The organism is Devosia sp. GW821-FHT12F11, from assembly GCF_058806655.1.
In genome coordinates, this window is the sequence record NZ_JBXAPX010000011.1 from 57,672 (window position 1) to 161,710 (window position 104,039).

Consider the following 104,039-nt stretch of genomic DNA (forward strand, 5'->3'; position numbering starts at 1 on the left):
GGTCGTTCTGGCCGGGCATGCCGGAGATGATCACCTGCGGATCGCTGAGCGTGCCGGTGGCTTTGTCGTAGCTCAGGCGGACGATCTTGGCGAAGAGGTTGGCGTAGGGGCTGAACGGGTCCTTGACCCACTCATGCTTGGGCAGCTCTTTGTCCACATAGGTATAGGCGGCATAGACGTAATCGTTGCCGGTATCCTTCAGGAGGCCGGGGTCGAGCGCCATGCCGAGCAGCCCGTCCTGGCCGCCGGGGGCCGACACTTCCTCGATATCGATCGCCACCTGCTTGGTGCCGTCGGCCGGGTTGACGCGGGTGATCCTGCCACCGACGCGCTCGGTGACCCACAGCCAGTCATCCGGCCCCCAGGTGATCTCCCAAGGACCCTCGAGGTCATTGGCGAGTTCCTTCATCTCGAACTGCTTGGTGCCTGTCACGGCGGTGTCCGGCGCACCCTGTGCCAGGGCGGGGGCCGCGGCGCCGGCGATTAGTGTGGCGAGGGCGAACGTTGCGAACAGTCTCATGGCGTTGCTCCAGGGATGGACCGGCCGTCCAACCCGCGGCGGGGCGGGTTGGTTCCGGGTTTGGCAGTCTTAGCGAAAGCACCGTGTGGCGGGCGTTACCCGCCAAGGGCCTTATGGCTGGTCGTGCTTCCAGCCGAGGATGCGCTCGGCCTTTGACGAGTTGAAGAAGGCTTTGCGACCGCTGAGGTCGCCCTTGATCGGGATGCCGGGGAAGTACTTGGCGGCGGCCTCGAGGCTGGGGATGTCGAGGGTAGTGTCGGGGGCGACGATGTAGAACGCCTCGTGCCCCCTGAACTTGCCTTCGAGGCTCAACAGGCAGGCCCGCGCCGCGGCGTCGAAGCGCGTATAGGCGAAGAGGTGCTTCTTGGGCGAGGCCGAGTTGGGCGTGAAGTTGCGGGCCGCCAGCTCGCGCTCCGGCACCACCCAGTGGAAGCGCATCGAGGCGATGGAAATATCCTCCCAGCGGCGCGCGAAGGCGTCGGCCTGGGCTTCGCAGATCCATTTCGAGAGGCTGTAGGGCTCCTCGGAATAGTTGGCGTGCTCCTCGTCGATCGGCAGGTAGTCGTAATGCGGATCGCGGCTGTAGGAGTGGCCGATGGCGTTGACGCTCGAGGCCTGGCAGATGCGCATGATGCCGTTCTCGACGGCCGCCTGCAGAGCGTTGTAGCTGCCCACCACGTTGTTGTTGTGGACGACATGATCGGGGTGCCGGCCCGGCGAGGGGATGGCGGCCATGTGGATCACCGCGTCGCAGCCGGCAAAGGCCGCGACGAGCTTGTCATATTCATCCATGTCGGCCTGGATGAAATGCAGGTCCCGGGTTTCCTCGGTCTCGGGCGCCGCGACGCGGTCGATGCAGACCAGGTCGTGGCCTTGCTTGCGCGCCTCGGTGATGATGGCGCGGCCGACGCCGCCGGACGAACCGGTAAGTGCGATCTTCATTGTGGTATCTCAGCTCGAATAGACGGCTTCGTGGAGGCCGCGGATATAGCCGATGGCGTAGAGCCGGCCGAAGGCGGAATAGCCGGCGTTCTCGTTGCTGTCGCCTTCCACCGTCGGGACGTGGTCGGGGCGCAGCACGCCGTCGAAATCGATGTCCTTGTAGGCGCGCATGGTGGCGAGCATGTCGGTCTTGCCGGCGTCGTGCCAGGTTTCGTGGAAGTTGGTCGGCACGCCCTCGACATCGCGGAAATGGACGAAGCTGATCTTCTTCTTGCCGAAGCCCCGGATCACCTTGGGCAGGTCGTCGGTCATCAGGGTGAAGTTGCCCTGGCAGAGCGTGATGGTGTTGTAGTCCGACGGCAGCATGTCGACGAGACGCTGGAAGTTCGGCACCGTGCGCATGATGCGGGAGACGCCCTTGATCGGGGTGATCGGCGGATCATCGGGGTGCATGGAGAGCTTGACGCCGGCCTTCTCGGCCACCGGCAGCACGCGGCGCAGGAAGTACTCCAGCGTTTCCCAGAGCTTTTCTTCCGAGATCGGCGGGTTCGAGGTGATGCTGTCAGGCACGTCGTTGACGTTGAAGGCCGTCACCACCGAACCGCCGCGGCTGGGCAGCGCCATGTTGGTGCGCACCCAGTTGAAGTCGGTCATCCACTCGTAGCACCAGACCGGAATGCCGAGCTTGCCCATGTTGGTGATGAGCTCGCAGACCACGTCGATCTCGGCGTCGCGGCCCTCGAGGCCACGCTTGGCGAGGTTCAGCGGCGGACGGGCTTCGATGACGCGGATCTCGTAGCCGCCCTTTTCGTATTCGTCCTTCATGCGCTTGAGCGCCGAGAGCGACGACACGCGCTCATTGGCCTCGAGGCTGTCGAAGGGCAGGCCGGCGACAGCCAGATCGACCCCGCACTGCTTGGCGAGCTTCCAGACGGGGGAGTATTTCGGAGGGATGACCTCGGCGATCTCTAGCATGTCGATACGATCTCAAAAGTTGGTGCGGCAAATATCGGGCCGCGGTGGACGTAACTGTGCCGGCCGCTGCGAACGGCCGGCGCCATGACCTTGCAGCCCCCGCCCTGGCGGGGACGGGCTGTTGAAGGCACCCCTAGTGCGTTGGTGCCTCGGTGTGGAACTCGGCCTGCGACTCCTTGGAGCGGATCGAGTGCTGGCCCCATTTCTGATCGAGGTTGGGCCAGGGAATCGAGTCGACCAAGAGCCTCGTATAGGCGTGCTGCGGGTTGCGGATCACCGTCTCGACGTCGCCTTTTTCCACCACGTCGCCGCGATAGAGCACGGTGATGGTGTCGGCGACATGATAGGCGGTGGTCAGGTCGTGAGTGATGTAGATGATCGTCACGCCATGGTCGCGGTGCAGGTTCCTGAGCGACTCGAGGATGTTGGCGCGCAGCGAGGCATCCACCATCGACACCGGCTCGTCGGCGATCAGCAGCTTGGGCTTCAGCAGCAGGGCGCGGGCGACATTGATGCGCTGACGCTGGCCGCCCGAGAGCTGATGCGGGAAGCGGCCGAGCACGTCCTCGGGGCGGAGGCCCACCGCGGTCAGCGCTTCGTCCATCTTGTTGCGCGCGTCCTTGCCGGATTTGGCCAGCTTGAACTGCTTGATCGGCACGGTCAGCAGATGGTCGACGGTGTAGAACGGGTTGAACACCGCGAACGGATCTTGGAACACCGCCTGCACTTCACGGCGATAGGCCATGCGCTCGGCGCCACGGAGCGTGGTGATGTTCTTGCCGCGGTAGAGGATCTCGCCGGTGGTGGGGGTGATGAAGCCCAGCACCAGCATGGCCAGCGTGGTCTTGCCCGAGCCGGACTCGCCGGCGATGGTCAGGATGGAGGGATCGTCTTCCGGCAAGATCAGATTGAACTCCTTGAGCGCAATCTTGGCGTGTGAGGAGAGCAGGCCCCGCTGGTAGACCTTGGTGACGTTCCGGATTTCCAGAAGATTGGACATGGGTTCAATTCCCCTGGTCGTAGAGATGGCAGGCTACGAGCTGGCCGCCCGGCAGCACGTTCACCTTCGGCTTTTCGGTGCGAGAGCGATCCGAGGCGAACGGGCAGCGTGGGTGGAAAGCGCAGCCCGAGGGCAGCCGGAGCAGCGAGGGCGCGAGGCCCGGGATGCCCTTGAACTGGCCCTTGTTGTCGAGTGTGGGCAGGCTGGAGATCAGCGCCTGCGAGTAGGGGTGCTTGGGGCTGGTGAACATCTCGCGCACGGTGGCGAGTTCGACCAGCCGGCCGGCATACATCACCGCCACATGATCCATGGTCTGAGCCATCAGGCCCATGTCATGGCCGATCAGGATGACGGCCGAGTTGATCTCGTCCTGCACCTTGTCGATGGTCTCCATCACCTGGCGCTGGGTGACCACGTCGAGCGCGCTGGTCGGCTCGTCGGCGATGATCACTTCGGGCCTGAGCAGGATGCCGATGGCGATACAGACGCGCTGCTTCATGCCGCCCGACAATTCGTGCGGGTACATCTGGAAGACGCTCGGATCGAGATCCACCGATTTCAGCGCCCAGACGCAGCGGTCGTTGATGGCGCTGGCGCTCTCGCCGCGCAGGTGCGACTTGATGGCGTCGACCATCTGCGAGCCGACCCGCATCACCGGGTTCAGCGAGTTCATGGCGCCCTGCGGGATATAGGCGATCTTGCTGAGCCGCGCCTTGCGCATCTCCTCTTCGCTCAGCGCCTGCAGGTCGGTGCCGCCGACCCAGACATTGCCGCCTTCGATGCGCCCCGGCGGCTTGATCATGCGCATCATGGCGAGCGCCAGGGTGGATTTGCCCGAGCCGGATTCGCCGACCATGCCCATCTTGGTGCCGGCTTCGAGCGTGAAGCCGACCTTGTCGAGCGCGCGGGCGCGACCGAGATCGGTGTAGTAGGTGACGACGAGATCCTGGACGTGCAGGACGGGTTTCGCCGTCGCCCGGCCGGCGTTGCGTCCGGACGCGGTCTGAGTGCTTGCAAGGTTCATCGTCATTACTCCGTCCGCCGCACGCGCGGATTGGCCAGTTCGTCGAGGCCCATATTGATGAGGGCGAGCGAGGCGAGGATCAGGATCATCCCGACCGACGGGGCGATTGGCCACCACCACCAGCCGTTGAAGAAGGCGCCCTGCAGCTGTGCCGCCCAGATGATGTTGCCGAGCAACGGCTCGCGCAGCGGACCGAGCCCGAGCACGGCGAGGTAGAACGAGGCGAACACCGCCGAGAACACCTGGCCGACGAAGGCCGCCGCGATGAAGGGCAACAGGTTGGGCAGGATCTCCTTGAAGATGATGGCGATGTCGCCGACGCCCGAAAGCTTGGCGACCGAGACGAACTGTCGCTCCTTCATGGTCAGCACCTGGGCGCGGATCACCAGGGTTGGCCCCATCCAGGCCAGCATCACCACGATCAGCGCCATGGTGAAGATGGTGACGTCGCGCTTGTCGAGCGAGCCGGCGACGACCACCTGGATCAGCAGCACCGGGATCGGCGTCAGGATCTGGCAGACGGTGCGGATGGTCGAGTCGATCCAGCCGCCGAAATAGGCCGAGGTGAAGCCGAGAACGACGCCGATCAAAGTGCCCAGCCCGCCGGCGATGACGCCGATGACAGCGGTCTGCCACATGCCGACGACCATCGCCGCCAACAGGTTACGGCCGAAGAAGTCGGTACCGAACGGGTATTTTAGGCTGGGCGGCTGCTTGGTCGCCACCGAAAGCGGATAGGCCTGTTTCGGGTTGATGGTGATCAGGCCGATGACGGTGAACAGCACCAGCGCAATCAGAATGACCACGCCGACGGCGAGACCCCGGTTGCGGTTGAGGTAACGCAGGAACAGCGTGAAGCCGCTCGGCTGCTCCATCGAGGTATCTGCGGTCGCCGGTGAGGTTGCGGTAACGGTCGTCAATTTTCCGGTTCCTACTGGTTACGGACGCGGGGGTCGAGCAGCGGATAGATGAACTCGAGCACTGCCATCAGCACGGCGATGGCGATGGTGATGAACAGCACGATCCCGTAGATGACAGGGAAGTCGTTGGACCGGATGGCGTTGTTGAGCACTTGCCCCAACCCCGGAAGGCCGAAGAGCTGCTCGACGACAAGCGCCGACGTGACGAGGGTGCCCAACGCCAGCGCGAGGCCGGTAACCTGCGGCAACAGGGTGTTGCGCAGGTAGTAGTCGCGGAAGATGCGCCCACCGGTCAGGCCCTTGTGCTCGGCGAAGTTGACATAGTCCTCGCCCTGGATGGTGACACCCATGCCGCGCATCGACAGCACCCAGCCGCCGACCGAGCCGAGGATCAGCGCCAGCGCCGGAAGCATCTGGTGGCGCAGCACGTCGAGGGCAAAGTCCCAGGACCAGTTGGGCACGATGCCGATCGAATAGGGGCCGCCGAGCGGCAGCAGCTTCAGACGGAAGCCGATGAAGAACAGCAGCAGCACGCCCATGATGACGGGCGGCACGCCGGTCAGCAGCACGAAGGGGGTGGCAATACCGCGCAGCCAGCGTGGCGACTTGGGCCAGGCCGAGATGGCGCCCAGGAGGTTGCCGATGATGAAGCTGAGAATGGTGGTGAACAGCAGCAGAAAGAAGGTCCAGGGCAGGGCCTGGCTGATGATGTCGGTGACCGTCGCCGGATAGCGGTTCAGCGAGTAACCGAAATCCATCCGGATCACGTTGCCCAGATAGGTCCAGTACTGCTCGAGCAGCGGCTTATCGAGGCCGAACTGCTGGTTCATGTTGGCAATGAGTTTTTCGATGTCGCCCGGTGCGAAACCGCCAGAGCGCGCCAGTTCGGCGAAGCGTTCGCGCAGCGCATTGCGGGGGCTGAGGCGGGGGACGAAGAATACAATCGTGGATGCGGCCCAGATGACCAGAACCAGGAAGGAAAGGCGCTTGGCAATCAGCTTGAAGTTCACTCGGGTCATCTCCGGCACGGTGGCTTGTGGAGGAGTGCGCGCGGACGCGCACTCCGATTTTGGAACTTCAGCCTTTACTGCGCGCCGGTCGGCTGCAGCGAGGTGATGACCAAGAGGCCAGTGTGGGCCCAGAACGCGCCGTTGGTGCCCATTGCGGGGTTCGCGGCGGTCGGCCAGTTCTTCCAGTAGTGCTGGTTGTAGGCGATGCGGTGCAGCCACTGGATGATCGGGATGTCGATCTGGTCACGCCAGTAGATGCCCAGAGCCTTGGCGGCGCCTTCCTGGAACTTCGGATCGTCCGACGAGAGCGGGGCGATCGAGTCGAGGATTTCGTCGTACTCGGGGTTCTTGTAGCGCGAGAACCGGTTGTTGCCGGCCGAGGTGCCGATGGCTTCGCTGTACTTGCCGTGGAAGAGGTTCAGAGCCTCGAACGGGTCATAGAGCGATGCGCCGTGGCCGAACATGTAGAGGCCGGCCTTGCCGTCCGCCATGTTCTGGTAGGAGTCCGGGCCGAAGTTTATCGCGGCGTCGAAGCCGCCCTGGCGGAGCATTTCAACCAGGATCGGCACGATGTCGGAGTGGATGCCTTCGAAGCCCTGGATGGTGGCGTCGATGGTCTTGCCGTCCTTCTCCCACAGGCCGTCGCCGTTGAGCGTGAAGCCGGCTTCGCCCATCAGCTTGGCGCTCTCTTCGGTGTCGAACTTGCGCGGCTGGTACTGCTCCTCGAGCGCCTTGACGGCGGGCGAGTCAGCGAAAGCCTGCAGGTTCGGGTAGAGCGGGAACGGATAGATCGTCGCGATCGGAGCGCCTTCATACAGGATGTCGTTGATGACATCGCGGTTGATGACGAGGCTCATCGCACGACGGACCTTGGGGTCGCTGTAGGGCTCGAGCTGGGTGTTCATCCACAGCGAGTTCGGCCACCAGTCGAGGTAACCGAACGGCGATTCCGAACCGGTATGCGTGGTGATTTCCGGGTTCTGGGCAAGGATGTTGCCGATAACCGAGGAACGCATGTCGAGGGCGGAGTCGAACTCGTTGTTCACGACGCGCTGGGCGACGGTGTCCATCGAGACGCCGGTGATGTTGGCGATGATGACGCGCTTGACCGCCGGCTCGGCGATACGGCCGGCCTTAACGGCCCACCAGTCGGGACGGTAGTCGAAAATCTTCTGGTTGCCGTTCCACGCCTTCAGGTCATAGGGACCGGAGTGCGGGATATCGATCGAGCCGGGTTCCATGTTCACGTCGGGCTTTGATGACAGGTAGTCGGCCGGGACGATCGGAATACCGGTATCGAACTTCTCGGTCAGCACTTCGAACTTGAAGCGCGGCGCCGGGGTCTTGAAGTTCACTTTCACGGTCAGGTCGTCGACGATATCGGTCGAGGCGACGAACTGGCTGAAATGCGCGTTGTAGGGCAGCTTGTTGTTGTTCAGCTGGCCATCGAAGGTGAACTTGACGTCCTTGGAGGTGACGGGGGTGCCGTCGGACCACTTGGCGTCCTTGTTCAGCTTGATCTCGAGCGCCATGAAGGTGTCGTCGGTGTATTCCATGCTGTCGGCCAGCCACGGAACATACTCGCCCTTGAAGATGGCGAAGTACATCAGCGGCTCCCACATGAAGGCATTGCCTTCCTGGTGGGTGTAGCCGGGCAGGGCCCACGGGTTGGTGACGCCGATCGGCGAGGACAGCGCAACGCCCCAGCCGAGAACGACGGTCTGGTTGCGCGGCACGTCCGGAAGCGGAGTCGCCGGGGCGATTTCCTTGGGTGCTGTGGCAGCGAGCGGGCTTTGCGCCAGCACTGCCAGCGGCGATGCCATGACGCCGAGCGCCAGCAGTGCCGCTGTGATTGTTCTACGTTTGACCATGTGACAGAGTCTCCCTTGACTGTCGACGAAAGCTGAAGGTCGCCTTGAGGCGACTAATGTTTGAATTGTGGGTCCCATCGACCCGGCTAAGCCCCACACCTCCCCAAGATAATCTTGTTATCCTGCGATCGCTCTTTGGGTTCTGGTCGGTTCGGCCGGCCGGTGAATCGCGCGCCCCGGAGGCGCCTTCGATCTACGTTGATGCTGCGGGCCTGAAGGTTCGCCGATCCCCTGCTGGAGGATCGGGGCGGTACCAGCTTTGCAGTGGTGGCGCCGACCCCAGATCGGGTTTTCGGCGCGTCGGAGTTCGTCGGCTGCCTGAGGTCAGGGAGCCGCTCCGCCACTCATCGCGTTACGCTGGCACTGCCCATCGGACAGTCAGATCTTGCCCTGCGGCATTGGCTTGGCGTCTCCCCCACCAAAGCCGGCAACTCCCTCCAGAGCACCGGCTATTTCTCCCAATATTCTCAAGCGTTAGACGCGCATGGGGGTTGAGTCAACAGCTGGAATGGTAGTCCGGACGGCCCATGGGGCAGGAAATTCGCTCGACAAGTCGAAGCGCTTTGAATGTGCGGGGTTTTTTGGATTTGCGCAGGCTGTGTATCAATCGGCAAAAATAATGTGCGATCGGTACCAACTGCGTGCATCGGCCGGAGAATCTCGTCGTGCGCGGGCAAATCCACCGCAGAACGGTTCAGACGAAGCTGACAATGAGCCGCTGTTCGGTCCGTCCAGTGACCTCGCAGGGCCACTCGGCGTTGTCGGAACGGATCTGCAACTCGAACCGATCGGGGACGTCGAGAGTCGAGCTCAGGGCGAGTTCCGCGCCGTTCTCCCATAGCGAGCGCACCGTGCAGTCGGTCACCGCATGGCGGTTCATGAAGACGATGCGGCCGGCCTTCAGCACGCGTCGGCGTTCGGTCTGCGGCACGATGCTCGAAGGCTGCCAGACAGCACTGCGATTGCGACCTGCCCGCTTGGCGGAATAAAGCGCCTCGTCGGCTTTCTGCAGCAGGGCGTCGATATCGTCGCCCACCGGATCGAGGCTGGCGACACCGAGGCTGGCGCTCACTGCGATGGGCGGGTGGCTGCCGGGGATCTTCAGGGTGCGGATGGCGAGGCGCAGCTTCTCGGCCGCCTCATAGGCGCGATGCTGGTCGGTATGCGGCAGGAGCACGGCAAATTCCTCGCCCCCAAGCCGGCCGAACAGATCGGTGCGACGCAACTGGCTGCTCACCAGGTCGGATACCGCGGCGAGCACCTGGTCGCCCGCAGCATGGCCATAGGTGTCGTTGATCGACTTGAAGTGGTCGAGGTCGAGGGTGATGCAGCTCAGCGCACTGCGATGCCGGCGGGCCAGCGCAACGAATTTACCGGCTTCGTCCTTGAAGGCGCGGCGACTGGCGACGCCGGTAAGCGCATCGGTCGAGGCGAGGCGCCGCAACTCGAGTTCGTTAATGGCAACATGCGCCAACTCGGCAAGGATGGCCTTCTCGCGCGGACCGAAACTGCGCACCGTGGAATCGATGGCGCAGATCGAGCCGATATGGAAGCCGTCGCTGGTGGTCAGCGGGGCGCCGGCATAGAAGCGCACATGCGGGTCGCCGGTGACATAGGGGTTGTCGCGGAAGCGCTCATCGAGCGTTGCATCGGGGACGACGATCGGAGTGGGATCGGCCAGGAGGTGCTTGCAGAAGGCGCTCTGCAGCGGCACTTCATCGGTCGAGAAGCCATCGACCGCCTTGTACCATTGCCGGTGCGCGTCCATCAGCGACACGATGCCGACTTCGACACCGAGCGTCAGCTTGATCAGCCGGGCGATGCGGTCGAAGGCCTCTTCGCGGCCGGTATCGAGCACGTCGTAGCGGTCGAGCGCTGCAAGCCGATGACCATCGGCGGCCGGCTCGAACGCGTCGTCGTTGAGAAGTGCCTGACCCATACGCAGCGGACCCCGTTGCCAGTGATATCGTTATCGAGGTGAGGGGTTAAGCGGTCGCTAAAGCGAGGTTGCGGCAGCGATCACATCTTAAACGATGAGGGCGCCGGCTATGCCGACGCCCCCGTTATGCAGCCGTTGCCCCGGCGGGATCAGCCCTTGATGCCGGCCGACAGCATGATCGCTTCGGTCACCTTGCGCTGGAAGATCAGGTAGACGATGGCCACCGGCAGGCCGGCGAGGATGGCGCTGCCGAGGTCGCGGGCATATTTCACGCCGAAGGCGTCGGTGACCTGGGTGATGCCCACGGTGACGTTCATCATCTTCTCGTCGGTGACGGCGAGGAAGGGCCAAAGGAACTGGTTCCAGGCGCCGATGAAGGTAATGATGGCGAGGGCCGTGGTGATGCCCCAGTTCATCGGCAGGTAGAGCTTGAAGAACATCTGGAATTCGTTGGCGTTGTCGATCTTGGCAGCCTCGCGCAGCTCCTTGGGCACGCTGTCGAAGAACTGCTTGTAGATGATCACCGTCACCGGCCCGTAGACCAGCTGCGGCAGGATCACGCCGAGCCAGGTGTTGAACAGCTTGAACTGGCTGATCAGGACGAAGTGGTTCACGATCAGCGCCGGGATCGGGATCATGAAGCTGGCGAGGATGATCCACCAGAGGATACGGCGGCCGGGAAATTTCAGCTGGCTGATGGCGTAGCCGGCGAGCGCCGACATCATCACCACCAGCACCGTCACCGAAATCGCGGTCACCAGCGAGTTGATGTACCAGGTGCCGATCTTGGTGTTGAACAGCACGTGCGTATAGGCGTCGAGCGTGAAGCGCCTCGGCCACAGGTCGATGCCCGGTTGCACGATATCGTTCTCGACCTTCAGCGTGGTGACGACCGCCCAGTAGAGCGGGAAGGCCCAGAAGATGGCGCCGAGCACGGTGATGACGGTGGCGATCAGCCCGACAATGTCGAGCGTCTTGATGATCCGACGCTTGCGCGGGCTCATGCCCACGACTTCGCCGGCGGCCGGGGTGGTGGCGACGGAGCTCATTTCTCACCTCGGGCGCGGAGCATCTGGAACTGCAGGACGGAGAACACCACGATGATGAGAAACAGCACGACGGCGACGGTGGCGCCGTAGCCGCCATTGTTCTTCTGGAAGGCGCTGCGGTAGATCAGCTGCACCAGCCCCATGGTGGCGTCCGAACGGCCGCCATTGCCGAACAGGTAGACCTGGTCGAAGATCTTGAACTGGGCGATCAACTGGATGGTCAGGACCAGCACGGTCACTGGCCAGATCAGCGGCCAGGTGATGCGGGTGAACTGGCGCCATTTCGACGTGCCGTCGAGCGCTGCGGCCTCGTAGATCTCGGGCGAGATGTTCCGCAAGCCGGCAATGAACAGCAGGATGTTGAAGCCGATGGTCCACCACACGGTGATGAAGGCGACCGTCGGCATGAACAGCGGCAGGGTGCGGAATACCGGCACGTTCTCGCCGGCGACCAAGGCGATCAGCGGCTGCAGGATGCCGAACTGGCTGTCGAACATCCAGCCCCAGACGCGGAACACCACCGAGACCGGCAGGATGTAGGGAATGAAGAAGCAGGCGAGGATCAGCGACTGCATCCAGCCCTTCAGCCGGTTGACGCCAACGGCGATGGCGAGCGCCGTGAGGGTGGCGGGCACCACGGTGAGCACGACGAAATAGACGGTGTTCCAGAAGGCCACGCCGAACAGCTTGTCCTTGAACAGCTTGGCGTAGTTGTCCAAGCCGATGAAAGTGCCCGGGCCGATCAGCGGCGCCTTGTGGAAGCTCAGCCAGATCATCTGCAGCGTCGGGTAGATGAACAGCACGGCGTAGACGACGACAAAGGGCAGAACGAAAATCAGCGCCGCCAGCACCTCGTTGCGGTTGAAGCGTTTCTTGCGTGCCGGCAGCGGCACGTCGGTGGCGGTATCTGCGGCTGACATTGGTTCTGGCCTCCCTTCCCCTCGATAGCAGTCCGGCCGGCACCCGGGTGGGGGTGCCGGCCGGTGTGGAGATTATTCCACCTGACCCTGCAGGTCGTCGCGCATCTGTTCCATGGCGGACTGCGGATCGATTTCGCCGTTGATGGCGGGCATCAGGTAATTGCCGGCCGCGTCGTAGACCGGGGAAGCAACACCGGCGAGCACCGAGGAGGGATCGAACACGGCCGTGTCGGCCAGGATCGAGTAGGTGGCGTTCGGCTGCTTGGTCTTGAACTCTTCGCTGTTGCGGACCGGCGAGTAGGCCGGGATGTGGCCGGCATCGGCCCAGGCGAGGGAGTTCTTGTTCATCCAGGCGATGACCTGCATGACGGCGGCGCGTTTCTCGGCCGACACTTCATTGCCGACGCGATTGGGAATGGCGAAGGCGTGCGAGTCGGCCCAGGTAGCCGGGTGGTCGAAGAAGGTCGGGAGCGCGACCGCACCCCAGTCGAACAGCTCGCCCTTGGCCTTGAGGTCGGTCATGGTCGGGACCTCCCACACACCATTGATGTGCATGGCCGCCTTGCCGCCGGTGAACAGGGCGATCGAAGCGGGATATTCGGTGGCGCCCGGTGCGAGACCATCCTTCACCCAGTCGGCAACCACTGATGTGGCCTTGACGGCCTTGTCGAGGTTGTCGCCCGACAGGAAGTTGCCGTCGGCGTCGAGGAACTGACCGTCCTGCTGGCCGAGCAGCGAGTAGAAGATGCGCCACTGGCTGTCGCCAGCGGCCGAGTGGATCGACACGCCGTACTCGGCGCCGCCATCCTTGAGTTTCTGCAACGCCGCCTTGAAGTTGTCGACGCCGTCGAGGCCCTTGGGCAGGCCGTCATCGCCGAGCAGGCCGGCGGCCTTCAGCATGTCCTTGTTGTAGTAGAGGATGATCGAGTGGATATCGAACGGGATGGCGTACTGCTTGCCGTCGACCTGGGCGGCCTTCCAGTTGGAGTCGGCATAGTCGGCGGCTGAGAGGCCAGCAGCCGAGATCTCGTCGGCGGTGATCTCGCTGAGCGCACCCGAGGAAACGCCGAGCGGCAGGCGCGACAGGTGATAGGTCATCACGTCCGGGCCTTCGCCGATGGCGGCCGAGGTCTGGACCTTGGTGTAGAACGGGGTGCCCCACTCGAGGGTGGTGGCCTGGATTTCGATCTTGCCGGCGTTCTCGGCGTTGAACTTCTCGATCAGCGCCTTCATGCGGACGCCGTCACCGCCGCCGAGGAAGTCCCACCAGGTCACGACTTCCTGCGCCTGCGCCACGGCCGGCAGCAGCAGCGCCGTCGACAGCAGCGCCATCTTCAAAAACGACTTCATCATCATATTTCCTCCCATCGGGTTAGCTCCATGCGTAGGCGTTGCGGATCGGTGCGGACCGTCCCGGTCCCGAGGCCCTACGCATTGAGCAGTGGGTGGCCGTTCGGGACATTATTACTGACCTATCAAGTGATATGGATCAGGAATTCGGATGCATAAGGGCGTATCTACCCTATTGATGGATACGAGTTCAGCCGGCGCTGTAGGCGACGTCGCTGGCGTCGAACAGGTGCGACGAGGCCCCATCGAAATCGAGCTTCACCTGGTCGCCGACATTGATGCGCGACTGGCCTTCGTCCTCAGCGATCACCACCGAGTTGTCGGCGAGCCGCACATAGGCGAGGGTCCGCTCGCCCAACCGCTCGACCACATCGGCCTTGCCGCTCACCGCGCCGTTCGGCGAGACCCGCACCGACTCCGGTCGGATGCCGAAGGTCACCTTGCCGTCACTGGGCAGGCGGGACGAAGCGATGCTGGTGAGGATTTCCGAGTTGTCAGGCAGCCTGATCAACGCCTTGCCGTCGCGATCGGAGAGCTGCTGCACCGGCAGGAAGTTCATCGAGGGCGAACCGACGAAAGCGGCGACGAAACGCGAGGCCGGCCGGGTGTAGATCTCCATCGGCGTGCCGATCTGCTCGATCTTGCGATTGTTCATCACCACAATGCGATCGGCCAGCGTCATGGCCTCGATCTGGTCGTGCGTCACGAAGATCATGGTGGTCCTCATGCGTTGATGCAGCTGCGCAAATTCGATGCGGGTGCGGGCACGGAGGCCCGCATCGAGGTTCGACAGCGGCTCGTCGAACAGGAACGCCTTGGGGTCGCGCACGATGGCGCGGCCGATGGCGACGCGCTGGCGCTGGCCGCCCGAGAGCTGCCCGGGTTTCCTGTCGATCAGGTGTTCGAGCTCGAGCGTCTTGGCTGCGGCGGCGACGCGTCTGGCGATCTCTTCCTTGGGGGTGCGAATGTTCTGCAGCCCGAACGACATGTTCTCGCGCACCGTCATGTGCGGGTAGAGCGCGTAGTTCTGGAACACCATGGCCACGCCGCGCTCGGAGGGCGGCAGCTCGTCGACGCGCTTGTCGCCGATATGGATTTCGCCGCCATCGATATCCTCGAGGCCAGCGATCATCCGCAGCAGTGTGGACTTGCCGCAACCCGAGGGGCCGAGGAAGACCATGAACTCGCCCGACCCGATGGTCATCGAAACGTTCTCGATGACGCGGACCTGACCGAAGTGCTTGCTGACGTTTACGAGCCTGATATCGGCCAAATCGCGTTCCTCCCGGGTCGTCCCCGGTCCGCATGTCCCTTGAGGATCTTGCGGACCGGTACTGATGCTATTGGGGCTGACAATATTGTCAATCCTGAATCAAAAGAAAGCAGAAAATTCAGCTTAAGTTTCCGGTAGTTAGCGCGAGTCGAGGTCCAGCGATGACGCGTTTCCTGCGTTTCCTACCCGAAAATCTGATTCAGTTCCGCTTAATCGACCTCCAGATTTGCCGTGCTGGTGACGAGGCCATCGAACAGCGCTGCGGCCACCGGATCCGTGCCCGGCGCGTCGTTGGTGAGGCGGAAGGTGGTGACCACCAGGCCGCCCTTGCCGACGCGGCGGCGGGCGATGGTGGCGGCCGGCTTGTTGATCCAGCCGATGACCACGCCGGCATCGATCAGCCCCTCATATTCCCAGGAGCGGAAGCCGGTCAGCACGTGGTGCGGCACGACACGATCGAACGAGAGATCGAGCAGGGGGCCGCCGGGCAGGGTGGCGAATGCCCCCGTCCGCTTGATCCAGGAGAAGTTGGCGATCCAGTCGCCACGCCACAGCGTGCCGTCGCGCAGCACCAGCCCGATATTGGGGAGCTGGGTTTCCGAGCCGAGATGACGCGAGCGTTCTTTCGACGCCGGCATGGTCGGCGGCTCGGCGCGCGGCGGATCGGTGCGGAGGTTCCGATGCGTCTCCACCGAGCCGTCGGCGAGCACCAGGTAGCGGGCGCCGTGGCGCATCGCTTCGATGTCGTCGGCGCTGAGCGCATGGGTGAGCACCAGGTCGGCCGAGGCCGCATCCGTGGTCACGGTGTAGCCCAGGCCCTTGGCGTAAGCCGCGAGTTCGGCATCCGCCGCGGCGATCCTGGCCGGACCTGCCGTGCGCCTGGCATAGACCGAGACTTGGATCTCGTTCTTGGCGAGGAGCTTGCCGCCGGCCTCGAGCTTCAGGCCGATGCTGGCAACGCGAGCCTCACCGCTGAGGGTGATGGCGGTGGTGCCGAGGTCGGCGACCGCGAGACCCTCCGTCGCCGGAACGTCAAGCTTACCGCTGGCGCCATCGACCGACCAGGTGAGCGTCGCGCCTGCCGGCACCGCCTTGCCGCCGGTGGCGACCTTGAGGCTCAGCGGCACGCTGTCACCCGAGGTGATCGCGTGGTGCCTGAGCTGCGGCACGATCACCGTGTCGTTGTTGATCTCGGCGAAGCGATCGTGGAAGGCGCGCGGGTTGCGGTTGATGTCGAGCAGGCCGTTGGCCTCCCAGTGCACATCGGTCATCTCGGTGATGACGTAGCCCTGGATCGGCGCGTGGGCGCGCATCGACTCGATCTCGTATTTGAGATTGGCGAACTGGTACCACTGCACGTTGGTGATGAAATCACCGAAGCTGCCGAATACCTGGTCGAGGTGGTAGGTCTGGAAGCGGTTCTGGATGCCGTGCGGGTAGGCCGCGCCATCGCCCCAGTTGCCGCCGGTTTCGGCCCACCAGGGCTCTGCGCCCGCCGGGGTCTTCACCTGGTCGGGATGCGGCAGGCCCCAGACGCCGAACTCGGACACCACCAGCGGCTCGTCGCCACGGCGCTCGCCGTCGCCAAACGGCGTCCAGGTCCAGTCGGCGGCGCCGGCAAACTCTTCGGTCAGCTTCTCCCACTCCGCGCGGCGCTCCGGCACCGAGCGGTAATAGTGGTAGTCGTTGATGTCGGTCTTGACGTGGAAGTTCGGGATACAGGCCGAGTTGTCGACGACGAGGCGGCGCGGATCCCTGGCCTTCAGCCAGTCATAGGTATCTTTCAGCCACTGGCGATGATCGGCGTTCTCGATCAGCCTGGTGCCCCAATCCTCGTTGATGATGGTCCAGGCGATGATCGAGGGGTGGTTGCCGTCGCGGGCAATGATACCGGCCATGGTGTCGCGCATGCGCCGCGCGGCGGCGGCAGTGAAGTACTGGACGTTGGGGATTTCGGTCCAGATCAGGACGCCCAGCCGGTCGGCGACTTCGTAGTAGCGCGGATCCGGCACCTTGATGTGGACACGCAGCAGATTGAGGCCGAGATGCTTGGCCTTGGTCAGCTGATCCTCGAGGAATTCGAGCGAGGGCGGGGTGCAGATGCCGTCCGGGTAATAGTCCTGGTCGAGGGCGCCGCGCAGGTAGAGCGGCTGGCCGTTGAGGAAGAACTTGCCGTCACGGGTCTCGATCTTCCTGAACCCAAAGCTATGCATGGTGGTATCGACCACCTCGCCGCCGGCGAGCAGCTCGAGCTTCAGCGAATGCAGGTTCGGCGTCTCGGTCGACCACAGGGCCGGGGCGTTGAGCTTGAGGGTGAGCGAGGTGCCGGTGGTCTCGGCGGAAACGCCGCCCACCGTGGCGCGCACCGTGGCGCCCGCTGCGGCGGCCGAGCGGGTCAGCGCCAGCGCAACTTCGCCGCTGTCCGGATTGGCGTCGATCGCCACATGCGAGACGTGTCGCTTGTCGCGCGAGATCAGCTTCACCGACTGCCAGATGCCGCCGAGCGGGCCGTACCAGCTCTGCTTGCCGTGCGGGATCTCGCCGAACGGATAATCTGGGTAGGCCTCGGCGTCGCCGCTGGGCAGGGTGACGTGCACTTCCAGCGCGCTCTCGGCCGGAGTGCCCGCGGGGACGACGAACTCGAAGGGCAGGTAGCCGCCTTCATGCGTGCCGAGCACGCGGCCATTGAGGCGGACTTCGGAGAAATAGTTCACCGCGCCGAAGCGGATGGCGATCTCGCGGCCCTGCCAGGCTGCCGGGATCGACAGTTGGCGAGCGTAGATGGCCTTACCGGTGGCGTGGCGGAGATCGGCGAATTCGGCCTGCCAGGGGCCGGGGACAGTCGCATTGCGCCAGTCGCCATGGCCATCGAGCCGGAAGCGCCACGCGCCGTCGAGCGAGATCTCCTCGCGTGCGTTTGCGCCAGCCTTGGTGGCCGTAGTCTCGCCGATCATGCAGTCCTCCCATCAAGCTAATATTTATTAGCAGTTTGGCTATGGCTACCGGTTTTACACCGGTCTGGCAAGCGTTCCGGTTGCTAATGAGTTTAGCAAGCGAGTTGCACACCGGGCGCCAAGCCTGATACTGCTGCGCTTTGAACGTGTTGGGGGAAGTGGGTGGCAAAGCGGCCGACCATGATCGAGATCGGTGAGCGTGCGGGGGTCTCGCAGGCCACGGTGTCGCTCGTGCTGAACCGGGTGCCGAACGCGCGGGTGGCCGAGGCGACGCGGATCCGGGTGCTCGAAGCGGCCGAGGCGCTGGGCTATCGCAAGGGGCCGCAGCACCATGTGCCCGAGAACAAGACACGGGTGATCGGCCTGCTCATCGACGAGGTCACCACCACGCCGTTCGCCACCCCGTTCATCGAGGGCGCCCGCGAGGAAGCGGCGCTGCAGGACGTGGTGGTCGCCACCTTCTCGACCCGCTCCGATCCCAAGCTGGAGAGCCTGGCGCTCGATATGCTCCTGAGCAACCAGATCATCGGCGTGCTCTATGCCAGCCTCGTCACCCGGCCGGTCGAGGTGCCGGAGCGGCTGCGCGACGTGCCGACGGTGCTGCTCAACTGCTATGACAAGAAGCGCTACTACCCCTCGGTGGTGCCGGCCGACGTCACCGGCGGTTATGCGGCGACCGAGGCGCTGCTGAAGGCCGGCCACCGCCGCATCGCGCATCTCGCCGGCGAAAGCTGGATCGAGGCGGCAGACGACCGCGAGCGCGGCTACCGCCAGGCGCTCGCCTCATGGGACGTGCCGGTCGACGAGGAGCTGATCATGCGCGGCGGCTGGACCATCCATGGCGGGCGCGACCTGACGGCGCGGCTGCTCGATATGCCCAACCCACCCACCGGCATCTTCGCCTTCAACGACCGCATGGCGGTGGGCGCCTATGGCGCATTGCAGGCGCGCGGGCTGCGGGTACCGGACGATATGTCCGTAGTCGGTTTCGATGACGAAGACACCAGCATTTACATGAATCCACCGCTCTCGACCGTGGTGCTGCCGCACGAGGAGATGGCGCGCTGGGCCGTCGGTACGCTGCTCGACGAACAGCTCCCCGCCGCCTCGCCGCGGCGGGTGAAAATCGAGTGCCCGCTGATCAGCCGCGGCTCTATCGGGCCGGTGCCGGTGCGGGCCGCAGCCGAGTAGCCCGACGCAACCGCTCCCAGGCGTACCAGCCCGCCGACAGCACGACGAGCACGCCGAACGCCACCAGCACGGCGATCAGCGTGGTGCGCACGGGCTTGCCCATGAAATAGCGGGTGGCGAAGAAGCCGATATTGGAGAGCACCAGGAAGCTCAGCACATGGCGGCCGGGCGTCAGCAGCACGTCGGGCAGGCTGACCCGCGCCGCAACAAAGCGGCAGAGCCAGAGGTAGGCGAGCAGGATCGCCGCCGGGCCGACGATCCACAGGATGGTGGGCGGGAAGCGGTTGGGGAACTGCCCGGTCTGCATGGTCACCCCATAGAGATAACCTGACATCGCCAGCGCCGGCACGAAGTGCCAGGCCCGCACCGGATGGCTGCCGTACCAGATGCCGAGGAGGAACCACGGCAGGTAGGGCAGCAGCGGGAAATTGGCGAAGCCGGTATGGCTGACCAGGGTCGGCAGCAGCGGGACGATGGCGCCGGTGCTGTAGAACGTGGTGGCGAGGCAGGCGAGCGTCGCGGCGGCCAGCAGCCACGGATTGCGGCCGATGGCGAGCAGCGCCGGGCGCGCCACCAGCGTCAGCAGCGACAGCATGAAGAAGGTGGCGAGGAACTCGCTCCAGCCGAACAGCCGCTGCATGGTGACCACGTCGAGGATCAGCTGTGGATCGAGCTTCTTGCGATCGACCAGCAAAGCGAAGGCGAAGGACGAGGCATATACCGCCAGCAACAGCAGCAGCGACGGCCGCAGCTGCCGCCAGAGGCTCCGCTTTCGCCCCTCCGGCTTGGGCAGACCGAGACCGATGCCGAAGGCGAACAGGAAGCCCGAGAAGCTGACGAGGTTGGCATACTCGGCGAAGATCGCCGCCTCGGGCCTGGCGCGGAAGGTGATGAGCTGGATGACATGCGCGCCGACCATGCCGACGACCAAGAGGGTTTTGAGCAGGTCGAGGTCCGCTGCGCGGTTGGAGGTTGGGCTGGGGCTTTTCACGTTCGCTCCTCCTCTCTCAGCTGGCGCGGGCTGATGCTGGGGTCCAGCTTTCGCTGGGATGACAGCCGGTGGGTGGCGAGCCAACAGTGTCAATCAAACAGTGAAACATCCTACTCCGGCAATGCATCGAGCTCGGGCCAACCATCTGGGGGCCATCGGAGGGGCGAGAACTGGAGTTTCGACACTCCGAGGTCGTCCCCGTCGTAATAGTGGTAGGCGAGCATCTCGCCCTTTGAGGTGACGATGGCTTCCTGCCCGCCGGGGCCGATGAAGCGGCCGGTCTTGCCGAGGAGCAGGGTGCCGCCGCCGGCGAGCATCGGTTTGCCGTCGCGATCGAGATAGGGGCCGGTCACCGTGTCGGCGCGGCCGACCCGGATGTTGTAGGTGCTGTCGAGCTGCTTGCAGCACTGGTCGAACGAGACGAACAGATAGAAGCGGCCGTCGTGCTCGAGAATGCTCGCCGCCTCGATTCCGGCGCCCTGGCGCGAGGCGAGGTCGTAGGTCGGGGTGTCCGCGGTGAGCAGCTTGCCGCCCTGCGGATCGAGCTCCCGCATTTTGATGCCGTCCCAGAACGAGCCATAGGCGAGAAAGGCGCGGCCGTCGCTGAGGTCGATGCGCCAGGGGTCGATGGCGTTCCAGTTGTCCTTGCCGGTGGACTTGAGCACCAGGCCCTGATCCTCCCAGCCCTCGCCCGGCTTATCGGGGTCGAGTGCGGCGTTGGTCATCAGCCCGATGGCGCTGGTGTTGATGCCGAACGAGGACACCGAATAGTAGAGGTTCCAGGTCTTGCCGTGCCGGCTGACCGAAGGCGCCCAGATGTTGAGCGACTGATAGCCGAGTTCCCTCCGCTGCCATTTCGGCATGCCCTTGCCGATCGATCCGGCATCGGTCCAGGCGATCCCGTCGGGCGAGGTCTTGGCGCGGATGGCGCCACGATAGAGCCCGCCTTCCTGTCCGGTCTGGAAGGCGACGAATTTGCCGTCGACCTCGATGACGGTGGGGTCATGGATCCTGACGTCGCCGGTCAGCGTCGGTTGCAGTTCGGCGGCCAGCACCGGCGCGGCGAGACCACACAGTAGCGCCGCCACGGCAAGGGATCGAAACATCGCACTCCTCCGACGCGATGAAAGGGGGTGAGGCATCCCAGAGATTGGCGGCGGGTGTCAACATCGGAGGGGCTCGCCTCCCCATCGCTTCGACCCTGCCACCCACACCGGTGTCGTTCCCGCGCAGACGGGAACCCAGTGGGATGCTGCACCGCAAGGGGAGGTTGAGAGATCCCGCTAGGTTCTCGCCTGCGGGAATGACGCCGGTGGTGTGGGCGACGCGTGGGGCGTGTCCGGTGCTCGATCACGCGATCGCGATCACGTGGGTAACGCGATCTTAATTTCGTTCAGGAGAATAGACACAAACCGTCGGCTGATTGTGCCGGCAGATCGACCCAGCGTTCTATCCGGGTCGCCCCTCTTGTGCAGAGGCGCTTTCATGTACCGCGTTAACAAGCCGATCGAATTCTCTGTTTCCCGTCGTAGTTTCGGTATCGGCGCCGCCGCGCTGATCGCTTCGTCGGCATTCACGCCGGCCTTTGCCAGCGTCGGTGGCTTCGTCGACCAGACCTGGCAGCGGGCCAAGGCGCGCGGCGTGTCCAGGCGGGTGTTCGACATCGCGATGGGCGATTTCAAGCCGATCGGCTCGGTGCTCGAGCTCAGCAAGAAGCAGCCCGAATTCGTCTCCACCGCCGCCGACTACGTTAACAAGCGGGTCAGCGACACGCGCATCGGCACCGGGCACGACATGCGTGGCGAATGGGCCAAGACGCTGAAGGCGGTGAGCGAGCGCTATGGCGTGCAGGGCGAAATCGTCCTCGCCATCTGGGGCATCGAGACCAATTTCGGCGGGTTCCTGGGCGGCACCAACACGGTGCATGCGCTGGCGACGCTCGCCTATGGTGGCTACCGCACCGATTTCTTCGGCAGCGAGCTGATCACTTCGCTCGAGATCCTCGAGGGCGGGCATGTACGCGCCAAGGACATGGTCGGCTCGTGGGCCGGCGCCATGGGCCTGCCGCAGTTCATGCCGTCGAGCTTCATGAAATATGCCGTCGACTTCAAGGGCGACGGCCACAAGGACATCTGGGGCTCGGTGCCGGACGCGCAAGCGTCGATCGCCAACTACCTGAAGTCGTTCGGTTGGCGGGCAGGGGAAACCTGGGGTTACGAGGTAAAGCTCCCACGGGACTTCAACTACCAGAACGTCTGGCAAGGCCTCACCGCGACCCTCGGCGACTGGCGTGGCGTCGGCGTTTCCCGCGCCAACGGCAAGCCGTTCCCGCGCGACAGTGACACCGCCCGGCTTTACATGCCGATGGGCGGCAATGGCCCGGTGTTCGCCGTTCTGCCGAATTTCGGGGTGATCAAGCGCTACAACAATTCCGACAGCTATGCGCTGGCCGTCGGCCACCTCGCGGACCGGATCATCGGCGGCAAGGGCTTTTCAGTCGGCTGGCCGAAGGACACGGCGCTCAACGCCGATGGGCGGAAGCAGGTGCAGGCCAGGCTGCTCAAGAAGGGCTATGAGATCGGCAAGCCCGACGGTGAAATCGGCCCGAAGACCCGTGCGGCAGTGATCGACTGGCAGACGCGCGCCGGGCTGCTGCCGGATGGCCATGTGTCGGGGAATCTTCTGAACGCGCTGAGTTAGGCGGTTCTCGTAAACTCGACGGCCGGCTGGGGCTGACCCCCGCCCCTGTCCCCTCCCCCTTGCGGGTGTATAGACCGGGGAGATGGTGGACGGGTGTTCGGAGACATGGTGGACGGATTTGGCATGAAGGGCGGGGAGGCCGGCATGCCATTTTCGGATCGTTCAGTTCAATCCGAGCGCGAAGAGTTTTGTCGTCTGGCGAGCGGGTCGGCGGCGAACATGCGGGAGTTGTGCCGACGGTTCGGGATTAGTCCGACCACCGGGTACAAGTGGGTAGCGGTGTATGGCGAAGCGGGCAGCGCCGGCCTGGCCGATCGCTCCCGACGGCCGCTGAGCAGCCCGACCCGCACGAGCGCGGAGCTGGAGGCCAAGGTGCTGCAGGTACGTGCCGAGCACCGGGTAGGGGCAGCCCGCGCCGGCCCCTCAATATTCCGCCCTCAAATCACCTCGAGATAATCCCGCCCTGGCAGCGCCTCGAATGGCGCGGTCGGCAGGGTCTGGTACCAGAAGGCCACCGAGGCGATGTCGTCCTGCAGCGGCAGGTAGCGGCGGGTGTTGCGGTTTTCGGTGCGCCAGCCGAGCGCCTGGATGGTGACCTTCAGGTCGCTCTCGAAGCGGATCGGGTCATTGAGGTGCCAGCGATACATGCCGAAGCGGGTCTGGCTGCGGTAGGTGCCGTCGGGCCTGAGCACCTGCGGCAGGCCGGCATAGGGGGTGGAGAACTCGCGATAGCGGCTGTCCATGGTGGCATCGACCACGCCGCCATCGAAATTGTAGGCGCCGCAGAAATAGTCCTCGGTGCCGGTGCCGCAGATGGTGGGGAACGCCTTGTCCCCATCCATGAAGAACTTGATCTCGCCCTCACCCCACCAGCCGGAATTGTTCACGCCCCAGGCCATGTAGGTGCCGACATAGTGGCCGCGGCCCGTTACGCCATCGAGGATGGTGTAGTCGGTGCCATAGGGCAGGGGGTTGGTGCGGCGGAACTTGGCGTGGAAATAGGCCGCGTCCTCCGGCACTTCGGTCAGGGTGTAGTTGATCTGGTAGTAGATGATGCCGAAATCGTCGGGGTCGGTGTTCTCGATCTCGATGCGCGCGGCCTTCCGGAACGGCATCTCCCAGTAGCAGTTGAAGGCGCGGCCGGGGTTGACGCAGACGGCGAGCGAGTTGATCTGGGCGAACTGACCCCAGCCCATGCAGAAGAAATCGCCGAGCGGCGCCTCGACCGAGGGGTTCTCCTGGTCGTCCCACCACATGCGGATGATGAGGCTCCGCCAGCGCAGGTTCGCCGTGGTCAGCCAGATCTGCTGGATGGCGCCCATGCCCTCGATAGCGGCGAGGACGCGGGTCTCGCCCCGTTCGATCCGGATCGAGGGCGACACCTTCCAGCCCTGGCCATTGCCGTCGGGGCCGAGCCCCTTGGCGTGCAGGGCGCCGGTGCCCTCGGTAGCCATGCCGCCCTTGCCCTTTTCGCCGGTGAAGTTCTCGGGCGAGATCGAGCGGGTCTTGGCCGGCGACAGCCGGTAGAGGTTATGCAGCCCGACGCCGAGGCCGTTGAAAGGCGTAGTCATTTTCATTGTCCCTGGAATGGATAGCGGAAATGCGGGATGCGCTCGGCAACCGGCGGCAGCGGCTCGAACGGCTTGTGCGGCTCGGCCTGATACCAGAACGCCACCGATGAGATGTCGTCGGAACGGCCATTGGCGTGGCCGTGCTCGATGGTGACCTTGATGCGCTCCTTGAAGATCAAGGGGTCCTCGATGTGCCAGCGATAGAGCGTCACCGGCTCGGTCCAGTTCGGGCCGCCGGCGGCAATGATGCCGTGGTAGGGCGCCGAGTACTCCTCGGTGGGGCACCAGGCGGTGTTGAAATAGTCCTCGGTGCCGGTGCCATGCAGGGTCGGCGGCCACTGGTCGTTGGCGCCGGGAGCGCTTTCGGGGCGCGGCTCGATCAGCGCGGCTTTCGGGCCGATGCGCGGATCGGGCCTGCGCACCGTGTCGGGCACCGAGAGGCCAGGGGCGCCGTCGATCCAGATCATGTCGTCGCCTTCGCCATACCAGTCCCAGGACCGTGACAGGCGCTGCGACTGCACCGAGAACAGCACGCCGACATAGTGCCCGTGGCCCTCGGCATCGAGGATCACGTAGTTGCGTTTGCCGTCGACATTCTCGCCGCCGAACAGATGCTGCTCGTTGGTCTTGCCGGCCTCGCTGGCCCCGTCGGGCCGATCCTGCCGATACTGGGCGTGGAAGCGCCCCATGCCGTCCTCGAGCCGGTCGTGCAGCTCGAGATCGACATAGTAGTAGAACAGCAGGTCGACCTCGGACTCGTTGGTGATGGTCAGCCGCATCGAGCTGCCGAACGGCATCGGGAAGTAGCAGTTGAAGGCCTTGCCGTCTTGCGGGCTCGCCTGCACCGGCAGCGAGGCGAAGTTCTTCGTTTTGGCATGGCCCATGCCGAAGAAATCGCCGATCGGGGTTTCGACGCTCGGTTCGGTCTCGCCGTCCCAATAGGCGCGGAGCACGATCTTTCTCAGATAGTGGTCGGCCGACGAGGCAAGGGTGGCCCAGATATGGGTGATGATGCCGGCGCCCTGGTGCTCGGCGATGTCAACGGTCTTACCCGGTTCGATATGCAGCCGGTCGTCGTTGCCGCCGGTGCGGTCATAGCTCGAAAAGCGCCGGCTGCGCGCCTCGCGCAGCTTGGCAAGTCCCCGTAGCGGCGACAGACCCGCATTGGTCATAGAAATCTCCTTGGGGGCTAGGGCCTATTTCAGGCCGCTGGTTTTGATCGAGTCCATGATCTGCTTCTGGAAGATCACGAACAGCACCAGCATCGGCACCGCGACGATGGTCGAGGCGGCCATGGTGTAATTCCAGCTGGCGGCGTACTGGCTCTTGAAGTTGGCGATGGCCACCTGCACGACCCACAGGTTCTGGTCGGAGGCGACGGTGAGCGGCCAGAGGAACGAGTTCCAGTTGGCAAGGAAGAACAGGATCGCCAGTGCCGCGATGATCGGCCGGCTCAAGGGCAGGATGACGCTGGTGTAGATGCGCCAGTAGCCGGCGCCGTCGATCACCGCCGCCTCCTCCAGCTCCTTGGGCAGCGACAGGTAGTATTGGCGGAGGAGGAAGATGCCGAAGGCGTTGAAGATCGCCGGGACGATCAGCCCGGCATAGGAGTTCAGCATGCCCAGCGAACGCACCAGGATGAACAGCGGCACGATGATCACCGGCAGCGACACGAGGAAGGTCGAGAACATGGCGAGGAATACCGCCTCGCGGCCGGGGAACTTCAGCCGCGCCAGGGCGTAGCCGGCCATGGTGTGGAAGAACAAAGCCACCACCGTCACCACAGCGGAGATGACGAAGGTGTTGATCAGGTAGCGCCAGAACGGCACCTCGGTCAGCACGTAGATGAAGTTGTCGAGCACTGGCTTCGATGGAATGAGGTTCGACTTGAACACCTCGGTCGGGCCCTTGAAGGCGATCGACAGCATGTAGAGCAGCGGGAAGATCGCCATCACGGCGAGCACCACCGTCACCAGCATCCAGACCAGCCGGACGACATTGGCCTGCGAACGGGAGAGGGTTGCGCTACTCATAATCGAACCGTCCGCCGCGGGTGAGGAAGAAGAAGAACACCGTGACCACCATCAGCAGCACCACCAGGAGCGTCGCCAGCGCCGCGGCGTAGCCGAAGGCGGAGTACTGGAAGGCCTGCTGGTAGATGTAACTGATCAGCAGCGCCGTCGAATTGGCCGGCCCGCCCTTGGTCATCACGTAGATCAGGTCGAAGGCCTGCGCGCCGGTGATGGCAGCGACGGCCGAAACCAGCAGTACGAAGAAGCTGGTGGGGCGCAGCAAGGGCAGGGTGATGAACCAGAAGCTTTGCGTCGAGCTCGCGCCATCGATGCGCGCCGCCTCGTAATACTCCTTGGGGATGTCCTGCAGGCCGCCCAAGAAGATCAGCATGTAAAAGCCCATCAGGAACCACACCGCGGCGAGCGTCACGGTGAACAGGGCCAGGTTCGGGTCGCCGAGGAAAGAGATGCCGCCGAGCCCGATCGAGGCGGCGAAGCGGGTGAGGACGCCGAGCTTGTCGACCACCATCAACTGCCAGACCAGGGCCACGACGACGAGGCTGACCATCTGCGGCGCGAAGAACATCGAGCGCATGACGGTGTTGAACTTGCTGGTGCGCTGCACCAGCAAAGCGAGGCCCAGCCCGCTGACATAGAGCAGGGGCACCAGCATGAGGGTGAACTGCCCGGTGACGCGCAGCGACGACCAGAACAGCGGGTCACCCCACATCTTGGTGTAGTTGGCGAGCCCGACGAACTTGAAGCCGCCGAAGCCGTCGACCTCGAACACCGAGATGCCGAGCGCCAGCAGCATCGGCAGGCCGATGAACAGCATCAGGCCGATGGCGTCGGGCGCGACGAACAGCACGCCGGCAATGGCCTCGCGCTGCCTCGAGGTGAGCCGGATGGCAGCGGGCCTGTCGCCCGCCGCCGTGGTTGTGATCTCAGTCACTGGTCTGTCCTTGGTCCTTCACCGGGCTTGCGGCTCCCCTCCCTTGAGGGGAGGGGCTGGGGGTGGGGGTGGTGAGGCGGGCTCGGTGCTGACTGCACCACCCCCTCCCTCGTTCCCTCCCCTCAAGGGGGAGGGATGCGACCACTGCAGGATCTGCGGCAGTACGGCGCCCTCTAGAGGATCGGCGCGCCTGAGTAGGACGCGAGGAAAGCGTCGAGCTGCTGGCTGGCGGCGGTGGCCGTGGCCTGCGGGTCGGCGCCGCCGAGCTGGGTCTGCTGGATGGCGTCGGAGATGATCTTGTAGACCTCCGGCGGCACCCGCGGCTCGGCCCGGGTTCCCGGATGGATCTGGGTCCCGAAGATCCCCATATTGCCCTTGTTGAAGGCATCGCCACCGGCAGCCAGCGCCGAGTTGCGTGGCGGCATGTCGGACTTGGCCACCGTGCACCAGTCGACCACCCGCTGCACCGAATCCGGCGCCATCGAGGCCAGCGCCCAGGCGATGAACTTCGCCGCGGCTTCCGGGTTCTTGCCCTTCGAGTTGGCGACGAAGGCCCAGCCGCCACCGACGGTGACGTACTTGCCGCCAGTGGGCACCGGCAGCTTGAAGATGCCGTAGGGAACGTCGGGGGCGTTGTTGTCCATCGCCGAGATGCCCCAGATGCCGACATTCTGCATGGCGCAGTAGCCGGAGCCGAGGTTGGCGACGATATCGCCGCCGCCACCGCCGAGCATCTGGCGCGGCGCGGCGCCGGAATTGACTGCATCCTGCCACAGCTTCAGTGCCGCGACGGTTGCCGGCGAGTCGAAGGCTGACTTGCCTTCGGCCGACTGGAACTCGCCGCCGCCCTGCCACATGAACGGGTACCAGGTGAAGTTCTGGTAGTAGCCCGGGTTGGTCTCGAACAGCACGCCATAGCGCTCGGCCGTGGTCAGCTTCTTGCCCACTTCGAGCAACTGGTCCCAGGTCTGGGGCACGTCGTTCTCGTTGAGCCCGGCGTCCTCGAAGGCCTTGACCGAGTAGTAGAAGGCCATCGGCTCGACTTCCATCGGCACGCCGTAGATCTTGCCGTCGACCATGCGGTTGGCGATGACGCTTTCGGGGAAATCGGCGCGGGCCGCTTCCTCGATTGCCGGGGTCAGGTCCTGCAGCACACCGCCATTGTAGTAGCGCAGGAAATCGCCGGGCGAGATGATGAAGATGTCCGGGCCCTGGCCCGAGGCGAACGAGGTCGCGAGCTTGGTGCCGCCGATATATTCGGAGCCCACCACATATTCGAGCGCGACCTGCTCGGATTGGGTGGCATTCCAATCGGCCACCATTTTCACGAACCAGTCGACCTGCGGCTTCACATCGCCGCCGGGGGCATAGAACTGCCAGAAACTGAGTGTGTTGTCCTGGGCGAACGCCTTGCCGGCGAACGGCAGGGCAAGGCCGGCAGCGCCCAGTGCGGCGCCGCCCTTGAGGATGGACCGGCGGGACCATCCCGACGGCATGTTGGACGTATTAGTCATCTCACTCCTCCCTGGAGCTTTGGTGTTGTCGTCCGGACGCGGCCACCTCCCCCGAAACGGCCGCGCTAGTTCTTGTTGGTCGCGAGATCGAACCGGAAAAGTCTCGCAGCTCTTCCTGATCTCGCTCCTGGTTGTTTCGGGTCGGCTAGGCCGACTCGAAGATGCGCAGCGCACAGGGGATGACCTCGGTGCGCGGCGGGCCGTCGAACTTGCCGTTGAGGCGGTCGAGCAGCATTTCAACGGCGCGCTTCGCCAGCGCGCCTGGGTTCTCGCCGGCTCGGGTGAGGTTGGGCCTCACATATTCGAGCTGCGGCAGGTCGCCGAAAATGGCGACGGCGATATCATCGGGGATGCGGATGCCCCGGTCGTGGAACTCAGCCAGGGCGCCGGTCGCCATCAGGTAGTTGCCGATGAACACGGCGGTCGGGCGCGCCTTGCCGGTGAGGCCGGCGATCCACTCGACCGCTTCGCGGCCGGAGGGTGGCAGGTAGGTGCCTTCGTGCCGCTGGGTCAGCCGGTCGAAGGCGACGCCATGATCGGCCAGCGCCTTCTCGAACCCGTCGGCTCGCGCCATGGCGCTTTCGAAATTGTTGGGGCCGGTAATCTGCACGACGCGCTTGTGGCCGCGCTCGGCGAAGTGCTTGCCGACCATGTAGCCGCCGCCGAAATCGTCGACCTTGATGCTGTCGACGGCGTGACTGGCGAGCTGGCCGATGAACACCACCGGCGTGTCGAGCTTCTGCAGCTCCTCGTTGATGCCGTGCAGGGCGAAATCACCGACCAAGAGGCCATCGACGCGCTTCTTGTTGAGCTGGCGCAGGTAATCGCGGCCATGGGTCTGCCAGTTCCCGCCCGGCACGTCGGTATTATAGATCAGCGCGTCGAGCCCGGCCTCCTCGAGCGCCGCCTGCGCCGCCTTGACCATCTCGGTGTAGAACGGGTTGCCGATATCGGGGATCAGCATAGCGATCAGGTTGGTACGCCCGGTCCTCAGACTCTTGGCCTGCGGGTTGGGCGAATAGCCGAGCTCGTCGATGGCCGCCTGCACCTTTTCGCGCAGCGGCTTGGACACCCGATTGGCGTGGTTGATCACATGCGAGACCGTGGTCCGCGATACGCCTGCCCGTTCGGCAACCTTTGAGATCGTGCTCATGGCGGCAACGGCTAGCACCAAACGAAAGAGGCATGCAAATGGATTTGTGAATGCATTTGCAAATCCATTCACAGCTGTTACGTTCGCTCTCGCCAGAAGACGGGGATAACCCTGCGACGGGAGAAATATCTGAACGATCACAATGGCTTAATCAGCGTGCTCTGAAGTCGGGCGCCGGTTTTCGGCGCTTTTCCGGGTGCGAGCGGCTTTTTCAACAGCGGACGCGGCAAAGACCCGCGATCCAGCGCCGGCGGAGCTTTGTCGAAACGCCGGACAGAGGAGGGACGAGATGAAGAAATTACTGGCGGCTCTGCTGCTCACGGCAGGGCTGGTGTCGCCGGCGCTGGCGCAGTCCGACGAGGCAGGCAAGTTGCGGCTGATGACCTTCGGCGGTGAAGCGCAGCTCAAATCGACGCAGGACGCAGTGACCCGCTTCAACGCCAAATACCCCAATGTCGAGGTGGAGATCGGCGTCGATCCGGTCAGCGGCGGCTGGGGCGATTTCGTCTCGCGCGTCTTGCAGCAATACAATGCCGGCGAGCAGTATGACGTCTACCACACGGCGGTGGAGACGCTGCAGAGCTTCGCGGCGCGCGACCTGTTCTTGCCCCTCGACGACTATATCGCGACCGGCGACTTCTCGGATTTCGACGCCAAGCTGTTCGAGCTGACCAAGTACAAGGGGAAGACCTATTTCATCCCCTCGACCTGGAACAACATCATGACGAACTACAACCGCGCGCTCTTTGCCGAGGCGGGTATTCCAGCGCCCAGCAAGACCTGGACGTGGGACGAGTTCGCCGCCATCGCCGAAAAGCTGACCAAGCGCGACGCCAACGGCAATGTCACCCAGTTCGGCTACGAAGTGCCGGCCTTCTTCTTCGGGCTGATGCCGTGGTTCCTCTCCAACGGCACCTCGCCGATCACCGCGGACTGGTCGGCCTCCAACATGAAGGACCCCAAGGTCGCCGAGACGCTGCAGTTCCTCTACGACCTGATCCACGTCAAGAAGGTCTCGCCGGTGCCGGGGCAGGAGGGCGTCGAGAACCAGTTCTTCGCCGGCCAGATCGCCATGATCTCGCGTGGCCACTGGATCGTGCAGAACGCCATCTCGAGTAAGCTCGACATGGATATCGCCACCCAGCCGGGCAAGGTGAGCAACGACACCGTCATCGGCTTCGGCGCCTACGGCATCTCGTCCAAGGCGCAGAATCCGGAGCTGGCCAAGGCGCTGGTCACCGAACTCCTCAGCTACGAGACGCAGGTGGCCGAAGGCGATCTCGGTGGCGCCGTGCCGGGCCGCAAGTCGGCGGCCGAGACCGAGAATTTCCTGAAGTTCCCGCCGTCGGCGCCGCTCTACTACGAGACGCTGCCGACCACCCATGCGGTGCCGTCGCCGGCCAATTTCCAGGAAGTCGACCAGATTTTCATGCGGTACTTCAACGCCATCATGACCGACGAAATGACCATTCCTGATGCCGTCGCCAAGGCGGACCAGGAACTGACCCGCTCGTTCGAGCGCATCAAGCGCGTCACCCAGTAGTCCTCCCCCGGACTGCCCGCGCCGGACCTTCGGGTGCGGCGCGGGCACTTTCTCCTGAAGCGCTCCAGTTTTCTCCGGCCCGAGATGGTTATGGCGAAGCGACGACTATCCGACCTCCGCAAGGCACAGATGCAGGCGGGCTACATCTTCGTGTTGCCCTCGATCCTGCTCTACGCCGCGTTCGTGCTGGCGCCGGTGGTCATCACCATCGTGCTCAGCTTCACTTACTACGACATCAGCTTCGGCGCCGACTGGGTAGGGTTCGAGAACTATGTGCGCTTCCTCACCGAGCCGCGCTCGCTCGAGATCTTCTGGAACACGCTGCGCTTCGCCTTCCTCGCGGTGAGCTTCAACGTGGCGGTCGGGCTGATCCTGGCGCTGGCGCTGAACCGGGCCATGCCGAAATTCCTGCTCTACTTCTTCCGCCTCGCCTTTTTTCTGCCGGTGATCATCTCGGCGGCGTTCGTCGCGGTGGTGTGGAGCTATTTCTACAGCGTCGATTTCGGCGTCATAAACTACTACCTGGCCCAGATCGGCCTGCCGCAGGTGCCGTGGCTGTCGTCGTCGAAGTTCGCGATGACCTCGATCGTCATCATGGATGTGTGGAAGAACACCGGCTTCTTCATGATCATCCTGATCGCAGCGCTGCAGGGTGTGCCCAGGCCGATCATGGATGCCGCCTCGATGGATGGCGCCTCGGCCTGGCGCCGCTTCAGCCGCATCACGCTGCCGTTCATCTCGCCGGTGCTGTTCTTCTGCATCGTCTTCGCCTCGATCGGCGCGCTGCAGGTGTTCGAGTCGATCATGATCCTGACCGGCGGCGGCCCGGGGGACTCCACCCGCTCGCTGTCGATCTACCTGGTCGACGAGGCCTTTGGCAGCTTCGAACTCGGTTACGCCGCCGCGGTCAGCGTCATCATGATGATCCTCGTCCTCATCATCACCATCATCCAGATCATCGGCTCGCGCCGGTGGGTGCGGGAGTAGGGCCCATGCAAACCAGATCCATGCAGACGCGCGAAGCCAAGAAGTGGGTCGATCGCGCCATCATCGCAGTGCTGCTGCTGATGGGCATCCTGATGCTGATGCCGTTCTTCTGGCTGTTCTCGATGTCGTTCCGGCCGGCGCCGGAAGCCTACAAGATGCCGCCGAGCTTCTTTCCGCCGAGCTTTGATCTGAGCAACTATCGCACGGTGCTCGAGTCCTCAGTGCCGTTCCTCAAGATCTACTGGAACAGCCTCTATGTGGCGGTGCTGGTGACCATCGGCCAGCTCGTCACCTGTACGCTTGCCGCCTTCGCCTATGCGCGGCTCAGGTTCCCCGGCCGCGACAGCCTGTTCTTCGTGATGCTGATCGGGCTGATGTTCCCGGCGCAGGTGACGATCCTGCCGATCTATCTGGGCTACGCCAAGCTGGGGCTGCTCAACAACCCGCTCGGGCTGGTGCTGATGGGGCTGACCTCGAGCTTCGGGGTGTTCATGCTGCGCCAGTTCCTGCGCTCGCAACCCAAGGAGCTCGAGGAAGCGGCGCTGATGGATGGGGCGGGCTACTTCAAGATCTTCTGGCGCATCTCGCTGCCGCAACTGATGCCGGCGCTCGGCGCGCTCGCCATCATCACCTTTACCGGCGCCTGGAACTCCTATTTCCAGCCGCGGGCGCTGATCGAGTCGCAGGGTTCGATGACCCTGCCGATCGCGATGGACCTGCTCCGCGGCTACATGAGCCAGGGCAACCTGTCCGTCGTCATGGCCGCGATGAGCATGGCCATCCTTCCCGTCGTCCTCCTCTTCCTCGTCGCCCAGAAGATGGTGATCGAGGGCGTCACGTTCTCAGGCATCCGGGCCTGACCAATGGATTTTGCAATGACCAGAACCGATCCGCGTTTCATCTACGAAGGCGACCGCACGGCCCACATCGCTTTCCCGCTCGGTGGCATCGGCGCGGGTGGCCTCGCGCTCTCGGGCAGTGGCCGGTTGGTCGACTGGTCGATCCGCAACCGGCCGGGGCTGCAGAGCTTCAACGGCTACAGCCACTTCGCCATCAAGGCGGAGGCGGGCGGCGAACTGCTCGATGCGCGGGTGTTGAACGGCCCCTATGAGGGGTTGCCCACCGGCTCACCCACCACGCGAAAATTCTTCGACGGCTTTGGCTGGGGCGCCAATCGCAACACGCTGGCCGGCGTGCCGCATTTCGAGGCGACGACGTTCACGGGCACGTTCCCGGTGGCCGAGGTGGCGTTCCACGATGCGAGCTTCCCCGGCCAGGTGAAGCTCACCGCCTGGAGCCCGTTCATCCCCACCAACGAGCGCGACTCCTCGCTGCCGGCGGCGATGTTCGAGATCGAGGTGACCAATGCCGGCACGGCGCCGGTCGACTACACCATTGGCGGTACGCTCGGGAATTACGGCTGCCAGAACGGCCGGCACAGCTACGCCGAAGCGGCTGGGGTAAAGTCGCTGCTGCTGACCGCCGCCGATGAGCTGCCGGACTGGCAGACGGGCGATGTCTCGATTGCCACCGATGCGGGGGATGTCGACCACCTCGACTACCATTTCCGCGGCCAGTGGTTCGACGATCTCAACCTGTTCTGGCGCGAATTCGCGCGGCCGGGCCGGCTGCCCGAGCGGCACTACGACAAGCCGCGGCTCAACCGCAACATGTTCGACCAGCCCGAACACGGCACGCTCGCGGCGCGCATCAGTGTGGCCCCGGGCGAGACGAAAACCGTGCGCTTCGCCATCGCCTGGCATTTTCCGGTCGGGCAGGTCTATTGGCGGCCGGGGCAGGTGAATGGCGAGACCGGCACCTGGCGCAACTACTATGCCAGCCAGTGGCAAGACTCCGGCGCGGTGCTCGCCGAAGCGTTTGCGCGCTGGGACGAGTTGCGCGCCCCGACCTTCGCCTTCCGCGACACGCTGTTCGGCACGAGCATGCCGGTCGACATCATCGACGCGGTGCAGGGCACGATGAGCATCCTCCGCACCGCCACGGTGATGCGGCTCGAGCATGGCGAGTTCTGGGCCTGGGAAGGCCAGTTCACCAATGAGGGCAGTTGCGAGGGCAGCTGCACCCATGTGTGGAACTACCAGCAGACGCTGCCCTACCTGTTCCCCGGGCTGGAGCGCACGCTGCGCGAGACCGACTATACCTATAACCAGCTGCCCAATGGCGGGCTGACCTTCCGGCAGATCATCCCGCTCGGCTCGGCCTTCTTCCCGCTCAACCCCTGCGCCGACGGCCAGTTCGGCTCGATCATCAAGACGTTTCGCGATTGGAAGATTTCCGGCGATACGGAGTGGCTGAAGCGTTACTGGCCGCGGGTGAAGGCGGCGCTCGAATATGCCTGGTCGGCCGATAACCCGGACCAGTGGGATCCAGAGCGCACCGGGATCCTGTGGGGCCGCCAGCACCACACGCTCGACATGGAGCTGTTCGGGCCCAACTCCTGGCTCTCGACCATGTATGTCGCGGCGCTCAAGGCCGGCGCCGAGATGGGGCGCGCGGCCGGCGATACGGCATTTGCCGATGAGCTGGAGCGGATGGGGCAGGCGGGCGCCGATTACCTCAACGCCGAGCTCTTCAACGGCAACTACTTCATCCAGAAGACCGACCTCGGCGACAAGGCGCTGATCGAAAAGTTCGATCACGCCAGCGGCAAGGTCGGGGTGATCGCCGACGGCTTCATGGAGACCTACTGGTCGGACGAGTACGGCCAGATGAAGTACCAGTTCAACGATGGCTGCGCGACCGACCAGATTCTCGGCCAATGGCATGCCGACCTCGCCGGGCTTGGCAGCTTCCTCGACCCCGACAAGGTGCAGACGGCGCTCGCCTCGGCCTATCGCCACAACTATCGGGCCGACCTCAAGGGTCATTTCAATCCCTGCCGCGTCTATGCCTATGAGGATGAAGGCGGCGTGCTGATCGCCACCTGGCCCGAAGGCGCCACCAAGCCGGCGGTGCCGGCGCCGTACTCCGAGGAAGTGTGGACCGGGCTCGAATATATGCTCGCTTCGCACCTGATCTTCCGCGGGCTGACCGACGAGGGCCTCGCGATCGTCCGCACGGCGCGCGCCCGGCACGATGGCTATCGCCGCAACCCGTGGAACGAGATCGAGTGCGGCAGCTATTACGCCCGCTCGATGTCGAGCTTCGCGCTGGTCAACGCCTGGTCGGGCCTCAGCTACGACCTCACCAAAGGCGCCATCGGCTTTGCGCCGAAGGACCAGGGTGATGGCAACTGGTTCTGGTCGGTGGGTGAGGGCTGGGGTGTCGTCAGCCGCAGCGGCAACCGCGTCCGCCTCGAGGTCCGCTATGGCAGCCTCGATCTCGCCGAGCTGAGCTTTGGCGGCGCCAGTGCCCGCATCGACCGCAAGCTCGGCGCCGGCGACGCCGCAGACCTGACGCTGGGAGGCTGAGCATGGCGCAACTTGAGCTCAAGCAGGTTCGGAAAAGTTTCCAGACCCTCGAAGTGATCCACGGCATCGACCTCACCGTGGAGGATGGCAGCTTCACGGTGTTCGTCGGCCCCTCCGGCTGCGGCAAATCCACCTTGCTGCGGATGATTTCGGGGCTCGAGGAGACCTCGGACGGCGAGATCTGGCTCGACGGCACCCGCTGCGATCACCTGCTGCCCTCGGCGCGCGGCATGGCCATGGTGTTCCAGTCCTATGCGCTCTATCCGCATATGAGCGTCGAGGAGAACCTCCGCTTCGGGCTCGAGAACCAGAAACTCGCGAAGCCCGAGATCGCCGCCCGCGTCGACAAGGCGGCCGATATCCTCCAGATCAAGCATCTGCTGAAGCGCCGGCCCAACCAGCTGTCGGGCGGACAGAGCCAGCGTGTCGCGATCGGCCGGGCCATCGTCAAGGAACCGAAAGTGTTCCTGTTCGACGAGCCGCTGTCGAACCTCGACGCGGAGCTCCGGGTGAAGATGCGGTCGGAAATCTCGGCGCTGCACCACCGGCTCGGCACCACCATGATCTACGTCACCCACGACCAGGTCGAAGCCATGACCATGGCCGACCGCATCGTGGTGCTGCGCGAAGGGGTGATCGAGCAGGCCGGCGCGCCGGTCGAGCTCTATGCCCGGCCGCGCAACCAGTTCGTCGCGGGCTTTCTCGGCGCGCCGCAGATGAACTTCTTTGCCGGCAAGGTGACCGAAGTGGGCGAACGGCTCGGCGTAGCGCTCAGCGCCGGGGGGCCAACGTTGACCCTCGCCCGCCGCGAGGGCGGGGTGAGGGTGGGCGACGCAGTGACGATCGGCATCCGCCCCGAGCACCTGGTCCTTACGGCGAACGGCCCCCTGGCGGTGCAGCTGGTTTCGACCGAGGTGCTCGGCGCCGAAACGGTGCTGCACGGCAAGACCGCCGGCGGCGAGACCGTCACCGCCACGATGCGCGGCATTCTCGCAACGAGCCGCGGCGACACGCTGCGCTTCGAGATCGCCGACGCCTTCACCCATGTGTTCGACGCCAACGGGCTGACCCTGCAGCCGAGCCGGGCGTGGACAGATGACTACATGAGGAAGATCGCCTGATGCCTGGTTCGACAAAAGGCCTCCTCACCCGGCTTCGTGGCAACGCTGCCGACGGGCTGGTTCGCACAGAGTACCCCCACCCCTGTCCCCTCCCGGGGGACGCGGTAGCGCCTCGAAGGGGGAGGGAGACCAACACGCCGGCGTCAGTGTTGGCGTCTCCTCCCCCCTTGCGGGGGAGGGACAGGGTGGGGGGTATTCTTCCCGCACTACACTTGGCCATGGCACTAGCGCTGCTCTTCGCAAGCACTCCAGCCCTCGCCACCGACTACAGCGTCACCTCCGAAAAAGTGAAAGCCCTCACCGGCCCTAACGCGCCGGCGCCGATGAAGGGGCCGGATATCTGCGGCACCGACCTCGGCACCATGGCCGAGATCGACGGCAAGATCGTCCTCGCCTTCGGCGATACCTTCGGCTGGAATGAGAATGCCTGCATCCGCTTCGGTCCGAACTGGCGCTCCAATGTCGTTGCCTTCACCTCCGACCTCGATGCTTCGGATGGCATCGTCATCGACGACTGGGTGACCGGCGAAGACGGCAAGGCGGTGGAGATCGCCAAGGGGGCGCACCAGGATGCGTTCAAGGGCGAGCAGACCAAGATCCCGACCGCCCTGGTGACGGTCGGTGACACGCTCTATCTGCACTACATGTCGGTGAACGGCTTCTCCTCGATGGGGGGCGTGTGGCTCTGCAACTGGTCGCGCTTCATCTCCTCGAGCGATGGCGGCAAGACCTGGAGCCCTGCTACGGATGAGTTCGGCAGCTTCAAATCGAGTTTCAACATGCTGGCGCTCTCGGCCCAGTCGGGCGCCGGCAACGAGGATGGCAAGTACGTCTATGCCATCGGTACGCCTTGCGGGCGGTTCTCCGGAGCGCGCGTCGGCCGGGTGGCGGCGGACAAGGTGCTGGACACCAAGGCGTGGGAGTATTTCGACGGCAGCGGCTGGGTCAGCGACCGGGCCCAGGCCGCCGAAGTGATCAAGCCGGGTGCCGGCGAGGGCTCGCTGGTGTGGAACCCGGGCATCAAGCTCTGGATGTATTCGACGCTCAATGAGCTCTCCGAAGCCATCGAACTGCGCTTCGCCGAGCGGCCGGAAGGGCCGTGGTCGGCCCCCGAAGTGCTGGCCCGCGGCTCCGACTATGCCCAGGCCTATGGCGCCTACATGACCCCGTCATGGATTTCCGAGGACGGCCTGACGTTCTGGTTCGTGATGAGCCAGTTCGGGCCGTACAACACGTACGTGATGAAGGCGACGTTGACGCCGGACCACTAAAGCTACGGAACTCTGCGCAGTGTTATTGGGCGAAGTCGTTAACTCGACGATGCTTAGTTCCGACTGCATCTCTGTACCCAGGCGGTTCCATGCAGAAGCGTGGCGGGCCGTTGCCCACCGACAAGAAGTCGAGCCTCAGGCTTGTTGCCGTTGCATGGCCCTTCGTTGCCATCATTGTCACGCAGGCCATCCTCGCCACCTTCAGCCTGCAGATGGTCACATCGCTCAGGTCCTACGTGACCGGGGAGAGCCTGTGGTCGAAGGGCCAGCATGACGCGATCTACTTCCTCAGCCGCTATATCGACACCACGCAATCGAGCTATCTGGAGCGTCACCGGCAGGCGCTGAGCGTACCGCTCGGCGATCATGATGCACGCCTCGCGCTCGAGGCCACGCCGCCCGACCGGATCGCGGCGGCCGAGGGGTTCCGGCGCGGTGGCAACCACCCGGACGACATTGCGGGATTGATCTGGCTGTTCGAGAACTTCTCGTGGTTCAGCTACATGAGCGCCGCCATTGCCGACTGGCGCAACGCCGAAACGACACTGTTCCAGATGGAGGAGCTGGCCGACGAGATGGCGGCGGCGGCGCTGGTGCAGCCGTGGCAAAGGCGCGACTGGGCGGAGCGGCTCGACGCCATCAACGACCAGGTGACGCCACTCACCCGCGCCTTCTCCAACTCGCTGGGGCAGGGCACGCGCTTTGTCCAGGCGGGGCTCCTCATTGCCAACCTCGCTATCGCCGCGCTGTTCGTGGCGCTGACGCTGTGGCGGCTCAACAGCTTCCTGAAGCACCGGCGCAGTATCGAGCACGAGCTCTCGTGGCGCGCCTCGCATGACGCGCTGACCCAGCTGCCCAACCGCGCCAGCTTCGAGCGTGAGGTCGAAAAGGCGCTGGCCGACGGCTCGGCGACGGCGTTGCTGTTCGTCGATCTCGACCAGTTCAAGGTGGTCAACGATTCTGGCGGGCACGCTGCCGGCGACCAGTTGCTGTGCGCGCTGGCCGAGCGGCTGCCGGCAATCCTTGGGCCAGGCGTCCTGCTGGCCCGCCTCGGCGGCGACGAATTCGGCGTGTTGCTCCGCACCGGTTCGGTCGACGAGGCGCTGATCACCGCGCATCAACTGCGTATTACGCTGGGCGAGATGCCCTTCGTCTGGAACGACCAGCATTTCACCGTCAGCGCCAGCATCGGTTTCGTACGCCTCGATCGCACCGTGAGCAGCCTCGCCACGGCGCTCAGGGCCGCCGACATCGCCTGCTACATGGCCAAGGAGAAGGGCCGCAACCGCGTGCATGTCTACTCGCCCGACGACGCCGAGCAGGCCGAAATGGCCGGCAATATCGGCTGGGTGCAGCGGCTGCAGCGCGCCCTCGACGGCGATAGTTTCGTGCTCTACGCCCAGGACATCGTGCCGCTCGACCCCGAGGCCGAGGGCGAGCACTGCGAGATCCTGGTCCGCCTCGCCGATCGCAACGAACTGATCGGTCCGGGCCGCTTCATCCCCGCCGCCGAGCGTTTCGGGCTGATGCCACAGCTCGATCGCTGGGTGGTGCGCCACGCGCTCGACATCATCGCGACGCGCATCGCGCTCGAGCCCAGGCCGCACCGGCGCACCTACGCCATCAATATCAGCGCTCCGGCCATCGGCGACGAGAGCTTCCTCACGTTCCTCAAGCAGCAGTTCGAGGCGACGGGCGTGCCGCCGCAACTGATCTGCTTCGAGATTACCGAGACCAGCGCCGTCGCCAATCTCGAACGTGCGGCCGCCTTCATCACGGCGCTCAGGAGCATCGGCTGCAAGTTCGCGCTCGACGATTTCGGCGCCGGCATGTCGTCGTTCCACTATCTGAAGCGGCTGCCGGTGGATTACCTGAAGATCGACGGCGGCTTCGTCAAAGGCATGCTGCGCGACAGCACCGACCGGGCGGTGGTCGAAACCATCAATCACCTGGGCCATGTCACCGGCATCAAGACGGTGGCCGAGTTCGTCGAAAGCGCCGATATCCTCGCAGCGCTCGAAGCCATCGGCGTCGACTATGCGCAGGGGTACTTCATGGGAATTCCGGGGCCGTTCGTGGCGGAAGCGGCGGTGGAGCGGGAGCGGTTGTCGGCGTGAGAGGCTAGCTACACCAGCCGCCGAGGCTGGCAGTCGGGCGCCCTCCCCCGCAAGCGGGAGAGGGACGCTGACTGATGGTGCGGCTAGCCTAATTCGGCACCGGCGCCTCGACATCGATCAACCCCGCCGCCTTGAGCTCACCCCAGAATGCCGCCGGGATCTCCTCCTGCAGGTAGCCGATATTGCTCGTCACTTCCTCGGGCCGGGCGCCGCCGGGAATCACCGAAACCACGGTGGGGTGCGCGAGGGGGAATTGCAGCGCTGCGGCCTGCAGCGACACGCCGTGCGTGACGCAGACCGCCTGGATGCGCCGGACCTTGTCCTGCACCTGGTCGGACGCAATGCCGTAGCCGTAGCGGGCATTGGGGCCCGGACCGGTGGCGAGGATGCCCGAGGCATAGGGGGCGCCGATGATCACCGAGATATTGTACTCGAGGCAGCGTTTCAGCCCGGTGCCGAGCGCCGATTGGTCGAGCAGGGTGTAGGGCATGGCGACGATGCAGAAGTCGAGCGGCACCTGCGGAGCGAAGGTCAGCAGCGAGGGGGCGGCGTTGAGCCCCATGCCGATGGCCTTGATCTGGCCCGAGGCCTTCAACTCCTCGAGCGCCTTGATGCCGCTGCGCACCATGTCTTCCATGCGCGGCCCATCGGGGTTGCTGGCGAGCGAGGCTTCGGGATCGTGGATCAGGAGCGCATCGACGCTGTCGAGGCCGAGCCGCAACAGGCTCTGCTCGTAGGCACGCATCACCCCGTCATAGCTATAGTCCCAGACGATCTCCATGTTCAGCCCGCCGCCCCACGGCGTGCGGTCGAAGGTCTTGGGGTCGGCCGGGCGGCGGAAATAGCGGCCGACCTTGGTGGTCAGCATGAACTCCGAGCGCGGCTGGTCGATGAGGAAATCGCCGACCCGATGTTCGCTGAGGCCGCGGCCGTAGAATGGCGCGGTATCGAAATAGCGGACGCCGCCATCCCAGGCGGCTTTCAGCGTCGCATGCGCGGTCTCGCCGGAAACGCGGTGGTACATGCCGCCCAGATGGGCGGCGCCGAACCCCATGGGCGGCAGTTCGAGAGTGGTGGAGCCGACGCGATGCCGGTCGGTGAGCTTGATGGACATGGATGGTCGCAATGGGTTGGAGATGAAATCAGGGGGCAGTCGCCGCAATCCTGCGGTCCGGCGGGCGGAAGGCCGAAGCCACGTCGTCGCTCGCCGAGACAGGGGCGTCGCGGTAGAGGAAGCAGGTGGCGAGCCGCTGGCTGTCCGGCACGTATTTGGGCGGCAGGTTGTCCCAGCACATCTCCATGACATGCGGGCAGCGCGGCGCGAACTTGCAGCCGGGGTTGGGGCGCGCGGCCGAGGCCTCCGACACCGGGATTTCCTCGCCGCCCCAGGCCTTGCTCAGGTCGGGCAGCGGGATCGAGGAGACCAAGAGTTGCGAGTAGGGGTGTTTGGGCGCGCCGATCACCCGCTCCACCGCCCCGGCCTCCGAGACGTTGCCGCGATAGAGGATCAGGATGTTGTCGCAGATCTGGAAGGCGGTGGTCAGGTCGTGCGTGATGTAGACGATCGAGATGCCGAGCTCACGGTTGAGCGTCTTCAGCTCGTCGAGAATGGTGGCGCGCAGCGATGCATCGACCATCGAGACCGGTTCGTCGGCGACGATCAACCGAGGCCGGAGCAGCACGGCGCGGGCCACCATGATGCGCTGGCGCTGGCCCCCCGAGAGTTCATGCGGGAAGCGGCCGAGCGTGTCCTGCGGCCGCAAACCGACGCGCTTCAGCGCGTCCTCGATCATGGCGTGGGCTTTCTGCTGCGTGTCGGCGAGCTTGTAGCGCTTCACCGGGGTCTCGAGCACGTGGTCGATCCGGTAGAACGGGTTGAACACGTCGAACGGATCCTGGAACACCGGCTGCACCTCGCGGCGGAACTGCCGCTGCTCGGCGCCGGTCATCTTCGCCACATCCTTGCCCTGGTACAGCACCTGGCCCTGCGAGGGGTTGATGAAGCCCAGCATCATCCGCGCCAAGGTGGTCTTGCCGCTGCCGCTTTCGCCGGCCACCGCGGTCATCGACGGGCTGGTATCGGACAGCGACAGCGTCACGTCGTTGAGCGCGGTGAAGGCGCCATAGGTCTTGGTGACGCCCTGCATTTCAATGAGTGCGGTCACTGGCGGAGCTCCTGGTGGGCACGGGTCATTGGCGGCAGCGGCGGCAGTGCCGCATGCTCCGGGTAGAGGTGGCACGCAGCGCTCTGGCCGGGCGCCACCTGCTGCAGCAGCGGGGTCTCGCGCAGGCAGCGATCGAAGGCGAGCGGGCAGCGCGGGTTGAAGCTGCAACCGGGCGGCAGGTCGACCAGCGGCGGCGGCAGGCCAGGGATGCCGGTGAGCTCGCGTTTCACCTCGATGCCGGGGAGGCTGTCGACCAGCAGCCGGGTGTAGGGATGCTTGGGGCTCTCGATCATCTGCCGGACCGGGCCGATCTCGACGAGCTTGCCCGCATACATCACGCCCACCGTGTCGGCGAACTGGGCGATCAGCCCCATATCGTGGCCGATCAGCACCACGGCGGCGCCGAGCCCATCCTGCAGGCGACCCAGCGTCTGCATCACCTGGCGCTGCACCACCACGTCGAGCGCGCTGGTCGGCTCGTCCGCGACGATTACCTTGGGCGCGAGCGAGGTGGCGATGGCCATGGCAGCGCGCTGCTTCATGCCGCCCGAGAGTTCATGCGGATAGCGGCGCGCCACTTCCGGGGCGAGGCCGACATTCTTCAACAGCTCCTGTACCCGGGCGTCGAGCTCGGCGCGCCGCATCCCCGGCTTGTGGGCGACGATCGCATCGATCATCTGCTCCTCAAGCCGCATCACCGGGTTGAGCGAGCTCATCGCCCCCTGCGGGATCAGCGCGATGTCGCGCAGCCGGGTCTCGCGCAACTCCCTGGTGCTCATCTTCAGGATGTCGCGGCCATCGAGCTTCACCGAGCCGCCGGCGATGCGGCCAGGTGCGCGGGTGAGGCGCATCAGCGCCGTCGCCATGGTGGTCTTGCCTGAACCGGACTCGCCGATCAGGCCCAGCCGCTCGCCGGGCCTGAGCGAGAACGACACGTCGTTCACCGCCTTGGCCGGACCCTTGCCGGTATCGTAGTGGACGTTCAGTTCCTCGACGACGAGGACGGGTTTGGCGTCTTGAGCGACAGACATCAGCGCCTCGCCAGCTTGGGGTTGGCAAAGCGGTCGAAGCCGACCGAAGTCAGGAACAGACCGATGAAGATCGCGGCGATCACCACGATCGGCGGGCCCCACCACCACCAGTAGCCGCGCAGCACCGCGGAGGATTGCTGGCTCCAGTAGATGGTATTGCCCAGCGTCATCTCGTCGAGGGCGCCGAGGCCGAGCGCCTCGAGGCCGATGACGGCGAGGATCGAGCCCGAGACGGTGCCGACGAAGCTCGCGACGATATAGGGCATCAGGTTGGGCATGATCTCGGTGAAGAGGATTTCCCACTGGCTCTCGCCGTTGACCCGCGCCACCTCGACATAGGATTTCTCGCGGATGGTGAGCACCTGGGCCCGCACTGTGCGGGTGGTGAACATCCAGCCGAGCGAGGCCACGACCAGCGCCATGATCACCGTGTTCATGCGGTCGATATTGCCGGCGATGATGACGAGGATGGCGATGGCCGGCACGGTCAACAAGGCATCCGAGATCACCCGGATGATGGCGTCGATGATGCCGCCGAAATGGCCGGCGATCAGTCCGAGCGCGGTGCCGACGCCGACGCCGATGAAGCCGGCGATCAGCCCCATCTTCAGCGTGTTGGGGGTGGCGTAGATGAGGAGGGTCCACATGTCGCGGCCCTGCGAATCCGTGCCGAGGAAGTACTCGGGCCCGGGGGGCTTGCGCGGCCGCACCGCACCCACCTGGGCGTTGACGGCGTCGACGAACATCGGCCCGATGATGCTGAACAGCACAATGGCGAGGAGGATGCCGAGCCCGAGCAGCAGCGTGCCGCTGATGCGGCCCTGCTCGTAGTTGCGGCGCAGGGAAGCAAGGAGGCTCATCGCCGGATCCTCGGGTCAAGCAGGGGATAGATCAGGTCGACGAGGAACAGCAGCACCGCTAGGGAGACGATCAGCATCAGCACCACGCCCTGGATGACGAAATAATCCTGGCCGCGGATCGCCACGTAGAGGAGCGAGCCGAGCCCCGGATAGTTGAAGATCACCTCGACCAGGACGGCGCCGGAAACCACCGAGCCGAGCGACAAGGCGAGGGCGGTGACCTGGGCCAGCAGCGCGTTGCGCATGCCGTACCAGACGAAGATGCGCTGCGGGTGCAGGCCCTTGGCCTCGGCGAAGGTGATGTAGTCCTCGCCCAGCACGGAGACCATCTGGGAGCGCATGCCGAGCGCCCAGAAGCCGACATTGCCCAGGATAATGGCGAGGCAGGGGAGGAACGCGTGCTTGAGGATATCCTCGGTGGTGGCCCAGTCGAGCCGCATGATGCGGGTGGTGTCGACGCCGCCGGCGGGTGGGAACCACTTCAGCACCACGGCGAAGAAATAGATGAGGATGATGGCGAGCAGGTAGAACGGGATCGAGGTCAGGATCATCATCAGCGGCACCACCGATTTGATGGTGCGACCGGCCCCCGGCCAGGCGAGCCGCGCCCCGAGCAGCGAACCGGTGGCGAAGGCGATGAGCGTTGCGACCGCCAGGAGGCTTACCGACCAGGGCAGCGCATTGCCGATCATGGTCGAGACCTTCTCGGGGAAGTTGGCGAAGGAGACGCCGAGATCCAGCCGGAACAGGTCGAGCCAGTAGTTGAGATATTGCTCGAGGATCGGCGCATCGAGCCCGTACTTGGCGCGATAGGCGGCCGACACCGCCTGGATATCGACATTCTGTGCGCCGCCGGTGGCCTGCAAGCGGGCCAGGGCCGTCTGTACGGGGTCGCCGGGCAGCAGGCGCGGAATGATGAAATTGATACTCACCGCGACGAAGACGATCAGCAGCAGCTGGCCGAAGCGGGTAAGGAGATAACGGGCGAGTTCGCGGCTCATCGGAGGACCGATCCACTGGTAGGCGCACGCATTCGCCAAATCGTCGATGTCATCCCCGCGAAAGGAGGGACCCAACCATAAGCTGGCGCGGGCGGGGAGTTGGGTCCCTGCTTTCGCAGGGATGACACCGGTGGGTGTTGCACTACTGAGTCTCCGTAAGAACCGTTGCGGCCAGTCAGATGCGGATGGCAGCCATCAGCCGCCACCCGCGCGATCAGTGCTCGGCGCTTACTGCGCGCCGGTCGGCTTCAGGTTGTGGATGACGACGTTGAACGCTTCCCACGGGGTGTACGGGGCAACGTACGGGTCGGCCGCGGACGGCCAGCCGGTCCAGTAGGTGTTGTTGAAGGTCACCACGTGGTATTCCTCGAGCAGGTCGATCTGCGGCAGGTCGCGCAGTGCGATGTCGAGGGCCGCGACGGCGTTCTTCATGTACTCCGAGTTCGGATCGGTATCGGCCGGGACGGCGTCCATGGCGTCGATCAGCTTGTCGTATTCGGGGTTCATGTAACGCGAGGCGGCGACGGCGTTCGGGATGTTCTCGCCGAGCGGCCGGGCGAACTTCGAGTGGTAGTGCTGCAGCGTCTCGAGCGGTTCCGACAGGCTGCCGCAATGGACGAAGATCATGGTGTCGAAGTTGCCCGACTGGATGTCCGGCAGCCAGGTGTCGTCCACCGGTGCCTGCACCGCGTCGAAGCCGGCGTTCTTGAACTGCTGGGTCAGCGGGGCCAGCGTCGGCTGGATGAAGGCCGGAGTGCGCACCGTCACGGTGAGCGGCTTGCCGTCCTTGGCCCACAGGCCATTGGCGTCCTTGGCGTAACCCGCCTTGGTCATGTACTCCTCGACCTTGGCCGGATCGGGACTGTCGAGATTGTACTTGTCGAGCACGGCCTTGAGCGGGCTGCCCTCGCCGAGCCAGGTGCCGGCCATGTAGTTGGAGAAGGCGAAGGTTACCGGCTTCTGGCCGCCTTCGTAGCCGATGTCGTTGATGGCGGCGCGGTCGATGGCATAGTTCATCGCGTAGCGCACGTTCACGTCGTTCCACGGCTCACGCATCTGGTTGAACACCAGCGAGTAGTCGCAGCCGTCGGGAGCGCCCCAGTTCGGGCCTTCCGGGTTCCAGGAGCTGAGCTTGTCGTTCTGGGCGCGGGCGGCCTCGAACGTGCCGATCAAGAGCTGCCGGCCGCCATCGATCTGGTTGGCGATGTGCAACTGCCCCATCGCGTCATCGCTCGAAACCGGCACGAGGGTGATGCGCTTGGGGGCAGGCAGATCCTGGAAGCCAACCTTGGCGCCCCACCAGTCGTCGCGGCGATCGAAGATTTCCTGCTGGTTGGTGGTCGAGACCAGCTTGTAGGCGCCGGTGCCGACCGGCCAGCCCTTGGCCGGATCGTAGTTGGTGAAGGTCGCGATATCCTGACCTTCCCAGATGTGCTTGGGCAGGATCGGGTAGTGGTTCTCGTGGCCGAGGGCCAGGAAATCGCGGACGAAGCGCGGCGCCGCTTTGTTGAAGTTGATGGTGACGTTCAGCGGGTCGACGACGGTGACGTCCTTGATCCACTCCTTGAAGGCAGCCGAGCCGCCGATTTCCGGCGGGGCATCGCGCACCGCTTCGAGGGTGAACTTCACGTCGTCGGCGGTGAACTTCTGACCGTCCGACCACTCGACGCCGTCACGCAGCTTGATCGAGGCGCTCATGAAGTCGGGCGCGTATTCGAAGCTCTCGGCCTGCCACGGGATCAGCGTGCCGTCGTTGAGGTTGGTATAGAACAGCGCCTCGTTGATGGTGATCTGCATCACGTCGCGCTGGTGGGTGACCGAGCTCAGATAGGGGTGCCAGTTCTCGGTGTTGGCGAACTGCGCCGGCTGGTCGCCCCACGGGGTCAGCACCAGGGTTTCGTTGCGCGGCATGTCGGCCACCTGGGCAAAGGCAGTCGATGCCAGGAGCGGCGCCGCCAGCAGCGCGATAGCGCCGCCGAGCAGATGCTGCCTCAGGGATCTGTGGTTCATAATGGTCCTCCTCCGGCCGGTTCCCGGCCACTCGTTGATTTCTTCCGAGGCGGGGCAGGGCCTCGCCACCTGGTGCTTTGGTCGCCGGTGCTGCCCCACCCGCCGGGTCATCCCCGCGAAAGCGGGGATCTCCGTTTGCGGTGGTGCAACCTGCGAGAAAACCGAGGTTCCCGCTTTCGCGGGAATGACCCGGTGGGTGGGCGGGGACATCGGGGCCTCCCAGCTCCGTCCCGCCCCGTCCGTTACAGCGCCATCTTCTCGATGGCGTCCTTGCTCAGTCCGTGGCCGAAGCCCGGTTCGTCGCTGACCACCACGTAGCCATCCTTGGGGACGGCCATGCCGGGGTAGTTGTTGGTGTGCTCGAGCGGGATGCCGGGGGCGCCGCCGACGAAATATTCACCCCAGCGCGAGTTGGGCGCCGAGTAGTTGAAGTGCTGGCCATAGGGCGTGTTCATGCCGGCATGGCAGATCACCTCGAGACCCGAAGCGTCGGCGATGGCGGTGATCTTCTGCACCGCGGTGAAGCCGCCGACCCAGTTGATGTCGGGCTGGAAGATATCGACGACGCGATCCTTGGCCGCCTCGAAGAAGGTGTAGGGCGTGTACCAGTGCTCGCCGGTGGCCAAAGTCTGCCAGGGCAGACGCTCGCGCAGCGCCTTGTGCGAGGTGTGATCCTCGGGGATCAGGCAATCTTCCATCCATTTGAGGTTGAACGGCTTCAGCCGGTGCGCGAGGCGCACCGCGAACTCGACGTCGAACGCCATCCAGCAATCGAGCATCAGTTCGACATGCGGGCCGATCAGCTCGCGCGCCTTGCCGACAAAGGCCTCGTTCTTGTCGAGCGCCTCGAGCCCGTCGGCGGTGCCGTAGGGGCAGGCGAGCTTGGTGGCCTTGAAGCCCAGCTCCATGTGCCAGTCGGTGTCGTTGCCGGTGGCGTAGCAGAACTGCTTGTCGCGGGCGGCGCCGCCGGCAAGTTCATATACCGGCAGCTTCAGCACCTTGCCCTTCAGGTCCCAGAGCGCCAGGTCGATGCCGCTGATGGCGTAGGAGGCGAGGCCCGAGGAGGAATAGGGGGAGGTGATGCGCATCATCATGTCCCACAGCTTCTCGGTGGCCAGCGCGTTTTCCTCGTGCAGCAGCGGGCCGATATGGTCGTTGATCAGGCTGATGGTGGGCTGGCCGTAGCCGGTGACGCCAAAGCCCCAGGAGCCGTCATCGGCGGTGACGATGACGCCGACCGCCGGGAAGGCGTTGTTCCAGCTCGAGCGCAAAGCCTTGTAGCGCGGGTAGCGCGACATCGGGTTTGCGACTTCGGCATCCTTGGTCCAGGGGGGCCGGCGGGCCGTGCCCTTGTCCTTGCCCTTGTCGTAATTGCCGCCGGCAATCGGGTTGGTGATGGCAAAGGCTTCAATACTCTTGATCTTCACTGGAAATCGCTCCTGACAATTTCTTGGTCGTCATGTGTCGGTCGGGTGCCCGGCGGCGGTCAGCCCGGGATGCGGTAGAACTTTCGGGCGTTGCCCTCGAACAGTGCAGTGCGCTCGGCTTCCGAGGCGCCTTCGGTGATCCTGGAGAAGGCCTGCCACAGGGTCGGGAAGGTGCTGGTCAGCTTGTCGACCGGAAAGTTCGAGGCGAACATCGCTCGCTCCGGCCCGAAGATTTCGAGCGTCTCCAGCACCAGGGGGCGGAAGCTCTCGGTGGTCCACTGGCGGTCGAGCATGCCGAGGCCGCTGATCTTGACCGCAATATTGGGACGCGCCGCTAGCTCGCGCATCCCCGCCTTCCAGGCTTTCCAGCCCGCGAGGTCGCGGTCGGCCCACATGCCGGCGTGATTGAGGATGATCTGGGTGTTCGCGGCGACGCCGGCGAGCTTTGCCGCCTGCGCCATCTGGTGCGGATAGAGCTGCAGGTCGAAGCTCAGGCCGCGGCGGCCCAGCTCCTGCAACCCGCCGATCCAGCCCGGCTCATCCATCAGGTCGCGGGTGATGTAGTTGAGCTTTGGGTCAGGGTGGCGGTTCACCACCTGACGGATGCCGCGCATGATCGGGAACGCCGCGTGGCGGTCGAGCAGGGCGCCGAAATCGGGCGCCGCGAGGTCGCCATGCGCGACGAGCACGATCGGCACGGGACTGCGATCGGCGACCGCCTGCAGGGTTTCGCTTTCCTTCACCGGATCGGTGGGGAAGGCCTCGACATGCACCGCACCGACGATCTCGATCTCGTCGGCGCCTTCCTCGAGATATTCCTCGAGCAGGTAGCTGCGCGAGATCGCGGCATTGGCGCCGCCTTTGCCGGGCTTCTCGAAATGCGGGTAGATGCGGGTCCAGAGGTCCCACAAGTGGATATGCGGATCGACGACCTTCAGCATCGTAGCCTCAATCCAGCCGGAACATTTCTTCGACCGGCCAGGATTTCGGCCGGGCGTCCTCGTGGGTTTCCATGTGCGGCTCCATCCAGGTCCACCATTTGAGTACCACCGGATCGACGCCCTCGGTTTGCGACGGGGCGTTGTCGGGCTTTTCGAGGTAGGCAAAGAGCAGCAGCTCGTAGCGATAGATGGTGTAGTTGGAGACGCCCTGGCTCTTCAGCAGCGCCACCATCTCGGGCCAGATCTCGTCGTGCTTGCGCTTGTACTCGGCTTCCTGGCCGGGCTTCAGCTTCATCACCCATGCGGATCGCATATTCGTAAAATCCTCAGTCAGGTTGTTGATGTGGCCAGCGCCCGTTCGCCGGCCTGCTGCGGCGGCCATTGGCCGCTGTAGCCAAGCCGCCTGCTCACGGTGCTCGCCGCTTCGTTCAGCAGATCGACCTGCGGCTGGATCGCCGCGCCAGGCGCCTTGGGAGCGGGGCCGGAGATCGACATGGCGCCGACCGGCCGGCCGAGGCGATCGACGATCGGCACGCCAACGCAGAACACGCCGACCACCACTTCCTGGTTATCGATCGAGTAGCCGCGCTTCCTGATGCGGGCGAGCTCGGCGCGGAGCTCGGTGGGGTCGGTGATGGTGTAGCGGGTGAAGGTGGTGAGCGGCTGTTCCAGCACGCGCTGCAGGTCGGCCTCGCCGAGGAAGGCGAGGATCGCCTTGGCGCTACCGCCGCAATAGAGCGGCCCGCGCGACCCGATGCGCCAGTCGAGCTGCATGCCCTCGTTGCCGCGCACCTTGTCGATGCAGACGCAGCCTTCGCCGCTGAGCACGTTGACGTTCACCGTCTCACGGGTCTTTTCGGCGATGGATTCACAGAACGGCCGGGCCAGCCGCGGAAAGGCGACGCCATCGAGCTGCAGGTCGGTGATGGCCAGCAGCCGGTAGGAGAGCTGCCAGCCGCCTTCGGCATTGCGCTCGACCACGCCCTCGTCGGCGAGATCGATCAGCAGCCGATGCACCGAGCCCACCGGCAGGGCCAGTTGCTGGGCCACGGCGCGCACCCCGAGCCCGCCCTTGCGGGCAAGCAGGTCGAGAACCTGGATGGCGCGCTTGATGCTCGACATCTACTGCCTCGCGCTCCCGCAGGGGGCAGCGGCGTTGCCGATACATCGCTCGAACAGCTGTGCGTTCACAGTCGCGCCCACCGGACGTCAGGCAAACCTCCGGCGTTCACGCCCCGGGGTCGCGATTGCGATCCCTGCAGGTGCGTGCTGAACCGCACGGCTTGCCGCTTGACCGGCCTCCCTCTCCTCAGAGCCGCAGACCCCCGATTTTTTGTTCCATGGGTGGAATGCGGTGTTCCAATAGTGAACGCCTTGATCTGAGGTGAGTCAACCGACAACGCTCTAAGACTTACGTCGTGTGATCGTTAAGTACTTGTTCCGACTATATTTATTCCACCATCTGGAATGACGTCAGGCAATTCCCGCGAATGGCTCGCGCCACGCATCGATCTCCAGCAGCTGGTCATGCCAGCGCCGGATGTTGTCGTACTCGTTCAGCGGTATCGATGCTGCCTCGGCAAAGGGCAGCGCGGTGGCGACGCGGAAATCGGCGTAGCTCAGCTTGCCCCCCACCAACCAGTCGCGCCGTGAAAGCACCTGGTCGAGGATCGGGCCGAGCTGGTGGAAATCCACCTCGGCCTCAGCAAGCGCCGCGACATTCCTGGTCCAGCCGGGCACGTTGACCATGGTGACGTTCTCGAAAGTATAGGTGCCGCCGGCACGGGTGAAATGGTGGGCGCTCCAGCTCACCCATTGCAGCATCTCGTCGAGCCGGTCGAGCTGCCAGAAATCCGAGCCGGTGAGCTTCGCCAGCCGCAGCGTGATCGCATCGGTCTCCCACAGGCTCGTGCCGTCATCCTCGACCAGCACCGGCGCCAGCGTATTGGGGTTGAACGGCCGGATCATTTCCTCGTCGGCGCCCTTGGGCGCAATCCGCAGGTACTCAACCGGCGCCTTGAGGTAGCGCGCCGTGGCCACGGCGACGCGCGGGTTGATGTTGTGGGTGTAGTAGAGCCTGCGCATGATCGAAACCTCCCGGAACGGCGCCATCGTGGCGCTTTCCGAGCTGGTCGATCCTGTCAGGCGCAATTCGACATCCTGGTTTCAGCAGCTGGAGGCATTTCATGACCCGAGCGGCACCGCTCGATCGGGCGGTCGTGTTGCTCAGCTCGCAGCAGCGACGGCAGGCTTATGCAGCGACATCAGGAAATCGGTGAGTTCGGTGCAGGTCATCGATGATGTCGGGTCTCGATCTTCATCGTCGCTCCTCAAGTTGCCTGCGCTCATTATAGCAGGGCTTTCAACGGACGGGATGGATCGGCCAGATGGCTGGCGTCGATCACGGCGCGACCGGCGATCAGCCGGCTGGCGATCTTGATACCGCGCGATGCCGATGTGCCCACGCCTAGCGATGCTGCGCCCACGAGCCGTCCCGATGGATCGAGCTGGAACTGCGTGACGAGGCCATCCTCGATCCGATCCACCATCGTCGCAGCGGCAGCCGGCAGCCCCGCCATGTAGAGGCCCAGATCGTACTGGTCGCTCCACATCCACGGCACGACGCCGATCGGCTCGGCGTGCCCCGCCATGTTGCGTCCAGCCACCGCCCCATGGTCGCCAGCGCTCTGCCAGCTTTCGAGGCGCACCGTGGCGTTGCCGAAGAGCGGGTGCGCGGTGACGGCGCAGTCGCCGGCCGCGAATATTCCATCGGTCACCCGCAGCATACTGTCGGTGACGATGCCGCTGGCAACGGCGAGCCCGGTCGCTTGGGCAAGTGATGTCCTGGGCGAGACACCGATGGCGGCGAAGATGGTGTCGGCCTCGACGGTGCGGCCGTCGCTCAGCGTCACACCGGCCGACGACACCGAAACCGGAGCAGCGCCGGTAAGGATCGTCACGCCGCTGCTGCGATGCTTGTCGGCCAGCACGCCGGCCAAAGCGTGCGGGACGCCGCGACCGAGGATGCGGGGGCCCGCTTCGATCACCGTCGTCGCAATGCCGCGCTGGCGGGCGGCCGCGGCCAGTTCCAGGCCGATCAGCCCGCCGCCGACAATTGCCAGCCGCCGCGCCTCGGCGAAGGCCGGCTGCAGACGCGCAAGGTCGCGTGCGTCGCGCAAGGTGTAGATGGTCACCGCATCACTGCCTGGCAGATCGAGGCGGCGCGGAGCGGCACCCGTCGCCAGCAGCAGTTGGTCATAGGCCAGGGCCTGCCCGGTCGAAAGTTCCACTCGCCATCGTTTCCGATCGATGCCGAGCGCGGCCGCACTCGTCGCCAGCTCGATGCCGGCGGCGGCATAGTCCGACGCCTGCCGGATCGGCACCAGGCCGGATTGGCTTCCATTCAGCAGGCCCTTGGATAGCGGTGGTCGCTCATAGGGCAGGTGGGCCTCGTCGCCGACGATCGTTATCGGGCCGAGATGGCCCGCCTCTCGAAGCGCGAAGGCCGCCGACACGCCTGCGAATCCGGCACCGATGATGACCGCTGCCTGAGATGCCATCGTCAGGGGCTGACCTCGATCAGAACGTGATCGCCGTCGACCCGGACCGGATAGGTCTTGAGGTTCACGCAGACCGGCGCACCCTTGGCGGCGCCGGTACGATAGTCGAACCGACCATTGTGCTTGGGGCACTCGATGATCGAGTCCATCACGAAGCCATCTGCGAGATGAGCCAACTCATGCGTGCACAGCCCGTCGGTTGCGTAGAACTTGTCGTCGGGGCTGCGGTAGATAGCGAAGGTACGTCCACCGTGGTCAAAGCGAACGACATCCTCGGTGTCGATGTCGTCAACGCCGCAGGCCCGGATCCACTCAGCCATGGGTAGCCCCCGCGCGCTCGGCCAGTTGTCCGGCGCCGGGCGGCAACTGCTTCCTGGTGAAATGCGTCGGGTCGCCCAACTGCCTCAGGATCGTCGGTAGGATCTCGCGCCACGCCGCCATGACGCTCGGAGTTGCCGGCGGACAGTCCGCCTTGACTTCCTCATGCAGCGCCTTGAGCGCATGATAGGGAACCATCGGGTACATGTGATGCTCCACATGGTAGTTCATGTTCCAGTAGAGGAAGCGGAACACCGGGTTCATGTAGACCGTGCGCGCGTCGAGCCGGTGATCCAGCACGTCCTCCGCCAGCCCCAGGTGCTGCGTGTTCGCCACCCACCACAGGAACCAGATGCCGTAGATATTCGGCCCGCCGATCAATACCACCGGCAGCAGGCTCCAGGTCGCAATGGCCACGGCCACCGCCCCGACGTGCAGTCCGAGGATGATGATTGCCTCTACCTGCACCCGCCAGCGCTCCATCTCGGGGATGTAATCCAGCTCCTCGGCGTTGAGCCGGCCCACGCTGTAGCGAGCCAGCGTCGCCAGCGACTGCGGCACATTCACCAGCCCGAATATGTTGAGCACCATGATGATCAACTGCGGCGGCCGCATGCCGGCGATCTCGGGGTCGCGCCCGACGATGATCGTGTCGGTATGGTGCCGCGTGTGGCTCCACCGCCAGGCAGTCGGGCTGCGCAACAGCAGGAACGAGGCCAGCGCATAGACGGCATCGTTGATCCAGACGGTGCGGAACGCGGTGCGGTGCCCGCATTCGTGCCAGCGGGAGTCGGCCGCCGAGGCATAGAGAACGCCGTAGACGGCAAAGACCGGCACCGCCCACCAGGTTCCCCATAGCCAAATGCCGAGGCCGCCGAAGGCGAGGATCAGCCCGAGCCAGATTGCCGTATCGCGCAGCGCCGGCCCATCTGATCGCGCCATCAGTTCCTTCAGCCGCTTGCGCGGTATGGGCGACTTGTACCACTCGCCATTGGCGAGCCCGTGCTCGATCGCCTTGGCCGCTTCGGGCCCGACCAGCGAGTAGTCGCGGTTGGTTGCAAAGCGCAGCAACGAGGTCATCTTCATGGCACAGACTCCGCCATGCGCGGCTTATGCAGCGACATCAGGAAGTCGGTGAGTTCGGTATAGGTCAGCGACGAGGTCGGGGCGTCGAGGGCGATTTCGCCGCGGTCGAGCACCACCAGCCGGTCGCAGACTTCGTGCACGTGGTGGATGTTGTGTTCGATGTAGATGCAGCTGCGACCGCCCGCCTTGATCGAGCGGATGAAGTCCAGCACCTTGTTCACTTCCTTGAGCGCCAGCGCCACTGTCGGCTCGTCGAGCACGATCAGGTCGCTGTCGAAATGCATGGCGCGGCCGATGGCGACGCCCTGGCGTTCGCCGCCCGAGAGCCGGCTCACCGGGGTATCGACATCGATGCCGACGCCGCGAAAGCCGATGGTCGAGCGCATGATCTCGTTGGCGATCTTCTTTTCGGCTTTCACGTCGATGAAGCCGAAGCGGTTGGTGAGCGGCCGGCCGACGAAGAAGTTGCGCCATAGCGGCTGCTTCTCGCCCAGCGAAGAGTCCTGGTAGACGGTCTCGATCTTGAGCTTGTGCGCTTCCTTGACGGAGTAGCTCGCCGCATCGATCTTCTGGCCGCGCACATAGATGGTGCCGCTCGAAGGCTGTTCCACGCCGGTCAGCACCTTGATCAGGGTCGATTTGCCGGCGCCGTTGTCGCCGATCAGCCCGACGATCTCGTTGGAGCCGATCTCGAGCGTGACGTTCTTCAGGCTGACGACCTTGCCGTACTGCTTGCGAACGTTCTCGAGCCGGACGATCGGGGTGGATGTCATTTTGTGGGTCCAAATGCACAGGGGGTAAGGGAGTGGCGCCGCCGGGTCAGCAACGGCGCCACCGGGAGTTACCGGATGCCGGTTTTCACCAGCGCTTCCAGCGCCTCGACATTGTCCTTGGTCACCGAACCGCCGCCGGTGTTGAGGGTCAGGCCGGCGAGGCCGTATTTCTTCTCGAGCACGGCGGCGACCACCGGCATGAAGCCCTGCAGGTACGGCTGCTGGTCGAGCACCACGGTGATGTAGCCGTCCTTCAAACCCTGGATGGCGCCGGCCGAGATGTCGAAGCCCGAGGCGACGACTTCGCCAGGCTGCTTGCCGGCATCGGCGAGCACCTTGCCGAGCACCGCGGTGATGCCGCTATGGCCGGGTACGATGATGGCCTTGGTGTCCGGGTTGGCCTCGAGGTAGGCGACCAGCACCGGCACCGATAGCGAGGGGTCGGCGACGGCTTCGTTCGACCACTGCAGGGCGTCGAAGGCGATCTTCTTTTCCGTCAGCACTTCGGTGGTGCCCTTGGCAACGTCGCTGCCCGGAGCGCCTTCGATGAAGGCGCCATAGACCACGACCTTGTCGCCTTCCTTGAGCCCGCCCTTGTCGATGGTCAGGCTGGCGAGGTTCCTGCCGGCACCGTAATTGTCGAGGCCGAAATAGCTCATCGAGGTGCCGGGTAGGGCGTTGTTGTTCACCACCACGACGATGCCGGCTTCCTTCGCCTTGTTGATGAACGAGGTCATGGCGTCGGTGCCGGGGTGACCCATCACGATGATGGCGTCGGGCGCGGCGGCCAGCGCTTCGTTGGCCTGCACCAGCATCTTCTGCGGATCCCAGCCGGCGTGCTGTTCCTTCAGGTCGACCTTGAGGATGCGGGCGGCGTCGCGGGCGCCGAGCTCACGGGCCAGCGTGGCGCTGTCGCCCGGGTTGCCGCCGAGCTGGAAGTAGATGGTCATGCCGCTGTCGACCGCGTCCTGAGCGGTGGCAGCGAGCGGGGCCGCGACCAGCGCGGCGCCCATGGCGAGGCCGGCGAGGCCCCTGAGAATTGACTTCATGATTGTTCCTTTCCCTATTTTGTGAACCCCGCCGGAGCCTTAACCCCCGCCCCGGCCGGGCAGTCTTCACTGCCGCAGGCGCGAGCGTACGGACTTGATCAGAGGCACCTTGTCGGGGTCCTCGATGGCGGTGTTCATCACCACGGAGATGATGAAGACGAGACCGATGAAGACGCGCGTCCAGAAGCCCTGCACGCCACTGGCGACGAGACCGGCTTCGATGACGGCGACGATGAGCGAGGCGAAGACCGTGCCGACGATCTTGCCGGAGCCGCCGAAGATCGAGGTTCCGCCGATGAACACGGCGGCGATCACGGTGAGCAGGTACCCCTGGCCCTGCTGGTTGAAGTAGGTGGTGGTCTCGACGGTGAGGAAGACGCCGGCCAGCGCCGACAGCAGCCCCATCAGGGTGAACAGCTTGATCTTTTCGCGGTCGATCTGGATGCCGACGACCTTGGCGACCTTCAGGCTGTCGCCGATGAACAGGATGTTCTCGCCGAACCGGTGCCGGTTGAGCAGGTGCCAGACGAAGATCGACAGTGCGATCGCCCACAGCATCTGGGCCGGCACGATGCCGCCGATGCGGCCGACCATGACGGCCTGGATCAGCGTGCCGTCGATATCGGGAATGGCGACGGTGACGCCGTTCGACACCACGGTGACCAGCCCACCCCACAGGAACATCATCGCCAGGGTGGCGATCATCGAGGGGATGCCGAGCTTGGTGACCACGAGGCCGTTGACGAAGCCCATGACGGTGCCGGTCGCGAGCGCTGCGATCAGCGCCAGCCAGGTCATGTCATATTGCTGGAACAGGAAGGCGAAGACGTAGCTGGCGAAGGCGACGACGGAGGGGAAGCTGAGATCCATCTCCCCGGCGGTCGCCACCAGCGTCAGGCCGAGCGCGATGATCAGCGGCGGCGGTACCGAGGCCATGAAGCTCATATAGACGCGGTAGCCGAGAAAGGCGCGCGGTGCGGTGATCATGAACAACACGATCAGCACCACGAAGACCAGGGCAGTGGCAGTGCCTTCGACCTTGAACAAGCCTGCCACCGGGTTTGCGCGTGCCGGCGTTACGTTCCCCCCAACCGACATCACAGCACCCCGTATCTGGCGTAGACGTCGCGCAGGAAGCCGCCGGCGCGCAGTTCGTTCATCGAATGGTGCTCGCCGTTGACCTTGTCGAAGGCGCGCTTCAACACTTCGGCTTCCACCGCCTGCGGCACGACGACGACGCCGTCGGCATCGCCGAACACCAGGTCACCCGGCTCGATCCGCACGCCATCGACGATGACGGGCACATCGACGGCCTGGATCTGGCCGCGGCCCTTGGAATCGAGCGGGGCGATACCGGCGTGAAACACCGGCAGCTGCAGCTCGCGGATGCCGAGAATGTCGCGCACGAAGCCGTCGGTGATGCAGCCGGCGGCGCCGCGGGCATGGGTGGCGGTGGAGAGCAAGCTGCCCCAGGGCGCGATGCGCGAAGAGCCGCCGCAGGAGAACACCGCCACATCGCCCGGCTTCAGATCGTCGACGATGGCGATCTCGAGCTCGTAGGGGTTCGACCCCTCGGCAACGAACGGCACTTCCATGTACTGGCCGGTGCGCGCCCGGCCGCAGAGCTTGAGGCTCTCGTCGAGCGGCCGGATGCGCGGCGTCATCGCCTGGTTCCAGATGCCGATGGCATCGAGGGCGTCGCTCAGCACGGCGGAGTAGAGCTGCTGCCAGCCCTCCGGCAGCGGCGGGTTCTGGCGTGGGGTAAACACGGAAGTCACAGGGGGTACGCCCTTTCTACGAGGTTGACCGCGGCAGTCGGCGCAGCGGCACATGTTGAAACATGTAACGTTAAATGTAGGAGGCGAGTCAAGCGGGGTTGTGAGGGGTGTCAACATGGGGGTGAGGAGGGTATGAGAGGCACTGGCCGGGCAGCGATCGCCTTCTCCCCTTGTGGGAGAAGGCGCCCGAAGGGCGGATGAGGGGTATCTCTCCGCGTACAGTGTCGCTCGTCGCTTGCGCTCCGATCGCGCTACACTTCGTTGCGCGGCCCCCTCATCCGGCCTTCGGCCACCTTCTCCCACAAGGGGAGAAGGCCCTCCCTCTACCGTCGGTGGCTTCTCACCACGGAGGACAGCCTACCCGCCCTCAGGTCGTAAACCCCGGGTCGAACACCACCGGCAGCACGTGGTCCGGCTGGGCGAAGCTGCCGGATTTGAGGCGCGCCAGCATCGCCTCGCCGGCGCGTTCGCCGACGGCGTAGGCGGGGGAGATCACCGTGGTCATGTGTGGCCGGGCGTAGCGATGCGCCTCGAAACCGTTGAAGCCGACCACCCTCACATCCTCGGGCACGCGCACGCCGCGATCGGTCAACAGCAACATCGCCGCCGTCGCCACCGGGTCGTTGGCGCCGACCACGGCGCCAGGCACGGGGTGGCTGTCGAGGTAAGCGGCAAACGCCGCCTGTACGTCGGCGAACGACTCGCTGGCGGCCTCGAGCACGGTGACCTCGGCCGCGCTGCCGGCCATGGCTATGCTGTCGCGGATGCCGGCGATACGGTTCTCCACCGCTGGCCAGGGCTGCTGCGGGATCACCACCAGGATATCCATGACGCGGCGGGCGAGGAGGTGATCGCCGATCAGCCGGCCGCCGCCCCGATCATCCTGGCGCACCGTACAGATATCGGCTCCGGCGTCCTGCAGTTCCTGCTGGAACACCACCACTGGTTGGTTGAGATCGGCCAGCCGCCCGATGGCGGCGAGACGCTCCGGCTTGGGGCCGGAAATCATGGCGCAGAAGCCGGCGACTTCGAAATTGCGCATGATCATCGACTGCGCCAGTTCGGCCCCAGGCATTCCCTGGATGGTGAGCGTGTAATCGGCGTGGTTCAGCACGTTGGCCAGCCCCGCCACCACCTGGCAGGTAAAGAAATCGGCGAGGAAAGCCGGGGACTCGTCGACGATCACCATGCCGATCGAGCGCTGCTCGGAGACCCTGAGGCTGCGGGCATTGGAGGAGCGGCGATAGCCCAGCCGCTCGATCTCGCGCTCCACCCGCTTCCTGGTGGCGGCGCTGACGAACTGCGTGCGGCCATTGATGACGTTGGATACCGTCATCGGCGACACCTCGGCGGCTTTCGCCACATCCTTGATCGTCGCCCGCGGCCGCCGCTCGTCACCGCTCATCGCTGGAAATCACCTCATCGGAATGCTCACGACATACATATATCGTTACATCCCAACGCGATAGAGCCGGTTGGCATTCTTCCAGAAAATCGCCTCCGACTCGTCGTCGGAAAGCTGTTTGAGGATGAGCTTGAACGCCCCGTAGGCCTGGTCGAAGGTGGCGGCGAGGCCGAGCACCGGATGGTCGCTCGCCAGCATGGTGCGGTCGGTGCCGAACGCCTCGAGGCAATCGAGCACCACCGGGCGGAGACTGTCGAGGCTCCAGTGCGGATCGTAAGCCACGAGGTCGGAGACCTTGATCGCCACGTTTGGGGCGCTGGCCAGCGCGGTGAGCCCGGCCCGCCAATGCGCCATGCCTTCGTCGGTGCGATCGAAGGGCGAGCCGCAATGGTTGATGATGAAAATGAGATTGGGGAAGGCCCGCGCCAGCTCCAGCGCCTCGGCGGCCTGCCAGGGCGAGATCATCAAATCGAACGACAGCCCAAGTGCATCGAGGTGCCTGAGCCCGGCCTGCCAGGCCGGGCTGCTCATCCGATGACGCTCCCTGGAGAACGAGCGTGCCGGATCGGGGTGCCAACTGAGGATGTCGCGGATGCCGACGACCTTGCCGTGCGCGGCGTAGCGCTCGAGGATTGCAGGTGTCTCCGGCGCATCGAGGATGGCGTTGCCGACATAGCGGCGCGCCATCCAGTCGGGCTTTGCCAGCGCATCGAGCCATGCCAGTTCGGCGAAGGGTTCGCCCGGCTCCCAGCCGGCCTCGACATGCACGGTGCCGACGACATTGTGTCCCGCGGTGTCGCGCAGGTAGTCGGCCGGCAGGCAACTCTGAGCCAGCACGCCGGCGGCGCCGCGCAGCCAGGGGTGCTTGTCGAGCGAGCGGTCGAACAGATGGTGGTGCGGGTCGATGATCGGCCCGGCATAGAGCCCAGTCGCGTCGCGCATATTGTTGTCTATCGTCCCATATAGCGGCGGCGGCTGATCTGCTCGCCCAGCGTCAGCCAGCGGCGGGCGGGCTCACCCTCCAGCAATGCCATGATCTTGAGCGCTTCGCCCTGCAATTCGGTAAGGCGCGGCACCGGCAGGGTCTGGTTGGCATCGACTTCCTCGGCGATGGCGATGAAGCGCTCGGCCTGCTGTTGTCCACCCAGCCGCGGCGCCAGTTCATTGGCGACGAACGCGTCCCAGCTCAGCGTCGGGTCCCAGCCGAAGCGCGAGAAGGCGAGGTAGCTGAGCTCGACCGTGGCGTAATAATCCGACGGCTCGCCCCAGACGGTCAGCCCCTCCATGCCGAGCTCGCGGCCGCGGACCGACATATCGGCGAAGGTTCTCGCATTGAATGCATAGCGCTCGGTGCGCTCGTCGCCGTTCCACTGGCAGGCGAACTGGCAGCGCAGCACGTTGGGCTGGGTGGGGAGGCTCTGCACATAGTCGGTCGCCAGCTCGGTCCTCAGCCGCTTCCAGAAGCTGCGATTGGCGGTGTGCTGGTAGATGGCGCCCCTGGGCAGCCGGTGCTGCGCCTCGGTCGCCACCGGATCGAGCAGGTTGTCCCACTGCATCTCGCAATAGATCCAGAGATCGGGGCGCTTGGCCTTGGCTGCCCGGTACAGGCGCGGAAAATTCTCGGCCATATCGGTATGCGACCAGGAATCGCCGTGGTCGTCCTTGCGGCGGGCGGCCTCGGCGTCATTGGCGCGGCGGGCGACGCAGCGCTCGCAGCCGCAGACGCCATAATCGCCGCTTTCGATATTGATGCCGCCGATCTCGAACGTCTCGGCCAGCCAGGCGACGGCTTCCTCCATCCACGCGATCACCTCGGGGGCGCTCGGGCAGGCGCTGACGGTGTAATCGGAATGCGGGAAGTTGAGCGGGAAGGCGAGGTCGGCGATCTGGAAGCCGACATCCTTCTCCATCTTCGCCGCATGCTGCGGGTTGGCCTTCAGCCAGGTCGAGAGGTTGTACTTGTGCTTGCCCTCCCAGTAGACCCCGCCATAGGCGCCGATGGCGATGCCGGGGATGATGCGCACGCCGCGCTCATTGCCATAACGGCAGAGTTCCTTGGCCGCTTCGATGCCGCCATGGCTATCGCGCAGGAACCCATAGACCGTGATGCCGCCAATGCGGTTGATCGAGCAGAAATCCACCAGCCGCTTGTAATCGGCGAGGAAGCCGCCGGGCGGCTTCTGGAACGGGTTGAAGACGCCGATCTCCTGCTGGCCGATCTGCGACAGCTCCCAGTTGGTCGAGTGGTCCCAGGTCCAGAAGGTGCGGTAGGCGAGGCCGGGCTTGCCGGTGACTTCGCTGGCCCAGGCGGCGAGATCGAACCTGCCGGCCGAACGCTGAATGATCTCCTCGACGCCATAGATGACGCCGGAGAACGGGCCGCCCGATATTTCGAGGGTACCGTCGCGCGTCGCGATCGCAAATTCGCCCTCGGCCAGCGCCGGATCGAGCACCAGCCGCACGTTCGGCAGCTCGGCGCCGAAGGTTTCGCGCAGACGTCGCGCCGCGTGTGGGTGATTGTCCTCGCCGTCGATGGCCATTGCCTGAAATCCTCCCGTTGGTGGTCGTCTGAACCTGCCGCAGCATGGCGGCGATCCTTGACAGAGTTAAGCAGCGCTCCTATCAAATATCAACATCAACTATCGCCAGTGATAATTGACGCGTTCGAACCGAGCCTGTTCCGGGCCTCTGCAGCGACCGCGTGATGGAGACCTCATGACCTCGACGACGCTCCCCGCCGCCCTTGCCGACCTGCAGCAGGTCTGGCCGATGCCGAGCCGGCCGCGGCCGATCACCATTATCGGCGCCGGTGGCATCGTCCGCGACGGGCACCTGCCGGCCTATCGGAAGATGGGGCTGCCGGTTGCCGGCATCTTCGACGTGAACCAGGAGACGGCCAAGACCCTGGCGAAGGATTTCGGCGTCGAGGTGGTGCACCCGACGCTGGAAGATGCGATCGCCGCCTGCGGGACGGAGGGTATTTTCGACCTGGCATTGCCGCCGGCGGTGCTGCTCGGCACGGTCGAGCAACTCCCGGCCAACAGCGCGGCGCTGCTGCAGAAGCCGGTAGGGCCGGACCTCGCCACCGCCCGCAGGATCGTCGCGGCGATCGATCAGCGTTCGATCACCGCCGCCACCAATTTCCAGTTGCGCTACACCCCTTCGATGCTGGCGATCCGGGATGCGGCGCGCAAAGGCCTGCTCGGCGAGATCGTCGAAGTCGAGGTGCGGCTCGCCGTCTATATGCCGTGGGAGTTGTGGAGTTTCATCCCGCATCTCGATGCGGTCGAGATCCCGCTGCACTCGATCCATTACCTCGACTGGATCCGCTCGCTGCTCGGCGAGCCCGAGAGCGTCTATGCCAAGGCGGTGAAGCACCCGCGCTACCCGACGCTGGCCGATGCGCGCTCCTCGATCATCCTCGACTATGGCGACCGGGTGCGCTGCGCGCTGTCGCTCAACCACACCTACAATTACGGGCCCGAGCATATCGAGGCGACGATCCGGGTCGAGGGCACGGCGGGCTGCGCCCACCTCACCGTCGGCTACCTCGTCGACTACGTGAAGCCGGTGCCCGAGACGCTGGAAATGACCATCACGGGCGTGCCGTGGACGACGGTGCCGCTGGTCGGCGGCGAGCGGGTGCCTGACGCCTTCGGCTTCGTCATGGCGAACCTGCAGCGCTTCGTTGCCGGTGAGGACACGGTGCTCGACACCGACGTGCACGATTCCATCAAGACTATGGCGCTGGTCGATGCGGCGCTGAAATCGAGCCGGCAGGGCGGGGTGGTGCCGGAGGGGGTGTGAGGGCTGGCGGAGGACGCGAGGCCGGTGTGCGTTGACCCCCACCCCTGTCCCCTCCCCGCAAGGGGGAGGGAGACCCTCTCACCGACATCTCAGTTTGCGTCTCCCTCCCCCTTGCGGGAGGGACCAAGGATGGGGGGCCACAGCCACCGGCCCAACCAGTCAAACCGCAGCAGACTTTTGTATAAGAAATTACACTTTCATATTGGAAACTTGTCGTGTTAGCGTCACGACACTGACACGGGACGTGAAGATGCGCGTCCGAGGGGTGTGTCGATGGGGTGATCGGGGTGGCGGGGCGCTGTCCCGGCGCCCACAGGGGATAGCGGCGTGACGGGCTTCGGGCCGGCGCCGGGCATCAGAGGAAGGGATATTCAGATGAAAGTTGCTTCGAGGCAGGGCTGGCAGATGGCGGCGGGCGCCGTGGCGCTGGCAGCGATGATGGCGCCGGCGCTGGCGCAGGATGTCACCACCATTCGCGTGCTCAATTGGCAGCCGGGCGGCCCGGATTACTGGACGCAACTGGTGGCGGCGTTCGAGAAGGCCAATCCGGACGTGAAGGTCGAGCTCGAGACCGTGCCGTTCGACCGCTATCCGAGCGTCCAGGGCCCTTACATCGCGACCAAGAGCGGCCCCGATGTGATGGAGAACAATGCCGGCCTCGAGCTGTTCGATCGCCGCAGCGCCTATGTGCAGCTGCCCGAGGACGTGCTCGCCGCGGCGGGCGACCTGATCACCTATTCGGGCGGCTGCCTCAACTACGACACCACCCAGCCCTGCTACGGCCTGCCGTTCGGCTACCAGGGCAACGTGATGTACTACAACAAGGCAGTGCTCACCGAGGCCGGGCTCGATGCGGCCAACCCGCCCAAGACCTGGGACGAGATGGATGCCGCCTGCACGGCGGTGAAGGCGATCGGCAAGACCTGCCTCGCGCACGGCATGACCGGGGTGTTCCCGGCCTACTGGAACTTCCCGGAAGTGGCGCGCAACTTCCTCACCGAAGACGACATGCGCGCCATCATGGCGGGCAAGCTCCCCTGGACCGACCCCAAGATGGTGTCGATCCTCGAAGCCATGGCCTCGATCGGCACGACGCGCGGCTGGATCAACTCGAGCTCGCCGTCGATCTCGATGCTGCCCGACGGCGCCGATATCTTCCAGAGCGGCAATGCCGCCTTCGCCTCCACCATCATCGCCGATGCGGTGAACTGGGCGGCGTTCGGCGCAGCCCTGGGCGATGAGAATGTCGGCGCCATGAACTGGCCGGTGCTGGTGGCCGATGCGCCGCTGGCGCACAGCTTCAGCGGCACCGAGAGCTCGGTGTTCGGCGTGACGCCATGGAGCACCAAGCAGGAAGCGGCTTTCAAGTTCGTGAAGTTCGTTGCCGGAGTCGAGAACGCCAACCTCCTCGCCAGCGTCGCGGGCGGCATCTCGCTCAACAAGAATGTCGATCCGAACGCGCTGCCCAAGTCGCAGGCCCTGGCGCAGATCCAGGAGATCATCAAGACGCCGACGCTGCATGTCGGCGTGCTGCTCTCCGGCCAGGAAGCCGACGCCCTGGCGCGCGGCTGGCAGGAAGTGACGCTGGGCACCATCACGGTCGCCGACTGGACCGCCCAGATGCAGACGGCGCTCGAGGAGAGCCCGAGCAAGGCGCAGTAAGCGGGGACTGCTGGCATGGTGGTGGGCTCAATCTCAGCCCACTCACCGGCTGTCATCCCTGCGAAAGCAGGGACCCATCTCGCCGCCCGCGCCAGCCGATAGTTGGGTCCCAGCTTTCGCTGGGATGACACCGGTGGGTGGGCAAGGATGAGGCGGCCAGCCACTCCGCTGCTGCTGCCTCACCCATCGACCATCCGGAGCCGGCTGTCCGGCTCCGTTTCACCTTCGGACATAGCATGACCCAGATCGACCAGTCATCGAGCAGCGGCCTGACCCGCAAAAAACGCCGGATGCGGCCCGAGCTGATCCTTGGCATCGCGCTGGTGGTGCCGGGCATCGCGCTGGCGGTGATCTTCAAGCTGGTGCCGCTGGTCCGCGCCTTCATCCTCAGCCTGTACCAGACACGCGGCTTCGAGGAGCCGAAGTTCGCCTACCTCGCCAACTACGCCTCGATGTTCAAGGACCCGGTGTTCGCGACCTCGTTCAAGAACGCGGCCCTGGTGTTCGTGACGCTGCCGGTGTGGATCTTCCTGCCGCTGGTGCTGGCGCTGCTGATCTTCCAGCGTTCGCCCGGCTGGAAACTGTTTCGCGCGGTGTATTTCCTGCCTTACATGATCGCGCCGATCGTCGTCGGCATCATGTTCCGGCAGATCCTCGCGCCCGATGGGCCGCTCAATGCCTTCCTGATCTTCATCGGCCTTGCGCCGCTCGCCATCGAGTGGCTGAACGGGGCGACCAGCGCGCTGTTCTCGCTGACCGCGGTGGCGCTGTGGAGCTTTTTCGGGCTCGGCGTCCTCACCTATCTCTCGGGCCTGTCGACCGTCCCCGACGAGGTGATCGAGGCGGCGCGGCTCGATGGCGCCGGGTTCTGGCGGCTGTTGATCGAGATCGTCACGCCGCTCCTGAAACCGGTGATCGGCTACTGGACCGTGCTCTGCACCTCGTCGATGCTGATCTGGATGTTCCCGCTGATCTATGCGCTGACGCGCGGCGGGCCGGGCAGCGCCACCATGCTGCCCGAGTACCTGGTGTTCACCACCACCTTCGAATTCCTCAATCGCGGCAAGGGCGCGGCCATCGGCATGGCGCTGTTCGTGTTCGCCGCCATCGTCTCGGCCTTCGTGGTCCGGCGCATGTATGCCGAAGGAAAGGCCAGCAAATGAGCCTCGCCAGCGTTTCCGACAGCGTACCGGATGAAGTCGCGCCGGGCAGCAACCCGCTGCTCCGCAGCATCGTCAAATGGGCGGTGACCTTCGTCCTCGTAGTGGTGGCGGTGGTGGCGCTTTATCCGCTGGTGTTCACCGTCCTCAACTCGCTGAAGACCCGCACCGGCTATGCGCAGAACCCGCTCGGGCTGCCGCTCGACATCAGCTTCGAGAACTATGCCGAGACGTTCGTGCGCATGGACGTGCCGCGGCTGCTGCTCAACAGCATCATCACCACCGGCGGCGGGCTGCTGCTCTCCACCGTGGCGGCCTTGTTCATCGCCTATGCGGTGACCAAGCTGCGGATCAAAGGCGGCAACCTGATCTTTCTGTTCATCATCGCCATGCTGGTGATCCCCAGCCAGGTGGTGATCTACCCGCTCTACGAGACCATTCTCGACCTGGGGCTCGGCGGCACCTACCAGGGGCTGATCTTTTCCTACGCAGCGTTCGGGCTGCCGATCAGCACCTATATGCTGGCGGCGTTCTTCCGCGCCATTCCCGACGAGCTGATCGAAGCGGCGCGCATCGACGGGGCAGGTGAGTTGCGCATCCTGTTCCAGATGATGCTGCCGATCTCGACCCCGGCGATCGCGGCGCTCTCCATCCTCAACTTCGTCTGGATGTGGAACGATCTGCTCTTGCCGCTGGTGATCATGGGCGGCTCGGACAAGACCACGCTGATGGTCGGGGTGGCGCTGCTCTCGGGCCAGTATGACGTGTCGATTCCGTTGATCAGCGCCGGTTTGATCGTTGCGTTGCTGCCGGTGATGATCGTCTACTTGCTGTTCCAGCGGCAGATCCTGTCGGGCGCGCTGGCGGGGGCGGTGAAATGACGGCTCGCGATACGGCGCCAGGTGAGGCGTTCCTCTACATCTACCGGCTGAAGCCCGGCATGGGCCCGGCCTATGACGAAAAGCACCGCGCGGTGTGGCCGGAGATCCTCGCGCTGATCGATGCGGCCGGGATCACCGATTATCAGATCTGGCGGCACGAGGAGATCGTCGTCTGCCGCATGCGGGCGCGCGACGGGTTTCGCGCCGCATCGGCGGCAACTGCCGCGTCGGAGGTGCAGCGCGCCTGGACCGCTTCGATGGCGGAGATTTTTCTCTCGATCGGTGATGCTGACGGCGAGCCACTGTGGCTCGACGAGGTGTTCGCACATCGCGTTGGGGAGACGACGCGATGAGTTGTGCAGTCGCGGCTGACAGGCCGGCGCGGGAAGAGTACCCCCACCCCTGTCCCCTCCCCGCAAGGGGGAGGGAGACCAAAACACTGACGCCGGTGGGGGCGTCTCCTCCCCCCTTGCGGGGGAGGGACAGGGTGGGGGGTACTCTGTGCGAACAGAACTATCCCCACGCCATCATCGATGGCCTCTCAGGTCGGCCGCGCCGGCGGGCGTTTTTCGCGGATCGGGGCCAGCGGGAAATTGGGTTCGATCAGCGTGCCGTCGAACAGCTGGGTGATGGCCTTGGCTGCCTCGAACTGGGCGCGGCTTGCCGTTTCCAGCGACACCCGCTCCTTGCTCGAGGGCAGATACGGCATGGTCAGCACGGCGAGCGCGTGGCCGTTGGCGTCGAGGATCGGGAAGCTCACATCGGTGATGCCCTGCAGGCCTTCGCCGGCGATGATCTCGTAGCCGGTGCGGTGCAGCGTTTCGACCCGGCGCTTCAGCGCCACCATGTCGGTTTCGGGCGCGGTGCGCTCGATCTCGGCCATTACCCAATCGCGGATCGCTGGCGGCTGGAAGGCCAGCAGCAAGCGGCCGGAGGCGGTGGAAGCCGCGGGATTCTGGGTGCCGACACGCAGGCGGAAGCCGAGCGGGGCGGGGCTATCGACCTGCGCCACGACGCGGATGGCGAGCCGGTCGAGAATGGCAATGTGCAGCGCCTGGTAGGCAGCGATCGAGGTCGAGTACATGATCGGCAGCGCCGCATCGAGCAGCCGGCGCATCGGCGGGTACTGGTTGGCCAGCACGTGCAGGTGGTTGGAGAGGAAGAACCCATCCTCGCCCGGTCGCCGCTGGATATAGCCGCGGCGCTCGAGCGCCATCACCACACGGTAGACCTCCTGCAGCGAGCGGCCGAGCAGCTGGGCGATCTCGCTCTGGGTGATGCCCTTCGACTGCGTCGCCAGCAGTTCGATCACGTCGAGTCCCTTTTCCAGCGCCGGCACGCCATAGGCGAGTTTGTCGCCGGCTTCGGCGGTCTTGTCGGCGGCTTTGGTCGCCGGCTTCGCGCGCGCTGCCTTCACGGGCTTTTCGGGCGTCGTTGCTGCCGCGGCAGGGCGTCCGGTTCTGGCCATTCAATTGGTCTCCCTCGGCATTCTGGTGGCAGAGCCGATGCTGCAGCGCAAGAGCCGGGACGGCTCGGCGCACACCGCATCGACTATCACAAGAGAACGTAGACTATCACCTGTAAAATTGCGCATGGCTTCGCGGCTGTGGGCAATCCCGACATCACGACCAAGAGCAGAACATGGACCGCAACATTTCACAGAAGCTGGCCACCGCGACGGTGGACTTCGACAAGCCGGGCAAGCAGGTCGGGTTTTTCCACATCCCGCTGTCGGTGCATGACGATGCCTGGGGCGTGGTGCCGGTGCCGGTGGCGGTGATCAAGAATGGCGAAGGGCCGACGGTGATCCTCGAAGGCGGCAACCATGGCGACGAATATGAAGGTCCGATCACGCTGGGCGAGCTGATCCGCGAGCTCGACCCGGCCGATGTACAGGGCCGGCTGATCTTCATCCCGGCGATCAACCTGCCGGCCGTGAACGCGGCGCGACGTACCTCGCCGATCGACGAGATCAACATGAACCGCACTTTCCCGGGCGATCCGCTCGGCACCACGACGCGGCAGATCGCGGCCTATGTGAACGACGTGATCTTCCCGATGGGCGATGCGTTCATCGACCTCCATTCGGGCGGCTCCTCGCTCGATATCATCCCGAGCTCGGTGATCGAGCCGGGCGCGACGCCGGAGCAGCACGCGGCCAATGTGGCGGCGGCCAAGGCATTCGGCACCGAGATCGCGGTGGTGATCGACAATCGCGGCGATCCGCGCACCGCCACCGCTTCGGCGGCGCTGCAGGGAATGACGGTCATCGGCACCGAAATGGCCGGCGGCGGCACGGTGTCGGTCGATGCGCTGGCGCTCTGCCGGCGCGGCGTGCGGAACGTGCTGGCGCATCTGGGGGTGCTGCCGGCGAGGATGGCGAGCCCGGTCGCGGCCGAGCCCAGACTATACGACCTGGGCCCCAAGGCGCATGTGATCGCCGAGGATGACGGGGTGTATGAGCCGCTGCACAAGCTCGGCACCGTGGTGGAGGCCGGGCAACTGGCTGGCCGCATCCATTTCCTCGCCAATCCCGGCCGGACGCCGGTCGAACTGCATTACCGGGCCAGCGGCATCCTTTACGGCCGTCGCCAGCCGGGCCGGGTGCGGCCGGGCAATTGCTGCTTCGTCGTTGCTTCGCCCTATGAGGCGCCCTCAGCATGATCACCCTCGCCGACATCAACGCTGCCGCAACCCGCATCGCCCCGCATGTGCGGCGCACCCCGACCATCGAAGCGCGGGCCTTGTCCGCGCCAATCACGCCGGCAAAGCTGTCGCTGAAGCTCGAGAGCCTGCAGGCCACCGGTTCGTTCAAGGCGCGCGGCGCCACCAACAAACTGCTGTCGCTGCCGCCGGAAGCGCTTGAGCGGGGCATCGTCACTGCCTCGGGCGGCAACCACGGGCTGGCCGTGGCGCGGGCGGCGAAGCTCGCCGGGGTGACGGCGACGATCTACGTGCCCGAGAACATCACCGCAGCGAAGGTCGAAAAGCTGAAGCGCTGGGGCGCGACGGTCGAGATCGTCGGCAAGGTGTGGAACGAGACCAACCTCCACGCGCTCGCCTTCGCCGAAGCCAAGGGCGCGGCCTATTTCCACCCCTTCGCCGATGCGGCGGTGATGGCCGGGCAGGGGACGGCGGCGCTGGAACTGCTCGCCGATGTGCCCGACCTCGATGTGGTGCTGGTTGCCATCGGCGGCGGTGGGCTGGTCTCGGGCATGGGCGTCGCGATCAAGGCGCTGAAGCCATCGGTGAAGATCATCGGCATCGAGCCCACGGGCTCGCCGACGCTCAAGGCCTCGCTCGATGCGGGGCACGTGGTGCGGCTCAAGGAAGTGACGAGCCGCATCGCCACGATGAGCTGTGCCGAGACGGACCCCGCTGTGTTCGACGTAGTGCGGTCGGTGGTCGACGACGTGGTGCTGCTCAGCGACGAAGACATGCTGGAAGCCAGCCGCTGGCTGTGGTTCGAACTCGGGATTGCCGCGGATCTGAGCGGGGCGGCGGCGGTGGCGGCGCTGATGACCGGACGGGTGGCGTATGGCGCCGGGGTTTCGGTCGGAGCGCTGGTGTGTGGGGCCGGGCCGGAGGGGATTGCTTAGCGGCTCGTCGCCGCTGCGGCCGGTGGCTGTGGACCCCCACCCCTGTCCCCTCCCCGCAAGGGGGAGGGAGACCCCTCACACCAGCATCTCAGTTTGCGTCTCCCTCCCCCTTGCGGGGAGGGATCAAGGGTGGGGGTCAGCCCGCGCCGGCGTAGCGTTGGGCTAAGTCGCCACCCCGATACACGCGAAATACGGCACCAGCGCCGCCTGCACCTGAGCGTAGATCAGCGCTCTCGCCCAATCCGGCGACCGAGACTCGAGCCGCTCGGCTCGCGCGATCACCTCCGGCGCAAAATACTGCTCGAGCAGCGGAGCCACTGGCTTCTTCGTGCCCAACGCCGTCAGCAACTGCCCGACGGCTGTCGTGGCCTGTGGCTGGGCCCAGTAGTAGCGGATGCGGTCGGCGTAGCTGAAGTGGCGCAGCAGCTTCAGCGTGGCGGCGTCGCCGGCATAGTGCTTGGCCCAGTTCTTGGGGGTGTCCAGCATCAATGCTTCCATCACCGGGGCGATGGGTTGGCGCGCGGCATCGGGCGCCAGCCAGCTTGCGACGCCGTCGAGGGCGTAGATGGCCTGGCGGTAGGCGAAGGTGAGGGCGGGGCCGACTTTCAGCACGGCGAAATGGCGCTGCGCCAGGGCCGGGAAGACGTCCGGATACTGGTAGTCGGTGGAATGCGCCTCAAAGCTCAGCCCGTCATGCCCCTCGAGCACCGGCGACAGCAGGTCGGGCGAGGCGATGTCGAAGCGGTGGATGTGGTCGGGGGCGAATTCGAGGCCCGGCTGCACCACGAGCCCGACGGCGCGCTGCCACGCCGTTTGCTCCAGTCCGAGCGCGGCGAACGCATCGCGATGCGCCGCGATGGTGGCGCGGGCATTGGTGGGCTCGGTGGGGGCGATACCGATGGGACCTTCCTCGGCCCGCGCGCCGCCTGGAGGCGGCACTTCGGTGCCGAACATGTAGCTCAGCGATGTCGGGTCGGTGGCGGCCGCTTCGCAGACCGCGGCGAGATCGGCGGCGCGCTCCGCGCTCAGCGCATCGCCGACCGCGGCGGGCTCGCCGGCGCAACCTTCCGAGCAATCGAGGTGGATCTTGGTGAAGCCGGCTTTGACATAGGCGGCGACGAGATCGCGGGCATTGGCCATGGCGATCGTCGCCGGCTGGTCGCGCCAGGCCTGGGGCCCGAGGTGATCGCCGCCGAACAGCACGCGGCCGGCGTCGACGCCGGTGCGCTCGGCGATCCCGCGGACGAAGCTGATGAAGTCTGGCGGCGTCATGCCGGTATAGCCGCCGAACTGGTTCACCTGGTTGCTGGTGGCTTCGATCAGCAGCGGCACGTCCCACTCATCGGCGAGCAACAGCGAGGCCGCGAGCACGTCGGGATGGGCGGAGCAGACCGAGGGCAGGGCCTCGCCCGAGCCTTTGCGGTTGCGGGCGATGAGATCGCGCAGTTCCCTCATTTGCGACCTCCGGCCACCAGCATGGCGGCGCCGCGGACGCCGCTGGCATCGCCGAAGCGGGCAGTGGCGAAGGCGGGCTGGCGTACGCCGGGCAGCATCTTGGGGGCGAAGACCCGCGACAACTCGGTGACGAGGCCATCGATGTTGGAGAGGCCGCCGCCGATCACCACGCAATCGGCGTCGATGGTCAGCTGGATGGTGTGGATCAGCTCGCCGAGGATATCGAACCAGATGTCGAGCACCGTCCGCATCGCCGCATCCCCGGCCGCGGCGCGGGCGACGATGGCGGCGGAGTCGACCGTCTCGCCGGTGAGGTGTTTGGCGATGCGGCCCATGCCGGGGCCGGAGAGCAGGGTCTCGTAGCAGCCAGTACGGCCACAGCCGCAGCTCAGGATCGGCAGGTTGTGCCGCTGCACCAGCTCGGCCGGCAGGCCGAAATGGCCGACCTCACCGGGGAGGCCGTTGTGGCCGACGACGAGCTTGCCATCGACGGTGACGCCGCCGCCGACCCCGGTGCCAAGGATCAGGCCGAACACGGTGCGATAGCCGGTGCCGGCGCCGCCATTGGCTTCGGAGAGGGCAAAGCACTTGCAGTCGTTTTCGACCGGAATGGCGCGGCCGATGCGGGCCGAGAGGTCGGCGCTGAGGGTGTGGCCGGTGGCCGGCACGTTGGAAGTCATCGAGATGCCGGTGGACGGATCGATCAGCCCGGGAAGGCCGACGCCAAGCTCCACCTTGGTGCCGCTCACCTGGTCGAGCCAGCCGACGGCGCCCTGCAGCGCCTGCAGCAGCTCTTCGTAACTACCCTTGGCGGTGGGGAAACGCTGGCGCTCGAGCACCTCGAGCCGGCTGTCAAACAGCCGCGCCTCGATCTTGGTGCCGCCGACATCGAGGGCGCCGAACAGCTGCGGGCCAGTCTCGGGCAGCGGGTAAAGCTTCACCCCGGCGACGACGCGGGTGAGGTTGCCCGAGGCGAAGGGGTTGTCGACCGTGAGGCCGAGCCTGTGCGACCAGATCACCGACAAGAGCTGCGCCACCATGACATAGAGCACCGACGACCAGGCGTCGTTGCCGACCGACGGCACCGGAATGTCGGAGCCGGCGGCGGGGTCGCCGAGCCGCAGCACCACATCGGCGCCGAACTGCGCCGCGACTTCGGTGGCGAGGTCGGTGTCGTAGCGGCGGGTGTGCGGGTCGGAGGAGAGCAGCACGAACACTCGGGTCTTGCCGTTGGTGATGGCCTTGGGGCCATGGCGGAAGCCGAGGGTCGAATCCCAGGAGGTGGGGATCTGGCCGGCGGCCAGTTCCAGCACCTTCAGTGCGCTTTCGCGCGACGAGCCGGTGAGCGGGCCGGAGCCGAGGAACACGGCGCGTTCCGGCATGGGCAGCGCGATGAGCCGCTCGAGCTGTCCAGCGAGCAGCGCCTCGGCGCCATCGGCCAGCCGGGCCATGAGCTCGGCGACCGGCGCCGGCGGGGCGGGGTCGAACACGGCGAGCGCCGTCAGCAGCATGGTGGTGTAGCTCGACGTCATGGCAAAGCCGCTGTCGTCGGTTTCGGGCGGCAAGACGATGTTGCGCAGCTCGCCCGGGCCGGCATTGTCGGTACGGGCCAGCGCGCTATTGGCGTTGCAGGTGATGTGCAGCCGATCGGCTTCCGGCGCGTGGTCGGCGAGCAGATCGAGCGTACCGATGGTCTCGGAACTGTTGCCGCTGCGGCCGAACGACACCACCAGGAGTTTTATGCCGGGCCTGAGGTAGTTGCGCGGTGCGGCGATCAGGTCGGTCGAGGGGATGGCGCGGAAGCGGATCGGGCCGGGGGCGGTATTGAGGTAGCTTGCCAGCGTTTCGCCGACAAAGGCCGAAGTGCCGGCGCCGCAGAACCAGATCTCATCCGGACGGCGCTCGGCGATCCAGGCCGTTACCTCGGCCGCGATGGTCGCAAGACGCGGGCCGAAGCTGCGCCAGATCGCCGGCTGGCGCTTGATCTCGCGGGTGGTGGCCCAGCGGTCGAGGTCGTTCTGGGGGAATGCGGCGTCGGTCATCAGGTGCTTCCTTCCGGCTCGACCCGGTGAACGGCGACGCCATGCTGCTCGAGCAGGGCGGCGGTGTCATCGGCAAGGCCAGTGTCAGTGATCACGGCGTGGATACGGTCGGGTTCGCAGATCCGGTGCAGGGCCGGAGCGCGGAACTTTGTGGAGTCGGCGAGGACGATCACCCGTTGGCTTACCGCCACCATGGCGGCGTTCTGGTGCGCCTCGGCTTCGTTGAAGGTCGAAAGGCCCAGCACCGGGTCGATGGCGTCGGCGCCGAGATAGATGGTGTCGAAGCGCATGCCGCCGAGCGTGCTCTCGACCATGCGGCCGGAAAGCGAATTGGATTCGAAGCGCACCGTACCACCCGGCAGCATGACGGTATGCTGGCTGGCGCCGCGAAACGCCTCGGCGATGTTGAGGCCGGTGGTCATGATCACCAGCGGGTTGGCGGCCCTGAGATTCTCGGCAAAAAGCTGCGTGGTCGAGCCGGAATCGATGATGATCGAGCGGTCGTCGCCGACGAGCGACAGGGCGAAGCGGGCAATGGCGCGCTTGGCGGCAAGGTTGACCACGGCCTTGTCGCTGACGCCGGGGTCGATGAAGGCGCCCTGCGCTTCGCGGGCCAGCGACATGGCCAGCGCGATGCGGAAATCCGGCAGGCCCTTGAAACCGAACTGGCGGCAGAAGCGCAGCACGGTGGGCTCGCTCACCCCGGCGGCCCGGGCGATCTCCTGCAGCGGCTCGCGGATGAAGGCCTCGGGCGAGGCGAGCAGATACCCGCCCACCAACTGGAACGCCTTGTTGTAGCCGCCGAGCCCCAGCGAGATCGACTGGATCAGCGTCGGGGCCGTGGGCTCCAATGCCGCCATTACTTCACCTCGTCGACGGCCCGCATGCGGAAGTTGAGATGCGCCGGCACCGGGTGCTGCTGCAGCCGTTCGGCCAGCTCTGCCGGCGAGGGGGCGCGCTTCAGCGCCTGCTGCAGGCGGCCGCGCTGCAAGGCTACCCAGAGCTCATCGAGCAGGTTCTCGCCTTCGCGCACCGTGGCGAAATGGCGGTCGAGCAGCCGTTCGAGCAGGTCGAAATCGCCCTCCGACGCGGCGACCATGGCACGACCCAGATGCACGCGCTCGTCGGTGAGCGCCGAGGCGGGGAGGCCCGAGGCAAAGGCACGGAGCCGCTCGAGCCGGCCGTGCTTGACCAGCAGGCTGACGATCTCGGCGGCGAGCGCCGGCGGGGCATCGCCGCTGGCCCAGGCGGCGAGATAATCGCGGTCGGCGGCATCGGGGTCGCTGGTGACCAGGGCGCGCTGCCGGCGGCCGAGCCAAGTGGGTTTCAGCGCAACGGAACGCTCGAACAGGGCGCGCGCCGCATCGCGATCGCCATTGTCGAGCGTGGCGATGCCGAGCAGCAGGGCGTGGAGCCAGGTCTCGCCCTGCTTGTCGCGGCTCTTCTCCAGCGCCGCCACCCAGATGGGCGAAACGGCGAAATCGGCTGGCACCCGCTTGAGGCTGACCTCGGAGAAGCGCCCGGTGGTCGCGAGCTCATCCCAGCAATCGGTCGCGTGCGGCACGGCGAAATCGAGGCCCTGGGCGAGCGGCTTGCCGGTGAGCTTTTCCTGGCGCGCGCCCCAGGGCGAACCGTCGCTCAGGCGCTGGGTCAGCGGCTGGCGCGACACCGCGGTGAGGAAGGCGTCGACATCGGCGAGCTCGGCAGCGGGGAAGCGGGTGTCGATCGCCTTGGCCGCGGCGCCGACGGCGCGCTGGTAATCGGCGGCATGCACGTCCGCGGGGTCGACGCTGAGCGCACCATAGACCTCAGTCCAGTGCACTTCGCTGTTGGGCTGCAATTCGAAGCGCTGGTTCTGCGTCGGCGCGATGCCGCTCTGGATTTCGATGTAGTCACCCTCACCGGGCTTGGCCAGGTAATCCATCCACTGCTGGCCGCCGGCGCCGGTGCCGAAATAGAAGAATTTCCGGCCCTTGAGCGCCGAGGTGGCGGTCTGCGCGAGGCCGACGCCATCGGCATCGAGCCCGGCAATGAACAGCCGTTCGGCATCGGGCTTCCGGAAGAACACCGAAGTCGAGTCACGCCATTTGTCCGGATAGGAGCCGTCGAAACGATCGGGATCGGGGAAGGGGAAACGGGCCAGCTCGTTATTGGGCAGCACGTGCTCGATCGAGTAATCGGCGGGGGCGAGGACGCGCATCCCCTTCGACATCGGCGCCGCGACATTGGTCCACCAATAGGCGAGTTTCACCGCATCGGTGTTGTTGACGATGCGGCCATGCACATAGAGCCGGTCGTCGTCATCGGGCAGGAACAGGTCGATCTGCCAGGTGGCTTCGACGATGCGGTCAAACTCGTAGATGCGCAGCACCGGCCCGCGGTCGGTCTCGATGATGCCGGCGAACACCTGGGCGGTGGTGAAGGGGGTGTGGCCGGGGATCAGGCCGTTCCACTCGATGCCGCCCGAGAACCAGGCGTTGAGCGCGGCGAGGTTGGCCGGCTGGAACACCGGGTTGGTGAACACCAGGTCGCGACCGAGCTTCAGGTCGCGCAGCTCCATCAGGCGCCCGCCATATTGCGGCGCCACGGCGACGCGCAGCCGCTCGTTCTCCAGCGTCACCAGCGGCATCTCGCCCGGCTCCTGCGAGCGATCGTAATCGTCGTAGACCCGGTAGGGCAGGATCGAATCCTTGCCCCAGTTGAAGCCGTGGGCGTTTTCCTCGTCGGTGAGGCCGCGATTGGGCGGGGTGTTCTTGTCGATGGTCGGCTGCTGCCAGCGGAAGCGGGGCAGGGTGCTCGGCCCGCCCAGGTTCGACATCGGCAACGGGCGCGAAGTTCTGGTGATCTTGGTCTTGGTCATTGGCGCCTCCCGGTCGTGCAAGCGCGGCGAAAGTACACGGTGTTTGTAGTTTTGCAACATAGATGTTTGTGAAACTACATCTGGTCCTGTGATAGCTGCCCCACCCCCTCCCAGCCTCCCCCATCAAGGGGGAGGTGTTGGCTGGTGGATGTGGCTCCGTCCTGCCCCAAGCGCGGAACGGCACCTCCCCCCTTGTGGGGGAGGTTGGGAGGGCGTGGCCACGAACACCGGTCCTGCGATCCCTCCTTACGAGCACTGGCTTTTTCCCAAAACCGCTCTAGGCTCACCGGTGCTTTTCTTGAGGGGGAAATCCATGTCCGCAACGCCCCGGCTGCCGGTGACGCTGAGCGTCAACGGCGAAACCCATGTGCTATCGCTCGATCCACGGGTGACGCTGCTCGACGCGCTGCGCGAGCATTTGCTGCTCACCGGCACCAAGAAGGGCTGCGACCAGGGGCAGTGCGGCGCGTGCACCGTGCTGGTGAACGGCCGGCGCATCAACAGCTGCCTCAGCCTCGCGGTGATGCACGAGGGCGACGAGATTTCGACCATCGAAGGGCTGGGGACGCCCGAGGCGCTGCACCCGATGCAGGCGGCTTTCGTCGAGCATGACGGCTTCCAGTGCGGCTATTGCACGCCGGGGCAGATCCTTTCGTCGCTCGCGGTGATCGAGGAGATCCGCGCCGGCGTGCCGAGCCATGTTACCGGTGATCTCGAAGCGCCGATCCCGTTGAGCGACGCAGAGATCCGCGAACGGATGAGCGGCAATCTCTGCCGCTGCGCCGCCTATCCCAACATCATGGCGGCGATCCGCGACTATCTCGGAGAGGGCGCATGAAGCCGTTCAGCTATGAGCGGGTGGCGAGCCCGGCCGAGGCGGTGGAGGCCGCGGCGGCGCGGCCGGGGGCGCGGTTCATTGCCGGCGGCACGAACCTCCTCGACCTGATGAAGCTCGGCATCGAAGCGCCGGCGCACCTGATCGACGTCAACCGGCTGGGGCTCGACAGGATCGAGCCGACGGCGGCGGGCGGTTTGCGCATCGGGGCGCTGGTGCGCAACGCCGACCTTGCGGCGGATAGGCGGGTGCGGCGCGATTATGCGGTGCTGGCGCGGGCGCTGGTGTCGGGCGCCTCGGGGCAGTTGCGCAACAAGGCGACCACGGCGGGCAACCTGATGCAGCGCACCCGCTGCCCGTATTTCTACAATACCGACATGCCCTGCAATAAGCGGCGCCCCGGCTCGGGCTGCGCCGCCATTGGTGGCTTGACGCACAACCTTGCGGTGCTCGGGGTGAGCGATGCCTGTATCGCCGCGCACCCCTCGGATATGTGCGTGGCGCTTCGGGCGCTCGATGCTACGGTCGAGACGGTCGGTGCGGGCGGACGGACGCGGTCGATCCCGATCGGCGCGTTCCACCGGCTGCCGGGCGACCGGCCCGATATCGAGACGATGCTGGAGCCGGGCGAGCTGATCACCGCGGTGACGCTGCCCGCGCCGCTTGGCGGGGTGCAGCTTTACCGCAAGGTGCGGGAGCGGGCCTCTTATGCGTTCGCCAATGTCACGGTGGCGCTGGTGGCGCGGGAGGGCGAGATCGTGCGGCTGGCCTTTGGCGGGCTGGCGCCAAAACCCTGGCGGGTCGAGGCGGCGGAAGGCAGAGCCGACGCTGACGTCGCGGCGGACCTGGCGCTGGCTGGGGCGACGCCCACCGAAGACAATGCCTACAAGCTGGCTTTGGCGCGGCGAACGCTCAAGGCGACGCTGGCGCAGGCGAATGAGGTCCGGCCATGATCGGACAGGGGATCAGCCGCACCGACGGGCCGATCAAGGTCACCGGGCGGGCCGCCTATTCGGCCGAACGGCAGGAGGCCGGGGCGACGCTCCATGGCTACATCCTCGGCGCCGGCATCGGCAAGGGGCGGGTGGCGCGGATTGACATCGCGGCGGCCGAGGCGGCGCCGGGAGTCCGGCTGGTATGGACGCATGAGAATGCGCCTGAGCAGGGGCCGGCCGAGGGCATCGAAGGCGACATGATGGACCGGACGCGGCCAGAATTGGTCAGCGACCGGATCAACTATTACGGCATGCCGATCGCCTTCGTGGTGGCCGAGAGCTTCGAGGAGGCGCGGGCGGCGGCCGGGCTGATCACGGTCGAATACGAAGTCGAACCCGGAGCGTTTGAGCTCGGCAGGTTCGGGCCGGACCTCAACTGGCGGCGGCCGTCGCAGGCCGGCGATATCGACCAGGCGATGCGCGAGGGGCCGGTAACGGTCGAAGAGACCTACAGCACGCCCTACCATTTCTCGCAGCCGATGGAGCTCCATGCCTGTATCGCCGACTGGCGCGACGGGCACCTCCATCTCTATCTCACGGCGCAGATGGTGAACCAGCTGACCACCGGGCTCGGCAAGACGCTGCGGATCGATCCGAGCCTGATCAGCATCGACAGCGCCTTTGTCGGCGGCGGCTTCGGCTCGAAGATCGTGCTGCATTGCGAGGCGGTGCTGGCCTCGCTCGCGACGATGGCGCTGGGCCAGCCGGTGAAGCTGATGCTGACCCGGCGGCAGATCTTCACCCTGGTCGGGCACCGGCCGGCCTCGATCAGCCGGGTGCGGCTCGCGGCGACACCGGACGGGCGGCTCACGGCGCTCGGCCATGATGCGCTGATCCAGGTGCGCACCGACGATGCCTGGGATGAGGGCGTCTCGTCGGTGGGCAAAGCCCTCTACGCCTCGCCCAACCGGCTGACCCGGCAGGCGCACCAGGCGCTCGATGTGCAGCCGGGTGAGCCGGTGCGCGGCCCGGGCGAACTGCCGGGGCTGATGGTGCTGGAATCGGCGATGGACGAGCTGGCCGAAAAACTCGGCATCGATCCGGTCGAGCTGCGGCTCCGCAACGACACCCATGTCGACCCCGACAAGCGGCTGCCGCTGAGCGGGCGACGGCTGGCCGATTGTCTCCGCGAAGGGGCCGAGCAGTTCGGCTGGCGCGATCGGCCGACGACACCGGCGAGCCGCCGCGAAGGGCGCTGGCTGATCGGCTACGGCGTCGCCTCGTCGATGCGCGGGCACTACCAGACCTCTGCCGAGGTGATGGTGCGGATCGAGCCCGACGGCTGGGTGATCGTTCGATCCGATATGACCGATATTGGCACCGGCACCTACACCATCGTGGCGCAGGTGGTGGCGGAAGCGCTGGGCGTGCCGATGTCGCAGATCAAGGTGGAGCTGGCGCACACCAAGCACCCGAAGGGCAATGGCGCCGGCGGCTCGTGGGGGGCGGCCAACACCACGGTCGCCGCCGACCGGGCCGCTGCGGCGTTGCGGGCGCGGATCGCCCTCGTTGCAGGGACGGGTTACAACGACATCTTCGCCGAAGTGCGGCGGCATTTCCCGGATGGCATCGAAGAGACCGGCAAGACGCTCGATAACAAGGACGACCCGAACTACCGCACGCACGCGCAATATACCTATGGCGCGTCGTTCGCCGAGGTCGGGGTGGATATCGATACCGGCGAAGTGCGGCTCAGGCGGATGCTCGGAGTGTTCGCGGCCGGCCGCATCCTCAACGCCAAGACGGCGCGCTCGCAGCTGATCGGCGGCATGATCTGGGGGGTAAGCGCTGCGCTCCAGGAAGCCGGGGTGCTCGACCCGCGCCACGGCCACTGGGTCAACGGCGATTTCGCCGAATACCTGATCCCGACCCACGCCGATATCCCCGCGATCGACGCCATCATGCTCGAGGATTTCGACGACAAGGCCAACCACCTGGGGGTGAAAGGGATCGGCGAACTGGGAGCCGGCGGCACCGGCGGGTCGGTGGCCAACGCGGTGTACAACGCCACGGGGGTGCGGGTGCGGGACTTCCCGATCACGCTGGCGAAGCTGTTGCCGGGGTTGTCGGGGCGGTAGGACGCGGCAAAGTCTGGCACGCTTGGCGCCCCTCACCCTGACCCTCTCCCCAGAGGGGCGAGGGGACGCACTTTGCACCGCCGGTGCCACAACGCCCCCTCGCCCCTCTGGGGAGAGGGCCGGGGTGAGGGGCAGCCAAGCACACAGACCTGTCCGCTACGCACCCCGCCCCGCAACAACGTAATCCGCCCGCGTCCGCGGCTCCGTCTTGAGATAAATCGCCACGCTCGGCATAAACAGCTCCCGCCACTCGTGTTCCCAGTCGCCGACTCCACGAGCCAGCGACGCCGCCAGCGTGGTTGTCGCGTCGCTCTCGACCCACAGCCGCAGGTCGTAGAGCGGGGCGAGGTTCGGGTGGAGCGCCGAGACGCCCTCGACCACCACCAGGCCCTCGGGCCGCATTTCGCGATGCGCGTCGCCGACGCGGCCGGTGCTCCAGTCGTAGAGCCGGATGCGGATGGTTTCGCCGCGGGCGAGCGCCTGCACCGCGGCGAGGAATTCGGCGTAGCGGATGTACTCGAACGGGAAGGCCGCGCTGATGCGGCCGCGCCATTCGGCTTCCGGGCGGACGAAATCGTCGAGGTAGAGGATTTGCGCGCCGAGCTCGGTTTCAAGCCGGACGGCGAGGGTGGATTTGCCCGAGACCGGGAGGCCGTCGATGCCGATGAGCTGGGTCTGCGGGCGGTCGGCGATAAGGGCGACAGCGGCGTCGAAGTCGATCATGGCTGGTTGAAATCCGTCGGGGTGTCGAAATCGCGCGACAGGCCGGGGGGCGCCGCAACGAGCGTCGCACCGGCGAGCAGGTGCTTGGCGCCGTGGTCGCCGGAGAGCGCTGCAAGGTCGGGAAACAGGCGGCGGGCAAAGACCACGGGCGGTCCGCGCGAATTGTCGAAGCCGGTGGCGACGGCGTCGCTGTCACCAGCGGCGGCGAGCAGCGCCGTCAGATGCGCGGCGGTGATGTTGGGCATGTCGGCGAGGCACACCAGCAACGCGGCGGCGCCGAGTTCGGTGGCGCGTTGTGCACCGAGCGCCAGGGAGGCGCCCATGCCCTGTTGCGGGTCGGGGTTGGCGACCAGTTCGAAGCCGCGTTCGCGAAACAGTACTCCGCGTGGCGACGGTGGGGGCGGGACGATGGCGATGCGCCAGGTAAGGGGCATGCCCGCCAGCGTATCGGCGATGTGGGCGGCCAGCGGCTTGCCGGCGTAGGGATAGAGCAGCTTGTCGCCGCCGAAGCGGGTCGACAGGCCAGCGGCGAGGACGACCGCGGCGATGGGCTCAGGCACGGTCGAGCTGGGCGCGGGTGGCTGAGATCTGGGCGAGGACCGAGAGCGCCAGCATGCCGGGGTCGCGGGCCCGGTCGATCAGCCCGATCGGGCCGTGGACGCGGTCGATGGCAGCAGGCGGCAGGCCCATGGCGGCAAGGCGGGCGCGGCGCAGGCCGTGGGTTTTGACGCTGCCGAGCGCCCCGACATAGAAGCCGTCGGCTACGGCGGCGCGGGCGAGGATGGCGTTCTCCCATTCATGCTCGTGGAACAGCAGCACCGTCGCCGTCCACGGGTCGATCGGCAGCTCGAAGGCTTGCGTCGGCGTGGTGAGGATTTCGATCGGCACATTGAGCGCTGCGAGCGCGAGGGCCGAGCTTTCGTCGGGGGTGGCGAGCCGCAAGTCGAATTCGGCGGCAGCGCTGACCCGGGCCATCACCTCGAATTCCGGGCCGCGACCGACCAGCAGCAAGCGGGTGCGCGGCTGGTAGCGGCGGACGAATACCCCGTCATGCCAGCCGGTGGGGGCCGGGCTGTCGCTGATCGCGGCGGTCGAGTGCGCGGGGTCGAAGGCGATGGCGAAGGCCTCGCGCCGCTCGAAGCGGGCGATGGCTTCAGCCAGCAGTTCGGCGCTCGGTTCGACGTGCAGCATCAGGTCGACGCCGCCGCCACAGGGAAAGCGGATATCGATGAAGCGCGAGCCGCGACCGAAGCGGAAGGTCTGGTCCTCTCCGGTTGCAATTAGCGGCGCGAACTCGGCGGCTATGGCCGGCTCGACGCAGCCGCCCGAGACATGGCCGAGGTGCCGACCATCGGCCAGCACTGCCATGTGGGTGCCGAGCGCCTTGGGAGCGCCGCCATCGATGGCCGAAAGCGTGACGAGGGCGCCGGGAATGCCGAGCGCCTGGGCGCGCGCCAGAAAGACGAATGGCGCGAGTTCGCGATCCAGCCCTGCCAAGGCTGCGGGCGCCAGATCGTCAACCTGCTCGGCCTTGGCCAGCATGCGCTCTCCTCCAAAGCGTTTCGCTGAGACTAGAGGATTTCACGCTGAGACTGAAGCGTACTGCCCCTCACCTAGCCCACTGCCCATGCGGAGAGGACGATCAGGCGGGAAGGCTAGGAGCTTTTTCACGGATCACCGAACCAACCGCGATGTCATCCCTGCGAAAGCAGGGACCCATCTCACCGCTCGCGCCAGCCGATAGTTAGGTCCCAGCTTTCGCTGGGATGACAGCCGGTGGGTGGGCAAGGGCCGAGCTCAGCCGAAACGGCGGTACAACGCAATCCCATAACCTGTGGCTCTAAGCCGAGATCGTCTCGCGGACCAGCGCCCGGCGCAGCAGTTCGGCGGCGGCTTCGCCATTGCCCGCTGTGAGCAGGGGGGCGAGGCGGCCGAGCGCCGCGAGGTCGACCGTCGTGACGAGGCGATCGAGGAAGGCGGCATCGTCGGTGAGGAGGCTGCCGACGCAGGCGGCGGTGAACGAGGTGAGGAAGCGGTTGCCGCTGGCATTGGCGATTTCGAGCAGCAGCGCGGCAAAGCCGGTGCGCCTGGCCTCCGGCGTGCCGGCGCCGGCGAGGTTGCGCACCGCTTCGGCGACCCGGCCGGCATGGCGGCGGCCGGCGGCTTCGGCGGCCATGGCGGGCTGGGTGTTTGCGATCGCCACCCAGAGCTCCTCGCTGACGCGCGCCGAACCGAGCTTGCGCGACCAGGCGATCACCTCGGGGTTCAGCATGTCCCAGCGGCTGCGCTCGAGCACCAGGGTGCCGCGTTTGCGGCGGGTTTCGACGAGGCCCTTGGAGGCGAGCCCCTTGATCGCTTCGCGGAGCGCCGTGCGGCTGACGCCGAGATCGGCGCTCAGCTGGTGCTCATTGGGGAGGATGCTGCCTTCAGGAAAGTGGCCCGACGCGATGGCCTGAAAGATCTCGCGGGCCACCAGCCGGTTGAGATCGTCCGGCTCGTGCTTGACGGTGTTCAGCCCGCCGGGCGAAGCGACGGCCGAGTGGCGCAGGGGGATCGGGTCCGGGCGGCGATAGACGGTCACGCGTGCGGTCTTTCCAACAGCATTATGCCGGGTCGGCTCGCCACAGGAAGGCGAAACCACCCGGTTGTCATTCTCATTAGGTAGGATTTATACCTCAGGCTGCGTCGCCAAGGCAATGCCGGTGCGTCGCGACTCGAGGGAACTGCTTCACATGCCTACCATCGTCTGCTTCGGCGACTCCAATACCTGGGGCTGCCCGCCCTTCGCCAATATCGCGCAGACGCCGGACCGGATCGTGCCGGCGAGGCGCTGGGCCAACGTGCTGGGGCGCGAACTCGGGCCGGACAGCTGGATCGTCGAGGAGGGGCTCAGCGGCCGCACCACGGTGTTCGACGATCCGATCGAGGGTGTGCACAAGAACGGCTCGCGCACCCTGATCCCGATCCTCGAATCGCATGCGCCGATGGACGTGCTGATCGTCATGCTGGGCACCAACGACTTTAAGGACCAGCTGTCGATCACTGCCTATAACTCGGCGCGCGGCACGCTGACGCTGATCCAGATGATCAAGGGGCACTTCGCCATGGTGGAGCACCCGCCCGAGGTGCTGGTGGTGACGCCGCCCGCCATCACCGAAGATGCCGAGCCGGCGATGTGGGGCGTCGGCCACCAGCGCTGCCGCGACCACGCGCATTATCTCGAGCAGGTGGCGCACCGCACCGGGTGCTTTCATTTCGACGCCAACAAGGTGGTGCGGGCCGGCATCGACGGCATCCACATGGATGAAGCAGCGCACGAAGTGCTCGGCAAAGCCCTGGCGGTGGAGGTGCGCGCCATCCTCTCGATGCGAAACCTGCGTTGAGTGCTTTACATCATACATATTATTTAATAGTCGTGGAGCGGAAGGCGCAGTGAGCGCCTCGCGGCAGGTGCGCGTCGGGAGGATGCGGGCCGTTGCCATTGGGGAGGACATAATGAAGTTCAGCAAACTGGGCGCGCTGGCGCTCGCCGCCGTCATGGCTGCCGCGACGCCGCTTGCTGCGCAGGCGCAGGAAGACGTGATCATCATGCTGGGCGGGCCGAGCTCGGATCCGTTCTGGGGCGCGGTGCAGCAGGGTTTCGACCAGGCCACCAAGGATTACGGCGTCAAGACGCAGTGGACGGCGCCGGCCGATTTCAACGACATCGTGCCGGTCTATACCAAGATGTTCGAAGCGGCGATCGCCCGGAAGCCGGCCGCCATCGCAGTGGGCAACTTCTTTCCCGAGCCGACTGAGCCCTTGATCAAGCAGGCGGCGGCCGAGGGCATCCCGGTCATCATCATCAACTCGGGCGGCTTCAAGTACCAGGAGCTGGGCGCCATCGGCTTTATCGGCGAAGACAGCTACCAGATGGGCTACCAGGGCGGCAAAGTGGCGGTGGGCAAGGGCGTCAAGAACGGCCTCTGCATCAACCAGATCGCCGCCAACCCGGTGCTGGAGCAGCGCTGCCAGGGCTATATCGACGCCGTCACCGAAGCCGGCGGCAAGGCCAAGATGGTGATCCTTGCGTCGGAGGATATCGGCAACAGCCAGAAAGTGCAGGCCGCGGTCAGCGCCATGCTGATGCAGGACCAGACGATCGACGGCATCGTGACGCTCGGCGTCGCCGTGGGTGTCGATGCGCTGGAATCGGTCAAGCAGGTGCGCGCCACCGGCCGGGCCGTGGACCTCGGCACCATGGACCTCGGCAATGCCGTGCTAGAGGCGGTTGCCGCCGGCGAGATGAGCTTTGCCTCCGACCAGCAGCCGTTCCTGCAGGGCTATTACGGCGTGATGATCCCCTTGATGTACAACAAGTACAAGATGGCCCCGTCGGGGGTGATCAGCGTCGGCCCCTACATGGTGACGCAGGAAAACGCCGCCGCCGTGCTGGCGGTGAACAAGAGCATTCCGGGTTCGCGCGGCGCGAACTGATCTTCTGCTCCCCTCCCCCTTGAGGGGAGGGGCTGGGGGTGGGGGTCCATCTGTGATCACCGGACCACCCCCACCCTCAATCCCTCCCCTCAAGGGGGAGGGAGGCGGGGACCAACTCTCCGTCCGGCACGGGCTGCGAGTTGGGTCCCAGCTTTCGCTGGGATGACACCGAGTGTGGGAGAGCAACGGTGCACTAGGCGCGCCCACAACACCGAGACATGACCCGCGCTCTCGCCTCATCTCCACGATCCGGGCTAGCCTTCGAACTCCGACGGACCTGATGAAATGACCACATCCATGGAAACCACCATCGCCGATCCGACCACTCCTCCGACCCGCTTCGGCATCCTGGAGCGCCTGCTCAGGATCGTGTGGATCGGGCCGCTGATTGCGGCTCTCGTGATCTACATCTTCTTCGTCATCGTCGGCGGCGCCTCGGGGTTTTTCTCGATCCCCGGCACCGCCGGGTGGCTCAATACCGCGGCGGAGCTGGGGATCATCGCATTGCCGGTGGGGCTGTTGATGATCGCGGGCGAGTTCGACCTTTCGACCGGCTCGGTGGTGGGAGCTGCCTCGATCATCGTGGCGCTGGGTACCGGGTTCTATGGGTTGCCGATCGAACTCACCATCGTCATGGCGCTGAGCCTCGGGGTCGGGGTCGGCTGCTTCAACGCGCTGCTGGTCAATGCCACGAAGCTCCCGAGCTTCATCGTGACGCTCGCCTCCAACTTCATCCTCGCCGGCACGGCGCTGGGGCTGAGCCGGCTGATCTCTGGTTCCTCCAATGTCTCGCTGAAAGATGCCGCCTGGGCCGAGGCGGTGCTGGGCTCGAAATGGATGTTCTTCAACATCTCCGTGCTCTGGTATCTCCTCGCCGCCATCCTCGCCGCCTGGGTGCTGAAGCAGACCCGCTTCGGCAACTGGATCTTTGCCACCGGCGGCAACCCCGATGCGGCACGTCGCGCCGGCGTGCCGGTGGCGCGGGTCAAGCTGATCCTCTTCATCTGGACGGCCGTATCGGCGGCCTTCGTCGGCATCATGTCGGCGGTGATGTACAACCAGGGCAACGCCGCCTCGGGGCAGGGCTATGTGTTCCAGACCGCCATCGCCGCGGTCATCGGCGGGGTGCTGCTGCAGGGCGGCTTCGGTTCGGTGATCGGCATTGTGCTCGGCACCTTCATCTACGGCATCGTCAGCCTCGGGCTGTTCTACACCGGCTGGCCCACCGACTGGCTCGCCACCTTCATCGGCGGGCTGCTGGTGATTGCCGTGCTCACCAACAACCTGATCCGCGAGCTGGCGCTGAACCGGGGAAAGAAGAAACTCTGATGACCGCGCTCATGACGCTCGAAGGCGTCACCCGCACCTTCGGCAACAATATCGCTCTCAACGACGTCAGCCTCGAGGCCCATCCGGGCGAGGTGCATTGCCTGCTCGGCGACAATGGCGCCGGCAAGTCGACGCTGATCAAGATCATGTCGGGGGTGACGCCGCCGACCATCGGCACCCTGACCTTCGACGGCAAGCCGGTGACGTTCCGCTCGCCACGCGATGCACAGGCGCATGGCATCGGCACCGTGCACCAGGATGTGGGCTCGATCCCCTTGATCTCGGTGGCGCGGAACTTCTTTCTCGGGAACGAACCGACCAAAGGGTGGGGGCCGTTCCGGCGGCTCGACCATCAAACGGCCAACCGCATCGCGCTCGAGCAGATCCGGCAGATGGGGATCCGCCGGATCGCCGATGCCGAGCAACTGGTCGGCACCATGTCGGGCGGCGAGCGGCAGGCGCTGGCCATCGCGCGGGCGCTCTACTTCGGCGCGAAGCTCCTGATCCTCGACGAGCCCACGGCGGCCTTGGGGGTGAAGGAAAGCAAGATCGTCATCGACCTGATCAAGCAGGCGCGGGAGCAGGGCATTGCGCTGGTGTTCATCACGCACAATGCCACCCACGCCCTCAGCGTCGGCGACCGCTTCACCGTGTTGATCCAGGGCCGGGTTGCCAGCCAGTTCAAGCGTGGCGAGAAGACCCGGGAAGAGGTGCTCAACCTGATGGCCGGCGGCGAGGAGTTCGATGCCGTGGGGCATGGGGATTGATCATGACTACGGCCGAGCGTGGGGCCACCCCCACCCAGCGACGCTAGTTCGCTTCGCTCACAAGCTTTGCTGCCCTCCCCACAAGGGGACGACAAGACGTCGCCCCGGGGGGAGGGAGACGATGGAACGGAGATGCCGGTGGGGGTCTCCCTCCCCCTTGTGGGGAGGGAACCAGGGTGGGGAGCCACCGGAAGAGCGGGTTTAGGCGGGGGAGAGCCAATGAACTATCAATCGCAATCGGCGCCGGTCATGGGACACGTCGCGCCGGGCTTCGAAGCGGTGGCCGAGGAGTTTGCGCGCAACTTCACGGTGCGCGGCGATGTCGGGGCGGCGTTTGCGGCGGTGCACAAGGGGACGCTCGTCGTCGACCTCTGGGGCGGCACGGCGGCGCCAGGGCGGCCGTGGCAGGCCGATACGCTGCAGGTGATCTATTCGGGCACCAAGGGGCTGCTCGCCGGTTGCGTGCTGAAACTGGTGGAGCGCGGGCAGCTCGACCTCAACGCGCCGGTGGCGAAGTACTGGCCGGAGTTTGCCCGGAACGGCAAGGCCCGGGTGCTGGTGCGGCACGTCACCTCGCATGCCGCCGGCTTACCGGGGATCGCGACGCCGCTGAGCGCCGCCGATTACACCGATTACGAGCGGATGGAGGAGCTCCTGGCGGCGCAACCGCTGGCCGCCGATCCCAATGCCTTCCACTGCTACCATGCGGTGACCATCGGCTGGCTGGTGGGGGCACTGGTGCGCCGGGTCGACGGGCGGACGCTGGGCCGGTTTTTCGCCGAGGAGATTGCGGGGCCGCTGGGGCTCGAGGCCTATATCGGGCTGCCCGAGGCGCTGGAGCCCAGAGTCGGGCGGATCGAGCTCGGGCCAGGCATGCTGCCCTATGACGAGGCGTTCGGGCACGAGCAGCGGGCCGATCCGGTGTTTCATTCGATCTGGGGCAACCCGCCGCTGTTCCCCGAGGACCTCGCCTGGAACACCAGGGCCTATCACGCGGCCGAGATCGGCGGGGCCGGCGGCATCGCCACGGCACGGGCCATGGCGCGCTATTACGGCTGCATGGCGCAGGGCGGCAGCATCGACGGGGTCGAGATCCTGAAGCCCGAGACGGTTGCCCTGGGGCGGGCCGAGCAGAGCCGCTTCATGGACCCCTATATCGCCGAAGCCATGGCCTTCGGCGTCGGCTGGGCGCTGCAGACGCCACAGGGCCGGTTCGGCCCGGCGCCTGACGCCTTCGGGCATTCCGGGGCGGGTGGCTCGATCCATGGGGGCTGGCCGACCGAGCAGGTGGGGTTCAGCTACACCATGAACCAGATGCGCGGCGATCCGGAGGATCTCAGGTCACGGCATGTCCTGAAGCGGTTGCATGAGATTGTGAGGTAGGGGGCGGTGTGCGTGGCGACCCCCCTCCCAACCTCCCCCACAAGGGGGGAGGTGCCGTACTGCGTTTGAGGCGCGGTCGAGCCACATCCACCGGCCCGACACCTCCCCCTTGATGGGGGACTTCGAGCCGTCCCGCAGGGCAAATCGCTCCAGTGGAGCGATTTGAGGGGAGAAGGCCATGAGAGCTACGCTCGAATGGCAAAGGAGGGGGTGGGGCAGCGGGCTCAGCCTAACTGATCACCAACCGCGAAATCCGCCCGCCCACCAGAGTAAACGCCATGGTGCCTTCGCCGTTGTAGCCGTTGCCGCTGACCGCCAGCCGCACGCGGTACGCATCCACCCCGTTGGGCTCGACCTCGAGCAGACGGAATTTCGACTGCACGCCAATATTGTCCGTCTCGTTCCACTGGGCGACGCCTTCGCGGCCGGTGAAGTCGCGGCCCCAGTCGCTGAGGAAGGCATCGGGGGTGAAGGCTTCGAGGAAGGCAGCGGTATCGCCAGCATTGGTGGCGTCGATGAAGCGCTGGATGACCGGCGGGGTGGTGCTCATGGGTGGGCTCCGGTGGAGTTTGCACCCTTCTAGCGCCTGGCGCCCGCCACCGACAATCAGTGGCTCAGGCGGCGGCATTGAGGCGGCAGTTGGGGCACCCTCCCCCGCAAGGGGGAGAGGGACGCCGACTGCGAGTGTCGCGGCTCATCAAACCGACCGACCGTCGGTCCCAAATCCCTACGACTTTTTGCGCAACGGCGAGTCCCAGCGTCCCGCTTGACCGGGGATCGCTAGCCGTGTCATCGTTCAGCCTATGGATAGGCGTTCAACATAGTGAACGACGGCGCGCAAGACGCCGACCACGAAGTCTCGCTTGTCCCCGACCGATCATCACGCCTCCCGATGCCCGGGAAGCGATGAAGCGCTCGTGTTCCTTGGGAGGAAAGCAACGTGTCCAAGACCACCCTAACGCAGTTCACGCCCAGCCGGCGTGCTGTCCTTGCCGGTCTCGCCGCCTCGCCGTTTGCGCTTGCCGCCGGCAGCCATTTCGCCATGGCGCAGCCGACCAGCGGCACGCTGTCGATCGGCATCCTCGACTGGGCTGAAACCGGCATCAAGCCGGTGTTCGCGGCCTATGAGGCCGCCCGTCCGGGCGTCAAGATCGACTATTCGATCCTGCCGGGCGACGGCAACGGCCTGCGCCAGACACTGCTGTCGCGCCGCCTTGCCAACAAGCTGCCCGACATCACCTACCTCGCCGATATCTTCGCGACGCAGTTCGCCAACGCGCAGGTCACGGCCGACATGCGGCCGTTCCTGACTTCGGGTGGCCCGATCACCATGACCTCGCTGGCCAAGCCCTTCCTCGACCAGTACCTGATCACTTCGGGCCCGAACAAAGACGGCATTTTCGGCCTGCCGATCGGCGCCGATACCGTGGTGCTCTACTACAACAAGAAGCACTTCGACGACGCCGGCATTCCCTACCCGAACGACGACTGGACCTTCGAAAAGCAGATCGAAGTCGCCACCCAGCTGACCCAGAAGAACGGCAACGTCACCACCCGCTACGGCCTCGCCGCCTCGGTGCCGTGGCACGCGACCTACGTGCCGGGCATCGAAGCCTTCGGCGACACGCTGCTCGACGACAAGAACATGTACAAGCTGCAGACCGAAGCGGCGATCAAGGTCTTCACCATGTACTGGGACCAGGTGAAGGCCGGCATCCTCGCCTCGACGCCGCAGCAGACCCAGCTCGGCGGCGGCTACCAGGCGTTCGGCGCCGGGACCGTGTCGATGCTGCAGTCGGTGCGTGCCCTGACCCCGCTGATCCGCTCCGTCACCACCGACGATTGGGACGTGGCGCTCGAGCCTAAGATCAACGGCGTGCGCAAGACCGGCATGGGTTCGATCGCCCAGTGCATCACCCCGCAGGGCATGGCGAACAACCAGGAGCTCGCCTACGACTACCTCAACTGGTTCTATTCCGAAGACGGCGGCATGAAGATCCTTGCCGCGGGCTACGGCACGGTGCCGCCGGTCGAGGCGCTCTACAACAGCCCGATCTGGACCGAACTGCCGGGCCCGCCCTACGACAACCGGGTCTTCGCCGAGTCGATCCAGTATGGCGCCATGAACCCGACTTCGATCCCGGCCGACGTGCAGGTGGTGGTCGATACCGAGCTGGCGAAAGCCGAAGAGTCGGTCGTCCTCAACAACGTCCCGGTGGCCGACGCGCTGAAGGCTGCCGAGGCGGTGATCAACGAAGCCATGGCCCGCGTCATGGCGGCCGGCGGCTGATCAGAAACAAGGTGTGCCGTCGCGCTCCTTCAGCGGCGGCCTCTCCTGAACCGGCTGCTCCCTCCCGCAGCCGGTTCTCTTTTCCACCACGGGATGCACGCTTTGAGCAAGACCGACACCGCCGATGAGGCCGGCATGTCCGCGATGGCGCGGCCTCAGCCGCGCCGCAGATCGAGCCGCACCGACTCCCCGTTCTGGGCCGCCTTGTTCGTCGGGCCCAACGTGTTCCTGTTCACCGTGTTCATGGTCATCCCTATCGTCTGGGGCCTGGCGCTCAGCCTGTTCGACTGGAACCTGATCTACGAGCCGCGCTTTGTCGGCCTCGACAACTACGTTGCGCTGCTGAACGACGCCCGCGCCGTCAACTCGGTGTGGAAGACAACCTATCTGCTGATCCTCGGCGTCGTGCCGACCGTGTTCCTGTCGTTCATCCTCGCGGTGCTGATCAACACCAATTTCCCCGGCTACAGCGTGTTCCGCACGATGTACCTGCTGCCGATCGTCATTTCGCTGGTCGCGTCGGCGGTGCTGTGGCGGTTCATGTACGATCCGCGCGTCGGCCCGATCGCGCAATTGCTCAGCTTCTTCGGGGTTTCCGGGCCCAACTGGCTGCAGGACACCACCTGGGCAATGCCCGCTTTGTCGCTGGTGATCGTCTGGCTGCGGCTGCCGCTCGGCATCATCCTTTACCTCGCGGCGCTGCAGCAGATTAACCCGCAACTGCTGGAAGCTGCCGAGATCGACGGGGCCGGCCCGTGGGCCAAGCTCCGCCACATCATCTGGCCCAACGTCATGCCGGTGACGCTCCTGATCCTGGTGCTGACGCTGCGCGGCATCATCTTCGACAGCTTCGACATTGCCTTCGTCATGACCAAGGGCGGGCCGCTCAACTCGACCGATATCCTCGCGGTCTACATCTACGACCTGGCGTTCGCCCAGCTGCGGCTCGGCTATGCCTCGGCGCTCTCGACTGTGCTGTTCGTCATCGTCACCGTTCTCGCGCTGATCTTCAACCCGCCGCGCCGGCGCCCGACCAATGGAGATCCGGTATGAGTGCAGGACACCACTGGCGCCGCCGCTTCCACATCTCGACGGTGATCTTCTTCGGCCTGCTGATGGCGGCGCCGTTCTACTGGATGATCATCAACTCGTTCAAATCGAGCCGCGAGGTGGTGGCCTACCCACCGACCTGGTGGCCGACCGAGTGGCACTTCGAGAACGTCTTCGCGGCGCTCGCCTTCCTCGACTCGACCGCCATCATGAACTCGGTGATCTTCACCGCTGTCATCACCATTACCCAGCTGACGCTGGTGGTGATGACCGGCTTCGCGCTCGCCAAGATGCAGTTCTTCGGCCGAGGCGCGCTGCTGGGCCTGTTCATCATGACGCTGTTCGTGCCGGGGCAGGTGGCGACGATCCCGACCTTCATCCTGGTGCGCAACCTCAACTGGATCGACACCTTCATGGGGCTCTGCATCCCCATCATCGCGCAGACCAGTTTCGGGGTGTTCATCTTCCGGCAGTTCTACGTCTCGATGCCCAACGAGATTCTCGACGCGGCCAAGATCGACGGCGCCAACTGGGGGCAGATCTTCGTCAGGATCGTGCTGCCGCTCTCCGGCCCGCCGATCGCCGCCTATACTGCGGTGACGGTGCTGACCGCCTGGAACATGTATGCCTGGCCGTTGATCTCGACGACGGAGAAAGACATGCGCGTGCTGCCGCTGGCGCTGGCCGGCCTCGGCCAATCCTTCTCGCAGACGCCGCCCAACATCGCCATGATGGCGGTACTGCTCTCGACGCTGCCGATCATCATCTTCTTTATTCTCTGCCAACGCTATTTCATCAACGGCCTCGGCGGCTCGTTGAAGGAATAGGCCGAACTTTAGCGGGAGCTAAGACGTGACTACAGTACCAGTCTGCCTCGTCGGATGCGGCGGCATGGGGAGCCGGCATGTGCAGGGCTTCGCCCGGCTGCAGCGCTCGGGCCTCAGCAATGTCCGGCTCGTCGCGGTGTGCGACGTGCGGCAGGATAATGCCGAGCGGGTGGCCGGCGAGGCCGAGAAACTGCTCGGCTACCGGCCGAAGATCCACCTCGCCATCGAAGACGCGGTGGCCGATCCGGAGATCGCGGCGTTCGACGTGGTGACCGAGGCGTTCAGCCACCTCTCGGTGGTACTGCCGGCTTTGCTCGCCGGCAAACATGTGCTCTGCGAGAAGCCGCTGGCGCTGACCGTACGCTCCTGCCAGGCGCTGATCGATGCGGCGAAGGCGGGCGGCGCGGTGCTGGCGACGGCCGAGAACTATCGGCGCGATCCGACCAATCGGCTGGCCAAGGCGGTGATCGATTCCGGCGTCCTGGGGCCAATCCACCTGATGGTGCAGACGATGATCGGCGGCAACGACCGGATCATCATCACGCCGTGGCGGCACTTCAAGGACAAGGGCGCCATCGGGCTCGACATGGGCGCGCATCTCACCGACATCGTGCAGTACTATTTCGGGCCGTTCCAGACCGCGTTCGGCAGGGGCTTCATTGCCGAGCCGATCCGCCGCCGGCAGGAAAAGCCGGAGATGCAGACCGAAGCCTACCTGAAGCGCTTCCTCGAAATTCCGGAGCAGATCACCGCCACCGGCGAGGACTCGTTCGCCGCGACCTTCACCATGCAGTCGGGCCTGATGGTGCAGATGGCCTTCGTCGCCTCGGGGCCGGGCAAGGGCTACAACCAGCGCACGGTGCACGGGCAGCGCGGCTCGCTCGAGATCTTCAACGACCGCAGCGGCAAGGCGCCGATCCTCCATACGGCGGAAGGCGATCTCACGGGACAGGCGCTGGCCGACAAGGTCGGTTTTGCGCTCGATGAGCTGACCCACAAGCTCTATGGCGGGGTGTCCTACGAGCTCGACTGGGCCGAGACGGACTCGGGCCTTCTCGCCATCGAGATCCACGATTTCGCCGCCGCCATCATGGAGGGCCGGCCGCCGGAAGTGGATGGCGAGGGTGGCCTCACCGCCGTCGCCTCGGTGCTTGCGGCCTATGAGAGCGGGATTGCCGGCCGGGCGGTGAGCATGGACGAGGTGCTGACCAGCGCTGTTTCGACCTACCAGGATGAGATTGACGCCGATCTCGGGCTGTTGCCCAAGTCGAACGCGGCCTGAGGGAGGACGCCATGACCGATGCAGCTTTCGCCGCCATCCCGCTGATCGTCCAGAAGCTCGGCCCCAAGCAGATCGCCTTCGTGGTGCGCGACCTCGAAGCCGCGACCAGGCAATGGTGGGATCTGTTGCGCATCGGACCCTGGACGGCGTGGGAGTATACGCCCGAGATCTTGAAGGACATGACCTACAAGGGGGCTCCGGCCCAGTTCGGGCTGAAGCACGCCCTCGCCTGGAAGGATGGCGTGCAGTTCGAGCTGGTCGAGCCCACCAGCGGCCCATCGTTCTTTGCCGATCAGCTGGCGAGCTCCGGCGAAGGGCTCAACCACATCGGCATCCATGTGATGGAAAACCATGCCGAAGCCGTGGCCGAGCTCGAAGCCGCCGGCTTTACCCGGCTGCAGTCCGCCCGGGGCTTTGGCGGCGATGGCAGCGGCGCCTTCGTCTATTTCACCTCCGAGAAGCTCAACGGCCTCGTGCTCGAGCTCATCAGCCCGCCGGCGACCCGCCGGACACCGCTATTCGTCTACCCTGAGGAAGCAAAGTGAAGATCGAGCGAATCGATACCTACGTCGCGCATAACTGGATGTTCGTCGAAGTGACGACGGATAGCGGGCTGAAGGGCGTGGGCGAATCCACCTTCTTCGGTTTTCCCGAGGCGACGGCATCGGTGGCCAAGGGCTTTGGCGAGCGGCTGGTCGGCGAAGATCCGTTGCGCATCGAGTACCACAATCTCAGCCTCTACCGGGCCTATTCGATGCGCGGCATGGCCATTGGCGGCGCCATCTCGGCGATCGACCAGGCGCTGTGGGATTTGAAGGGCAAGCACTACCAGGCGCCGGTCTGGGACCTGTTGGGCGGCCGGGTGCGCGACAAGGTGCGCGCCATGCTGGTGATCCCCTATGGCACCGCCGAAGAAGTGGCGGCGAGCTGCAAGGCCGCCGCCGAGGATGGCTATACCGCGCTCAAGGTGATGGTCTACCAGCCCGAGCACCACCTGATGGCGTTCGGCGCCAAGGTGAAGGACATGGTCGAGCGCATGGCGCTGATCCGCGAAGTGGTGGGCTGGGATGTCGAGATCGGCATTGAGCTGCATCGCAACATGGCGCTGGGCGAATCCATTGCGGCGATCCGCGAGTTCGAGCAGTTCCGGCCGCTGTTCGTCGAAGATCCGATTCCGCCCGACAGTGTGTTGAGTTTCGGCGAGGTGTCGCAGAAGTCGCGCGTGCCGATGGCGGCGGGCGAGCGCAACACCTCGATCTGGGAATTCCGCGAGTATGTCGAGCATGGCGGCGTGCACCACATCCGCCCCGATGTCGGCATTGCCGGCGGCATTACCGGCACACGCAAGATCTGCGCGCTGGCCGAGGCGCATCACCAGGGCATCATCCCGCATGCCGTGCCCTCGGGCCCGGTGGCGACCGCGGCGCAGGTGCAGCTCGGCTTTGCCGTGCCGAACTGGGAAGTGACCGAGCACATGCTGCAGGATCGGGCGCCCTGGACCAAGGCGGTGAAGGCGATCGTCCCTGTGATCAACGGCCATTGGCTGCCCAACGAGACTCCCGGCCTCGGCGTCGAACTCGACCACGAAGGGCTGAAGACCATCCCTGTCATCAACAAGGTGCCGCCGACCTCGCTGAAGACCGATGGCTCGGTGGCATTCCGGTAGGCGCCCGTGATCGTCGACAGCCACACTCACGCCTGGGCGCGCTGGCCGTATGAGCCGGAGGTGCCCGACGAGGCCACCAAGGGCTCGGTCGAGCACCTGATCCACGAGATGGATCAGAACGGCGTCGCCGAGGCAGTGATCGTCTCGGCGCGGATCGAGAAGAACCCCGACAACAACGCCTATGGGGCGGCGGCCGTGCGCCGCTACCCCAAGCGCCTGCACCAGTTCGCCGATGTCGATTGCGTGTGGTCGCCGGAGTATCACACGCCGGGTGCCGTGGCGCGGTTGCGGGTGGCGGCGGAGACGCTGCCGATAGCGGGCTTTACCCATTATGTGGGCGACAATGACGGCTGGTTCGGTTCCGACGAGGGCCGGGCGTTCTTCAGGTTCGCCGCCGAGCGGAAGCTCATCGCCTCGATCGCCATGGGGCCGGCCTGGGCGGCGGACCTTGGCGCGATCTGCGCGGAGCATCCCGATCTCGTGGTGCTGCTGCATCATATGGGCGGCATCCGTTCCACGGCGCCGCGCTCCGATCTCGAAGCGATTGCGGCACTCAGCAAGCACCCCAACGTCCACATCAAGCTTTCCGGCTTTCACTACGCAGTGGGGCTCGAGAACGGCTGGGACTATCCGCACCCGAGCGCCATGTGGATCGCCGAGGGGCTCCATGCCGCCTTCGGCGCCGGCCGGCTGTGCTGGGGGTCGGACTTTCCGGCGCTCAGCCGCGCCATGACGTACAAGCAGGCGCTCGAAATCGTGCGCCTCCACTGTCGTTTCCTGCAACCGGGGGATCTCGAGCCGATCCTCGGCGGCACGCTCAAGCGGCTGCTCGATAACGCCGCGCCAACGAGGACTAGCTGATGAACGCGCCCGCGCGCCCCGAAACCATGTTCCGTTCGCTCAACCCGGCCACCGGCGAGCAGTTCGGCAGCTATCGCCTGCATGACGGCGCCGAAGTCGAGGCGGCGCTCGGGCGCAGCTTCGCCGCCTGGGGCAGCATCCGCTCCGCCGGCGTCGAAAAACGCGCCCAGTTGCTGCTGGCGTTGGCCGACCGGCTCGAAGCCAATCTCGAAGCCTTCGCGCGGCTGATGACATTGGAGATGGGCAAGCCCATCAACGAGGCGCGCGGCGAGATCAGGAAATGCGCCTCGACCTGCCGCACCACGGCGGAGCTCGGGCCGTGCTGGCTGGAGCCGCTCGAGGTGAAGAGCCCGGCGCGCGGCAGCCGGGTGCGCTATGAAGGGCTGGGGCCGATCCTTGCGATCATGCCGTGGAATTTTCCGTTCTGGCAGGTGATCCGCTTCTTCGCGCCGGCCTTCCTTGCCGGCAACACCACGGTGGTGAAGCACGCCGAGAACGTGCCGGCTTCGGCCGAGGCGCTGGAAAAGGTGTTCGCCGAAGCCGGCATGCCGGATGGCGTGCTGGTGAACCTCCGCGTCGATCACCCGACGGTGGGAAAGCTCATTGCCGACCACCGCATCCGCAGCGTCACCGTCACCGGCAGCGTACGGGCCGGTCGGACCATTGCCGGGCTCGCCGGCGCGGCGGGGAAGAAAGCCGTGCTGGAGCTCGGCGGTTCCGATCCGTTCATCGTCTTCGCCGATGCCGATTTCAACGCCGCAGTGAAGCTGGCGGTGGCGGCGCGGCACAATAATTCGGGGCAGAGCTGCGTCTGCGCCAAGCGCTTCCTGGTCGAGCAATCGATCGCCGCCGATTTCACCGAGGCCTTCGTCGAGGGCACCCGCAAGCTGAGCTACGGCGATCCGCTGGACGAAAAGCATGGACTCGGGCCGCTGGCGCGCGCTGACCTCCGCGTTGGGCTGCAGGACCAGCTCGATCGCAGCGTCGCCGGTGGGGCGCGGGTGGCGCTGGCCGGCGGCACCGTCGATGGGCCGGGCTTCTTCTTTGCGCCGACCGTCTTGACCAACGTCGCCGACGATAATGTCGCGGCACGCGAGGAGCTGTTCGGGCCGGTGGCGCCGATCTTCGCCTTCGCCGATGAAGCCGAGGCGCTGCGCATCGCCAATGGCACCGAGTTCGGGCTCGCCGCCGCGGTGTGGACGCGTGACGAGGACCGGGCGCGCCGCATGGAGCAGGCGGTCGAGGCCGGCGCGGTGTTCATCAACGACATGGTGCGCTCGGACGCGCATATCTCGTTCGGCGGCATCAAATCCTCCGGCTATGGCCGGGAGCTGGGGCAGGTCGGCATCACCGAATTCACCAACGCCAAGACCGTGTGGATTGGCTGACGAGGCAACACTATGACGATCTACAACCTGCCGAGACCCTTGCGCGTTGGCTTCGCCTGCAATGCCGATACGTTCAAGCGGATGGCCGATGCCGAGGCAATCGAAGCGCTCTCGAGTCTGGGCAGTTTCGAGCATCACCTGTGCGATGAGCCCTCGAGCTGGGACGAGGCGCCGCCGGAGAATTCCGAAGCGATCGACAAGCTGGTGGCCTTTGCGGGCAAGCTCGATGCGCTGCTGGTCTGCCACGGCTCGCCGCGGCTCACCGGCGCTATTCTCGATCGGCTGCCGAACCTGAAGTTCATCGCCGAAGTCGAAGGCGATCGCTTCAGCCAGCGCATCGACGTCAACGCCGCCGCCGAGCGCGGCGTCACCGTGGTCGATACCACCAATGGCTCGTCCTATCCGGTGGCCGAATGGGCGCTGGCCATGGCGATGATCGGGCTCCGCAATGCCGGGGCGCTGTTCCGCCGGATGATCGATGGCGAAGTGCTGTTCCAGAAATGGGCCGAGCGCGTCGCCGACCCCGGCTTCAACGGCGAACTCACCGGCCGCAGTGTCGGGCTGATCGGCGCCGGCTATATCGGCCGCCGGCTGATCGAGCTGCTGCAACCGTTCCAGGCCGATATCTACGCCTTCGATCCCTATGCGCCGCGCGTCCTCGCCGACATTTACGACATCACGCTGACCTCGCTGGAGCAGGTGATGGACTGCGACGTGGTGATCTCACTGGTGCCGCTGACCCCGGAGACGAAGGGTATGATCGGCGAGAAGGAACTGAACCTCCTCCGTCCGCGCTCGGTGTTCGTCAATGTGTCGCGCGGGGCGGTGGTCGACCAGGCGGCGCTGATCCGCCGGCTGGTGCGGGGCGACGTGGTTGCCTCGCTCGACGTGTTCGACCCCGAGCCGCTCGAGGCGGATTCGCCGCTCCGGACCATGCACAATGTGTTCCTCACCCCGCACATTGCCGGGGTCACGGCGCCCTGCGGACCACGCTTCCTGACGCTCGCCGCCGACGAGATCGCCCGCAAGTTTGCCGGGCACCGCACCCGGCATGACCTGGTGCCGCGCGCCGGAGTCAAGTCATGATCTCGACCGACCTCGCCGCCCGCCGCCAGGCGGGGACGCTCAAGATGGGCTACTGCGTGCCGGCCTTCGCCATGCCGAGCCCGGGGCTGTTCCGCGTGCCCAATGTGGCGCGGATCGAGGATGTCGACGTGCTCGGCAATGCCCGCGAAGCTGAGCGGCTGGGCTTTGACTCGCTGTGGGTCTGCGACCACCTGATGCTGGGGCGCGAGCAGGCGGTGCTCGAGGGCTGGACCACGCTGGCAATGATCGCCGGCGCCACCAGCAGGGTGCAACTGGGGTTGATCCACCAGGCCAACCTGTTCCGCGCCCCGCAGATCGCCGCCAAGATGATGTCGACGCTCGACCTGTTGTCGGGGGGCCGCTTCATCCATTTCTTCGAAGCCGGCATGGGCCGCCCGGAGCAGGTGGCCTATGGTCTCGACTGGGACGACAACCACGACGCGCGGGTCGAGCGGCTCGAGGAGGCGATCGCGCTGATCAAGGCGCTCTACGCCGCGGAGCAGCCGATCGATTTCGACGGCAAGTTCTACCAGTTGAGCGGGGCACAACTGGCGCCCAAGCCCGTGCAGGCGCACATCCCGGTCTGGCTGGGCGAAGCATTCGATCCGGTGATCGAACTCAGCGGCCGCATCGCCGATGGCTGGAACTCGACGCCAGTGACGCTGACGGAACTCGCCCGCCGGCTGGCGCTGCTCGATGCGTCCTTAGCGAAGGCCGGCCGTTCGCGCGCCGAGGTGGAGATCAGTTTCGAGACGCAGATCCTCGTCGCGCCGGATCTCAAAATGCTGCGCCGCAAGGTGGCGGCGCTGGTCGAACGGATGGTTGAGACCAAGTCGGGCGAGCCGCAGCCGGAGGTGACCGATTTCGTTGCCGGCCGGGTCGACCGGCTGCCCGAGGCGATGACCGGGCCGTGGATCATCGGCACCGCTCAGGAGGCAAAGGCGCGGATTATCGAGTTGCGCGGGCAGGGGGTCGATCACCTGATGCTGTGGTTCATGGATGCCCCGGAGACCGACGGGATGGCGTATTTCATGGAGGAGGTCGCGCCGGGGTTTCGGTGAGAGCGTGCACCGGCTGTGCGGTGATCTCCCCCGCCACGCGGGGGGATCACGGAGAGGCCGGTGCGAGCGAACTGCTTGCACGCTGGTCCCGGCGGTCGCTAATGCCTAAACTCGGGGCAAGGAGAATGGATAGCCAATGATCGAAGACACCGAGCAGCGGGGTAAGGCCGTCCCCGCGCTGGTCCGGACCAAGAAGATTCTCGATGCGCTCAGTACCGGCGGCAAGCCCAAGGGCGTGTCGGAGCTGGCGCGGATGCTGGACCTGCCCAAGAGCACGGTGCATGGGCTTTGCCATACCCTGGTCGATCTCGGCCTGATGATGCGGGTGGGGCCGTCGCAGTTCGCGGTGGGCCCGCATGTGCTGAGCTGGGCCAACGCCTTCGAAGGCCAGAGCGACCTGACGCAGGAGTTCATGCGGATCGCCGAGGCGACCGACCTGATCTCGGAGCAGGCGATCAACCTGTCGATCCTGACCGGTCGCGAAGTGATGTATGTCGCCTGCCGGCGCGGTACCGACCCGCTCGGGGTCAGCTTCCGGCCGGGCGTGCGGCTGCCGGCGCCGTTCACCGCCACCGGCAAGGCGATGATGTCGACGATGCGGCCCGAGGAAGTCGAGGCGCTGTTTGGCGACGAGTGGCCGGAGCCCTGGACCAAGCAGAGCGTACCTGATCTCAAGACGCTGATGCGCGAGCTCGAGGAGACGCGCGAGCGCGGTTATTCGATCGACGACGGGCAGTTGCGCGACGCCATGGTGTGCTTCGGCGCTCCGGTGTTCAACGCCAGCGACGACCACGCGGTGGCCGGCATCGCCATCGGGCTGCTGCGCGGCGAGGTCAACGACACCTCGCGGGCGCAGGTCAGCCACGCGGTGCGGGCCCTGGCCGACAAGCTCAGCCACAGGCTCGGCGGCAACACTTAGCCGAATGTACGGAATACGACTGGCGTCTACGTTGACATAGGCGCCTGTCATCTAGATTGTTCAATACCGAGAATATCGTTCAGCATAGTGAACGATTTGACCCGCGGACACATAGGGAAGGAACCGCAATGATCGTCCTGATCGCCAAGTACCACACGAAGCCGGGCAACGTGCCGAAGGTGCTGGCCGAACTCGTCAAGATGAAGCCGCTGGTGGAAGCCGGCGAGCCGGGCTGCAAGTTCTACCAGGTGTCGAAGTCGACCGAGAACGAGAACCTGATCGTGCTCTATGAGCACTATGTCGATGCCGCGGCGCTGGCCGCGCACCGCGAGACGCCGCACTTCAAGTCGATCATCGAGGGCACCGTGATCCCGATGCTCGAAAAGCGCGAGCGCGAGCTCTACGAACTCGCCATCTCCTGAGGTTCGAGATGCGCCTCGTTTCCTTCAAGCTCTCCACCGTCACCGGTCCCGTAACCCGGATCGGCGCCGTGCTGCCGGATGGCCGCTATGCCGACCTGCAGTCGGCCTATCGGGCGGTGCTGGGGGATAACGGGGCATCGCGGGAAGGGGCGGCGCGGCTTGCCGCCGCCACCATCCCCTCGGACATGGTAGCCTTCATCCAGAACGGGGTGACTGCGCTCGATGCAGCGCAGTCGGTCCTCGACTGGGTGACGGCGAAAGACGAAACCGGGCCCGACGGCGCGACGCTGGTGTTTGCGCCCGAGGCGGTGCAGCTGCTGGCGCCGGTGCCGCGGCCGCCGCTGATCCGCGACTTCATGGCGTTCGAGACGCACCTGAAGAACATCTACCCCAAGCTCGGGCGCGAGATCCCGCCGCAGTGGTACGAGCTGCCGGTCTACTACAAGGGCAACCCCTCGGCGGTCGGCGCCGATGGCGATATCGTGCCGATGCCGAGCTACGCCTCCAACATGGATTTCGAGTTCGAGTTCGCGGCGGTGATCGGGCGGGGCGGCAGCAATATCCAGCGCGGTGACGCGCTCAGCCATATCTACGGCTACATGATCTACAACGACTTCAGCGCCCGGGAGATTCAGCAGCGCGAAATGTCGGTGGGCCTCGGGCCCGCCAAGGGCAAGGATTTCGAAAAGGGCCACGTGTTTGGCCCGTGGCTGGTGACGGCCGACGAGATCCCCGACATCTATGCGCTGCGCATGCAGGCGTCGGTCAACGGCCAGCCCTGGTGCGACACCAGCACCTCGACCATGCACTGGCGCTTCGACCAGATGATCGCCCACGCCTCGACGAACGAAATGCTGGTGGCGGGTGAGATTTTCGGCAGCGGCACGGTGGGTGGCGGCTCGGCCGCCGAAGTCGGCAAAACGTTGGCCAGGGGCGACAAGGTGGTGCTGACGATGGATCGGCTGGGCACGCTGAGCAACGCGATCGGGTAGGGCGGTGGAGCCGGTGTGCCAAGCGCACCGTCGCCCTCATCTCCGCCGAAGCTGGGGAACGAATCCATCCGCTCCCCTGAGTCGTCGACAAAGTGCGCGCCCGGCGCTCGGCCTCCACCCGGCCTCAACCGCTTCAACACCCGCACCCTCACCAGAAAAGCCCCGGAAAGCCTGGTGTTTGCGCTATCTGTCCACAGCCCGCCGGAGCCCATTCGCGAAATTCGTCATCTTTCGTTCATGAGGGGTGTTGACAGCAAAACGGGTCGCCCGTATACACCGCCTCGCTGACGACGCCGAGCACTAGCTGCTCCCACTGATCAGCGAATACTGAAAGGGCAGAGCTGCTGCCGGGCAACCGGAGGTAGGTTTCTGTTCTCTAAGGAATTCGGAAGCGACTGCTTCCACCGACGCCGCCGGCGAGAGCCGCAAACGGGGTCA

Annotated in this window: 91 protein-coding genes (1 of these 91 only partly in view); 38 read left to right on the forward strand and 53 right to left on the reverse strand. The window is 65.6% G+C overall.

Annotated features, from left to right (window positions below):
• From AC1ROK_RS26210 to AC1ROK_RS26275, 14 genes are all read right to left on the reverse strand, one after another.
• Positions 1-520: the 5' portion of a glucose/sorbosone family PQQ-dependent dehydrogenase gene (locus AC1ROK_RS26210; RefSeq protein WP_492852458.1), read on the reverse strand. The gene continues 1,340 nt to the left of window position 1, outside the view; 520 of the gene's 1,860 nt are visible here — the first part of the coding sequence; its start codon is at positions 518-520; its stop codon lies off the left edge, out of view.
• Between the two features lie 111 nt (positions 521-631).
• Complete coding sequence (locus AC1ROK_RS26215; RefSeq protein WP_492852460.1) at positions 632-1,462, reverse strand: NAD-dependent epimerase/dehydratase family protein; 831 nt, start codon at positions 1,460-1,462, stop codon at positions 632-634.
• A 9-nt stretch (positions 1,463-1,471) separates the two neighbouring features.
• Positions 1,472-2,437, reverse strand: a complete 966-nt coding sequence (locus tag AC1ROK_RS26220) for a mannonate dehydratase (protein WP_492852462.1) — start codon at positions 2,435-2,437, stop codon at positions 1,472-1,474.
• 133 nt (positions 2,438-2,570) lie between these two features.
• Positions 2,571-3,437 (reverse strand): ABC transporter ATP-binding protein, encoded by an 867-nt coding sequence (locus AC1ROK_RS26225; RefSeq protein WP_492852464.1) that lies wholly within the window; start codon positions 3,435-3,437, stop codon positions 2,571-2,573.
• Between the two features lie 4 nt (positions 3,438-3,441).
• Complete coding sequence (locus AC1ROK_RS26230; protein ID WP_492852466.1) at positions 3,442-4,461, reverse strand: ABC transporter ATP-binding protein; 1,020 nt, start codon at positions 4,459-4,461, stop codon at positions 3,442-3,444.
• Between the two features lie 5 nt (positions 4,462-4,466).
• The gene (locus AC1ROK_RS26235; RefSeq protein WP_492852468.1) at positions 4,467-5,381 is read right to left on the reverse strand and encodes an ABC transporter permease; all 915 of its coding nucleotides are present in this window, start codon (positions 5,379-5,381) and stop codon (positions 4,467-4,469) included.
• 11 nt (positions 5,382-5,392) lie between these two features.
• Complete coding sequence (locus tag AC1ROK_RS26240) at positions 5,393-6,391, reverse strand: ABC transporter permease (RefSeq protein ID WP_492852470.1); 999 nt, start codon at positions 6,389-6,391, stop codon at positions 5,393-5,395.
• Between the two features lie 74 nt (positions 6,392-6,465).
• Complete coding sequence (locus AC1ROK_RS26245) at positions 6,466-8,262, reverse strand: ABC transporter substrate-binding protein (RefSeq protein WP_492852472.1); 1,797 nt, start codon at positions 8,260-8,262, stop codon at positions 6,466-6,468.
• Between the two features lie 694 nt (positions 8,263-8,956).
• Positions 8,957-10,201: a GGDEF domain-containing protein gene (locus tag AC1ROK_RS26250; protein WP_492852474.1), complete on the reverse strand. Its 1,245-nt coding sequence runs from the start codon at positions 10,199-10,201 to the stop codon at positions 8,957-8,959.
• Between the two features lie 149 nt (positions 10,202-10,350).
• Entirely contained in the window at positions 10,351-11,181 is an 831-nt protein-coding gene (locus AC1ROK_RS26255; protein ID WP_492852628.1) for a carbohydrate ABC transporter permease, read from the reverse strand.
• Positions 11,182-11,246: 65 nt separating this feature from the next.
• The gene (locus AC1ROK_RS26260) at positions 11,247-12,170 is read right to left on the reverse strand and encodes a carbohydrate ABC transporter permease (RefSeq protein WP_492852476.1); all 924 of its coding nucleotides are present in this window, start codon (positions 12,168-12,170) and stop codon (positions 11,247-11,249) included.
• Between the two features lie 72 nt (positions 12,171-12,242).
• Positions 12,243-13,520 (reverse strand): ABC transporter substrate-binding protein, encoded by a 1,278-nt coding sequence (locus tag AC1ROK_RS26265; protein WP_492852478.1) that lies wholly within the window; start codon positions 13,518-13,520, stop codon positions 12,243-12,245.
• A gap of 190 nt (positions 13,521-13,710) precedes the next feature.
• Entirely contained in the window at positions 13,711-14,793 is a 1,083-nt protein-coding gene (locus AC1ROK_RS26270) for an ABC transporter ATP-binding protein (protein ID WP_492852480.1), read from the reverse strand.
• A 209-nt stretch (positions 14,794-15,002) separates the two neighbouring features.
• The gene (locus AC1ROK_RS26275) at positions 15,003-17,747 is read right to left on the reverse strand and encodes a glycoside hydrolase family 2 protein (protein WP_492852482.1); all 2,745 of its coding nucleotides are present in this window, start codon (positions 17,745-17,747) and stop codon (positions 15,003-15,005) included.
• A gap of 162 nt (positions 17,748-17,909) precedes the next feature.
• Here AC1ROK_RS26275 and AC1ROK_RS26280 point away from each other — a divergent pair, with 162 nt between their 5' ends.
• Positions 17,910-18,938: a LacI family DNA-binding transcriptional regulator gene (locus AC1ROK_RS26280; RefSeq protein ID WP_492852484.1), complete on the forward strand. Its 1,029-nt coding sequence runs from the start codon at positions 17,910-17,912 to the stop codon at positions 18,936-18,938.
• Here the strand turns inward: AC1ROK_RS26280 and AC1ROK_RS26285 are convergent.
• Both AC1ROK_RS26285 and AC1ROK_RS26290 read right to left on the reverse strand, forming a co-directional pair.
• The gene (locus tag AC1ROK_RS26285) at positions 18,901-19,929 is read right to left on the reverse strand and encodes a hypothetical protein (protein WP_492852486.1); all 1,029 of its coding nucleotides are present in this window, start codon (positions 19,927-19,929) and stop codon (positions 18,901-18,903) included. The two genes, AC1ROK_RS26280 and AC1ROK_RS26285, sit on opposite strands and share 38 nt — an antisense overlap.
• A gap of 110 nt (positions 19,930-20,039) precedes the next feature.
• Positions 20,040-21,035 carry an arabinan endo-1,5-alpha-L-arabinosidase gene (locus tag AC1ROK_RS26290; protein WP_492852488.1) on the reverse strand — a complete coding sequence of 332 codons (996 nt, stop codon included), beginning with the start codon at positions 21,033-21,035 and terminating at the stop codon, positions 20,040-20,042.
• 379 nt (positions 21,036-21,414) lie between these two features.
• Here AC1ROK_RS26290 and AC1ROK_RS26295 point away from each other — a divergent pair, with 379 nt between their 5' ends.
• Both AC1ROK_RS26295 and AC1ROK_RS26300 read left to right on the forward strand, forming a co-directional pair.
• Complete coding sequence (locus AC1ROK_RS26295; protein WP_492852490.1) at positions 21,415-22,629, forward strand: lytic murein transglycosylase; 1,215 nt, start codon at positions 21,415-21,417, stop codon at positions 22,627-22,629.
• Between the two features lie 219 nt (positions 22,630-22,848).
• Entirely contained in the window at positions 22,849-23,085 is a 237-nt protein-coding gene (locus tag AC1ROK_RS26300) for a helix-turn-helix domain-containing protein (protein ID WP_492852630.1), read from the forward strand.
• On the opposite strand, the gene AC1ROK_RS26305 is transcribed toward AC1ROK_RS26300, so the two are convergent.
• From AC1ROK_RS26305 to AC1ROK_RS26330, 6 genes are all read right to left on the reverse strand, one after another.
• Positions 23,067-24,200: a glycoside hydrolase family 172 protein gene (locus tag AC1ROK_RS26305; RefSeq protein WP_492852492.1), complete on the reverse strand. Its 1,134-nt coding sequence runs from the start codon at positions 24,198-24,200 to the stop codon at positions 23,067-23,069. The two genes, AC1ROK_RS26300 and AC1ROK_RS26305, sit on opposite strands and share 19 nt — an antisense overlap.
• Before the next feature lie 2 nt (positions 24,201-24,202).
• A complete protein-coding gene (locus tag AC1ROK_RS26310) occupies positions 24,203-25,372 on the reverse strand; it encodes a glycoside hydrolase family 172 protein (RefSeq protein WP_492852494.1) in 1,170 nt (389 codons plus the stop codon).
• 24 nt (positions 25,373-25,396) lie between these two features.
• Positions 25,397-26,233, reverse strand: a complete 837-nt coding sequence (locus AC1ROK_RS26315; protein WP_492852496.1) for a carbohydrate ABC transporter permease — start codon at positions 26,231-26,233, stop codon at positions 25,397-25,399.
• A complete protein-coding gene (locus AC1ROK_RS26320; protein ID WP_492852498.1) occupies positions 26,226-27,164 on the reverse strand; it encodes a carbohydrate ABC transporter permease in 939 nt (312 codons plus the stop codon). The genes AC1ROK_RS26315 and AC1ROK_RS26320 overlap by 8 nt, the downstream gene beginning before the upstream one ends.
• 173 nt (positions 27,165-27,337) lie before the next feature.
• Entirely contained in the window at positions 27,338-28,678 is a 1,341-nt protein-coding gene (locus AC1ROK_RS26325; protein ID WP_492852500.1) for an ABC transporter substrate-binding protein, read from the reverse strand.
• Positions 28,679-28,823: 145 nt separating this feature from the next.
• A complete protein-coding gene (locus AC1ROK_RS26330) occupies positions 28,824-29,831 on the reverse strand; it encodes a LacI family DNA-binding transcriptional regulator (RefSeq protein WP_492852502.1) in 1,008 nt (335 codons plus the stop codon).
• A gap of 289 nt (positions 29,832-30,120) precedes the next feature.
• On the opposite strand from AC1ROK_RS26330, the gene AC1ROK_RS26335 reads away from it, so the two are divergent.
• The 7 genes from AC1ROK_RS26335 (at position 30,121) to AC1ROK_RS26365 (ending at position 40,301) form a co-directional block, all read left to right on the forward strand.
• Positions 30,121-31,374 carry an ABC transporter substrate-binding protein gene (locus AC1ROK_RS26335; RefSeq protein WP_492852504.1) on the forward strand — a complete coding sequence of 418 codons (1,254 nt, stop codon included), beginning with the start codon at positions 30,121-30,123 and terminating at the stop codon, positions 31,372-31,374.
• A gap of 90 nt (positions 31,375-31,464) precedes the next feature.
• Positions 31,465-32,361, forward strand: a complete 897-nt coding sequence (locus AC1ROK_RS26340; RefSeq protein WP_492852506.1) for a carbohydrate ABC transporter permease — start codon at positions 31,465-31,467, stop codon at positions 32,359-32,361.
• Positions 32,362-32,366: 5 nt separating this feature from the next.
• Positions 32,367-33,221 (forward strand): carbohydrate ABC transporter permease, encoded by an 855-nt coding sequence (locus AC1ROK_RS26345; protein WP_492852508.1) that lies wholly within the window; start codon positions 32,367-32,369, stop codon positions 33,219-33,221.
• A 15-nt stretch (positions 33,222-33,236) separates the two neighbouring features.
• Positions 33,237-35,792, forward strand: a complete 2,556-nt coding sequence (locus AC1ROK_RS26350; protein ID WP_492852510.1) for a GH116 family glycosyl-hydrolase — start codon at positions 33,237-33,239, stop codon at positions 35,790-35,792.
• A 2-nt stretch (positions 35,793-35,794) separates the two neighbouring features.
• Positions 35,795-36,913, forward strand: a complete 1,119-nt coding sequence (locus tag AC1ROK_RS26355) for an ABC transporter ATP-binding protein (protein ID WP_492852512.1) — start codon at positions 35,795-35,797, stop codon at positions 36,911-36,913.
• Positions 36,914-37,131: 218 nt separating this feature from the next.
• The gene (locus AC1ROK_RS26360) at positions 37,132-38,184 is read left to right on the forward strand and encodes a glycoside hydrolase family 183 protein (protein ID WP_492852514.1); all 1,053 of its coding nucleotides are present in this window, start codon (positions 37,132-37,134) and stop codon (positions 38,182-38,184) included.
• Positions 38,185-38,273: 89 nt separating this feature from the next.
• Positions 38,274-40,301: a putative bifunctional diguanylate cyclase/phosphodiesterase gene (locus tag AC1ROK_RS26365; protein WP_492852516.1), complete on the forward strand. Its 2,028-nt coding sequence runs from the start codon at positions 38,274-38,276 to the stop codon at positions 40,299-40,301.
• Positions 40,302-40,389: 88 nt separating this feature from the next.
• Here AC1ROK_RS26365 and AC1ROK_RS26370 read toward each other — a convergent pair whose 3' ends face one another.
• The 21 genes from AC1ROK_RS26370 to AC1ROK_RS26470 all read right to left on the reverse strand — a co-directional run bounded on the left by AC1ROK_RS26370 (position 40,390) and on the right by AC1ROK_RS26470 (position 62,245).
• Positions 40,390-41,415, reverse strand: a complete 1,026-nt coding sequence (locus tag AC1ROK_RS26370; protein WP_492852518.1) for an aldo/keto reductase — start codon at positions 41,413-41,415, stop codon at positions 40,390-40,392.
• Positions 41,416-41,443: 28 nt separating this feature from the next.
• A complete protein-coding gene (locus tag AC1ROK_RS26375; RefSeq protein WP_492852520.1) occupies positions 41,444-42,466 on the reverse strand; it encodes an ABC transporter ATP-binding protein in 1,023 nt (340 codons plus the stop codon).
• Positions 42,463-43,497, reverse strand: coding sequence for an ABC transporter ATP-binding protein (locus AC1ROK_RS26380; protein WP_492852522.1), 1,035 nt, complete (start codon positions 43,495-43,497; stop codon positions 42,463-42,465). Before AC1ROK_RS26380 ends, AC1ROK_RS26375 begins: the two co-directional genes overlap by 4 nt.
• Positions 43,497-44,357 (reverse strand): ABC transporter permease, encoded by an 861-nt coding sequence (locus AC1ROK_RS26385; protein ID WP_492852524.1) that lies wholly within the window; start codon positions 44,355-44,357, stop codon positions 43,497-43,499. Before AC1ROK_RS26385 ends, AC1ROK_RS26380 begins: the two co-directional genes overlap by 1 nt.
• Complete coding sequence (locus tag AC1ROK_RS26390) at positions 44,354-45,358, reverse strand: ABC transporter permease (protein ID WP_492852526.1); 1,005 nt, start codon at positions 45,356-45,358, stop codon at positions 44,354-44,356. The genes AC1ROK_RS26385 and AC1ROK_RS26390 overlap by 4 nt, the downstream gene beginning before the upstream one ends.
• A 228-nt stretch (positions 45,359-45,586) precedes the next feature.
• Positions 45,587-47,368 (reverse strand): ABC transporter substrate-binding protein, encoded by a 1,782-nt coding sequence (locus AC1ROK_RS26395; RefSeq protein ID WP_492852528.1) that lies wholly within the window; start codon positions 47,366-47,368, stop codon positions 45,587-45,589.
• Positions 47,369-47,610: 242 nt separating this feature from the next.
• On the reverse strand, positions 47,611-48,795 hold the full coding sequence (locus AC1ROK_RS26400) for an enolase C-terminal domain-like protein (RefSeq protein ID WP_492852530.1): 1,185 nt from the start codon (positions 48,793-48,795) through the stop codon (positions 47,611-47,613).
• A gap of 59 nt (positions 48,796-48,854) precedes the next feature.
• Positions 48,855-49,736, reverse strand: coding sequence for an amidohydrolase family protein (locus AC1ROK_RS26405; protein ID WP_492852532.1), 882 nt, complete (start codon positions 49,734-49,736; stop codon positions 48,855-48,857).
• A gap of 7 nt (positions 49,737-49,743) precedes the next feature.
• Positions 49,744-50,049, reverse strand: a complete 306-nt coding sequence (locus tag AC1ROK_RS26410) for an L-rhamnose mutarotase (protein WP_492852534.1) — start codon at positions 50,047-50,049, stop codon at positions 49,744-49,746.
• 17 nt (positions 50,050-50,066) lie between these two features.
• Positions 50,067-50,858, reverse strand: a complete 792-nt coding sequence (locus AC1ROK_RS26415) for an IclR family transcriptional regulator (RefSeq protein ID WP_492852536.1) — start codon at positions 50,856-50,858, stop codon at positions 50,067-50,069.
• Positions 50,859-51,209: 351 nt separating this feature from the next.
• Entirely contained in the window at positions 51,210-51,887 is a 678-nt protein-coding gene (locus AC1ROK_RS26420; RefSeq protein WP_492852538.1) for a glutathione S-transferase family protein, read from the reverse strand.
• Positions 51,888-52,084: 197 nt separating this feature from the next.
• On the reverse strand, positions 52,085-53,296 hold the full coding sequence (locus tag AC1ROK_RS26425) for an NAD(P)/FAD-dependent oxidoreductase (protein ID WP_492852540.1): 1,212 nt from the start codon (positions 53,294-53,296) through the stop codon (positions 52,085-52,087).
• A 2-nt stretch (positions 53,297-53,298) separates the two neighbouring features.
• Positions 53,299-53,616, reverse strand: a complete 318-nt coding sequence (locus tag AC1ROK_RS26430; RefSeq protein WP_492852542.1) for a MocE family 2Fe-2S type ferredoxin — start codon at positions 53,614-53,616, stop codon at positions 53,299-53,301.
• Positions 53,609-54,685: a fatty acid desaturase gene (locus AC1ROK_RS26435; protein WP_492852632.1), complete on the reverse strand. Its 1,077-nt coding sequence runs from the start codon at positions 54,683-54,685 to the stop codon at positions 53,609-53,611. The genes AC1ROK_RS26430 and AC1ROK_RS26435 overlap by 8 nt, the downstream gene beginning before the upstream one ends.
• An 11-nt stretch (positions 54,686-54,696) precedes the next feature.
• Positions 54,697-55,473, reverse strand: coding sequence for an ATP-binding cassette domain-containing protein (locus AC1ROK_RS26440; RefSeq protein WP_492852544.1), 777 nt, complete (start codon positions 55,471-55,473; stop codon positions 54,697-54,699).
• 68 nt (positions 55,474-55,541) lie between these two features.
• The gene (locus tag AC1ROK_RS26445; RefSeq protein ID WP_492852546.1) at positions 55,542-56,522 is read right to left on the reverse strand and encodes a substrate-binding domain-containing protein; all 981 of its coding nucleotides are present in this window, start codon (positions 56,520-56,522) and stop codon (positions 55,542-55,544) included.
• A gap of 66 nt (positions 56,523-56,588) precedes the next feature.
• Entirely contained in the window at positions 56,589-57,569 is a 981-nt protein-coding gene (locus AC1ROK_RS26450; protein WP_492852548.1) for an ABC transporter permease, read from the reverse strand.
• Between the two features lie 50 nt (positions 57,570-57,619).
• Complete coding sequence (locus AC1ROK_RS26455) at positions 57,620-58,300, reverse strand: RraA family protein (RefSeq protein ID WP_492852550.1); 681 nt, start codon at positions 58,298-58,300, stop codon at positions 57,620-57,622.
• A gap of 367 nt (positions 58,301-58,667) precedes the next feature.
• The gene (locus AC1ROK_RS26460) at positions 58,668-59,705 is read right to left on the reverse strand and encodes a LacI family DNA-binding transcriptional regulator (RefSeq protein WP_492852552.1); all 1,038 of its coding nucleotides are present in this window, start codon (positions 59,703-59,705) and stop codon (positions 58,668-58,670) included.
• A 45-nt stretch (positions 59,706-59,750) separates the two neighbouring features.
• Positions 59,751-60,647, reverse strand: coding sequence for an amidohydrolase family protein (locus AC1ROK_RS26465; RefSeq protein ID WP_492852554.1), 897 nt, complete (start codon positions 60,645-60,647; stop codon positions 59,751-59,753).
• Between the two features lie 8 nt (positions 60,648-60,655).
• Positions 60,656-62,245, reverse strand: coding sequence for a hypothetical protein (locus tag AC1ROK_RS26470; RefSeq protein WP_492852556.1), 1,590 nt, complete (start codon positions 62,243-62,245; stop codon positions 60,656-60,658).
• Positions 62,246-62,420: 175 nt separating this feature from the next.
• Here AC1ROK_RS26470 and AC1ROK_RS26475 point away from each other — a divergent pair, with 175 nt between their 5' ends.
• The 5 genes from AC1ROK_RS26475 to AC1ROK_RS26495 all read left to right on the forward strand — a co-directional run bounded on the left by AC1ROK_RS26475 (position 62,421) and on the right by AC1ROK_RS26495 (position 67,568).
• On the forward strand, positions 62,421-63,512 hold the full coding sequence (locus tag AC1ROK_RS26475; RefSeq protein WP_492852558.1) for a Gfo/Idh/MocA family protein: 1,092 nt from the start codon (positions 62,421-62,423) through the stop codon (positions 63,510-63,512).
• Positions 63,513-63,887: 375 nt separating this feature from the next.
• Complete coding sequence (locus AC1ROK_RS26480; RefSeq protein ID WP_492852560.1) at positions 63,888-65,174, forward strand: ABC transporter substrate-binding protein; 1,287 nt, start codon at positions 63,888-63,890, stop codon at positions 65,172-65,174.
• Positions 65,175-65,410: 236 nt separating this feature from the next.
• Positions 65,411-66,337: a carbohydrate ABC transporter permease gene (locus AC1ROK_RS26485; protein WP_492852561.1), complete on the forward strand. Its 927-nt coding sequence runs from the start codon at positions 65,411-65,413 to the stop codon at positions 66,335-66,337.
• On the forward strand, positions 66,334-67,215 hold the full coding sequence (locus AC1ROK_RS26490; RefSeq protein ID WP_492852563.1) for a carbohydrate ABC transporter permease: 882 nt from the start codon (positions 66,334-66,336) through the stop codon (positions 67,213-67,215). The genes AC1ROK_RS26485 and AC1ROK_RS26490 overlap by 4 nt, the downstream gene beginning before the upstream one ends.
• Positions 67,212-67,568 (forward strand): L-rhamnose mutarotase, encoded by a 357-nt coding sequence (locus AC1ROK_RS26495; RefSeq protein ID WP_492852565.1) that lies wholly within the window; start codon positions 67,212-67,214, stop codon positions 67,566-67,568. Before AC1ROK_RS26490 ends, AC1ROK_RS26495 begins: the two co-directional genes overlap by 4 nt.
• Before the next feature lie 188 nt (positions 67,569-67,756).
• Here the strand turns inward: AC1ROK_RS26495 and AC1ROK_RS26500 are convergent, their stop codons facing one another.
• Entirely contained in the window at positions 67,757-68,683 is a 927-nt protein-coding gene (locus tag AC1ROK_RS26500) for an IclR family transcriptional regulator (protein WP_492852567.1), read from the reverse strand.
• A gap of 173 nt (positions 68,684-68,856) precedes the next feature.
• Here AC1ROK_RS26500 and AC1ROK_RS26505 point away from each other — a divergent pair, with 173 nt between their 5' ends.
• Together AC1ROK_RS26505 and AC1ROK_RS26510 are read left to right on the forward strand one after the other, a co-directional pair.
• The gene (locus AC1ROK_RS26505; protein ID WP_492852569.1) at positions 68,857-69,879 is read left to right on the forward strand and encodes a succinylglutamate desuccinylase/aspartoacylase family protein; all 1,023 of its coding nucleotides are present in this window, start codon (positions 68,857-68,859) and stop codon (positions 69,877-69,879) included.
• Positions 69,876-70,814, forward strand: coding sequence for a threonine ammonia-lyase (locus tag AC1ROK_RS26510; RefSeq protein ID WP_492852571.1), 939 nt, complete (start codon positions 69,876-69,878; stop codon positions 70,812-70,814). The genes AC1ROK_RS26505 and AC1ROK_RS26510 overlap by 4 nt, the downstream gene beginning before the upstream one ends.
• 162 nt (positions 70,815-70,976) lie before the next feature.
• On the opposite strand, the gene AC1ROK_RS26515 is transcribed toward AC1ROK_RS26510, so the two are convergent.
• Genes AC1ROK_RS26515 through AC1ROK_RS26530 form a run of 4 tightly spaced genes read right to left on the reverse strand, consistent with a single transcriptional unit; the run spans position 70,977 to position 77,171 of the window.
• Positions 70,977-72,269, reverse strand: coding sequence for a class II D-tagatose-bisphosphate aldolase non-catalytic subunit (locus tag AC1ROK_RS26515; protein WP_492852573.1), 1,293 nt, complete (start codon positions 72,267-72,269; stop codon positions 70,977-70,979).
• The gene (locus AC1ROK_RS26520) at positions 72,266-74,311 is read right to left on the reverse strand and encodes an ROK family protein (protein ID WP_492852575.1); all 2,046 of its coding nucleotides are present in this window, start codon (positions 74,309-74,311) and stop codon (positions 72,266-72,268) included. Before AC1ROK_RS26520 ends, AC1ROK_RS26515 begins: the two co-directional genes overlap by 4 nt.
• Complete coding sequence (locus AC1ROK_RS26525) at positions 74,311-75,171, reverse strand: transcriptional regulator (protein ID WP_492852577.1); 861 nt, start codon at positions 75,169-75,171, stop codon at positions 74,311-74,313. The genes AC1ROK_RS26520 and AC1ROK_RS26525 overlap by 1 nt, the downstream gene beginning before the upstream one ends.
• Positions 75,171-77,171 carry a DUF5107 domain-containing protein gene (locus tag AC1ROK_RS26530; RefSeq protein WP_492852579.1) on the reverse strand — a complete coding sequence of 667 codons (2,001 nt, stop codon included), beginning with the start codon at positions 77,169-77,171 and terminating at the stop codon, positions 75,171-75,173. The genes AC1ROK_RS26525 and AC1ROK_RS26530 overlap by 1 nt, the downstream gene beginning before the upstream one ends.
• A gap of 313 nt (positions 77,172-77,484) precedes the next feature.
• Here AC1ROK_RS26530 and AC1ROK_RS26535 point away from each other — a divergent pair, with 313 nt between their 5' ends.
• The 3 genes from AC1ROK_RS26535 to AC1ROK_RS26545 are packed head-to-tail and all read left to right on the forward strand — an operon-like array spanning position 77,485 to position 81,079.
• Positions 77,485-78,009 carry a 2Fe-2S iron-sulfur cluster-binding protein gene (locus tag AC1ROK_RS26535; RefSeq protein ID WP_492852581.1) on the forward strand — a complete coding sequence of 175 codons (525 nt, stop codon included), beginning with the start codon at positions 77,485-77,487 and terminating at the stop codon, positions 78,007-78,009.
• The gene (locus AC1ROK_RS26540; RefSeq protein ID WP_492852583.1) at positions 78,006-78,959 is read left to right on the forward strand and encodes an FAD binding domain-containing protein; all 954 of its coding nucleotides are present in this window, start codon (positions 78,006-78,008) and stop codon (positions 78,957-78,959) included. Before AC1ROK_RS26535 ends, AC1ROK_RS26540 begins: the two co-directional genes overlap by 4 nt.
• A complete protein-coding gene (locus AC1ROK_RS26545; RefSeq protein WP_492852585.1) occupies positions 78,956-81,079 on the forward strand; it encodes a molybdopterin cofactor-binding domain-containing protein in 2,124 nt (707 codons plus the stop codon). The genes AC1ROK_RS26540 and AC1ROK_RS26545 overlap by 4 nt, the downstream gene beginning before the upstream one ends.
• A 156-nt stretch (positions 81,080-81,235) precedes the next feature.
• Here AC1ROK_RS26545 and AC1ROK_RS26550 read toward each other — a convergent pair whose 3' ends face one another.
• The 4 genes from AC1ROK_RS26550 to AC1ROK_RS26565 all read right to left on the reverse strand — a co-directional run bounded on the left by AC1ROK_RS26550 (position 81,236) and on the right by AC1ROK_RS26565 (position 84,383).
• Entirely contained in the window at positions 81,236-81,802 is a 567-nt protein-coding gene (locus tag AC1ROK_RS26550) for a uridine kinase family protein (RefSeq protein WP_492852587.1), read from the reverse strand.
• Positions 81,799-82,362: a nucleotidyltransferase family protein gene (locus AC1ROK_RS26555; RefSeq protein WP_492852589.1), complete on the reverse strand. Its 564-nt coding sequence runs from the start codon at positions 82,360-82,362 to the stop codon at positions 81,799-81,801. Before AC1ROK_RS26555 ends, AC1ROK_RS26550 begins: the two co-directional genes overlap by 4 nt.
• Positions 82,355-83,344: an XdhC family protein gene (locus AC1ROK_RS26560; RefSeq protein WP_492852591.1), complete on the reverse strand. Its 990-nt coding sequence runs from the start codon at positions 83,342-83,344 to the stop codon at positions 82,355-82,357. Before AC1ROK_RS26560 ends, AC1ROK_RS26555 begins: the two co-directional genes overlap by 8 nt.
• Before the next feature lie 298 nt (positions 83,345-83,642).
• Positions 83,643-84,383, reverse strand: a complete 741-nt coding sequence (locus AC1ROK_RS26565) for a FadR/GntR family transcriptional regulator (protein ID WP_492852593.1) — start codon at positions 84,381-84,383, stop codon at positions 83,643-83,645.
• 151 nt (positions 84,384-84,534) lie between these two features.
• Here AC1ROK_RS26565 and AC1ROK_RS26570 point away from each other — a divergent pair, with 151 nt between their 5' ends.
• The 5 genes from AC1ROK_RS26570 to AC1ROK_RS26590 all read left to right on the forward strand — a co-directional run bounded on the left by AC1ROK_RS26570 (position 84,535) and on the right by AC1ROK_RS26590 (position 89,757).
• Positions 84,535-85,185: a GDSL-type esterase/lipase family protein gene (locus AC1ROK_RS26570; RefSeq protein WP_055877595.1), complete on the forward strand. Its 651-nt coding sequence runs from the start codon at positions 84,535-84,537 to the stop codon at positions 85,183-85,185.
• A gap of 112 nt (positions 85,186-85,297) precedes the next feature.
• Positions 85,298-86,278: a substrate-binding domain-containing protein gene (locus AC1ROK_RS26575; RefSeq protein WP_492852595.1), complete on the forward strand. Its 981-nt coding sequence runs from the start codon at positions 85,298-85,300 to the stop codon at positions 86,276-86,278.
• Positions 86,279-86,563: 285 nt separating this feature from the next.
• Positions 86,564-87,607 carry an ABC transporter permease gene (locus AC1ROK_RS26580; RefSeq protein ID WP_492852597.1) on the forward strand — a complete coding sequence of 348 codons (1,044 nt, stop codon included), beginning with the start codon at positions 86,564-86,566 and terminating at the stop codon, positions 87,605-87,607.
• Entirely contained in the window at positions 87,607-88,374 is a 768-nt protein-coding gene (locus AC1ROK_RS26585) for an ATP-binding cassette domain-containing protein (protein ID WP_492852599.1), read from the forward strand. The genes AC1ROK_RS26580 and AC1ROK_RS26585 overlap by 1 nt, the downstream gene beginning before the upstream one ends.
• Before the next feature lie 219 nt (positions 88,375-88,593).
• Positions 88,594-89,757: a serine hydrolase domain-containing protein gene (locus AC1ROK_RS26590; protein WP_492852601.1), complete on the forward strand. Its 1,164-nt coding sequence runs from the start codon at positions 88,594-88,596 to the stop codon at positions 89,755-89,757.
• Between the two features lie 229 nt (positions 89,758-89,986).
• Here the strand turns inward: AC1ROK_RS26590 and AC1ROK_RS26595 are convergent, their stop codons facing one another.
• Positions 89,987-90,307: a nuclear transport factor 2 family protein gene (locus AC1ROK_RS26595; RefSeq protein WP_492852603.1), complete on the reverse strand. Its 321-nt coding sequence runs from the start codon at positions 90,305-90,307 to the stop codon at positions 89,987-89,989.
• A gap of 390 nt (positions 90,308-90,697) precedes the next feature.
• Here AC1ROK_RS26595 and AC1ROK_RS26600 point away from each other — a divergent pair, with 390 nt between their 5' ends.
• From AC1ROK_RS26600 to AC1ROK_RS26660, 13 genes are all read left to right on the forward strand, one after another.
• Positions 90,698-92,047, forward strand: a complete 1,350-nt coding sequence (locus tag AC1ROK_RS26600) for an extracellular solute-binding protein (RefSeq protein ID WP_492852605.1) — start codon at positions 90,698-90,700, stop codon at positions 92,045-92,047.
• Between the two features lie 102 nt (positions 92,048-92,149).
• Positions 92,150-93,100: a carbohydrate ABC transporter permease gene (locus tag AC1ROK_RS26605; protein WP_492852607.1), complete on the forward strand. Its 951-nt coding sequence runs from the start codon at positions 92,150-92,152 to the stop codon at positions 93,098-93,100.
• Positions 93,097-93,924, forward strand: a complete 828-nt coding sequence (locus AC1ROK_RS26610; protein WP_492852609.1) for a carbohydrate ABC transporter permease — start codon at positions 93,097-93,099, stop codon at positions 93,922-93,924. Before AC1ROK_RS26605 ends, AC1ROK_RS26610 begins: the two co-directional genes overlap by 4 nt.
• A 25-nt stretch (positions 93,925-93,949) precedes the next feature.
• Entirely contained in the window at positions 93,950-95,206 is a 1,257-nt protein-coding gene (locus AC1ROK_RS26615) for a Gfo/Idh/MocA family protein (protein ID WP_492852611.1), read from the forward strand.
• An 11-nt stretch (positions 95,207-95,217) separates the two neighbouring features.
• Positions 95,218-95,751, forward strand: a complete 534-nt coding sequence (locus AC1ROK_RS26620; protein ID WP_492852613.1) for a VOC family protein — start codon at positions 95,218-95,220, stop codon at positions 95,749-95,751.
• Positions 95,748-96,872, forward strand: a complete 1,125-nt coding sequence (locus AC1ROK_RS26625; protein ID WP_492852615.1) for a mandelate racemase/muconate lactonizing enzyme family protein — start codon at positions 95,748-95,750, stop codon at positions 96,870-96,872. Before AC1ROK_RS26620 ends, AC1ROK_RS26625 begins: the two co-directional genes overlap by 4 nt.
• A gap of 6 nt (positions 96,873-96,878) precedes the next feature.
• Positions 96,879-97,733, forward strand: a complete 855-nt coding sequence (locus AC1ROK_RS26630) for an amidohydrolase family protein (RefSeq protein ID WP_492852617.1) — start codon at positions 96,879-96,881, stop codon at positions 97,731-97,733.
• The gene (locus AC1ROK_RS26635) at positions 97,733-99,121 is read left to right on the forward strand and encodes an NAD-dependent succinate-semialdehyde dehydrogenase (RefSeq protein ID WP_492852619.1); all 1,389 of its coding nucleotides are present in this window, start codon (positions 97,733-97,735) and stop codon (positions 99,119-99,121) included. The genes AC1ROK_RS26630 and AC1ROK_RS26635 overlap by 1 nt, the downstream gene beginning before the upstream one ends.
• Before the next feature lie 12 nt (positions 99,122-99,133).
• Positions 99,134-100,207, forward strand: coding sequence for an NAD(P)-dependent oxidoreductase (locus tag AC1ROK_RS26640; protein ID WP_492852621.1), 1,074 nt, complete (start codon positions 99,134-99,136; stop codon positions 100,205-100,207).
• Positions 100,204-101,268, forward strand: coding sequence for an LLM class flavin-dependent oxidoreductase (locus tag AC1ROK_RS26645; protein WP_492852623.1), 1,065 nt, complete (start codon positions 100,204-100,206; stop codon positions 101,266-101,268). Before AC1ROK_RS26640 ends, AC1ROK_RS26645 begins: the two co-directional genes overlap by 4 nt.
• 136 nt (positions 101,269-101,404) lie before the next feature.
• Positions 101,405-102,187 carry an IclR family transcriptional regulator gene (locus AC1ROK_RS26650; RefSeq protein ID WP_291309592.1) on the forward strand — a complete coding sequence of 261 codons (783 nt, stop codon included), beginning with the start codon at positions 101,405-101,407 and terminating at the stop codon, positions 102,185-102,187.
• A gap of 128 nt (positions 102,188-102,315) precedes the next feature.
• Complete coding sequence (locus AC1ROK_RS26655) at positions 102,316-102,609, forward strand: putative quinol monooxygenase (RefSeq protein ID WP_055877635.1); 294 nt, start codon at positions 102,316-102,318, stop codon at positions 102,607-102,609.
• Positions 102,610-102,617: 8 nt separating this feature from the next.
• Positions 102,618-103,601: a fumarylacetoacetate hydrolase family protein gene (locus AC1ROK_RS26660; protein WP_492852626.1), complete on the forward strand. Its 984-nt coding sequence runs from the start codon at positions 102,618-102,620 to the stop codon at positions 103,599-103,601.
• Positions 103,602-104,039 lie beyond the last annotated feature (438 nt).

Excerpts from the sequence above, each read along its gene's own strand:
- AC1ROK_RS26610 (WP_492852609.1), top strand. The coding sequence starts at position 93,097 with ATGAGTGCAGGACACCACTGGCGCCGCCGCTTCCACATCTCGACGGTG.
- AC1ROK_RS26465 (WP_492852554.1), bottom strand. The coding sequence starts at position 60,647 with ATGCGCGACGCGACTGGGCTCTATGCCGGGCCGATCATCGACCCGCAC.
- AC1ROK_RS26495 (WP_492852565.1), top strand. The coding sequence starts at position 67,212 with ATGACGGCTCGCGATACGGCGCCAGGTGAGGCGTTCCTCTACATCTAC.
- AC1ROK_RS26545 (WP_492852585.1), top strand. The coding sequence starts at position 78,956 with ATGATCGGACAGGGGATCAGCCGCACCGACGGGCCGATCAAGGTCACC.
- AC1ROK_RS26580 (WP_492852597.1), top strand. The coding sequence starts at position 86,564 with ATGACCACATCCATGGAAACCACCATCGCCGATCCGACCACTCCTCCG.
- AC1ROK_RS26395 (WP_492852528.1), bottom strand. The coding sequence starts at position 47,368 with ATGAACCACAGATCCCTGAGGCAGCATCTGCTCGGCGGCGCTATCGCG.
- AC1ROK_RS26485 (WP_492852561.1), top strand. The coding sequence starts at position 65,411 with ATGACCCAGATCGACCAGTCATCGAGCAGCGGCCTGACCCGCAAAAAA.
- AC1ROK_RS26260 (WP_492852476.1), bottom strand. The coding sequence starts at position 12,170 with ATGTCAGCCGCAGATACCGCCACCGACGTGCCGCTGCCGGCACGCAAG.
- AC1ROK_RS26620 (WP_492852613.1), top strand. The coding sequence starts at position 95,218 with ATGACCGATGCAGCTTTCGCCGCCATCCCGCTGATCGTCCAGAAGCTC.
- AC1ROK_RS26635 (WP_492852619.1), top strand. The coding sequence starts at position 97,733 with ATGAACGCGCCCGCGCGCCCCGAAACCATGTTCCGTTCGCTCAACCCG.
- AC1ROK_RS26500 (WP_492852567.1), bottom strand. The coding sequence starts at position 68,683 with ATGGCCAGAACCGGACGCCCTGCCGCGGCAGCAACGACGCCCGAAAAG.
- AC1ROK_RS26340 (WP_492852506.1), top strand. The coding sequence starts at position 31,465 with ATGGCGAAGCGACGACTATCCGACCTCCGCAAGGCACAGATGCAGGCG.
- AC1ROK_RS26330 (WP_492852502.1), bottom strand. The coding sequence starts at position 29,831 with ATGAGCACGATCTCAAAGGTTGCCGAACGGGCAGGCGTATCGCGGACC.
- AC1ROK_RS26595 (WP_492852603.1), bottom strand. The coding sequence starts at position 90,307 with ATGAGCACCACCCCGCCGGTCATCCAGCGCTTCATCGACGCCACCAAT.
- AC1ROK_RS26215 (WP_492852460.1), bottom strand. The coding sequence starts at position 1,462 with ATGAAGATCGCACTTACCGGTTCGTCCGGCGGCGTCGGCCGCGCCATC.
- AC1ROK_RS26460 (WP_492852552.1), bottom strand. The coding sequence starts at position 59,705 with ATGAGCGGTGACGAGCGGCGGCCGCGGGCGACGATCAAGGATGTGGCG.
- AC1ROK_RS26655 (WP_055877635.1), top strand. The coding sequence starts at position 102,316 with ATGATCGTCCTGATCGCCAAGTACCACACGAAGCCGGGCAACGTGCCG.
- AC1ROK_RS26530 (WP_492852579.1), bottom strand. The coding sequence starts at position 77,171 with ATGACCAAGACCAAGATCACCAGAACTTCGCGCCCGTTGCCGATGTCG.
- AC1ROK_RS26360 (WP_492852514.1), top strand. The coding sequence starts at position 37,132 with ATGGCACTAGCGCTGCTCTTCGCAAGCACTCCAGCCCTCGCCACCGAC.
- AC1ROK_RS26335 (WP_492852504.1), top strand. The coding sequence starts at position 30,121 with ATGAAGAAATTACTGGCGGCTCTGCTGCTCACGGCAGGGCTGGTGTCG.
- AC1ROK_RS26515 (WP_492852573.1), bottom strand. The coding sequence starts at position 72,269 with ATGAGGGAACTGCGCGATCTCATCGCCCGCAACCGCAAAGGCTCGGGC.
- AC1ROK_RS26510 (WP_492852571.1), top strand. The coding sequence starts at position 69,876 with ATGATCACCCTCGCCGACATCAACGCTGCCGCAACCCGCATCGCCCCG.
- AC1ROK_RS26470 (WP_492852556.1), bottom strand. The coding sequence starts at position 62,245 with ATGGCCATCGACGGCGAGGACAATCACCCACACGCGGCGCGACGTCTG.
- AC1ROK_RS26290 (WP_492852488.1), bottom strand. The coding sequence starts at position 21,035 with ATGTTTCGATCCCTTGCCGTGGCGGCGCTACTGTGTGGTCTCGCCGCG.
- AC1ROK_RS26220 (WP_492852462.1), bottom strand. The coding sequence starts at position 2,437 with ATGCTAGAGATCGCCGAGGTCATCCCTCCGAAATACTCCCCCGTCTGG.
- AC1ROK_RS26300 (WP_492852630.1), top strand. The coding sequence starts at position 22,849 with ATGCGGGAGTTGTGCCGACGGTTCGGGATTAGTCCGACCACCGGGTAC.
- AC1ROK_RS26275 (WP_492852482.1), bottom strand. The coding sequence starts at position 17,747 with ATGATCGGCGAGACTACGGCCACCAAGGCTGGCGCAAACGCACGCGAG.
- AC1ROK_RS26505 (WP_492852569.1), top strand. The coding sequence starts at position 68,857 with ATGGACCGCAACATTTCACAGAAGCTGGCCACCGCGACGGTGGACTTC.
- AC1ROK_RS26305 (WP_492852492.1), bottom strand. The coding sequence starts at position 24,200 with ATGACTACGCCTTTCAACGGCCTCGGCGTCGGGCTGCATAACCTCTAC.
- AC1ROK_RS26540 (WP_492852583.1), top strand. The coding sequence starts at position 78,006 with ATGAAGCCGTTCAGCTATGAGCGGGTGGCGAGCCCGGCCGAGGCGGTG.
- AC1ROK_RS26585 (WP_492852599.1), top strand. The coding sequence starts at position 87,607 with ATGACCGCGCTCATGACGCTCGAAGGCGTCACCCGCACCTTCGGCAAC.
- AC1ROK_RS26365 (WP_492852516.1), top strand. The coding sequence starts at position 38,274 with ATGCAGAAGCGTGGCGGGCCGTTGCCCACCGACAAGAAGTCGAGCCTC.
- AC1ROK_RS26550 (WP_492852587.1), bottom strand. The coding sequence starts at position 81,802 with ATGATCGACTTCGACGCCGCTGTCGCCCTTATCGCCGACCGCCCGCAG.
- AC1ROK_RS26575 (WP_492852595.1), top strand. The coding sequence starts at position 85,298 with ATGAAGTTCAGCAAACTGGGCGCGCTGGCGCTCGCCGCCGTCATGGCT.
- AC1ROK_RS26230 (WP_492852466.1), bottom strand. The coding sequence starts at position 4,461 with ATGAACCTTGCAAGCACTCAGACCGCGTCCGGACGCAACGCCGGCCGG.
- AC1ROK_RS26480 (WP_492852560.1), top strand. The coding sequence starts at position 63,888 with ATGAAAGTTGCTTCGAGGCAGGGCTGGCAGATGGCGGCGGGCGCCGTG.
- AC1ROK_RS26350 (WP_492852510.1), top strand. The coding sequence starts at position 33,237 with ATGACCAGAACCGATCCGCGTTTCATCTACGAAGGCGACCGCACGGCC.
- AC1ROK_RS26250 (WP_492852474.1), bottom strand. The coding sequence starts at position 10,201 with ATGGGTCAGGCACTTCTCAACGACGACGCGTTCGAGCCGGCCGCCGAT.
- AC1ROK_RS26355 (WP_492852512.1), top strand. The coding sequence starts at position 35,795 with ATGGCGCAACTTGAGCTCAAGCAGGTTCGGAAAAGTTTCCAGACCCTC.
- AC1ROK_RS26310 (WP_492852494.1), bottom strand. The coding sequence starts at position 25,372 with ATGACCAATGCGGGTCTGTCGCCGCTACGGGGACTTGCCAAGCTGCGC.
- AC1ROK_RS26490 (WP_492852563.1), top strand. The coding sequence starts at position 66,334 with ATGAGCCTCGCCAGCGTTTCCGACAGCGTACCGGATGAAGTCGCGCCG.
- AC1ROK_RS26390 (WP_492852526.1), bottom strand. The coding sequence starts at position 45,358 with ATGAGCCGCGAACTCGCCCGTTATCTCCTTACCCGCTTCGGCCAGCTG.
- AC1ROK_RS26370 (WP_492852518.1), bottom strand. The coding sequence starts at position 41,415 with ATGTCCATCAAGCTCACCGACCGGCATCGCGTCGGCTCCACCACTCTC.
- AC1ROK_RS26520 (WP_492852575.1), bottom strand. The coding sequence starts at position 74,311 with ATGACCGACGCCGCATTCCCCCAGAACGACCTCGACCGCTGGGCCACC.
- AC1ROK_RS26410 (WP_492852534.1), bottom strand. The coding sequence starts at position 50,049 with ATGCGATCCGCATGGGTGATGAAGCTGAAGCCCGGCCAGGAAGCCGAG.
- AC1ROK_RS26475 (WP_492852558.1), top strand. The coding sequence starts at position 62,421 with ATGACCTCGACGACGCTCCCCGCCGCCCTTGCCGACCTGCAGCAGGTC.
- AC1ROK_RS26560 (WP_492852591.1), bottom strand. The coding sequence starts at position 83,344 with ATGCTGGCCAAGGCCGAGCAGGTTGACGATCTGGCGCCCGCAGCCTTG.
- AC1ROK_RS26535 (WP_492852581.1), top strand. The coding sequence starts at position 77,485 with ATGTCCGCAACGCCCCGGCTGCCGGTGACGCTGAGCGTCAACGGCGAA.
- AC1ROK_RS26325 (WP_492852500.1), bottom strand. The coding sequence starts at position 28,678 with ATGACTAATACGTCCAACATGCCGTCGGGATGGTCCCGCCGGTCCATC.
- AC1ROK_RS26345 (WP_492852508.1), top strand. The coding sequence starts at position 32,367 with ATGCAAACCAGATCCATGCAGACGCGCGAAGCCAAGAAGTGGGTCGAT.
- AC1ROK_RS26440 (WP_492852544.1), bottom strand. The coding sequence starts at position 55,473 with ATGACATCCACCCCGATCGTCCGGCTCGAGAACGTTCGCAAGCAGTAC.
- AC1ROK_RS26650 (WP_291309592.1), top strand. The coding sequence starts at position 101,405 with ATGATCGAAGACACCGAGCAGCGGGGTAAGGCCGTCCCCGCGCTGGTC.
- AC1ROK_RS26640 (WP_492852621.1), top strand. The coding sequence starts at position 99,134 with ATGACGATCTACAACCTGCCGAGACCCTTGCGCGTTGGCTTCGCCTGC.
- AC1ROK_RS26570 (WP_055877595.1), top strand. The coding sequence starts at position 84,535 with ATGCCTACCATCGTCTGCTTCGGCGACTCCAATACCTGGGGCTGCCCG.
- AC1ROK_RS26660 (WP_492852626.1), top strand. The coding sequence starts at position 102,618 with ATGCGCCTCGTTTCCTTCAAGCTCTCCACCGTCACCGGTCCCGTAACC.
- AC1ROK_RS26225 (WP_492852464.1), bottom strand. The coding sequence starts at position 3,437 with ATGTCCAATCTTCTGGAAATCCGGAACGTCACCAAGGTCTACCAGCGG.
- AC1ROK_RS26385 (WP_492852524.1), bottom strand. The coding sequence starts at position 44,357 with ATGAGCCTCCTTGCTTCCCTGCGCCGCAACTACGAGCAGGGCCGCATC.
- AC1ROK_RS26645 (WP_492852623.1), top strand. The coding sequence starts at position 100,204 with ATGATCTCGACCGACCTCGCCGCCCGCCGCCAGGCGGGGACGCTCAAG.
- AC1ROK_RS26380 (WP_492852522.1), bottom strand. The coding sequence starts at position 43,497 with ATGTCTGTCGCTCAAGACGCCAAACCCGTCCTCGTCGTCGAGGAACTG.
- AC1ROK_RS26425 (WP_492852540.1), bottom strand. The coding sequence starts at position 53,296 with ATGGCATCTCAGGCAGCGGTCATCATCGGTGCCGGATTCGCAGGCGTG.
- AC1ROK_RS26445 (WP_492852546.1), bottom strand. The coding sequence starts at position 56,522 with ATGAAGTCAATTCTCAGGGGCCTCGCCGGCCTCGCCATGGGCGCCGCG.
- AC1ROK_RS26415 (WP_492852536.1), bottom strand. The coding sequence starts at position 50,858 with ATGTCGAGCATCAAGCGCGCCATCCAGGTTCTCGACCTGCTTGCCCGC.
- AC1ROK_RS26405 (WP_492852532.1), bottom strand. The coding sequence starts at position 49,736 with ATGCTGAAGGTCGTCGATCCGCATATCCACTTGTGGGACCTCTGGACC.
- AC1ROK_RS26245 (WP_492852472.1), bottom strand. The coding sequence starts at position 8,262 with ATGGTCAAACGTAGAACAATCACAGCGGCACTGCTGGCGCTCGGCGTC.
- AC1ROK_RS26525 (WP_492852577.1), bottom strand. The coding sequence starts at position 75,171 with ATGGCGGCATTGGAGCCCACGGCCCCGACGCTGATCCAGTCGATCTCG.
- AC1ROK_RS26590 (WP_492852601.1), top strand. The coding sequence starts at position 88,594 with ATGAACTATCAATCGCAATCGGCGCCGGTCATGGGACACGTCGCGCCG.
- AC1ROK_RS26295 (WP_492852490.1), top strand. The coding sequence starts at position 21,415 with ATGTACCGCGTTAACAAGCCGATCGAATTCTCTGTTTCCCGTCGTAGT.
- AC1ROK_RS26315 (WP_492852496.1), bottom strand. The coding sequence starts at position 26,233 with ATGAGTAGCGCAACCCTCTCCCGTTCGCAGGCCAATGTCGTCCGGCTG.
- AC1ROK_RS26430 (WP_492852542.1), bottom strand. The coding sequence starts at position 53,616 with ATGGCTGAGTGGATCCGGGCCTGCGGCGTTGACGACATCGACACCGAG.
- AC1ROK_RS26265 (WP_492852478.1), bottom strand. The coding sequence starts at position 13,520 with ATGAAGTCGTTTTTGAAGATGGCGCTGCTGTCGACGGCGCTGCTGCTG.